114 protein-coding genes, 2 tRNA genes and 5 pseudogenes (2 of these 121 cut by a window edge) are annotated in these 115,343 nt (G+C 30.3%); 39 read left to right on the forward strand and 82 right to left on the reverse strand.

Features of this window, described 5'->3' with window-relative positions:
- On the forward strand, window positions 1-378 hold the 3' portion of the coding sequence (gene flgH / locus AJN56_RS01830; protein WP_002864738.1) for a flagellar basal body L-ring protein FlgH. Its footprint begins 321 nt before the window's first position; the window shows 378 of its 699 coding nt (coding positions 322-699); its start codon lies beyond the left edge, outside the window; the stop codon is at window positions 376-378.
- Window positions 379-407: 29 nt separating this feature from the next.
- Here flgH and ispG read toward each other — a convergent pair whose 3' ends face one another.
- On the reverse strand, window positions 408-1,481 hold the full coding sequence (ispG, locus tag AJN56_RS01835; RefSeq protein WP_002854766.1) for a flavodoxin-dependent (E)-4-hydroxy-3-methylbut-2-enyl-diphosphate synthase: 1,074 nt from the start codon (window positions 1,479-1,481) through the stop codon (window positions 408-410).
- Between the two features lie 145 nt (window positions 1,482-1,626).
- On the opposite strand from ispG, the gene AJN56_RS01840 reads away from it, so the two are divergent.
- Window positions 1,627-3,021: a DUF2972 domain-containing protein gene (locus AJN56_RS01840; protein WP_002868843.1), complete on the forward strand. Its 1,395-nt coding sequence runs from the start codon at window positions 1,627-1,629 to the stop codon at window positions 3,019-3,021.
- A gap of 9 nt (window positions 3,022-3,030) precedes the next feature.
- On the opposite strand, the gene AJN56_RS01845 is transcribed toward AJN56_RS01840, so the two are convergent.
- The 4 genes from AJN56_RS01845 to AJN56_RS01860 are packed head-to-tail and all read right to left on the reverse strand — an operon-like array spanning window position 3,031 to window position 5,762.
- Window positions 3,031-4,884: a primosomal protein N' gene (locus AJN56_RS01845; RefSeq protein ID WP_002859601.1), complete on the reverse strand. Its 1,854-nt coding sequence runs from the start codon at window positions 4,882-4,884 to the stop codon at window positions 3,031-3,033.
- Complete coding sequence (locus AJN56_RS01850; RefSeq protein WP_002868845.1) at window positions 4,866-5,303, reverse strand: type II secretion system protein; 438 nt, start codon at window positions 5,301-5,303, stop codon at window positions 4,866-4,868. Before AJN56_RS01850 ends, AJN56_RS01845 begins: the two co-directional genes overlap by 19 nt.
- The gene (locus AJN56_RS01855; protein WP_002854947.1) at window positions 5,300-5,542 is read right to left on the reverse strand and encodes a hypothetical protein; all 243 of its coding nucleotides are present in this window, start codon (window positions 5,540-5,542) and stop codon (window positions 5,300-5,302) included. Before AJN56_RS01855 ends, AJN56_RS01850 begins: the two co-directional genes overlap by 4 nt.
- On the reverse strand, window positions 5,532-5,762 hold the full coding sequence (locus tag AJN56_RS01860; RefSeq protein ID WP_002852327.1) for a hypothetical protein: 231 nt from the start codon (window positions 5,760-5,762) through the stop codon (window positions 5,532-5,534). The genes AJN56_RS01855 and AJN56_RS01860 overlap by 11 nt, the downstream gene beginning before the upstream one ends.
- A gap of 153 nt (window positions 5,763-5,915) precedes the next feature.
- On the opposite strand from AJN56_RS01860, the gene uvrB reads away from it, so the two are divergent.
- A complete protein-coding gene (gene uvrB, locus AJN56_RS01865; RefSeq protein ID WP_002868846.1) occupies window positions 5,916-7,889 on the forward strand; it encodes an excinuclease ABC subunit UvrB in 1,974 nt (657 codons plus the stop codon).
- Here uvrB and AJN56_RS01870 read toward each other — a convergent pair.
- The 10 genes and pseudogenes from AJN56_RS01870 to AJN56_RS01910 form a co-directional block, all read right to left on the reverse strand.
- On the reverse strand, window positions 7,884-9,812 hold the full coding sequence (locus AJN56_RS01870) for a sensor histidine kinase (RefSeq protein WP_002868847.1): 1,929 nt from the start codon (window positions 9,810-9,812) through the stop codon (window positions 7,884-7,886). The genes uvrB and AJN56_RS01870 overlap by 6 nt on opposite strands.
- Window positions 9,813-9,814: 2 nt before the next feature.
- The gene (gene kdpC / locus AJN56_RS01875; RefSeq protein ID WP_002856979.1) at window positions 9,815-10,423 is read right to left on the reverse strand and encodes a potassium-transporting ATPase subunit KdpC; all 609 of its coding nucleotides are present in this window, start codon (window positions 10,421-10,423) and stop codon (window positions 9,815-9,817) included.
- A gap of 1 nt (window position 10,424) precedes the next feature.
- Window positions 10,425-12,470 (reverse strand): potassium-transporting ATPase subunit KdpB, encoded by a 2,046-nt coding sequence (gene kdpB, locus AJN56_RS01880; RefSeq protein WP_070246369.1) that lies wholly within the window; start codon window positions 12,468-12,470, stop codon window positions 10,425-10,427.
- Between the two features lie 9 nt (window positions 12,471-12,479).
- A complete protein-coding gene (gene kdpA / locus AJN56_RS01885; protein ID WP_070246371.1) occupies window positions 12,480-14,171 on the reverse strand; it encodes a potassium-transporting ATPase subunit KdpA in 1,692 nt (563 codons plus the stop codon).
- A 9-nt stretch (window positions 14,172-14,180) separates the two neighbouring features.
- A pseudogene (gene kdpF, locus AJN56_RS08580) lies at window positions 14,181-14,368 on the reverse strand (K(+)-transporting ATPase subunit F).
- A 141-nt stretch (window positions 14,369-14,509) separates the two neighbouring features.
- On the reverse strand, window positions 14,510-15,934 hold the full coding sequence (locus AJN56_RS01890; RefSeq protein ID WP_002868850.1) for an anaerobic C4-dicarboxylate transporter: 1,425 nt from the start codon (window positions 15,932-15,934) through the stop codon (window positions 14,510-14,512).
- A gap of 163 nt (window positions 15,935-16,097) precedes the next feature.
- Complete coding sequence (locus AJN56_RS01895; RefSeq protein WP_002854994.1) at window positions 16,098-17,348, reverse strand: RNA polymerase factor sigma-54; 1,251 nt, start codon at window positions 17,346-17,348, stop codon at window positions 16,098-16,100.
- On the reverse strand, window positions 17,348-18,076 hold the full coding sequence (gene lptB / locus AJN56_RS01900; protein WP_002855252.1) for an LPS export ABC transporter ATP-binding protein: 729 nt from the start codon (window positions 18,074-18,076) through the stop codon (window positions 17,348-17,350). Before lptB ends, AJN56_RS01895 begins: the two co-directional genes overlap by 1 nt.
- Complete coding sequence (gene tsaE / locus AJN56_RS01905; RefSeq protein WP_002854905.1) at window positions 18,069-18,476, reverse strand: tRNA (adenosine(37)-N6)-threonylcarbamoyltransferase complex ATPase subunit type 1 TsaE; 408 nt, start codon at window positions 18,474-18,476, stop codon at window positions 18,069-18,071. Before tsaE ends, lptB begins: the two co-directional genes overlap by 8 nt.
- Window positions 18,473-18,718, reverse strand: coding sequence for an RNA-binding S4 domain-containing protein (locus AJN56_RS01910; RefSeq protein WP_002860004.1), 246 nt, complete (start codon window positions 18,716-18,718; stop codon window positions 18,473-18,475). Before AJN56_RS01910 ends, tsaE begins: the two co-directional genes overlap by 4 nt.
- Window positions 18,719-18,872: 154 nt before the next feature.
- Between AJN56_RS01910 and AJN56_RS01915 the strand changes: the two genes are divergently transcribed.
- The 10 genes from AJN56_RS01915 (at window position 18,873) to AJN56_RS01960 (ending at window position 30,099) form a co-directional block, all read left to right on the forward strand.
- On the forward strand, window positions 18,873-20,093 hold the full coding sequence (locus AJN56_RS01915) for an argininosuccinate synthase (protein WP_002854869.1): 1,221 nt from the start codon (window positions 18,873-18,875) through the stop codon (window positions 20,091-20,093).
- A 12-nt stretch (window positions 20,094-20,105) separates the two neighbouring features.
- Window positions 20,106-20,549: a 50S ribosomal protein L9 gene (gene rplI, locus AJN56_RS01920; protein ID WP_002854980.1), complete on the forward strand. Its 444-nt coding sequence runs from the start codon at window positions 20,106-20,108 to the stop codon at window positions 20,547-20,549.
- Window positions 20,549-21,091, forward strand: coding sequence for an ATP-dependent protease subunit HslV (hslV, locus tag AJN56_RS01925; RefSeq protein ID WP_002855129.1), 543 nt, complete (start codon window positions 20,549-20,551; stop codon window positions 21,089-21,091). The genes rplI and hslV overlap by 1 nt, the downstream gene beginning before the upstream one ends.
- A complete protein-coding gene (gene hslU, locus AJN56_RS01930; protein ID WP_009882359.1) occupies window positions 21,088-22,407 on the forward strand; it encodes an ATP-dependent protease ATPase subunit HslU in 1,320 nt (439 codons plus the stop codon). Before hslV ends, hslU begins: the two co-directional genes overlap by 4 nt.
- Entirely contained in the window at window positions 22,404-23,279 is an 876-nt protein-coding gene (gene era, locus AJN56_RS01935; protein WP_002855233.1) for a GTPase Era, read from the forward strand. The genes hslU and era overlap by 4 nt, the downstream gene beginning before the upstream one ends.
- The gene (locus AJN56_RS01940) at window positions 23,266-24,372 is read left to right on the forward strand and encodes a hypothetical protein (protein ID WP_074468912.1); all 1,107 of its coding nucleotides are present in this window, start codon (window positions 23,266-23,268) and stop codon (window positions 24,370-24,372) included. Before era ends, AJN56_RS01940 begins: the two co-directional genes overlap by 14 nt.
- Window positions 24,365-24,913: a hypothetical protein gene (locus AJN56_RS01945; protein ID WP_002855032.1), complete on the forward strand. Its 549-nt coding sequence runs from the start codon at window positions 24,365-24,367 to the stop codon at window positions 24,911-24,913. The genes AJN56_RS01940 and AJN56_RS01945 overlap by 8 nt, the downstream gene beginning before the upstream one ends.
- Before the next feature lie 126 nt (window positions 24,914-25,039).
- Window positions 25,040-26,569, forward strand: coding sequence for a peptide MFS transporter (locus tag AJN56_RS01950; protein ID WP_070246373.1), 1,530 nt, complete (start codon window positions 25,040-25,042; stop codon window positions 26,567-26,569).
- Between the two features lie 170 nt (window positions 26,570-26,739).
- A complete protein-coding gene (locus tag AJN56_RS01955; RefSeq protein ID WP_052806371.1) occupies window positions 26,740-28,293 on the forward strand; it encodes a peptide MFS transporter in 1,554 nt (517 codons plus the stop codon).
- A 15-nt stretch (window positions 28,294-28,308) separates the two neighbouring features.
- Entirely contained in the window at window positions 28,309-30,099 is a 1,791-nt protein-coding gene (locus AJN56_RS01960) for an aminopeptidase P family protein (RefSeq protein WP_002869352.1), read from the forward strand.
- Window positions 30,100-30,219: 120 nt separating this feature from the next.
- On the opposite strand, the gene mrdA is transcribed toward AJN56_RS01960, so the two are convergent.
- From mrdA to AJN56_RS02020, 12 genes are all read right to left on the reverse strand, one after another.
- A complete protein-coding gene (gene mrdA / locus AJN56_RS01965; RefSeq protein ID WP_002857088.1) occupies window positions 30,220-32,025 on the reverse strand; it encodes a penicillin-binding protein 2 in 1,806 nt (601 codons plus the stop codon).
- Window positions 32,026-32,520 (reverse strand): membrane protein, encoded by a 495-nt coding sequence (locus AJN56_RS01970; protein ID WP_002855248.1) that lies wholly within the window; start codon window positions 32,518-32,520, stop codon window positions 32,026-32,028.
- The gene (yihA, locus tag AJN56_RS01975; protein WP_002869353.1) at window positions 32,517-33,113 is read right to left on the reverse strand and encodes a ribosome biogenesis GTP-binding protein YihA/YsxC; all 597 of its coding nucleotides are present in this window, start codon (window positions 33,111-33,113) and stop codon (window positions 32,517-32,519) included. Before yihA ends, AJN56_RS01970 begins: the two co-directional genes overlap by 4 nt.
- Window positions 33,110-33,571 carry an LptA/OstA family protein gene (locus AJN56_RS01980; RefSeq protein ID WP_002852252.1) on the reverse strand — a complete coding sequence of 154 codons (462 nt, stop codon included), beginning with the start codon at window positions 33,569-33,571 and terminating at the stop codon, window positions 33,110-33,112. Before AJN56_RS01980 ends, yihA begins: the two co-directional genes overlap by 4 nt.
- Window positions 33,553-34,068 carry a membrane protein gene (locus AJN56_RS01985; RefSeq protein ID WP_002855039.1) on the reverse strand — a complete coding sequence of 172 codons (516 nt, stop codon included), beginning with the start codon at window positions 34,066-34,068 and terminating at the stop codon, window positions 33,553-33,555. Before AJN56_RS01985 ends, AJN56_RS01980 begins: the two co-directional genes overlap by 19 nt.
- Window positions 34,059-34,547: an HAD-IIIA family hydrolase gene (locus AJN56_RS01990; protein WP_002855194.1), complete on the reverse strand. Its 489-nt coding sequence runs from the start codon at window positions 34,545-34,547 to the stop codon at window positions 34,059-34,061. The genes AJN56_RS01985 and AJN56_RS01990 overlap by 10 nt, the downstream gene beginning before the upstream one ends.
- Before the next feature lie 5 nt (window positions 34,548-34,552).
- Window positions 34,553-35,380, reverse strand: coding sequence for a septal ring lytic transglycosylase RlpA family protein (locus AJN56_RS01995; RefSeq protein WP_002852227.1), 828 nt, complete (start codon window positions 35,378-35,380; stop codon window positions 34,553-34,555).
- Window positions 35,340-36,458 carry a lytic transglycosylase domain-containing protein gene (locus AJN56_RS02000; RefSeq protein WP_002852087.1) on the reverse strand — a complete coding sequence of 373 codons (1,119 nt, stop codon included), beginning with the start codon at window positions 36,456-36,458 and terminating at the stop codon, window positions 35,340-35,342. The genes AJN56_RS01995 and AJN56_RS02000 overlap by 41 nt, the downstream gene beginning before the upstream one ends.
- Window positions 36,458-37,273: a TatD family hydrolase gene (locus AJN56_RS02005; RefSeq protein ID WP_002856820.1), complete on the reverse strand. Its 816-nt coding sequence runs from the start codon at window positions 37,271-37,273 to the stop codon at window positions 36,458-36,460. Before AJN56_RS02005 ends, AJN56_RS02000 begins: the two co-directional genes overlap by 1 nt.
- Window positions 37,264-38,508, reverse strand: coding sequence for a bile resistance response regulator CbrR (cbrR, locus tag AJN56_RS02010; protein ID WP_002852330.1), 1,245 nt, complete (start codon window positions 38,506-38,508; stop codon window positions 37,264-37,266). The genes AJN56_RS02005 and cbrR overlap by 10 nt, the downstream gene beginning before the upstream one ends.
- Before the next feature lie 102 nt (window positions 38,509-38,610).
- A complete protein-coding gene (locus tag AJN56_RS02015; RefSeq protein ID WP_002856955.1) occupies window positions 38,611-40,134 on the reverse strand; it encodes an AAA family ATPase in 1,524 nt (507 codons plus the stop codon).
- A complete protein-coding gene (locus AJN56_RS02020; protein ID WP_002855276.1) occupies window positions 40,134-40,994 on the reverse strand; it encodes an NAD(+) kinase in 861 nt (286 codons plus the stop codon). The genes AJN56_RS02015 and AJN56_RS02020 overlap by 1 nt, the downstream gene beginning before the upstream one ends.
- A gap of 90 nt (window positions 40,995-41,084) precedes the next feature.
- On the opposite strand from AJN56_RS02020, the gene aspS reads away from it, so the two are divergent.
- From aspS to msrA, 4 genes are read left to right on the forward strand one after another with little or no spacing between them, the layout of a single operon-like run.
- On the forward strand, window positions 41,085-42,836 hold the full coding sequence (gene aspS / locus AJN56_RS02025) for an aspartate--tRNA ligase (RefSeq protein ID WP_002854803.1): 1,752 nt from the start codon (window positions 41,085-41,087) through the stop codon (window positions 42,834-42,836).
- Window positions 42,833-43,411 (forward strand): adenylate kinase, encoded by a 579-nt coding sequence (locus tag AJN56_RS02030; protein WP_002855137.1) that lies wholly within the window; start codon window positions 42,833-42,835, stop codon window positions 43,409-43,411. Before aspS ends, AJN56_RS02030 begins: the two co-directional genes overlap by 4 nt.
- Window positions 43,412-43,420: 9 nt before the next feature.
- Entirely contained in the window at window positions 43,421-43,939 is a 519-nt protein-coding gene (gene ppa / locus AJN56_RS02035) for an inorganic diphosphatase (protein WP_002855031.1), read from the forward strand.
- Between the two features lie 40 nt (window positions 43,940-43,979).
- The gene (gene msrA / locus AJN56_RS02040; protein ID WP_002855174.1) at window positions 43,980-44,477 is read left to right on the forward strand and encodes a peptide-methionine (S)-S-oxide reductase MsrA; all 498 of its coding nucleotides are present in this window, start codon (window positions 43,980-43,982) and stop codon (window positions 44,475-44,477) included.
- A gap of 175 nt (window positions 44,478-44,652) precedes the next feature.
- Here the strand turns inward: msrA and AJN56_RS02045 are convergent, their stop codons facing one another.
- The 5 genes from AJN56_RS02045 to ilvC are packed head-to-tail and all read right to left on the reverse strand — an operon-like array spanning window position 44,653 to window position 48,772.
- Complete coding sequence (locus AJN56_RS02045; protein WP_011812724.1) at window positions 44,653-45,492, reverse strand: RsmB/NOP family class I SAM-dependent RNA methyltransferase; 840 nt, start codon at window positions 45,490-45,492, stop codon at window positions 44,653-44,655.
- A 28-nt stretch (window positions 45,493-45,520) separates the two neighbouring features.
- Window positions 45,521-45,904 carry a Holliday junction resolvase RuvX gene (gene ruvX, locus AJN56_RS02050; RefSeq protein WP_002869355.1) on the reverse strand — a complete coding sequence of 128 codons (384 nt, stop codon included), beginning with the start codon at window positions 45,902-45,904 and terminating at the stop codon, window positions 45,521-45,523.
- Entirely contained in the window at window positions 45,901-46,674 is a 774-nt protein-coding gene (locus tag AJN56_RS02055) for a DNA-processing protein DprA (RefSeq protein WP_002857196.1), read from the reverse strand. The genes ruvX and AJN56_RS02055 overlap by 4 nt, the downstream gene beginning before the upstream one ends.
- Entirely contained in the window at window positions 46,664-47,746 is a 1,083-nt protein-coding gene (locus AJN56_RS02060; protein ID WP_002869356.1) for a divergent polysaccharide deacetylase family protein, read from the reverse strand. Before AJN56_RS02060 ends, AJN56_RS02055 begins: the two co-directional genes overlap by 11 nt.
- A 3-nt stretch (window positions 47,747-47,749) precedes the next feature.
- Entirely contained in the window at window positions 47,750-48,772 is a 1,023-nt protein-coding gene (ilvC, locus tag AJN56_RS02065) for a ketol-acid reductoisomerase (protein WP_002857064.1), read from the reverse strand.
- A gap of 118 nt (window positions 48,773-48,890) precedes the next feature.
- Between ilvC and AJN56_RS02070 the strand changes: the two genes are divergently transcribed.
- From AJN56_RS02070 to AJN56_RS02080, 3 genes and pseudogenes are all read left to right on the forward strand, one after another.
- A complete protein-coding gene (locus tag AJN56_RS02070) occupies window positions 48,891-50,825 on the forward strand; it encodes an RNB domain-containing ribonuclease (RefSeq protein WP_002869357.1) in 1,935 nt (644 codons plus the stop codon).
- The gene (holA, locus tag AJN56_RS02075; protein ID WP_002869358.1) at window positions 50,818-51,786 is read left to right on the forward strand and encodes a DNA polymerase III subunit delta; all 969 of its coding nucleotides are present in this window, start codon (window positions 50,818-50,820) and stop codon (window positions 51,784-51,786) included. Before AJN56_RS02070 ends, holA begins: the two co-directional genes overlap by 8 nt.
- A 5-nt stretch (window positions 51,787-51,791) precedes the next feature.
- Window positions 51,792-52,806: pseudogene (locus AJN56_RS02080) on the forward strand (type I restriction endonuclease).
- Between the two features lie 21 nt (window positions 52,807-52,827).
- Here AJN56_RS02080 and hypA read toward each other — a convergent pair.
- From hypA to AJN56_RS02150, 15 genes are all read right to left on the reverse strand, one after another.
- Window positions 52,828-53,172, reverse strand: coding sequence for a hydrogenase maturation nickel metallochaperone HypA (gene hypA, locus AJN56_RS02085; protein WP_002866489.1), 345 nt, complete (start codon window positions 53,170-53,172; stop codon window positions 52,828-52,830).
- Window positions 53,172-54,146, reverse strand: coding sequence for a hydrogenase expression/formation protein HypE (hypE, locus tag AJN56_RS02090; RefSeq protein ID WP_002787379.1), 975 nt, complete (start codon window positions 54,144-54,146; stop codon window positions 53,172-53,174). Before hypE ends, hypA begins: the two co-directional genes overlap by 1 nt.
- A complete protein-coding gene (gene hypD / locus AJN56_RS02095; protein ID WP_002869360.1) occupies window positions 54,143-55,234 on the reverse strand; it encodes a hydrogenase formation protein HypD in 1,092 nt (363 codons plus the stop codon). The genes hypE and hypD overlap by 4 nt, the downstream gene beginning before the upstream one ends.
- Window positions 55,218-55,499: a HypC/HybG/HupF family hydrogenase formation chaperone gene (locus AJN56_RS02100; RefSeq protein WP_002776342.1), complete on the reverse strand. Its 282-nt coding sequence runs from the start codon at window positions 55,497-55,499 to the stop codon at window positions 55,218-55,220. Before AJN56_RS02100 ends, hypD begins: the two co-directional genes overlap by 17 nt.
- Window positions 55,499-56,242: a hydrogenase nickel incorporation protein HypB gene (gene hypB / locus AJN56_RS02105; protein WP_002785900.1), complete on the reverse strand. Its 744-nt coding sequence runs from the start codon at window positions 56,240-56,242 to the stop codon at window positions 55,499-55,501. Before hypB ends, AJN56_RS02100 begins: the two co-directional genes overlap by 1 nt.
- A 72-nt stretch (window positions 56,243-56,314) precedes the next feature.
- The gene (gene hypF, locus AJN56_RS02110; RefSeq protein WP_002869361.1) at window positions 56,315-58,501 is read right to left on the reverse strand and encodes a carbamoyltransferase HypF; all 2,187 of its coding nucleotides are present in this window, start codon (window positions 58,499-58,501) and stop codon (window positions 56,315-56,317) included.
- The gene (locus AJN56_RS02115; protein ID WP_070246375.1) at window positions 58,482-60,002 is read right to left on the reverse strand and encodes a hypothetical protein; all 1,521 of its coding nucleotides are present in this window, start codon (window positions 60,000-60,002) and stop codon (window positions 58,482-58,484) included. The genes hypF and AJN56_RS02115 overlap by 20 nt, the downstream gene beginning before the upstream one ends.
- A 41-nt stretch (window positions 60,003-60,043) precedes the next feature.
- Window positions 60,044-60,691 carry a M48 family metallopeptidase gene (locus tag AJN56_RS02120; protein WP_002869363.1) on the reverse strand — a complete coding sequence of 216 codons (648 nt, stop codon included), beginning with the start codon at window positions 60,689-60,691 and terminating at the stop codon, window positions 60,044-60,046.
- Entirely contained in the window at window positions 60,667-61,983 is a 1,317-nt protein-coding gene (locus AJN56_RS02125) for an MATE family efflux transporter (RefSeq protein ID WP_002869364.1), read from the reverse strand. The genes AJN56_RS02120 and AJN56_RS02125 overlap by 25 nt, the downstream gene beginning before the upstream one ends.
- 89 nt (window positions 61,984-62,072) lie before the next feature.
- Complete coding sequence (locus tag AJN56_RS08850) at window positions 62,073-62,720, reverse strand: DUF2920 family protein (RefSeq protein WP_002858554.1); 648 nt, start codon at window positions 62,718-62,720, stop codon at window positions 62,073-62,075.
- On the reverse strand, window positions 62,690-63,301 hold the full coding sequence (locus AJN56_RS08855) for a DUF2920 family protein (RefSeq protein ID WP_011812723.1): 612 nt from the start codon (window positions 63,299-63,301) through the stop codon (window positions 62,690-62,692). Before AJN56_RS08855 ends, AJN56_RS08850 begins: the two co-directional genes overlap by 31 nt.
- A 61-nt stretch (window positions 63,302-63,362) precedes the next feature.
- Window positions 63,363-64,103 carry a phosphate ABC transporter ATP-binding protein PstB gene (gene pstB / locus AJN56_RS02135; RefSeq protein WP_002776307.1) on the reverse strand — a complete coding sequence of 247 codons (741 nt, stop codon included), beginning with the start codon at window positions 64,101-64,103 and terminating at the stop codon, window positions 63,363-63,365.
- The gene (pstA, locus tag AJN56_RS02140; protein ID WP_002868909.1) at window positions 64,100-65,188 is read right to left on the reverse strand and encodes a phosphate ABC transporter permease PstA; all 1,089 of its coding nucleotides are present in this window, start codon (window positions 65,186-65,188) and stop codon (window positions 64,100-64,102) included. The genes pstB and pstA overlap by 4 nt, the downstream gene beginning before the upstream one ends.
- Window positions 65,185-66,099, reverse strand: a complete 915-nt coding sequence (pstC, locus tag AJN56_RS02145; RefSeq protein ID WP_002776292.1) for a phosphate ABC transporter permease subunit PstC — start codon at window positions 66,097-66,099, stop codon at window positions 65,185-65,187. Before pstC ends, pstA begins: the two co-directional genes overlap by 4 nt.
- Window positions 66,100-66,108: 9 nt before the next feature.
- Window positions 66,109-67,104, reverse strand: coding sequence for a substrate-binding domain-containing protein (locus tag AJN56_RS02150; protein ID WP_002868908.1), 996 nt, complete (start codon window positions 67,102-67,104; stop codon window positions 66,109-66,111).
- Between the two features lie 179 nt (window positions 67,105-67,283).
- Between AJN56_RS02150 and ctf the strand changes: the two genes are divergently transcribed.
- From ctf to AJN56_RS02170, 4 genes are read left to right on the forward strand one after another with little or no spacing between them, the layout of a single operon-like run.
- The gene (ctf, locus tag AJN56_RS02155; RefSeq protein ID WP_002852256.1) at window positions 67,284-67,787 is read left to right on the forward strand and encodes a non-heme ferritin; all 504 of its coding nucleotides are present in this window, start codon (window positions 67,284-67,286) and stop codon (window positions 67,785-67,787) included.
- A 42-nt stretch (window positions 67,788-67,829) separates the two neighbouring features.
- On the forward strand, window positions 67,830-69,206 hold the full coding sequence (locus tag AJN56_RS02160) for an MBOAT family O-acyltransferase (RefSeq protein WP_002872059.1): 1,377 nt from the start codon (window positions 67,830-67,832) through the stop codon (window positions 69,204-69,206).
- Window positions 69,207-70,217, forward strand: a complete 1,011-nt coding sequence (locus tag AJN56_RS02165; protein WP_002859968.1) for a GDSL-type esterase/lipase family protein — start codon at window positions 69,207-69,209, stop codon at window positions 70,215-70,217.
- Window positions 70,204-71,382, forward strand: a complete 1,179-nt coding sequence (locus AJN56_RS02170; RefSeq protein ID WP_002858547.1) for an SGNH/GDSL hydrolase family protein — start codon at window positions 70,204-70,206, stop codon at window positions 71,380-71,382. The genes AJN56_RS02165 and AJN56_RS02170 overlap by 14 nt, the downstream gene beginning before the upstream one ends.
- Window positions 71,383-71,384: 2 nt before the next feature.
- Here the strand turns inward: AJN56_RS02170 and AJN56_RS02175 are convergent, their stop codons facing one another.
- The 5 genes from AJN56_RS02175 to ppk2 all read right to left on the reverse strand — a co-directional run bounded on the left by AJN56_RS02175 (window position 71,385) and on the right by ppk2 (window position 78,013).
- A complete protein-coding gene (locus AJN56_RS02175; protein WP_002875371.1) occupies window positions 71,385-72,755 on the reverse strand; it encodes a TolC family protein in 1,371 nt (456 codons plus the stop codon).
- A 1-nt stretch (window position 72,756) separates the two neighbouring features.
- Entirely contained in the window at window positions 72,757-74,682 is a 1,926-nt protein-coding gene (locus AJN56_RS02180; RefSeq protein ID WP_070246377.1) for an ABC transporter permease, read from the reverse strand.
- The gene (locus tag AJN56_RS02185) at window positions 74,682-75,854 is read right to left on the reverse strand and encodes an efflux RND transporter periplasmic adaptor subunit (protein ID WP_002884110.1); all 1,173 of its coding nucleotides are present in this window, start codon (window positions 75,852-75,854) and stop codon (window positions 74,682-74,684) included. Before AJN56_RS02185 ends, AJN56_RS02180 begins: the two co-directional genes overlap by 1 nt.
- Before the next feature lie 78 nt (window positions 75,855-75,932).
- Complete coding sequence (locus AJN56_RS02190) at window positions 75,933-77,123, reverse strand: M20 family metallopeptidase (protein ID WP_070246379.1); 1,191 nt, start codon at window positions 77,121-77,123, stop codon at window positions 75,933-75,935.
- Between the two features lie 8 nt (window positions 77,124-77,131).
- The gene (gene ppk2 / locus AJN56_RS02195; RefSeq protein WP_002855028.1) at window positions 77,132-78,013 is read right to left on the reverse strand and encodes a polyphosphate kinase 2; all 882 of its coding nucleotides are present in this window, start codon (window positions 78,011-78,013) and stop codon (window positions 77,132-77,134) included.
- A 94-nt stretch (window positions 78,014-78,107) separates the two neighbouring features.
- On the opposite strand from ppk2, the gene dsbD reads away from it, so the two are divergent.
- Genes dsbD through AJN56_RS02210 form a run of 3 tightly spaced genes read left to right on the forward strand, consistent with a single transcriptional unit; the run spans window position 78,108 to window position 81,870 of the window.
- A complete protein-coding gene (gene dsbD / locus AJN56_RS02200) occupies window positions 78,108-79,811 on the forward strand; it encodes a protein-disulfide reductase DsbD (protein WP_070246380.1) in 1,704 nt (567 codons plus the stop codon).
- Entirely contained in the window at window positions 79,808-80,476 is a 669-nt protein-coding gene (locus AJN56_RS02205; RefSeq protein WP_002856871.1) for an MOSC domain-containing protein, read from the forward strand. The genes dsbD and AJN56_RS02205 overlap by 4 nt, the downstream gene beginning before the upstream one ends.
- 50 nt (window positions 80,477-80,526) lie before the next feature.
- The gene (locus AJN56_RS02210; RefSeq protein ID WP_002852070.1) at window positions 80,527-81,870 is read left to right on the forward strand and encodes a sodium-dependent transporter; all 1,344 of its coding nucleotides are present in this window, start codon (window positions 80,527-80,529) and stop codon (window positions 81,868-81,870) included.
- Here AJN56_RS02210 and AJN56_RS02215 read toward each other — a convergent pair.
- The 5 genes from AJN56_RS02215 to peb4 form a co-directional block, all read right to left on the reverse strand.
- On the reverse strand, window positions 81,862-82,737 hold the full coding sequence (locus AJN56_RS02215; RefSeq protein ID WP_002855258.1) for a 1-aminocyclopropane-1-carboxylate deaminase/D-cysteine desulfhydrase: 876 nt from the start codon (window positions 82,735-82,737) through the stop codon (window positions 81,862-81,864). The two genes, AJN56_RS02210 and AJN56_RS02215, sit on opposite strands and share 9 nt — an antisense overlap.
- On the reverse strand, window positions 82,724-83,677 hold the full coding sequence (locus tag AJN56_RS02220) for an OmpA family protein (RefSeq protein WP_002854811.1): 954 nt from the start codon (window positions 83,675-83,677) through the stop codon (window positions 82,724-82,726). Before AJN56_RS02220 ends, AJN56_RS02215 begins: the two co-directional genes overlap by 14 nt.
- Window positions 83,674-85,116, reverse strand: a complete 1,443-nt coding sequence (locus AJN56_RS02225; protein WP_002857090.1) for a MotA/TolQ/ExbB proton channel family protein — start codon at window positions 85,114-85,116, stop codon at window positions 83,674-83,676. The genes AJN56_RS02220 and AJN56_RS02225 overlap by 4 nt, the downstream gene beginning before the upstream one ends.
- A 94-nt stretch (window positions 85,117-85,210) precedes the next feature.
- Window positions 85,211-86,275 carry a class II fructose-bisphosphate aldolase gene (fbaA, locus tag AJN56_RS02230; RefSeq protein WP_002856965.1) on the reverse strand — a complete coding sequence of 355 codons (1,065 nt, stop codon included), beginning with the start codon at window positions 86,273-86,275 and terminating at the stop codon, window positions 85,211-85,213.
- The gene (peb4, locus tag AJN56_RS02235) at window positions 86,275-87,096 is read right to left on the reverse strand and encodes a peptidylprolyl isomerase PEB4 (protein ID WP_002856774.1); all 822 of its coding nucleotides are present in this window, start codon (window positions 87,094-87,096) and stop codon (window positions 86,275-86,277) included. The genes fbaA and peb4 overlap by 1 nt, the downstream gene beginning before the upstream one ends.
- Before the next feature lie 80 nt (window positions 87,097-87,176).
- Between peb4 and nth the strand changes: the two genes are divergently transcribed.
- Genes nth through AJN56_RS02260 form a run of 5 tightly spaced genes read left to right on the forward strand, consistent with a single transcriptional unit; the run spans window position 87,177 to window position 89,803 of the window.
- Window positions 87,177-87,803, forward strand: a complete 627-nt coding sequence (gene nth / locus AJN56_RS02240; RefSeq protein ID WP_002857170.1) for an endonuclease III — start codon at window positions 87,177-87,179, stop codon at window positions 87,801-87,803.
- Window positions 87,800-88,450: a DNA/RNA non-specific endonuclease gene (locus tag AJN56_RS02245; protein ID WP_002857159.1), complete on the forward strand. Its 651-nt coding sequence runs from the start codon at window positions 87,800-87,802 to the stop codon at window positions 88,448-88,450. The genes nth and AJN56_RS02245 overlap by 4 nt, the downstream gene beginning before the upstream one ends.
- 10 nt (window positions 88,451-88,460) lie before the next feature.
- Window positions 88,461-89,093: a trimeric intracellular cation channel family protein gene (locus AJN56_RS02250; RefSeq protein WP_002852232.1), complete on the forward strand. Its 633-nt coding sequence runs from the start codon at window positions 88,461-88,463 to the stop codon at window positions 89,091-89,093.
- Between the two features lie 57 nt (window positions 89,094-89,150).
- Entirely contained in the window at window positions 89,151-89,591 is a 441-nt protein-coding gene (locus tag AJN56_RS02255; RefSeq protein ID WP_002868898.1) for an EexN family lipoprotein, read from the forward strand.
- Window positions 89,582-89,803: an EexN family lipoprotein gene (locus AJN56_RS02260; protein WP_079005306.1), complete on the forward strand. Its 222-nt coding sequence runs from the start codon at window positions 89,582-89,584 to the stop codon at window positions 89,801-89,803. Before AJN56_RS02255 ends, AJN56_RS02260 begins: the two co-directional genes overlap by 10 nt.
- Here AJN56_RS02260 and cmoA read toward each other — a convergent pair.
- The 10 genes from cmoA to AJN56_RS02310 are packed head-to-tail and all read right to left on the reverse strand — an operon-like array spanning window position 89,793 to window position 98,957.
- Window positions 89,793-90,503, reverse strand: a complete 711-nt coding sequence (gene cmoA / locus AJN56_RS02265) for a carboxy-S-adenosyl-L-methionine synthase CmoA (RefSeq protein ID WP_079254181.1) — start codon at window positions 90,501-90,503, stop codon at window positions 89,793-89,795. The genes AJN56_RS02260 and cmoA overlap by 11 nt on opposite strands.
- The gene (locus AJN56_RS02270) at window positions 90,490-91,344 is read right to left on the reverse strand and encodes a bifunctional riboflavin kinase/FAD synthetase (RefSeq protein WP_011812722.1); all 855 of its coding nucleotides are present in this window, start codon (window positions 91,342-91,344) and stop codon (window positions 90,490-90,492) included. Before AJN56_RS02270 ends, cmoA begins: the two co-directional genes overlap by 14 nt.
- Window positions 91,310-92,071, reverse strand: coding sequence for a TlyA family RNA methyltransferase (locus tag AJN56_RS02275; RefSeq protein ID WP_002868894.1), 762 nt, complete (start codon window positions 92,069-92,071; stop codon window positions 91,310-91,312). The genes AJN56_RS02270 and AJN56_RS02275 overlap by 35 nt, the downstream gene beginning before the upstream one ends.
- Complete coding sequence (locus AJN56_RS02280; RefSeq protein WP_024088100.1) at window positions 92,068-93,072, reverse strand: hypothetical protein; 1,005 nt, start codon at window positions 93,070-93,072, stop codon at window positions 92,068-92,070. The genes AJN56_RS02275 and AJN56_RS02280 overlap by 4 nt, the downstream gene beginning before the upstream one ends.
- The gene (gene ligA, locus AJN56_RS02285; protein ID WP_070246381.1) at window positions 93,053-94,996 is read right to left on the reverse strand and encodes an NAD-dependent DNA ligase LigA; all 1,944 of its coding nucleotides are present in this window, start codon (window positions 94,994-94,996) and stop codon (window positions 93,053-93,055) included. The genes AJN56_RS02280 and ligA overlap by 20 nt, the downstream gene beginning before the upstream one ends.
- Complete coding sequence (gene folP, locus AJN56_RS02290; protein ID WP_002855124.1) at window positions 94,997-96,139, reverse strand: dihydropteroate synthase; 1,143 nt, start codon at window positions 96,137-96,139, stop codon at window positions 94,997-94,999.
- A gap of 1 nt (window position 96,140) precedes the next feature.
- Entirely contained in the window at window positions 96,141-96,740 is a 600-nt protein-coding gene (locus AJN56_RS02295) for a DNA polymerase III subunit delta' (RefSeq protein ID WP_002855117.1), read from the reverse strand.
- 5 nt (window positions 96,741-96,745) lie between these two features.
- Window positions 96,746-97,282 carry a HobA family DNA replication regulator gene (locus tag AJN56_RS02300; RefSeq protein ID WP_002855029.1) on the reverse strand — a complete coding sequence of 179 codons (537 nt, stop codon included), beginning with the start codon at window positions 97,280-97,282 and terminating at the stop codon, window positions 96,746-96,748.
- Window positions 97,283-98,485, reverse strand: coding sequence for an aspartate kinase (locus AJN56_RS02305; protein WP_002854935.1), 1,203 nt, complete (start codon window positions 98,483-98,485; stop codon window positions 97,283-97,285). It abuts the gene before it with no gap.
- 1 nt (window position 98,486) lies between these two features.
- A complete protein-coding gene (locus tag AJN56_RS02310; RefSeq protein WP_002854797.1) occupies window positions 98,487-98,957 on the reverse strand; it encodes an RNA pyrophosphohydrolase in 471 nt (156 codons plus the stop codon).
- A 100-nt stretch (window positions 98,958-99,057) separates the two neighbouring features.
- Here AJN56_RS02310 and hemW point away from each other — a divergent pair, with 100 nt between their 5' ends.
- The 4 genes and pseudogenes from hemW (at window position 99,058) to queA (ending at window position 102,350) form a co-directional block, all read left to right on the forward strand.
- The gene (gene hemW, locus AJN56_RS02315; RefSeq protein ID WP_002855221.1) at window positions 99,058-100,125 is read left to right on the forward strand and encodes a radical SAM family heme chaperone HemW; all 1,068 of its coding nucleotides are present in this window, start codon (window positions 99,058-99,060) and stop codon (window positions 100,123-100,125) included.
- 58 nt (window positions 100,126-100,183) lie between these two features.
- Window positions 100,184-100,599: pseudogene (gene tatB / locus AJN56_RS02320) on the forward strand (Sec-independent protein translocase protein TatB).
- Window positions 100,592-101,329: a twin-arginine translocase subunit TatC gene (tatC, locus tag AJN56_RS02325; protein WP_002856930.1), complete on the forward strand. Its 738-nt coding sequence runs from the start codon at window positions 100,592-100,594 to the stop codon at window positions 101,327-101,329. Before tatB ends, tatC begins: the two are co-directional and overlap by 8 nt.
- Window positions 101,322-102,350 carry a tRNA preQ1(34) S-adenosylmethionine ribosyltransferase-isomerase QueA gene (gene queA, locus AJN56_RS02330; RefSeq protein ID WP_002854771.1) on the forward strand — a complete coding sequence of 343 codons (1,029 nt, stop codon included), beginning with the start codon at window positions 101,322-101,324 and terminating at the stop codon, window positions 102,348-102,350. Before tatC ends, queA begins: the two co-directional genes overlap by 8 nt.
- On the opposite strand, the gene lpxD is transcribed toward queA, so the two are convergent.
- The 5 genes from lpxD to AJN56_RS02355 are packed head-to-tail and all read right to left on the reverse strand — an operon-like array spanning window position 102,339 to window position 106,954.
- Window positions 102,339-103,304 (reverse strand): UDP-3-O-(3-hydroxymyristoyl)glucosamine N-acyltransferase, encoded by a 966-nt coding sequence (gene lpxD / locus AJN56_RS02335; RefSeq protein ID WP_002855215.1) that lies wholly within the window; start codon window positions 103,302-103,304, stop codon window positions 102,339-102,341. The genes queA and lpxD overlap by 12 nt on opposite strands.
- On the reverse strand, window positions 103,301-103,765 hold the full coding sequence (ilvN, locus tag AJN56_RS02340; RefSeq protein WP_002852211.1) for an acetolactate synthase small subunit: 465 nt from the start codon (window positions 103,763-103,765) through the stop codon (window positions 103,301-103,303). The genes lpxD and ilvN overlap by 4 nt, the downstream gene beginning before the upstream one ends.
- Window positions 103,762-105,462, reverse strand: a complete 1,701-nt coding sequence (locus AJN56_RS02345; protein ID WP_002855272.1) for an acetolactate synthase large subunit — start codon at window positions 105,460-105,462, stop codon at window positions 103,762-103,764. The genes ilvN and AJN56_RS02345 overlap by 4 nt, the downstream gene beginning before the upstream one ends.
- Before the next feature lie 17 nt (window positions 105,463-105,479).
- Window positions 105,480-105,923 (reverse strand): GatB/YqeY domain-containing protein, encoded by a 444-nt coding sequence (locus tag AJN56_RS02350; RefSeq protein WP_002854867.1) that lies wholly within the window; start codon window positions 105,921-105,923, stop codon window positions 105,480-105,482.
- 11 nt (window positions 105,924-105,934) lie between these two features.
- A complete protein-coding gene (locus tag AJN56_RS02355) occupies window positions 105,935-106,954 on the reverse strand; it encodes a bifunctional 3,4-dihydroxy-2-butanone 4-phosphate synthase/GTP cyclohydrolase II (protein WP_002855088.1) in 1,020 nt (339 codons plus the stop codon).
- Window positions 106,955-107,046: 92 nt separating this feature from the next.
- Here AJN56_RS02355 and AJN56_RS02360 point away from each other — a divergent pair.
- Window positions 107,047-107,121: transfer RNA gene (locus tag AJN56_RS02360), tRNA-Gln, on the forward strand.
- Window positions 107,122-107,155: 34 nt separating this feature from the next.
- Window positions 107,156-107,231: transfer RNA gene (locus AJN56_RS02365), tRNA-Met, on the forward strand.
- 21 nt (window positions 107,232-107,252) lie between these two features.
- Here AJN56_RS02365 and AJN56_RS02370 read toward each other — a convergent pair.
- The 10 genes and pseudogenes from AJN56_RS02370 to AJN56_RS02415 all read right to left on the reverse strand — a co-directional run bounded on the left by AJN56_RS02370 (window position 107,253) and on the right by AJN56_RS02415 (window position 114,751).
- Window positions 107,253-108,123: pseudogene (locus AJN56_RS02370) on the reverse strand (helix-turn-helix transcriptional regulator).
- Window positions 108,120-109,188, reverse strand: a pseudogene (locus AJN56_RS02375) (HP0729 family protein). The pseudogenes AJN56_RS02370 and AJN56_RS02375 overlap by 4 nt, the downstream one beginning before the upstream one ends.
- A gap of 8 nt (window positions 109,189-109,196) precedes the next feature.
- The gene (locus tag AJN56_RS02380; protein ID WP_002855063.1) at window positions 109,197-109,502 is read right to left on the reverse strand and encodes a hypothetical protein; all 306 of its coding nucleotides are present in this window, start codon (window positions 109,500-109,502) and stop codon (window positions 109,197-109,199) included.
- A 6-nt stretch (window positions 109,503-109,508) separates the two neighbouring features.
- Window positions 109,509-109,973, reverse strand: coding sequence for a hypothetical protein (locus AJN56_RS02385; protein WP_002869110.1), 465 nt, complete (start codon window positions 109,971-109,973; stop codon window positions 109,509-109,511).
- Between the two features lie 191 nt (window positions 109,974-110,164).
- The gene (locus AJN56_RS02390; protein WP_021137816.1) at window positions 110,165-110,758 is read right to left on the reverse strand and encodes a hypothetical protein; all 594 of its coding nucleotides are present in this window, start codon (window positions 110,756-110,758) and stop codon (window positions 110,165-110,167) included.
- On the reverse strand, window positions 110,758-111,741 hold the full coding sequence (locus AJN56_RS02395) for a hypothetical protein (RefSeq protein WP_250539084.1): 984 nt from the start codon (window positions 111,739-111,741) through the stop codon (window positions 110,758-110,760). The genes AJN56_RS02390 and AJN56_RS02395 overlap by 1 nt, the downstream gene beginning before the upstream one ends.
- Window positions 111,728-112,372, reverse strand: coding sequence for a hypothetical protein (locus tag AJN56_RS02400; protein WP_250539085.1), 645 nt, complete (start codon window positions 112,370-112,372; stop codon window positions 111,728-111,730). Before AJN56_RS02400 ends, AJN56_RS02395 begins: the two co-directional genes overlap by 14 nt.
- A gap of 140 nt (window positions 112,373-112,512) precedes the next feature.
- On the reverse strand, window positions 112,513-112,719 hold the full coding sequence (locus AJN56_RS02405; RefSeq protein WP_002869301.1) for a hypothetical protein: 207 nt from the start codon (window positions 112,717-112,719) through the stop codon (window positions 112,513-112,515).
- A complete protein-coding gene (locus AJN56_RS02410; RefSeq protein WP_010790923.1) occupies window positions 112,710-113,312 on the reverse strand; it encodes a hypothetical protein in 603 nt (200 codons plus the stop codon). Before AJN56_RS02410 ends, AJN56_RS02405 begins: the two co-directional genes overlap by 10 nt.
- A gap of 62 nt (window positions 113,313-113,374) precedes the next feature.
- A complete protein-coding gene (locus AJN56_RS02415; protein WP_002869302.1) occupies window positions 113,375-114,751 on the reverse strand; it encodes a replicative DNA helicase in 1,377 nt (458 codons plus the stop codon).
- Window positions 114,752-114,904: 153 nt separating this feature from the next.
- On the opposite strand from AJN56_RS02415, the gene AJN56_RS02420 reads away from it, so the two are divergent.
- Window positions 114,905-115,343, forward strand: the 5' end (the start) of a protein-coding gene (locus tag AJN56_RS02420) for a DUF2860 family protein (RefSeq protein WP_009882286.1). 491 nt of this gene lie beyond the right edge of the window; the window shows 439 of its 930 coding nt (coding positions 1-439); the start codon lies at window positions 114,905-114,907; the stop codon falls past the right edge of the window.

Below are 115,343 nucleotides of genomic sequence, written 5' to 3' on the forward strand. Positions count from 1 at the left end.
GTGGTAGCTAATGCTCTTAATAAAGTCAATGCTTATTCTAATATAGGCTTTCAAACCAATAGTTCAAACAATTACACAGGAACAGGCTCACAAAGTAGAAATGAAAGTTTCAATACTACAATTTCAACACGTGTAATTAAAATTTTATCAAATGGTAATTATTTTATCGAAGGTTCAAGAGAGCTTTTAATCAACGGAGAGAAGCAGATCATACAATTAAGCGGTGTTATTCGTCCTTATGACATCGGTCAAGACAATACTATAGATAGTAAATATATAGCAGATGCTAAAATTCTATATAAAACAGAAGGAGAAGTGGATAGAAGCACAAGAAAACCTTGGGGTAGTAAAGTTATAGAAGCGATATGGCCATTCTAAAAGCAAGGTTAAACCTTGCTTTTAGGCTTTTATTCTTTTACAGCCCTGCTTTTAACCTCATCTTCAACTTCAGCTAAAAATCTATCTACAAGTTCACTTTCTTTTAATTTAGCTACAACTTCACCATGTCTTATGACAAGTCCTTGATTTTTCCCAAAGGCTATAGCCACATCAGCGCCCTTAGCTTCGCCTAAAGCATTTACCACACAACCCATGACACTGATGTTTAAAGGTTCTTTTATATGCTTGGTTTTTTCCTCTACGATTTTAATCGCACTTAACAAATCACTTTGAATCCTACCGCAAGTTGGACATGAAATAATATTTACTCCGCTTTTTTGTACTCCGCTATCTTGCAAAATTGCTCTTGCTACACGAATTTCTTCTTCAAGCTCACCCGTCATAGAAACACGCATAGTATCGCCTATACCTTTAAGAAGTAAATTTCCTAAAGCTATAGAACTTTTTACAGTGCTATGAAATTTAGTTCCTGCTTCAGTTACCCCTAAGTGAAAAGGATAATCACAAAGCGGTCTTAATCTCTCATAAGCTTCTATAGTTTTTTGAGCATCTGAAGTCTTCATGGAAATTTTAATATCAAAAAAGTCTAAATCCTCTAAAAGCTTGATATTATACATCGCACTTTCTAGCATGGCATCGACACCATAACCAAATTTATCACTAAATTGTTTTTCTATGGAGCCGTGATTTACACCGATGCGTATAGGGATACCCCGTTCTTTACATGCTTTTACCACTTCTTTAATATTTTCTTTAGAGCCTATATTGCCAGGATTTATACGCACGCCATCGATAAATTCAGCACAATATACAGCCAAATTATGATTAAAATGAATATCTACGATTAAAGGTAGAGGACTTTTAGCTTTAATCTCTTTTAAAGCCCTTGCATCAGCCATATCCAAGCACGCCAAACGCACTATGTTTGCTCCTGCAAAATAAAGACGATTGATTTGTTCTAAAGAACCTTCTATATCTCTTGTTTTAGTAAAAAGCATAGATTGAACTGAAATGGGTGCATCACCGCCTATTAAAACATTTCCTACTTTGATTTGTCTGGTTTTAAATCTTTTATACTCCATAACTTCACTCTTTGAAAAATTTTAATATCAAATTTTAACTTTTTATTGCTTTAATTAAAGTTTATTTTTGATAATATATTTAAATTTCATGACATTTAAATATTTATGAATTATATATAAATTAAATACAATTAAAAGAGGTTATATGCAAAATCTTTTACTCTATATAAAAAATAACCTAACTCCAACCCTAGCTCAAATTCTTTTACAAGCTTTAAAAAATTCGAATAATGAAAAATTTTTTACCTTTGTTTTGAAAAATATTGAAACAATTTGCACTTGGCTCAATTCTAACGAATTTAGGGATAGATATTTATCAACAAAACATCCTTATCCGCCTTTAATCAATCCTAATTTTATAGAAATAGATTCTAGTCGACATTGCGCAGAATTAGCTTGGGATTTAAATTTACCCCTACCTAAACACTATAAATTTATCTATATTTCTCCACATGGCGTTGGAGCAGCAGCATTTTTAAGATACCTTAATCAATGTTGCGATGTAACTTGTTTTGCCTCCTGGGTTTTACCACCTGATAGCAAAGAGAGATATTGTATTAATTACATGTGTCTAAATGATAATACAATTGCTCAATATGCTATTAATATATCAGAAATTAATCTACCTTATTTTGATAAATATCTATCTTTATTAGATTTTAATTCTAAGATTATTTGCGGAGTTCGAGATCCAATAGGACTTTTAAAGCATAGCTGGGGAAGAGATTGGAGTAAAGTTTTAAGAAACTATCCCCCTGAATTTAATCTAACTTATGATTGGCGTTATTACATCAACTATCTTATTCATCAAAATCATAAAATTAAAATCGATATAAATGAACTACAACAAGGAGTTTTTATCATCTCTTATTTATTAAAATATTTTAACAAAGACAATGTATACTATCTTGATATGGAAGAAATCCGCCAATCAAAGGCCTTCGATACCATGAATTTACTTGCTATAAATTTTAATTTTACCCCCCCCCATAAAGATAAATTAGATTTATTTAAAATTAAAGAATTTAGAGGTTATATTCGCTATCTTTTTCCTATTACACTTTATGCAAATTCTAAAGATATTAATAACACCTTTTATCTTAATACTCCTAAAAATAATAAAAATTTCAATATTGATAGAACTTCTAGCATTCCCATAATTTTAGACAGAAAACATATCAATCATGAAAAAATAGACATAATACAAGAAATTATAAAAAACGACCTATGTAATGATATGGGTGTATATATTGATAAAAATGATTTTAAGCAATTAGAACAAAATAATCTTTTATTTTCAACAATTAAACATTATTTGTATGATTTTTTATATCAAATTAAAATAACCATAGATGAAACAGAATCAAAAATGATGAAAGAAAAAGATGTAATAGATTATTTTATAAAAAATAAATCACTTATTTACACTTTTTTTAATATATTTGAAAATGAACTAAATCATTTAAAACAAACACATCCTCATATTATTGATTCTTGGAAATATTATAAAGAATTTGAAAAAATATACAAAGATAAATAATCATATCACTTACACAAAATCAATAGGATCAATATCCGCACTTGCATTTTTAAATTGCAAAATATAATTTTCAATTGCCACTAAAGCTTTATGATTTTCACTTCTAAGCAACAAATAAAAACGATATTTTCCATACAGCATTTCAACTCCACAAATTCCATAGCCTACCAATTCTACCTGTTTGATATTTCTAAACTGAGAAGCAAATTTTTCACAAAGTTTTTGTGCACTTTTTTGATCTTTATCTTCTATAAGAACTCTTAAAAGGCGTTTAAATGGGGGGTAAAGATCTTTTCTATTTTCTAACTCATCTTTTAAAAAAGCATCATAATTCTCTATATACCTTTCAAAAAAAGCTCTATTTTTTGTTTGCAAAAGTACCCTTGCTTCGCCTTTACGCCCTGCCCTGCCTGCAACTTGCATAGCTAAAGCTAAAGTTTCTTCACTCGCTCTAAAACTAGGACGCAACAAATATTCATCAAGCCCTAAAATCACACTCAAATCCACACTATGATAATCATGTCCTTTAGCAAGCATAGAAGTGCCAATAAGTATATCGATCTTATTTTCATTAAAGTTTTTTAAAATAGTATTAAGCTTTTTAACGCTTGTGATTTCATCGCTATCAAATTTTGCTATTTTTGCTAAAGGCAAAGCATTTTGCAAAAGCTCTAAAAGTTCAGCAGTCCCAATTTTTCTAGCTTCTAACATTTCTCCTTTGCAACTTGGACAATTTTGCTCTATTAAAGAAGTATAATTACAATAATGACATTTTAAAATATTTTTCTTTTTATGCATACTCATAGCAATAGAACAAAAAGGACATTTTATCGTTTCTCCACAATCCTTGCAAATGATTTGCCTAAAATTAGCCCTTGTAGGTAAAAACACTATAGCTTGTTTTTGATGTTTTAAACTTTTTTCTAATTCGCTTAAAAGCATAGGTGTTATACTGAGCTCATTTTCATCATATAAAAAATGTTTTTTACTCTCAAAAAAAGTTCCTTTTAGTCTAAAACTTTTTTGTTTATAAAAGCTCGTTAAAGATGGGGTTGCAGAACCTAAAACCACTTTAATATTATTTTTTTGACCCAAAAAAAGTGCTAAATCTCTTGCATTGATAAAAGGCTGGTTAGAAGCCTTATAAGAATTATCGTGTTCTTCATCTACTACAATAAGTCCTAAATTTCTAAAAGGTAAAAACAAAGCCGATCTTGCACCCGCTACTAAAAGCACTTCTCCCTTGCAAAAACACTCTAAATATTCTTGCTTTTTTTTCTTTGAAATTTTAGAATGCCACAGGAAAAAATTATCCTTAAAATATACTTCTAAACGCTTTTGCATTTGTGGAGTAAGTGCGATTTCTGGCATCAAAAGTAAAGCTTGCTTACCCTGTTCTAAACACTCTTTTATTAAAGAAATATAAATTTCAGTCTTACCACTACCTGTGTCAGCAAAAAGCAAAGAATTATTTTCTTTTTGAAGGAAACTTAAGGCATTTTGTTGTTGATTGCTTAGCTTAGGGGTATCTTTAAAAAACATTTTTTGACATTCATACTTAGGACTAGTTTCGAAAAAGCCCAAAACAAAACCAAGTTTTGAAGCATAATAATAAACAATAAAATTTGCCAATTCAAGTTGCAAAGGAGTTAGAAAATACTTTGTAATTTCTTTAATTTCTATAGTTTTAAAATCAGGTTTTTGACATTCTTTAAGTACGATGGCTTTAAGATTTTTTTTAGATTTTAAATCCACTAATACCTGTGTTAAAGGTTTGATTTCATCAAAACTATGAAAAGTTAAATTATCCAAATACAAACCACAAATTGCAAGTTCATAATATCTTATATCAGATCTTTGCATCTAGAACTTCCTATACACTTTAACAAACCTTCTTTAGAATCATAAATAAATTCAACCATCTCTTTAGCATTTAATGCAAATCTATAGTGATTTTTACCTATTTTTATCCAAGATTTAAAATCAGAATAAATAGGTGTATCAAGCAAAGAATAATCACAATCATTTAAACAATAAAAGAGTTTTTCTTTGGCTTGATTGTTTTGCGCATTATCTAAAATTTCTGGAAAATTTAAATTTTTAAGTCTCATTTGACTACGCATTAAAGCAAGAGCTGAGCTTAGCATTTCATAGTCCATTTTTAATTTTAAAATTTTAACCTCATCTTTTGTAGTATTGATAAAAGATAAAGATAAGCTTGAAAAAATTCCCAAAATCAAAATCACAAAAACAAGCTCAAGCAGAGTAAAAGCTTTATTCATTTTGTCGGGAGTTCTTCATTGATTGCTTTTATTAGTTTCTTAAGTTCTCTTTCTAGAATATAATTTTCATAACTTTTTTTAACAAACGCATCTACAAAGCGTTTAAGTTCTATTTTTTTAGTACCCCCTGAAATCAAAGCGATATCATCTTCTAAAAAATTTGCAAATTCTTCACTGCACTTAACAATGAAATCTTTTGCATTAACATTAACAATGACTTGTTTTAGATTATCTGCCAAGAACAGCCTCTATTTTCTTATAAATATCTTCGCTTTCTATATTGCGAGATTTAAGTTCTTCTTCTAAACGCATGATTTGATTACTTTTTGCTTCATTTTGTGCTTTAACGCTTACAAGCTCATTTCTTAAAGCCTCATTGGCTTCGCAAACTTCGTTATACTTTTCAATTAATTCATTTACTTTATCTGTCATAGTATTGATTATTTTTTCATCAAACATATTTTTGCCTTCTTAAAAAATTTGTAATTTATGGAAAATATTATTTGATATTGTAGCAGAAAAAAATTTAAATTTAGGTTTTTATTGTCAATTAATTTTTAATTAAAGCATTTTCTTTTAAAATTTTTTCAAAAATAAAAATAAAGTAGAAAAATGTTAGAACTTACCAGCGAATTTAAACCTAGTCCTGATCAACAAGAAGCCATAAAAGGTATAGTAAAAAGTATAAAAAAAGGCAACAAATATCAAACCTTACTAGGCGTTACAGGAAGTGGAAAAACCTTTACCATGGCAAATGTCATTAAAGAACTTAATATGCCCACTCTTATCATGAGTCACAACAAAAGCCTTTGTGCACAACTTTATAGCGAATTTAAAGGCTTTTTTTCTAAAAATCATGTGGAATATTTTATATCTTATTATGATTATTATCAACCTGAAGCCTATATTCCACGCACTGATGTTTTCATAGAAAAAGACAGCTCCACTAATGAAGACTTAGAGCGTTTAAGACTGAGTGCTACTGCTTCTCTTTTAAGTTATGAAGATGTAGTTTGCATAGCTAGTGTTTCGGCAAATTATGGACTTGGTAATCCAAATGAATACATAGGCATGGTTTTAATCTTTGAACTAGGTATGCAAATTTCACAAAAAGAACTTTTAAAAAAACTTGTAGATATGGGTTATAAAAGAAATGATAATTTTTTTGATCGTGCAGATTTTAGAGTTCAAGGAGATATTATAGACATTTATCCAGCTTATTATGAAGATGAAGTAGTAAGACTTGAATTTTTTGGCGATGAGCTTGATGCTATGTATCATTACAATGTTTTAGAAAATAAAAAAGGCAAAGATTTAAAACGCTTCATACTCTATCCTACAAGCCAGTTTAGTGTAGGTGAAACAAGGCTAAAACAAGCGATAAAAGACATAAAAGCAGAACTTAACGAACGCCTTGCTTATTTTGAACATGAAAATAAACTCGTAGAATATCAACGCCTTAAACAAAGGGTTGAATTTGATCTTGAAATGCTTACAAGCACAGGAATGTGTAAAGGCGTTGAAAATTATGCAAGACATTTAACAGGGCTTAAAGAAGGTGATATTCCTTATACGCTTTTTGATTATTTTGCGATTAAAGATAGAAAATTTCTTGTTATAGTCGATGAAAGCCATGTATCTTTACCACAATTTAGAGGTATGTTTGCAGGAGATAGAAGCAGAAAACAAACCTTGGTGGATTATGGTTTTCGTTTGCCTTCAGCCTTGGATAACCGTCCTTTAATGTTTGATGAATTTATCCATAAAAATTGTCAATTTCTTTTTGTTTCAGCCACACCTGCACCTTTAGAACTTGAACTGAGTAAAGAAAACATCTTTCATCAAATCATGCGTCCTACGGGACTGCTTGATCCTTTAATAGAGTTAAAAGATAGTGATAATCAGGTTGAATTTTTATTTGATGAGGCTAAAAAAGTCATACAAAGGAATGAACGTGTTTTAGTGACTGTGCTAACTAAAAAACTCGCTGAAGAACTTACAAGGTATTATTTAGAGCTTGGTATAAAAGTCAAATACATGCACTCAGACATCGATGCTATAGAACGCAATGAAATCATAAGAGGTTTAAGAAGCGGTGCTTTTGATATGCTAATTGGCATTAACTTACTTAGAGAAGGACTAGATCTACCTGAAGTTTCACTCATTGCCATTATGGATGCAGATAAGGAAGGCTTTTTAAGAAGCACTACAAGTTTAATCCAAACCATGGGAAGAGCAGCTAGAAATGTCAATGGTAAGGTTTTGCTTTTTTGCAAAAAAATCACAAAATCCATGCAAGAAGCTATGGATACCACCAATGAACGCCGCAAACTTCAAATGGCTTATAATAAAAAATACAATATCACGCCAACTTCAGTCAAACGCCATATTGAAGAGAGTTTGAAAAATGAAGAGGATTTAGGCGAAATTTATCGCAAAGGTAAAAAACTCGAAAAAATGCCTGCTAGCGAAAGAGCAAAGCTTGTCAAAGAGTTAAGAAAGCAAATGCTTGAAGCAGCCAAAGCACTTGAGTTTGAAAAAGCTGCCGCAATTAGAGATGAGATTAATAAATTAAGGGATTTATAATAAAAATATATCCCTTGTTCTAACTCCTACCTCATTAAGTAAAGCACTTAAAATTTCATACTGAAAGTCTTGCAAGGGACGTTTTTCTTTTAAAACTATACCTATGACCCCTTTAGTTTTTTCCCCATCTTCTATAGGTAAATACATAGCATTAGCATTAGGCAGGGTATTTGTACAAACACCTGCTCTTTCTTTATTTGTTGCAACCCATTGAGCAATAGCAATCTCATCAGCACTAAAACAATTTTTTAACATTTGCTTATCATCGTTAAAAAACAACAAAGGTTTCGATAAAATATTGTTTTTATTTATAGGATAAATAATAATAGGTAAATTTAATAATTTTAAAGCTTGATTTCCAAGTTGTTCCCAAAGCTCTTGTTTGCTTTTCACTCTTGCTAACTTTTCACTATTTTCAAGCAAAATAGCCGTTCTATAAGCTCTTTTAGTGAGTTCTTTAGATTGCAATTTTAATCTTCTAGTAAAAACAGCTGTTAAAAATCCAACTATAAACATAGTTGTAAAAGTAATAATATTTCCACTATCATGAACTTTAAGACTAAAAATAGGTTCTAAAAAGAAAAAATTATAAATCAAAACACTTACCAAAGAAGAATAAAAGGCGAAAATTTTATTATCAGAAATAAAAGAAGAAGCAAAAACTGCTAAAATAAAAATCATAACTATATTACTTGGCTGAGTATTAAATTTATGAAATACAAAAGCTATAAAAGTTGCTAAAAGCAAAACTCCTGTGATTTTTAAAAAACCTAAAAAATCAAAACCTTTTTTACTTCGTATTTTAGGAGTAGAAATTTGATTTTCATTAACAAGATATAAATCAATATTAGGTGCTTTTTTAGCAACAGCTTCAAAAATCTCTTCTTTAAACTTTTTTTTATCTTTATTTTTACCTAAAACAATTTTAGAAACATTGCTAAGGCTTGAATACTCTGCAATTTGTCTTGCTATATCATCATATACGCTAATGATTTCAGCATCAAAACTTTTAGCTAGTTCTATATTTTCTTCTAAGGCTTTTTCTTCTTTAATATTGGGATTTTTTATATAAAGCGCACTCAATTTAGCATGAAAAGCTAAAGCAAGTCTTGCAGCTGCACGAATAACCTTTGCATTTGAAGCATTAATACAAACTAAAATATGCTCTCCAGTATGATAAGCTAAATCATCATTAATAAGCCTTTGTTCACTTGCTCTTAAATTCACTCTTGAAGCAAGTCTTCTTAAGGCAATCTCACGCAAAGCTATAAGTCTTTCTTGACGAAAGAAATTTTCAAGTGCTAGTTTAGCTTGTTTTTCCTTATAAATTTTACCATCTTGCATTCTTTTTAAAAGCTTATTAGGTTCAATATCAACAAGTTCAACCTGATCAGCCTCATCAAAAATACGATCAGGAATACGCTCTTTAACTTCTATCTTACTGATATTAGCGACTAAATCATTTAAACTTTCTAAATGTTGTATATTTAAAGTAGTATAAACATCAATCCCTGCTTTTAGAAGTTCTTCTATATCTTGAAAACGCTTTTCATTACGCAAGCCTTTAGCATTAGTGTGTGCAAGCTCATCTACTAAAACCAAAGCAGGTTTTCTCTTAAGAGTAGCGTCTAAATCAAATTCTTTTAATACTATATTTTTATAAGGAATTTCAAGATTAGCTATACTTTCAAAACCTTGTGTTAAAGCCATTGTTTCAGGTCTATCGTGAGGCTCTATATAGCCTAAAACAACATCAACTCCATTATCCCTTAAAGTTCTAGCTTCACTTAACATAGCATAAGTTTTTCCAGAACCTGCAGCATAACCTAAGAAGATTTTTAATTTTGCAAGTTTGTTTTTTTCTTCTTCCTTGGCTTTAACCTCAAGTTTTTTAAGAATTTGTTCAGGACTTTGTCTTTGCATGTTTATTCTTTTTTCATGGCTTTAGCAATAGCTATATTAACAGCTAAAACATTAACCTTTTCTTCCCCAAAAATCCCTAAAAATTTAGACTCGGTATTTTCTTGAATGATTTTTTCTAGTTCTTCTTTGGTAATTTTTGAAGATTGACTTATCCTAGGAATTTGCACTAGGGCTGCTTGAAGACTGATATGAGGATCAAGTCCTGATCCCGAAGCGCTTAACAAATCCAAAGGAATTTGTTCTTTTGTAATTTGCGGATTCTCATCTAAAAATTTTTGCAAATCTTTTTGCACACGCTCTTTTAAAGCAGGATTTGACATAGCATAATTAAATCCACCTGAACTTACACTGCTTTCATTTGTATCACTTGTATTGTAATTTGATACAGATGCTCTTGAATGTAGAAAATAAGGCTTATTAAAATCTTGACCCAAAAGCTTTGAACCTACCGCTTTGCTTATATCCAAAGTCGGACGACCTTCTTTATCCACTAAACTTCCACTTGATTGATAAGGAAAAATAAATTTTGCAACCGTATTTAAAGCAAAAGGATAAATAAGAGTACATAATATTAGCATTACCACAAAAAAACTAAGCAAAGTTCTAAGCATATCACACTCCTAAAATTCTAAGTATCCAAGCTGTAGGAATATCAATTATTTTTATCCCTATAAAAGGTGCTATCATACCACCTAAACCATAAATACTTAAATTTCTTAAAAGCAAATGCTCGCTTTTCATAGGCTTAAATTTAACTCCACGCATAGCAATAGGTATGAGCAAAGGTATAATAATAGCATTAAAAATAAGTGCTGATAAAATAGCGCTTTGCGGGGTAGCCAAATGCATAATGTTTAAAATTTGCATTTGAGGTAAAACCACACTAAACATAGCAGGTAAAATAGTAAAATACTTAGCAATATCATTTGCCATACTAAAAGTTGTAAGACTGCCTCTAGTAATAAGCAAACCTTTTCCTATTTCAACCACTTCTAAAATTTTAGTAGGATTAGAATCAAGATCTATCATATTGGCTGCTTCTTTGGCTGCTTGAGTTCCTGAGTTCATAGCTATACCTACATCAGCTTGCGCAAGAGCTGGAGCATCATTGGTTCCATCTCCTGTCATGGCTACTATCTTACCTTGGGCTTGTTCTTTTTTAATGGCTTCTATTTTATCTTCAGGCTTGCATTCTGCTATAAATCCATCAAGCCCTGCTTCTTTAGCTATAGTAGCTGCTGTTAAAGGATTGTCTCCAGTACACATTAAAGTTTTTATGCCCATTTTTCTAAGCTCATCAAAGCGCTCTTTAAGTCCTGGTTTTACTGTATCCTTTAGATAAATTACTCCTAAAATTTTTTCATTTTTACACACTACCAAAGGAGTACCACCAAGATTTGAAATTTCCATTACCTTAGTTTCTAAATCGCTAGGAATTTTTCCATTCATTTCGCTTATATAAGCTCTTATAGCATCAAAAGCACCTTTGCGAATTTTTGTATTATCTTGCAAATCCACACCACTCATTCTATTTTGAGCGCTAAATTCGATAAATTCTTTAATATCATTACCTTCTAATTCATAACCCATTTTTTGAGCCAATGCAACTATGCTTTTACCTTCTGGAGTTTCATCTTTTAAAGAGGATAAAACACAAGCTTTAATCATTTCTTCTTTACTTATACCTTGGACTTCATAAAATTCATTTGCCAAACGGTTTCCAAAAGTAATCGTTCCTGTTTTATCCAAAATCATAGTATCAACATCACCACAACTTTCAACAGCCTTGCCTGAAAGTGCGATCACATTAAAACGCGTTACCCTGTCCATACCTGCTATTCCTATAGCTGATAAAAGCCCCCCTATAGTTGTAGGAATAAGACATACAAGCAATGCTACTAACCACGAAATAGGCAAACTCACGCCTAAAAATTGCATAAAAGGATATAAACTTACAACCACCACCAAAAAACTCAAACTAAGAACAATTAAAAGAGTATTAAGAGCAATTTCATTTGGAGTTTTTTGACGCGCAGCACCTTCTACAAGATTGATCATTTTATCTAAAAAACTTTCCCCAGCTCCAACTAAAATTTTAATCTTTAAAAAATCAGTTAAAACCGTAGTCCCACCTGTAACAGAAGAAAAATCACCGCCCGCTTCACGCATAACAGGAGCACTTTCACCTGTAATAGCTGATTCATCAACACTTGCAGCACCTTCTATAATTTCTCCATCATTAGGTATAAGTTCACCTGCTTTAACTAAAACTATATCACCTATTTTTAACTCGCTAGAATTAAGCATTTCTTCACTGCCATCACTTTTTATGCGTCTAGCTTTAGAATCCTTTTTGCTTTGTCTTAAAGTAGCTGCTTGGGCTTTACCCCTTCCTTCTGCAATACTTTCTGCAAAATTTGCAAAAAGCAAGGTTATAAATAAAATAAAAGTGATTAAGATGTTATAAATTCTTTCATCAGAATTTCCATTAAACAAAGTAGGAAAAATACTTAAAATCAAAGTAAGAATCAATCCAACTTCCACCATAAACATAACAGGATTTTTTACCATAAAGCGTGGATCAAATTTTAAAAATGCTCCTTTTATGGCATTATTTAAAATTTCTTTTGCAATGAGTTTATTTTGTTTTTTAGACATTGACTCTCCTTAATGCCATAAAGATAAATATTCTGCAACGCTTGATAAAGTAAGCACTGGAAAAAAAGTAAGTGCAGCAAAAATATATATAATACAAACAAGCACAAACATAAAAGTTAAATTATCCGTTTTTAAAGAATTTGCAGTATTTTCTTGTGTATTTTTAGCCAAAAGCGATCCAGCTATAGCAAGCTGAGCTATTAAAACCAAATAACGCCCACAAAACATAGCAAAAGCTGTACTTAAATTCCAAAATAAATTATCATCTTTTAAACCTTCAAGTCCTGAACCATTATTTGCTGCCGAAGAACTAAATTCATACAAAATCTGAGCCAAGCCATGAAAGCTAGGATTGCTTATACTATCTTTTGCAAAAACAACAGCTAATGCACTTAAAACAAGGATTAATAAAGGATGGATAAGAATTACCAAAGCTATAAGCTTCATTTGTGCGCTTTCTATTTTTTTACCCAAGAATTCTGGAGTTCTGCCTATCATTAATGCACAAATAAACACGGTTAAAAGCACATAAATAATCATATTCATAAGCCCTACTCCTTCGCCACCAAAAGCCACATTTAACATCATATTTAGCAAAGTAGCACTGATGCTTAAAGGATTTAAACTATCGTGCATATTATTGACGCTTCCTGTAGTAAAAGCAGTAGTTACAGCACTAAATAAACTCGAACCATCTGTGCCAAATCTTATTTCTTTACCTTCTAAATTTCCCAAATTTGCATTTAAACCCAAAGAATCCAAATTTGGATTTGACATTTTTTCGCTAAAATAAATTAAAAGCAAAGAAATGATAAAAATAATCCCCATTGCACCAAAAATAACTCCCCCTTCTTTTCCCATAAGAGCAAAACCTTGTCTTTCTTTTCTATGATAAACCATCAATCCAAAAGCTACAACACAGGCACTAGGAATAAGCATCATGGATAAAATTTGTAAAAAATTTGTAAGTAAAGTAGGATTTTCAAAAGGCATGCTTGAATTAGCACCAAAAAAACCACCCCCGTTTGTCCCTAAATGTTTTATAGACTCAAGAGCTGCAACAGGACCTGTGGCAATGCTTTGAAATTTATTTTCTAAAGTAAGCACGCTAAAATTTGCGTGATAGTTTTGCACCACGCCTTCAGAGATAAAAATTACAGCCAAAATAAAACTTAAAGGCAACATCAAACGCGTAATAATACGCGTAAAATCTTCATAAAAATTTCCCATTTGCATACCACATAAAGCACGACAAAAAGCCATACAAGCAGAATATCCACTTGCACTTGAAACAAACATAGCAAGTAAAATGCCTGTATTTTGGGAAAGCAAACTTAAAGCACTCTCTCCACTATAATGCTGAAGGTTTGTATTTGTAATAAAACTAATTACAGTATTTAAATTCAAATCCCCTTTCATAGAATTTATCGAATTGGGATTTAAAAAAAGTTTATCTTGCAAATAAAAAATCACGAAAGAAAAAATAGCCACTAAGGCATTAAAAGCAATTAAATGCAAAGAATATTTTTGCCAAGTCATATTTTTTCTATCAATTGCACAAATTTTATAAATTAAGTTATCAATTGGATTAAAAATAAAATCAAAAATAGTTTTGTTACAGCTTGCAATTTTATAAAGATAATTTCCAAAAATTAAAGCCAATATAAAAGCTATAATCAGTGTTATTAAAATTTCTAGCATATTTTTCCTTTAAAATTTTTCAGGATATAATAGAGCATAAAATAAATAAAGAGCAAGTATTAAGCTTAAAACTAGTAAAAATATCATCCGCGTGTCCTAGTTTGAATTTCACAAAAACGGATAAAAAACCATAAACTACCAAAAGCTAAAAGCAGAAGCAAAGCAAAGATAACATCCATAGGATAGCCCTTTCTCATTGATTCAAAATAGGATTTATTCTATCCTTGTTAAGCTTATATTTTGATTAATACTAATTTTATGATTTATTTATAATTTTTATCTATATTAAATAAAAAGACAAATGAAGAATTTAGCAGGAAAAATCCTGCTAAAAATTGTTAAAGATAACCTGCTGCCATAGCGATAAAATATCCTGCTATACAAGAAGTGATTACACCTATAAGACCTGGTAAAATAAAACTATGATTGATAACAAATTTACCGATGTGAGTAGTACCTGATCTGTCAAATTGTATAGTAGCTAAATCGCTTGGATAAGTTGGTAAAATATAATATCCATAACAAGCAGCCGCAAAAGCAACAATTACACCAGGTTCAACACCAATTCCTAAAGCCAAAGGAACAAAAGCCGAAATAGCCGCTGCTTGAGAGTTTACAAATTTTGAAATTAAAAGAAGCATTACAGCATAAGTCCAAGGATGCTCTTTTACTATATCTCCAAGCGCTACTTTCATCATAGGAGTATGAACTGCAAACATAGTATCAGCCATCCAAGAAATTCCAAATACCGCAACAAGTGCTATCATACCTGATTTAAAAATTTCATTAGAGCCGATTTTCTTTGCATCTGTTTTAGTAAAGATGATAATCAAAGAACCTGCTAAAAGCATAAACATCTGAATAACTGAAACCATGGATAAAACATCCATTTTAGGATTGCCTAAAGCATCTACTTGAGGAATGCCATTTTTTACAACTTGCCCCCAGTTTGGACGCAAGAAATCAAATACACCTAATAAAGCCACTAAAGCAATAGCTCCTAAGAAAATCCACATTGCAACCCAATTACTTTTTGGGAGTTTAACACCTAAAAGTGTTTTAGAATCCCCATAAACATATTTTTTAAATTCAGGATCTTTAAGTTTTTCTTGAAATACTTCATCTTTATCCAAATCTTTTCCTCTAAACCAAGAAAAAATTCCTATACACAATACACCAAATAATGTACTAGGTATGGTAATTTGAAGAAGATTAATATAACCATCAAAACCTGCTAATTTATGATTAGCATTTAAAAGCAAAGCAGTCAAACTTACAACAGCCACAGATACAGGAGATGCAATAATACCCATTTGTGATGATATAGAAGCTGCTGCCATTGGACGCTCAGGACGAATACCGTTTTTAATCGCTATATCATAAATAATAGGCATAATAGTATAAACCACATGTCCTGTTCCACAAAGTATGGTCAAAAAGCAGGTTACAAAAGGCGCTAATATTGTTAAAAACTTAGGATTGCGTCTTAAAATTCTTTCTGCTATTTGAAGCATAACATCCAAACCACCGCTTGCTTGCAAAGTTGCACTCGCAACCACTACCGCTAAAATCGTAAGCATAACATCTATGGCTGGTTTTCCAGGCTTTATATGAAAAGCAAATACAAGCATTAAAATACCTATACCACCAAGTAAACCAAGCGCTATGCCGCCTTTTTTTGCACCGTAAAAAAGACAAATTAAAACGATAATGATTTGGATTGCAAATTGCCCTCCCTCACTAAGGCTTGTTAAAAAGTCCATTTTAACTCCTTTGAAAATTGATATTTAAAAACAGTTATTATTGTATCACATTTTTAAATTAAAGAATAATATTTCTAAAAATAAAACAATAATTTTTTATATTATTTAAATTAAATTTAAATATAAAACAAAAGTGTAATGGGTTTGATAGATTGATAGAATTTTATCCTTCAAGTTCATATAATTTTTTTCTATCCGTAGAACTTGCTATATTGAGATGTTTGCGATATTTTGTAATAGTTCTTCGCCCTATATCGACTTTAAATTCTTCTTTGATTAATTCTAAAATTTTACTATCGCTTAAAGGTTTATTGCGATCTTCATTCTTTACTAAATTTGCTACAAATTCTTTAACACCTACATTTGAAGTCTCTCCCTCTTCATCAAGAGCAAAAGCAAAAAAATCACGCAAGGGGATAAGTCCTCTTTCACAACTTAAATATTTATTTGCCACAGCTCTTGATATAGTCGAAGCATTGCGTTCTAAATCAAGTGCTAAATCCTTAAAAGTCATAGGTTTTATCTCTTTTCCCATGAAAAAATCATATTGATATTCTACTATCATAAGCCCTATTTTATAAAGAGTAGCTTTTCTCATCGCTAAAGCATCAACTAAATTTTTTGCTTCTTTGATGTAATGACTTAAAAAATCATGCTCTAAACCATCAGTTTGGATTGAAATTTCAGGATAATAATCATCATTGATTTTTACTTTAATTTCACCATTTTCTTTATAAACAAAAATATCAGGAACAATTATACGAGAATCTTCAAAATATTCCAAAAAAGGAGGAGTGCTAAAACGCTTAAGTACAGCCAATGCTTCTTTATATAAAGGCTCTTTGGTATAGTTTTGTATATTTTCAAAATCCATAATCAACATTCTACAAAACTCATCAATATCTTCATCTAACTCCATATTTTCAAGAGCAAATAAAAATGCTTCTTTATAATCTTTAGCTCCCACTCCTACAGGATCTAAAAATTTAAATCTTGCTCTTACTCGCTCAATTTCTTCCAAAGAATACTCTTTTAAAAATTCTTCATCGTATTCAAAATATCCTTCCTCATTTAAGCATTCTATAATTTTTTTTGCAAGTTCTTGAGATTTGTTTGTAGGAAACAAAGGAGGAAGAATCTGTTCATTTAAAAGCTCATAAACACTTTTTTTGGCAAGTCCTTTACTATCCACAAAAGCCGAATTTACATTATGTTTATAAAATGAATCAAAATAATTCTTACCCTTATCATGAGTTTGTATCGAATCTTGAACATTTAAGAAAGGATTATCCTCAGCAAATTTATCTAAATTTTCTTTTAAATCCTCTATATTTGCTTGTAAAATCGGCAACCAAGAGCGTAAAGTTTGAGAAATTTTAGTCTTGGGTGCTTGGGTGATTTTTTGCTTTAACATCAATCAAGGAGTTTAAACTCCGCTCCTAAATAATACTTTTTCACGTCTTTATTGGTTGCAATTTCATCAGCATTTCCACTAGCAAGCAAAGAACCTGATCTTATAACATAAGCTCTATCACAAATAGCCAAAGTCTCACGCACATTATGATCGGTAATTAAAACCCCAATCCCCAATCTTTTAAGCTCTTTAATTAAAGTTTGAATTTCAGCCACTGCTATAGGATCAACACCTGCAAAAGGCTCATCAAGAAGCAAAAACTTAGGTTCGCACATCAAGCTTCTAGCGATCTCACAACGCCTTCTTTCACCTCCACTTAAACTTAAACCTTTCCTTAAACGAATAGGCTCTATACTTAAGAGTTCAAGCATTTGCTCAACTTTATCATGTAAAATTTTTTTATCTTTATAAAAAATCTGAGCCGCTAAAAGCAGGTTATCTTCTACGCTTAAATCCTTAAAAATACTACTTTCTTGAGGTAAATAACCTATCCCTGATCTAGCTCTTTTATTTAAAGGATCTTTTGTCACATCTAAACCATCTAAAAGAACTTTTCCACTACTTGGGGAAATAAGTCCACATATCATATAAAAAGTTGTCGTTTTTCCTGCACCATTTGGCCCTAAAAGTCCTACAACTTCTCCGCTATTAACCTCTAAAGAAATTCCATGTATAATCTTAGTTTTTTTAATAATTTTTTCTAAATTTACAATTTCTAATTTACTCATAAATTTCATACTTTCTTTTGTCGTCTTTAATGCTAATTTTAATCTGGATAGTAGAAATTCCAAATTTCATTAAAGTTTTTTTCAAATTTTCACCGCCCCATTCAACCAAATGCAAACCTTTTTCAAAAAAATTTTCAAATAAACCATTCGCTAAAAGTCCTTCTAAACCTTCTTGATAAATATCATAATGATAAATGCAAATATCATGATTTTCATATTTTTGCATAGTGGAAAAAGTTGGAGAATCTACCCTTGCATCAAGACCAAGAAATTTAACCCAAGCTTGTACTAAGCTTGTTTTTCCGCTAGCCAAATCTCCTTGAAGCAAAACAACACCTTCTTTAGGCATTATTTGAAGCATCGTTTTGATCTCATCTTTTGCTAAAATAAATTCTTTCATAATTTTACCACATATTCATTTTGTGCGTTTTTAGGAATGCTTTTCGTGCTAGGTATAGCTAGGACTTTATATTTTTGAGTGTATTCAGTAAAATGTAAAGTGATGATATCACCCACCTTAACCTCTTTACTCGCCTTAACAATAACGCCATTAATCCCCACTACACCACTTTTACACATATCTTCAGAAATAGCTCTTCTTTTCGTGATATTAACTACATTTAAAAATTTATCTACTCTCATAAAAGCAATTTTAGCAAAAAAAATCAATTTTTGGAACAAAATTTGCTTATGCCTTTGCTTTATTTTTTAAGAAAATAGCAAGTAAAAACTTTTCTTTAATGAAATTTGGATACAATTTTACAATTTTCAAATCTATTTTAACAAAGGATATCTTATGAAAAATGAAGTAAAAAAAGTAGTTTTAGCGTATTCTGGGGGGCTTGATACGAGCATTATTTTAAAATGGCTTCAAGATGAGTATAATTGTGAAGTTGTAACTTTTACAGCAGATATTGGTCAAGGTGAAGAACTCGAACCTGCAAGAAAAAAAGCCCTTTCTTTAGGCATAAAAGAAGAAAATATTTTCATTAAAGATTTAAGAGATGAATTTGTTAAAGATTATGTATTTCCTATGTTTAGAGCCAATGCGATTTATGAAGGAGAATATCTTTTAGGAACAAGTATAGCAAGACCACTTATAGCAAAAACTCAAGCACAAATCGCCCTGCAAACAGGTGCTGATGCGGTAAGCCATGGTGCCACAGGTAAAGGAAATGATCAAGTGCGTTTTGAACTTGGCTATCTTGCTTTTAACCCAGATTTAAAAATCATCGCTCCATGGCGTGAGTGGGATTTAAACAGTCGTGAAAAACTCCTTGCTTATGCGCAAAAACACGGTATTGATATTTCTAAGAAAAAAGGAAAATCCCCTTATTCTATGGACGCAAATTTACTTCATATTTCTTACGAAGGACTTGTTTTAGAAGATCCTGCACACGCACCTGAAGAAGATATGTGGAGATGGAGTAAAAGCCCAAAAGACGCTCCAAATGAAAGTGAAATTATAGAACTTGATTTCCAAAAAGGAGATTTAGTAGCGATAAATGGAGAAAAACTAAGTCCCGCAGGACTTTTAACCAAACTTAACGAACTAGGCTGCAAACACGGTATAGGACGCCTTGATATAGTAGAAAATCGCTATGTAGGAATGAAAAGCCGTGGTTGTTACGAAACTCCAGGCGGTACTATACTTTTAAAAGCACACAGAGCGCTTGAAAGCATCACGCTTGATAGAGAAGCAGCACACTTAAAAGATGAACTCATGCCAAAATACGCAAGTTTAATTTATAATGGCTATTGGTTCTCGCCTGAAAGAATGATGCTTCAAGCCTTAATCGATGAGTCTCAAATTCATGCCAATGGTAGAGTAAAACTCGAGCTTTATAAAGGCAATGTGATGGTTATAGGACGCGAAAGTGCTAACGATAGCTTGTTTAACGCAGCTTATTGTACTTTTGAAGAAGATGAAGTGTATAATCAAAAAGATGCAGCAGGTTTTATCAAGCTTAATGCTTTGCGTTTTATCATCGCAGGAAAAAATGGAAGAAAATTTTAATAAAGGAATAAAATGAAAGTATTATTAATCAAAGATGTAAAAGCACTTGGAAAAGCAGGCGAAGTAAAAGAAGTAAAAGACGGTTACGGACAAAATTTCTTAATCGCCAAAGGCTTTGCTAAAGCAGCTACTAATGAAGTCTTAAAAAAATACGAAAGCGACAAGAAAAAAGAGGCTGAAAATTTACGCTTTGAAATCGCAAATTTAGAAAAACTCAAAGAAGAACTTAGCAAAATCACTCTTGAAATTTCAAAACCCGTAGGTGCAAATGGAAGTTTGTTTGGTGGTGTAACCAAAGATGAAATCGCTCACGCCCTAAAAGAACAAAGCCATATAGAAATCGATAAAAAAAGTTTAGAATGTGACACTTTTAAAAGTCTTGGACTTCATGAAGTAAGCGTAAAGCTCGGACACGCAATCCACGCTAAATTTAATATAAATATAAAGGCGGAATAATGTTTCACGCAACAACGATTTTAGCTTACAAAGGCAAAAACAAATCCGTAATCGGCGGAGATGGACAAGTAAGCTTTGGAAACACGGTATTAAAAGGCAATGCCGTAAAAATAAGAAAACTTAATAATGGTAAAGTTTTAGCCGGTTTTGCAGGCTCAACAGCTGATGCTTTTAATCTTTTTGATATGTTTGAAAATCTCCTTCAAAGTTCTAAAGGCGATCTTTTAAAAGCTGCCATTGATTTTTCTAAAGAATGGAGAAAAGACAAATACCTAAGAAAACTTGAAGCCATGATGCTTGTACTTGATAGAAATCACATTTTTTTACTTTCAGGCACAGGCGATGTGGTTGAACCCGAAGATGGACAAATCGCAGCCATAGGAAGTGGTGGAAACTATGCACTTTCAGCGGCTAGAGCCTTAGCAAAACATGCAAGTTTAGATGAAGAAGAGCTTGTAAAATCAAGCCTTCAAATCGCGGGTGAAATTTGCATTTATACCAATACTAATATCAAAACTTATGTGATCGAGGATGAGAAATGAATCTAACTCCAAAAGAAATTGTTAAATTTTTAGATGATTATGTCATAGGACAAAAAAAAGCTAAAAAAATCATAGCTATAGCTTTAAGAAATCGCTACCGCAGAATGCAACTTAGCCCTGAGTTGCAAGATGATATAGTGCCAAAAAATATCTTGATGATAGGTTCTACAGGCGTAGGAAAAACAGAAATCGCTAGGCGTTTAGCTAAAATGATGGGCTTTCCTTTTATCAAAATCGAAGCGAGCAAATATACTGAAGTAGGTTTTGTAGGTCGTGATGTAGAAAGTATGGTAAGAGATCTTGCCAATGCGGCTTTAAATTTAGTAAAAAATGAGCAAAGAGAAAAAAACAAAGATAAAATCGATGAATTTATAGAAAATAAAATTTTAGAAAAACTTTTGCCACCTTTACCAAAGGGTATCAGCGATGAAAAACAAGAAGAATATAAAAATAGTCTTGAAAAAATGAGAACTAAACTAAGAAATGGCAATCTTGATGAAAGCACTATAGAGATAGAAATTTCGCAAAATATGTTCGATACCAATCCTAACCTACCTCCTGAAATGGGTGCAATGCAAGATATAGTTAAGGTTATAGGTGTTGGCAGTAAAAAAGTCAAAAAAGAAATGAAAATCAAAGACGCTAAAAATGCTTTAAAAAACGAAGCAGGAGAAAAAATCCTAGATCAAGAAAGTATCAAAAGCGAAGCCTTAAAAAGAGCGGAAAATGAAGGGATTATTTTTATTGATGAAATCGATAAAATCGCTGTTTCAAGCGGAAATTCAAATCGCCAAGATCCAAGTAAAGAAGGGGTGCAAAGAGACTTACTTCCTATAGTCGAGGGATCAAATGTACAAACAAAAATAGGTACTTTAAAAACCGATCATATTCTTTTTATCGCTGCAGGAGCTTTTCATCTTAGCAAACCAAGTGATCTTATCCCTGAACTTCAAGGACGCTTTCCTTTAAGAGTGGAATTAGATAGTCTTGATGATAAAGCTCTTTATGAAATTTTAACACGCCCTAAAAATTCACTTTTAAAACAATACTCTCAGCTTTTAAAAACTGAAAATTTAGAACTTGAATTTGATGATGAAGCTATTAAAGAAATAGCGAAAATAGCTTCAAGAGCCAATGAAGAAATGCAAGATATAGGTGCTAGACGCTTACATACTGTGATAGAAAAATTACTTGAAGATCTAAGCTTTGAAGCTGATGAGTATGCGGGTAAAAAATTCGTAGTGGATAAAAAAATGGTAGAAGAAAAACTCGGAGACATCATAGAAAATAAAGATCTTGCAAGGTATATTTTGTGAAAAGTGGCTTTGTTAGCATCATAGGGCGTACTAATGCAGGAAAAAGTACTTTAATCAATTCCTTATTAGAAGAAAAAATCGCCCTAGTTTCTCACAAACAAAACGCCACAAGACGTAAAATCAAAGCCATAGTGATGCATGAAAAAAATCAAATCATTTTCATCGATACCCCAGGACTTCACGAAAGCGGTGCTACGCTTAATCAACTGCTTGTCCAAAGTGCTATTAAATCTATAGGGGATTGTGATGTGATTTTATTTGTGGCGAGTGTTTTTGATAGTACAAAAGACTATGAAAATTTTCTTAGTCTAAACCCACAAGTACCACATATCATCGCTTTAAATAAAGTAGATTTAACCGACAATGCTACACTTTTAAAAAAACTTAGCGAATATGCAAAATTTAGCCAACATTTTAAAGCTATCATTCCTTATTCTTCTAAGAAAAAAAGCTATAAAAAAGGCTTGTTAGATGAGATAGTAAAATATCTTGACGAACATGAATATTTTTATGATCCTGAATTTTTAAGTGCGAGTAGCGAAAAAGAACTTTATAGAGATTTCATACTTGAAAGTATTTATGAAAATTTAAGCGATGAGCTTCCCTATAGTAGCGAAGTGCTTATCAATCGCACCAAAGACACGCCCAATCTTTTAATCCTAGAAGCCAATATCATCACAGATACAAACTCTCACAAGGGTATGCTTATAGGAAAAGAAGGGGCAACTTTAAAAAGAATAGGCAAAGATGCACGCTTTAAAATTTCAAAACTTGCACAAAAAAAAGTACTTTTAAAGCTTTTCGTAACAGTGAAAAAAAACTGGCAAAAAGATGAAGAATTTTTAAAAAAACTTTTAAATGATGAAAATTAATTCATTAAATAAAATAAATTTTATAAAATCTACAGATTTGCTTTATGCTCAAAGAACAGGAATATCCAAAGAAGATGAACTTTTTAACAATTTAACTGCAGATTTTAAGCTAAGCAAACCCTTTGACTACCAAATAGCTTTTTTTAAACATAATGAAATTTATCATTGTTTTTTAGCGCCTGTTTACAAATTGAAAAAAAGTCGTTTTTGCTTTCCTGAGCCTTTAATTTTTCAAGCTTTGTTTGATGAAAGATTTATTGAGGAAAGTGATTATTGTGTTTTAAATTTATATGATCAAACTTTATATTTATATTTTTACCAAGAGGGAAAATTTATCAATCTTAAAAAAATCGAAAATTTCAACCCAAGTAATATGGATTTATTTTTTAAACAAAATCGATTTATAGAACTTTTAAAACACTATGAAAGCAAATTGCTACTTTATCAGGATTTGGATACAATCAAACATTACTTCTCATCTCAAATAAAATGTTTAAATCTAAATGATATTCTTGATAAAAATAGTTTATTGAAATTAAGTTCATATAGTATAAAAAATCTAGATCAAAATTGTAATTTTATCAAGCATAATAAAATAAAAATATCTATTTCTTTTAAAATTATATTAATATTTATTTTTAGCTTTAGTCTTAGTATGATGATTTTATTATTTAAAGATTTTATAGAATACAAACAAAATAAGGAAATTCAAAATAAAAATTTTATCATACAAGAAGAAATTTCTAAACTAAAACAAGATAAGCAAAAATTATTAACAAACATACAAGATTTAAACTTTACTCTTTCTAATAAAATATCATCTACACAACAACAATTTCATATTTTATCCACCATAACAAAAGAAATCAATTTAGACAAAAATAAAGCAATCATTCTAAATCAAATCATATCATGGCTTAACTCCAATGAACTTAAAATCACAAATCTTGAATTTAAACAAACAAAAATCATTCTTTCTTTTATCGATGAAAACCACTTTAAAAGAGCATTAGAAAATCTAAATTCTGCTTTTAAAATTCTTGATAAAAATGAAGAAACATTGAATATCATATTAGAAGTCATACATGAATAAAATAGAAGTATTTTTGCAGAATTTAAATCCTAGGGAAAAATTTCTTTTTATTTCTTTTATCTGTCTTTGTGCTTTGTTTTTAGCTTTTAAAATTCACGATCACTTTTTGGAAGATATTTTTCAAAAAACATTAGTAGAACATAATTACCTTGCATTAAATGAAGCAAAAATAGAAAATTCACATCTTAAAGAAATAGAAACAAAGCTAACAAAACAGATAAAAACAGAGGAAGAAAAATTAAAATACTATAAAGAAAAATTGCATTTATTTTCTTATGATAAAGATTTTTTCAATAAAAAAATCAATAATTTATCCAAAAATTTAACCATTAATGAAATAAAATTTTCCCAAGAAAACAAAAATTTTATCCACTATAATTATGTTTCTCTAAGTTTAAATGGCAACTTTAAAGACTTGCTCAATTTTATACAAAATTTAGAAAATCTTCCTATAGCTTTAAAAATTGATAAAATAAAACTATACAATACACAGGGTTTAAAATTAAAGCTTGATTTAATGTTTAAATTTGTTAATTTATAATAATATTAAAATGTTATATTTTTAAATATTATTATAAAAAAAATATTTAAAAATATTGTAATTTAATTATTTTTCTATTACTATTAGTTAAAATATTTTAAGCATAAAAAAGAAAGGTATTGGGAAGTGACTAAACAAGAAATACAAAAACTCGATACAAATTTCCTAGGTCATCCCAAGCCTTTATTCTCTCTATCAATGGTAGAACTTTGGGAAAGATTTGCTTTTTATGGCATACGATCTTTACTTGTGCTTTTCATGGCAACAACCATAAGCAAAGGTGGACTTGGAATAAGCACTGAATACGCCTCGGCAATTTATGGCATTTTTGCAGGATGCTTGTATTTAGCAGCACTTCCTGGAGGCTGGATTACTGATAATTATTTAGGGCAAAAAAAGGCTTTATTTCTAGGTTCTTTTATTATAGCTTTAGGACATATTAGCATAGCCTTATCTATTCTAAGCACACCTATATTTTTCCTAGGACTTACTTTTATCGTTATTGGTACTGGATTTTTTAAAACTAGTGCTTCTGTAACAGTTGGAATGTTATATAAACAAAATGATACAAGATGCGATACTGGCTATACGATTTTTTATATAGGAATTAACATTGGAGCATTCATTGCTCCTCTTATATGTGGTTTTATTCAAGCAAAATGGAATTATCATTTAGGATTTGGCATAGGAGGTTTAGGTATGCTAATCTCTTTGCTTATTTTATATTTTAAAGCTATCCCTGAACTTGAAGAATTTCATAAAAATTGTACTTTAAGGCAAAACTGGGAACAACCATTTAAAAAAAGTAAAAATTTAACTCTTATACTAAGTATAAGCTTGTTAAGTATTATTGGATTTTTTCTAATTTTTATTAATCTTGCAGATATTAATCCCATAATACTATCAAAAAAACTTCTAATTGTAATTTTACTATGTTTGGTAATTTATTTCATATATCTTTTTGTTTTTAAAACCTTAAATAAAAGAGAAAAACAGCAATTAACAATTTTAATTGTTTTATTCTTTGTAGCCACTTTTTTTTGGAGCACTTTTGAACAAAAACCTACCGCTTATAATCTTTTTGCGCAAGATTTTACAAATAGAAATATTTTTGATTGGAAAATTCCAACAAACTGGTTTCAATCTTTTAATCCAATTTTTATCATCATACTTGCTCCTATAGCAAGTTATATTTGGATATTTTTAGAGAAAAAAAATATATATTTTTCTTCCATTGGAAAATTTACTTTAGGAATATTATTTGCCGGCATTGGTTTTATGATGATGACCTTTGCTTCACAAAATCTAATAAACAACAATGGTTTGCCAATATCCATGGCTTGGATTATCATAAGTATATTCTTTTTAACACTTGGGGAATTATGCGTGTCTCCTGTTGGACTCTCTATAATGGCTAAGGTTGCCCCTGATTTAATCAAAAATCAAATCATGGGACTTTGGTTTGTAGCAAGTGCACTTGGAAATTTTGTTGCAGGACTTATAGGAGGAAATGTCAATATTAAAAACATCGATCAACTTCCTAATATTTTTGAACAATGCATGTGGATGCTTTTTGTTGTAGCGCTTTTACTTTTTATTGCTAAAAAACCAATTTATAAAATTCTTAACGAAAAAAATAAGCAATTATCTAACTAAACTTAAAATACAAAATACACCAAAGTTGAAAATTGATCTTAATATTTCTTTTTTTATATTTGCAAAAAAGTAACATTATGATATAAATCATTTAAAAATATTACAAAGTTATACATATTTTTTAATTTCTTGTCTATAATTTATAAATAAAAATACACAAAGGATATAAATTGAGTAAAAATGTAAAAAATTTAGATACTTCATTTTTTGGACATCCAAAACCACTTTTATCTCTTTCACTTACTGAGCTTTGGGAAAGATTTTCTTTTTACGGAATTCGCCCCTTGCTTTACCTTTTTATGATAGCAAGTTTTGAAAAAAGCGGAATGAACTTAAAACCTGAAGAAGCAAGTGCAATTATGGGAATTTTTGCAAGTTGTTTATATCTTGCTGCTTTGCCAGGTGGATGGCTTGCGGATAATTACTTAGGACAAAAAAGAGCAATTTTACTAGGTGCTTTAACTATAGCATTTGGACATTTGTGCATAGCCTTTTCTTATTTTAACAATAAAATGATTTTTGTTGGTATGGTTTTTTTGGTTATAGGTACAGGACTTTTTAAAACTTGTGCTTCTGTAATGGTTGGAATGCTTTATAAAAAAAATGATGCAAGGCGTGACTCTGGTTTTACTCTTTTTTATATGTGCTTTAATTTTGGTGCTTTTGTAGCTCCTTTAATTTGCGGCTTTTTACAAAAAGAATACGGATGGCATTTTGGTTTTGGTGCAGGTGGGATTGGTATGCTTTTAGCGGTAATTATTTTCTACCTAAAAACTATGCCTGATTTAAAAGAATTTGATGAAAAAGTTGGCATAGACTCTACTTGGGATAGACCAAGCAAAAAAAGCAAAAACGCATTTTACATCATCATTGTATCAGGTATTGTTTTGCTTGGAGCAATATTTTTAATCCTTGGTGGTTTTATAAAATTAGATGCACAAGTTATTAATAAAAATATTATTTTAACTATCTTAGCTTGTGCTGGAATTTATTTTTTATATCTTTTCGCTTTTACTTCTTTAAAAATAGAAGAAAAAAGAAATTTAATTATTTTTATTGTTTTATTTTTAGCGGCTGCGTTATTTTGGTCAGTATATGAGCAACAATACACTTCTTTTAATTTTTTTGCAGAAAAATTAACAGATAAAACCATATTAAATTATGAAATTCCTACAATATGGTTTCAATCTCTTGGAGGTTTATTTGTTATACTTTTTGCACCTTTTAGTACTTTTATATGGACTATATGTGCCAAAAATAATAAAGAAATTTCATCTATTATTAAATTTGCATTAGGACTTTTGGGTGCAGCTTTGGCATTTTTAATAATGGCTTTAGCTTCAAATCATGCAATTAGTTTAAATGGCGATGCTAATACATTAAGAGAAAATTTAGAAAATTCATCACAAATTATTTTAGTTTCACCTTGGTGGCTTGTCAGTAGCTTTTTGCTTATGGTTTTAGGAGAGCTTTGCCTTTCCCCTGTGGGACTTTCTATAATGACAAAAATTGCACCTAATTTAATTAAATCTCAAGTCATGGGACTTTGGTTTGTAGCAAGTGCATTAGGCAATGCTTTAGCTGGATTCATAGGTGGTAAAGCAAGTGAAGAAAATATAGCTTATTTGCCAAATTTATTTTACCAATGTATGTGGATATTACTTGGTGCTGTTATAATTTTACTTATACTCAAAAAACCTATCAATAAAATACTAAAAAATTAATATTAAGGAGAAAATATGAGTATTTACAAACAAAGAGTATTAGAACTTAGAAGATTAATGAAAGAAAATAATATTGACGCCTATCTCATCTTAAGCGCGGATCCGCATTTGAGCGAATATTTACCAGAATATTACAAAAACAGAGTCTTTATCAGTGGCTTTAAGGGTTCTGTTGGAACAGTTCTTATCACACAAGAAGAGGGCTTTTTGTGGGTAGATGGAAGATATTGGCTTCAAGCACAAAAGGAATTAGAAGGTAGTGGCATACTTTTACAAAAGCAAGATGCTAAAAATACTTTTACCAAATGGTTGGAAAAAAATTTAAGCGAAGATCAAATTTTAGGCATCGATTTTGCACTTTTACCTTTATCTTTGCAAAAAGATTTAAAGATTAATTGCAAGGCAAATTTAAAACATATAGATTTGATAAGTCCACTTTGGAAAGATCGTCCCACTTTACCACAAGAAAAAATTTATGAACACGAACTAGAATACTGCTCTTACTCAAGAAAAGAAAAATTAGCATTAGTGCGTCAAAAAATGAAAAATTTAAATGCTACTTCTCATTTAATCTCCAGCCTTGATGATATAGCTTGGCTTACAAATTTAAGAGGGAATGATGTAAATTATAATCCTGTATTTTTAAGTCATTTGCTAATCTTGGAAGACAAAGCTTTGCTTTTTGTTGATCAGAAAAAAGTAAATTCAGAACTTGAAAAAAAATTAAATTTAGATGGGTTTTGGCTTAAAAATTATGATGAAATCATCATGGAGCTTGAAAAACTTGCAAATACAAATTTGCTTATTGAACCTTCAAAAATGACCGCTTTACTCATAAATTCTTTAGATAAAAGCGTAAAAATCATTCAAGAAATTAATCCAAGCACTCACTTAAAAGCAGTTAAAAATACAAAAGAAATAGCGCATATACAAGATGCTATGATAGAAGATGGAGTGGCTTTATGTAAATTTTTTGCATGGCTTGAAGAAGCGATAGAAAATAAAGAATTAATAAGCGAATTAGACATAGATGCTAAAGCAAGCGAATTTAGAGCACAAAGCAAGCACTACATAAGTGATAGTTTTGCCACTATAGCAGGCTTTAACGAAAACGCAGCATATCCACATTATAAAGCCACAAAAGAGAGTTTTGCTTATCTTAAAAAAGATGGGCTTTTACTTATTGATTCTGGTGGACAATATAAAAACGGCACAACAGATATTACACGCGTTGTACCAATAGGAAAGGCTAATGCAGAACAAATTCATGACTATACCTTGGTTTTAAAAGCACATATTGCCATTTCCAGTGCAATTTTTCCAAAAGATATAGCTATGCCCTTACTTGATGCAATTACACGCGCACCTTTATGGAAAGAACAAATTGACTATATACACGGCACAGGACATGGCGTGGGATATTTTTTAAATGTCCATGAAGGTCCACAAGTTTTATCTTATCTATCCCCTGTGCTTGAAAAAACAAAAGTCAAAGAAGGTATGCTAACCTCCATAGAGCCAGGTATTTATAAAGTAGGTAAATGGGGTATAAGACTTGAAAATTTAGTTATTCATACCAAAGTAGAAAATCCTAAAAATAAAGATTTTGGAGAGTTTTTATACTTTAAACCTGTTACTCTTTGTCCTTTTGAAATATCTTGTATTGATACAAAAATGTTAGATGAAAAAGAAAAAGAATGGTTAAACAATTATCACAAAGAAGTATTTGAAAAACTTTCTCCTAAGCTAGGTGATTATCCAAAAGCTCTAGTTTGGCTTGAAAAAAGAACAAAAGCCATCTTTTAAGATACTTTTGTTAACATAGATAAATTTTCCTTGTATTAAACTTATAATTTGTTTAATACAAGGTTTTTAAACCAATTGCTAAAAAAGTTTTTTTTGAAAAACTCAATTTACAACTAAAAATTATTTAAAATATCCAAGTTCAATCATTTTTTGATAAATTTTAGCTACAGTTGCCCCTGAAGTAATATTTCTCCCACCATGTTCCAAAAGAACGGTAACTACATATTTTGGCTTAGAATAAGGAGCATAAGAAGTAAGCCACGCATGAGATCTAGTATAATACTCAAATTGTTTTTCATCGACCCTATTTTTATCTGTTTGTGAAAATCCCACAACCTGAGCAGTTCCTGTTTTTGCTGCAACTTTCACATCAAGATTATGCAAATAACGATAAGAGGTTCCTCCTTGCTCATTAGCAACAGCATACATTGCATCTCTTATATAAGGCAATTGACTCTTTTCAAATAAAGTAAAAATTTCTTTTTTATTTTCATCCATTTGATTTTCTATAGTTGTATTATTATTTTCTATGCTTTTTAAAAAATGAGGTATAACCTCTCCACCTTTTGCGATTTGAGCCGTATATCTAGCAATTTGCATAGGTGTTGCCAGAAAATTACCTTGACCTATAGCTGTATTTAAAGTATCACCTTGAAACCAAGATTGTCTATATCTTTGCATCTTCCATTCTTTACTTGGTAAAGTTCCTACAAATTCACTAGGTAAATCTACCCCTGTTTTCGCTCCAAAGCCAATGCGAGATAAAGTTTCACTTATTTGATCGATTCCAACTTGCAAACTGCCATTATAAAAATAAACATCACAACTATATTTTATCGCATGTTTTAAATCCACAGGTCCATGGCCCGATCGATTCCAACATCTAAAAAACCTGCCTCCAAGCTCAATGCTTCCATTGCAAACATATTGAGTCGACGGGCTAATATTTTTAGAATTTAAAAAAGAAAGCCCTACTCCCATTTTTACAACAGAACCTGGAGGATAATATCCATTTATAAGTTTATTTGTAAAAGGATGATCAAGACTATTTGAAAGCTCATCCCAATCCTTAAAAGAAATCCCTGTTACAAAAGGATTAAGATCATATTCAGGGAAACTCCCTGCAGCTAAAATAGATCCATCATTTACATTCATAATTATAGCAGCTCCAGCATTCCCTTCAAGCAATGAAGTTAAATAAGACTGAAGCTCTATATCTATCGTAAGTTCTATATCATTAGACATAGCAGGAGTGTAAGAAAGCTGTTCTACTTCTTGATTTAAGGCATTAACCTTATAAACCCTAGTTCCTTTTTCTCCTTGTAAAATATCATTATAATAGCGTTCTATACCGCTTTTTCCCGTATAGTTAGAAAGTTTTGCTATTTCATTTTCTTGAACATCTTGCAAATTTGCCTTACCTACATACCCAATAATATGCGAAGCCAATTTTCCAAAAGGATATTTTCTTTTTACAACAGGATCTATTTTTATTGTTTTATTAAGATTTAACTCTGAATAATGCGGAATAATCTCATCGTAGGGTATAAAATCTACAACTTTAATAAAATCTTGATTATAGTAAGAATCATTTCTCTTATAAATTTCTGCTAATTTACTAGCATTTAAATCGGGAAATAAATTTGTAAGTTCAGATAATTCTTTATCTAAAATTCCTTTATTTGACTTTTTAATACTTAAATAAGGTTTAATAGAAATACTAAAACCCAAATCATTAATAGCCAATAAAGTTCCATTTCTATCTGTAATTTGACCCCTAACAGGTGGTAAAAATTCAATTTTTATGGCATTTTGTTTGGCAAGTTCTTCATAATATACATTTGATTTTATACTCAAATAATACACACGACTTAATAAAAATATAAAAAACAATAGTATAAATCCAACAACTAAACGCATTCTCATTTAAATTTTACCTTTAAAAAACACATAAGCTAAACAACATTCTATAAAAACTGAAACAATATACGCCCATCCTAAAATTTTAATTTTTTCATCTCCAATATAAGACAATATCATATCCAAAAACAAAATAATGCCGTAAGCACAAAGCACAAAAACAACAGGGATAAATTTACCAATTTTTAAATTTGTCTTAATCCAATCTGCACAAAGATAATAAAAAATAAAAAATGCCAACCAAGATGAAAAAATAAAAAAATTATAAGTTATATCAGTAAAAAATAAAAAAAATAAAGAAAAATACCATCTAAAATCAAGCTTTGAAAAAGTTCTTTCTCTCTCTTCTAGTAAGCAAAACATATAACAGAAAAAAATCCCATAAAGTAACGGAGCATATATAAAAGTCGAACCAAGAATCTGATAGATTAGAAAAAAAAATCCTAAAAAGACATAAGCTCCATTAAATTTTGCTTTATAAGCACTTAAATTTCTTCTCATTTATCAAGACCTAAAGTTTGATTGATAATAATATCTTCTAAAGAATCAAGGCCAAATTTATTCAAATTTGAAACTAAAATAGAGTCTTTAAATTCATTTTTTAACTTAGCTTTTTCACTTTGATTTAATTTATCGCATTTGGTAAAAACTTTTAAAATTTTTTGATCAGGTCGTAAAAATCTTTTCAAATAGTCATTTAAATTTACATCGATCTCTAAATGAGTATGTCTTGAATCGATTAAATGTATAAATAACTTTATCGAGGTTCTTAATTTTAAAAATTCATCTAAGTTTTGATTCCATATTTCTTTTAAATTTTTAGAAACCTTTGCATAACCAAACCCTGGCAAATCGATAAAATTGATATTAAATTTTTCTTCATTTCTTTTGCAAGTTACTTCGAAAAAATTTATAAGCTGAGTTTTTCCAGGAGTTGCCGAACTTTTGGCTAAATTTTTTTGTTTACACAAAGAATTGATTAAAGAACTTTTTCCGACATTAGAACGCCCCAAAAATGCTACTTCGCTAAAATTTGAGCTCAAATTCTCATCAAATTTCACTAAAGAAGTGATAAATTTAGCACCAATTATCATTTGTCTTTAAGATCAAATACAAAACGAGCAGGTTTTTGATCCTTGCTCTCTACTCGATAAATATTAGCTTTTCTATCGACTATTATTTTATCACCAAAAAGTTTTTGATTGCTTCCAAGCTCATTTATATAAGCATGACCATTAATCTCGTAAGTATCTTTAATAACATTATAAATAAATTTATCTCCACTACCTTTATAAGTTTTACCTTTTAAAACAATCTTAAACCTAGCGTTTTGCATTGCTTCATAACGAATAGGTTTGCGATTTTTATCCGTATAAATAATCAATTTTTCAGAATTTAAAATATCATCACCCCTAATTACTTCTACATTTCCACTAAGAATACTTTCACCCTTATTTTCATCTGAGTAAAAATTTAAAGCTTTTACTTCAATTTGAGTTGCCCAAGTTACACTTACACAAACTAACAATAAAATTATTTGTCTTGCAACCACGCGTTTACTCCTTGGATATTTAAAATTTTGTTTTTTACATCATAGTTTAAAGTATTTCCGTTAATAATACTTCCATTGATCAGAGCTTTAAAATTAGTATTTGTGTGTAAAATTTTATCCTTAGGTTGGTATTCTACCTCTTGAGAAATAATTTTGACATTATTAGAACCTATATAAGTAACATTTCCTTCAAACAAAACCTTGCTCATATCTTTATTGAAAAACTCTAAACGATTCGCGCTAAGATTAAAATCTAAATTTAAAGTAATAAAATCATTAAATTCATCTCTATCTGCATATCTCACCCAAGAATTTGCCTTATAATATGCCTTAATTATACTAGTATTACTCTCATAAGCTTTCAAATTTTTAGCCTCAATATTTTTAAAATTTAAAGCATTAGTTTGCAAATTCAAAGAATACGGATCTTGCAAACTTAAAATCGTAAAAGTAATTGTAAAAAGAGCAATTAAAATTCCAAAAATTTTTATAGCCAAAGCTTATTCCATTCTTCTTCTAGATGATTTTTTTCTACTAAAATTTCTATCATCTGTGCTACAGCAGCCTTACCACCTTTTTTGCTAAGCACTATGTCTACATTTAAATCTTTATGACCATCTTTTGGCTTAAAACTAAGTCCTACACTTTCAAGCAAAGCCTTATCGTTAAAATAGTCTCCAATAGCCGCACACTGAGAAAAATCTAAATTAAGTTTTTGTAAAATTTCTTTTGCACAAGCTAACTTATCCTTGATACCTTGATATAAAATTTTTATTTTTAAATCTTTAGCTCTTTTTTCAACACAAGGACAATTTCTACCTGTAATAATAGCAATTTTTTTACCAAGCTTTAGCCAAGCCTCGATAGCCGCTCCATCTTTTACATCAAATTCTTTAATAAATTCTCCATTAGAAGTATAAATAATCTTCCCATCAGTTAAACAGCCATCTACATCCAAAAAAATCAATTCTGTCATAATTTCTACTCTCTTACAACAAATGCACCTGCAAATGCACCACTTGCAGCAAAATCCCTTGCTTCATCTTCACTTCTAAAGCCTGTTAAGAAAACGCGATTTAACCCATCCACTGAGCTTGTGCGTATAGTAGAGCTATAAGTTCTATAAGTTTTATATCTTGCTGCTATCGTTTGTGCTCCAGCTGGGTTTTTAAAGGCTCCAATTTGAACCATGAAATTTCCACCTTCATAAATTTGTCCATTATTTGCAATCTCTCCACTATTTCCATAGTTTACATTAGAATGTACAATATTATTACCCGAATTACTTGATCCAAACCCTATAACCTCAAGCCTTACTGGAGCTGTTCCTGAAGCAATCATATCAATTTGACTAGCAGCTCCTTTTGATAAATCTATAATACGATTATTTACAAAAGGACCTCTATCATTCACACGAACGGTAACTTGACGATTGTTATTTAGATTGGTTACTTTTAAGATGGTATTCATAGGTAAAGTTTTATGAGCCGCGGTTAAAGCATTTTGATTATAGGTTTCGCCATTAGAGGTTTTCTTGCCGTGAAAGCCTGGCCCATACCAACTCGCAATACCATCAGCAGTTTCGCCTACTGCTACAACAGTAGGATAATAAGTTTTACCGTTGATAGTATAAGGCTTCATTGTTCCTTTAGTCCCTGAAGAACTAGGACTGCTTTTAAAATCATTTGAAGGATAATACACTTGAGCATTATCCAAGCTAGAAAAAAAACTAGTGCCTAAACAACCACTAAAAAATAAAGCCCCTAGACTAACGGCTGACAACTTTAGTGTAATTGTTTTTATTTGCATTTTTATTCTCCTTGATTGGTATAATTAATTTTTGATTAATGCTAAGATGATTTTTTGCTATTTTATTGAATTCTCGAATTTCATCAACACTTATATTATAATTTTTTGCTATTTTATATAAAGAGTCACCAGACTTAACGGTATAAGTTCTTGTCATAGGTATAGTTGTATCAACCTTCGCAAGTTTTTCTGCTTTAAAATTTTTATCAAAAAATGCTACTTTATTAAGTGGTATATACATATAATACCCTTTACCAGGAGGCGTAAAATTATGTTTAAATTGTGGATTATATTTCTTAAAGGTTGCAAGATCCATATTTAAATTTTTAGCTATTTCTTTTAAAGATGCAGAAGAAGGCACATCAACTTTTGCAAATTCATTGCTTAAAGCATAATTCATTAAAGACGCATCTTTATCTAGTAAAAAATCCCTATCATTAGCTAAAAAAGCAAGCGTTAAAATCTTTCTTATAAAATTTCTAGTTTCTAAAGAAAGATATTTCTTATCAGGGTTCAATAAAACACTTAAATCATCACTTCCTGCTTGCTTGATAGCTTGTCTTAGCTTGCCATTTCCGCAATTATAAGCTAAAAGTGCTAAATACCATTTGCCAAATTCTTCTTTTAACTCTTTTAAATAATTTGTAGCGGCATAAGTTGACTTGACCGGATCACGCCTTTCATCAACATAAGCATCGATTCTTAAACCCAAATTTCTAGCTGTTGGTTGCATAAATTGCCAAACCCCTACAGCCTTGGCATTAGAAACACTATGAGTTTTCAAGCCTGATTCAACCATAGCTAGATACAAAATCTCATCAGGAACTTCCTGCTGGGCTAAAATTTTTCTTATCATAGGAGTAACTTTTGAAAAATTTTGCATACTATCTATTAAAGTTTGAGCATGTTTTGATTTTATATCTTGTTGAGTTTGCACAAAAATCAAATCACTAATAAAACTTGGATTAATATCTAAATTTCTTAAAACATTCATTTGTCTTTCATAAAATTCAGGAGTATTAATTTGCGCAAAAAGAAAATTAAAACATATTAAAAAACACAATAAAATTTTTTTCATTAATAACCTTTAAAAAATAATTTTTCAGAATTGTTAAAACAAATTTCTAGAAGCTCTTTTCTTGATAAATTCAATACTTCACACATTTTGTTTGCTACAAATTGAGTTAACAAAGGTTCATTTCTTTTACCACGATAAGGCTCTGGAGTAAGATATGGAGCATCAGTTTCAAGTAGTAGTTTATCTTTTGGAATTTTAGGCAAAATCTCAACTAATTTCTTAGCATTTTTAAAAGTTAAAACTCCCCCAATACCAAAATAAAATCCCTCTTCAAAAAGAGTTAGCAAATGTTCGCTTGCATTAAAGCAGTGTAAAACTCCTCCTACAAGATCCTTAGAATACCCATGTAAAATCTCATAAGTATCATGATTTGCTTCTCTTGAGTGAATGATAACAGGTTTTTTAAATTCAATAGCAAGCTCAAGCTGTGCAATAAAAATCTTTTTTTGATTTTCTTTTTCTTTTTGAATTTCTTCAGCAAGATCACTTTTAAAACGGAAATAATCAAGCCCACATTCACCTACAGCTACACACTTTTCATCGCATAAATACTGTCTTAAAATTTTCTCATCATAATTATCAATTTCATAAGGATGCACCCCTGCTGCAAAAAAAATATTTTTATATTTATGAGCAATTGTAGCTGCATAAGGCAAGTCTTTTATATCAGCACCAGGTATGATGATTTTCTCTATACCATTTTTAAAAGCACGATTTAAAGTTTCATCTAAATCATCTTTAAATGCTTCACTGTCTAGATGGCAATGCGTATCAACAATCCTTAAACCATCTTGAAAATCAAGATTTAAGAACATACTTCAACTCTATCCTTGCCATTATCTTTTGCTTGAGACAATATTTTACTTGCTTTATCAACCAAAGAATCAATCTTATCTCCACTTTTTCCAAAAACCACGCCTATAGAAGCTGTAAAAAAGACTTCATCTAAATTAACTAAAACACCAGCTTTTTTTATATTTACTCGTATACGAGAAAAGATTTTAATCGCTCTTTCTTGGGATATATTTTTAAGTAAAATACAAATTTTTTCTGCACTATATCTACCTACAAGATCTCTTCCTTTAGTTTCATTAACTATTTCATTGGCGCAGATTTTAATTACTTCATCACCAACTTCACGGCCGTATTCATCGTTAATCATTTGAAGATTATCTATATCTAAGAAAGCAAAAGCAAATTCCTCGTCTTTTGTTGCTATTTCGTTAAAATAATCATCTATTCCATCGATTAAAGCATTATAATTTTTAACCCCAGATACAGGATCTAAAACATTATAAGTGCTTAAAAATTTTTTATCATCCATGTAAGATAAACAACGATCTAAGCGACAATTAAAACTTTCTTTGCTTAAAGGCTTAAACAAATACTCATTAACTCCATTTTTAAAAGAATTCGCTTCAAATGAATCATTATGATCCCCCAAAAGAATCACACCTAATTCATCATCACTAAAACGTTCTCTTACTTGAGTCAAAAGCTCAAAACCACTAATTACTGGCATATTGACATCTGCTATAATAAGCTTAACATCATTATTATCATTTAAATAACTCATTGCTTCTTCACCATGAGCTGCAGCTAAAACATTAAATTGTCTTTGAGTAAGTATTTTTTTAATTTCATTACGTTCAGGTAGCTTGCTCATAGCTAAAATCACTTTAGTTTTTGCATATTGATTAAGTTTTACAATAGAACTAATAATCTCATCAATGCAAGTTTCACTTTCTTTAAAAATATAATCTAATATATCTTTATCCATAAATTTTTCTTTAGTAGCCTTATCACCACTAGCCGTAAGAACAATAGCAGGAATTTTCTTTTCTATAACATAATCCACAACTTCACCATTTGGGGCATCTGGCAAACATAAATCCACAAAAGCTAAAAAATAATCATTATTCATTAATTCCTTAGCTTCGGCAAAACCAAAAGCAATATCTACCTCATAATCTAAAGTCATTTGAATTTTTTTAGCTAAAAGTTTGCCGAGCATTTTATTGTCATCAATAATTAAAATTTTCTTATTCATAGTGTGTAAAATACCTTTATATCTAAAATTTTTAATATATTTGTTTCAAAGAAAGGAAATTTTATAGTTATATATTCTAACATAGTAAAATAAAAAATCCGCTTAATCCTTAAACAAGGTCTTAGCAAATTCGATTGCTTCATCACTAACAAGCTCTCCACTTACCATCCTAGCAAGCTCTTTAATTCTTTCTTCTTGATCAAGCTTTTTTACCTTGCTTTCTTCGCCATTTTTTTCAACTAAAAAATGATTATGCGCCTTAGAGGAAAGTTGAGGCAAATGAGAAATAGCAAAAATTTGATAAAACTTAGAAAGCTCCTCTAAAACCTTGGCTATACTCATAGCCTCTTTTCCGCTTAAATTTGCATCGATTTCATCTAAAAATAATATCCCTTTGCCTGCATTTAAAATTTTACATTCTGTGGCTATAAAAGCAAGTCTTAAGCGATTTAATTCACCCGAACTTAAATTTTTTAAATGAGCTAAATTAATATCTAGCATCATCTCATCTTTGCCTAAAATTGAAATTTTTTCATTTTCTTTAAGTGTCAAACTTGCGTCTTTCATATAAAGATCTTTAAGATAATTATTTAAACATTTTTCTAATTTTTTAAGGTTTTTCTTTCTTGTTTGAGTTAAAATTTGTGCTTTTTCTTCTAATTTTTGTTTTAATTCTTGAAATTTTTTTTCAAGTTCTTTTTTTTCAAAACTTAAATTTTCATAATGTTCTAGTTCATGTTTCTTTTGCTTTAAAACTTCTAAAGCATTTTCTATGCTTTCATAACGCTTGATGAGATAGGATAAATTTTCAATGCGATCTAAAAGCGTCTCCACATCAAAATCCAAATCTTCCATTTTTTGATTTTCACAAATCACGCGTAATTCATTTAAACATTCACTAAAAAAACTTGCATCAACTTCGCTTAAATTTAAAGCTTCAATAACAACTTTTTCAAGCTCAAAAATACGCTCTGCCTTACTCCAAGCTTCTTCTAATTTATCTTTTTTAGAAAGCTTTTTTTTAAGTATTAAAAGCTCTTCATACTCACCTATTTTAGGATTAATGCTTGAAATTTTTTCAATTTGCACTCTAGCTAATTCTTTTAATTCTTCTACTTTTTTTTCTTCTTCTAAAATTGCATTAAGCTCATTAGAAATTTGACTATAAGCATTAAAATCTTTTTTAAAATCTTCTAAAAAGGAAATAAAATTTGTATTTTCTTGCATTTCTAAGGCATCTAAGAGATTTAAAAATTTTTCATTTCCAAATTCGTTATTTTCCTTTGCGCTTAAATACTTAATAAAAGTTTTACTTAAATTTTGCAAACTTTTTTTCGCTATGCTTTGATTGTTAATAAAATATTTTGTGTTTTTTTCTTTTAAAAGCTTAAAAACATTCTCCTCTTCGCTTTCTATGCCAAAACTTTCTAAATCTAACTTATCATCTAGTTCTATTTCGACAATTTTAGCCTCACTTTCACTCAAAGAAAATGCGGATAAAATTCCTTTAAACAAAACTGATTTTCCAGCTCCACTTAGGCCTGTAAAAACGGTAAGCCCTTTAGAAATTTCAAGCTCAGCCTTTTTAAAACCAAGATTTTCTTTCATAAAAATTCTATTTATCATCAATTTCCCCAGTGTAATTTTTCTTTTAAAATTTGAAAATAATCCCTATTTTTTGGGTGAATTAAAGCCACATTTTTATCACTTAAACCCACTTTTATACTTTTAAAATCATTCATTTTATAATTTTCTTGCCCATCAATACAAAGTATGCAATCCTTTGCCATAATCTCTATTTCAAAACCTTTTGGCAAAACAATAGGGCGTTGTGTTAAAGAATGAGAACAAACAGGAGTTAAGATAAAAGCTTGAGCTAAAGTATAAACTATGGGCCCATTTGCACTTAAATTATAAGCTGTTGAACCCGCAGGAGTTGCAACAATAAGCCCATCTCCAAAATATTCATTAAATTTCTTTTCTTTTCTAAAAACTTCTATATGAGCCATAGAAGCTTGATTGTTTTTACTGATGACCACATCGTTAAAAGCTAATTTTTCTAAAATTTTTCCTTGCTTATCTTCTAAAAAAACACTTAACAAATAAGGCTTTTCTATTCTAAATTCTCCTTGAAAAAAAGCTTGAAAAAAATTTTCAGCTTCATCAACTTTAAAATCTGTTAAAAAACCTAAATGTCCAGCATGAATTCCTAAAACTGCTTTATCATATTCACAAGCTTTACGACATAAAGAAATCAAAGTTCCATCTCCACCTAAAGAAATAACAAAATCAGATATTTTAAACAAATCATCCAATCCATACTTTGGCAAATCTAAAATTTCAGAACTTTCTTTAAACAATACAAGCTCAACTTTATATATAGATAAAATCGATTGAAGTTTTAAAATTTCCTTATCTAAACTCACATTGGGTCGTGTAACAAGTCCGATTGTTTTAATATTTTTATGATCTATTTTATTTTGCATAAAAAATTATATCAAATCTTAGCAAAGCAAAAGAATAAAAATACTATAATTTTGCTCATTATCTTAAAAAATCTTTTTCAAGGAATAAATTTGCGAAGTCATTATAATACAGACTTGGGAATTTCCCATGTTGGTCAAAGCGTTAAACTTTGCGGTTGGGTAAATAGCTACCGCGATCATGGTGGAGTTATTTTTATAGATTTAAGAGATAGAAGTGGTATTATCCAACTTGTTTGCGATCCAAATGATAGCAAAGAAGCTCATGAAATCGCTTCCAATGCAAGAAATGAATTTGTACTTATTGCAGAAGGTGCTATTCGTCCGCGTGGCGAAGGACTTGTAAATCCTAAATTAAAAACAGGAGAAATCGAAGTAGTTGTTTCTAAACTTACCATAGAAAATGAAAGTGCCGTACCTCCTTTTGCTATCGCTGATGAAAGTGTAAATGAAGAATTACGCTTAAAATATCGCTTTTTAGATTTAAGAAATCCTAAACTTTATGAAAATTTTGCCTTGCGTTCTAAAGCTTGTATAGCAGCTAGAAATTCTTTGGCAAATATGGGATTTTTAGAAGTTGAAACCCCTATTCTTACCAAAGCTACTCCCGAAGGTGCAAGAGATTATCTCGTGCCTTCTCGTGTGCATCAGGGTGAATTTTATGCTCTTCCACAAAGCCCTCAGCTTTTCAAACAACTTTTAATGTGTAGCGGTTTTGATCGTTATTTTCAAATCGCAAAATGTTTTAGAGATGAAGATTTAAGAGCTGATCGCCAACCTGAATTCACACAAATTGATGTTGAAATGAGTTTTTGCGAACAAAAAGATGTAATCAATGTAGCTGAAACTTTTTTAAAAGATATTTTCAAAGCTTGCGGCAAAGAAATTCAAACCCCTTTTAGACAAATGCAATACAAAGACGCTATGGAAAATTATGGCTCTGATAAGCCAGATTTAAGATTTGATCTTAAATTTATTGATGTGATTGATATTTTTGCTAAGTCAAATAATGAAATTTTTGCAAATATTGCCAAAGATACAAAGAAAAATCGCATCAAAGCCATACGCGTTCCAAAAGGCGATACTATTTTTTCAAAAAGACAAATGCAAAGATTTGAAGAATTTGTGCGTAAATTTGGTGCTCAAGGCTTAGCTTTTATACAAGTTAAAGAAGATGGGCTTAAAGGTCCACTTTGTAAATTCTTTAGCGAAGAAGATTTAAATGAGCTAAGCAAACGCTGTGAACTTGAAGTAGGAGATGTGGTATTTTTCGGTGCAGGAGCTAAAAAAACAGTGCTTGATTATATGGGAAGATTTAGAATTTTCTTAGCCAACGAGTTAAATCTTATAGATCCAAATGCCTTAGAATTCTTATGGGTTGTTGATTTTCCTATGTTTGAGCAAAATGATGATGGAAGTTATTCTGCGATGCACCATCCTTTTACCATGCCAAAAAATATCGATGAGACTGATTTAGAAGAAATTTCATCTATTGCTTATGATGTAGTGTTAAATGGCGTTGAGCTAGGTGGAGGTAGTATAAGAATCCATAAAAACGATATTCAACAAAAAGTATTTAAACTTTTAAATATCGATGAAGAACAACAAAAAGAAAAATTTGGTTTCTTGCTTGATGCTTTAAGTTTTGGTGCTCCACCACATGGAGGTATCGCTATAGGACTTGATAGACTCATCATGCTAGTTACAGGAGCAAACAGTATAAGAGAGGTTATAGCCTTTCCAAAAACCCAAAGAGCGCAATGCTTAATGACAGATGCACCATCGCCTGCTAGCAATGAAGCAATGAGAGAATTGGGAATCAAATTAAGGGAGAATATAAAATGAAAGAATTGTTTTTAATCATAGGTGCACCGGGTAGTGGAAAAACTACCGATGCTAGTTTAATCGCACAAGCAGATGCGACAAATATCACACACTATTCAACAGGAGATCTTTTAAGAGCTGAAGTAGCAAGTGGGAGTGAGCTTGGAAAAACTATAGATAGTTTTATATCCAAAGGCAATCTTGTTCCTTTAGATGTTGTTGTAAATACTATAGTTTGCGCACTAAAAGCTGCTCCAACTAAAACTATTATCATCGATGGCTATCCAAGAAGCGTAGAACAAATGATGGAATTTGACAAGGTTTTAAGTGAGCAAAATGAAATTTGTCTTAAAGGTGTTATAGAAGTAAGAGTAAGCGAAGAAGTTGCCAAAGAAAGAGTTTTAGGCAGAAATCGTGGTGCAGATGATAATGAAGAAGTGTTTTATAATAGAATGAAAGTTTATACAGAACCTTTAAATGAAATTTTAGATTTTTATCAAAAGAAAAAACTTCATTTTATTATCGATGGGGAACGCACTATCGAACCTATCGTTGCAGACATGAAAGAACTGATTAAAAAAATTCAAAGTATATAAGGAGAAAAAATGGATTTAAGCAAAATCAAAATCGGAGATATTCCAAATAAAATCAATGCCGTAATCGAAATTCCATACGGCTCAAGCATCAAATACGAAATCGATAAAGATAGTGGTGCTATCATGGTAGATCGCGTTATGGCTAGTGCGATGTTTTACCCAGCAAACTATGGTTTTATTGCCAATACTTTGGCTGATGATGGTGATCCTGTGGATATTTTAGTGCTTAATGAATATCCTATCCAAGCTGGAGCCGTGATTCCTTGTCGCTTAATTGGTGTTTTAATCATGGAAGATGAAAGCGGAATGGATGAAAAACTTCTTGCAGTTCCAAATTCAAAAATAGATGCAAGATATGACAATATAAAAACTTACACGGATTTACCACAAGCAACTTTAAATAAAATCAAAAATTTCTTTGAAACTTATAAAATTTTAGAGCCAAACAAATGGGTTAAAGTGCAAGATTTTAAAGATGAAAAAGCTGCAATTGAAATTTTAGAAAAAGCAATCAAAAACTACAAATAATCCTAGCCCTTCAAAGGGCTAAACTCAAGGAAAACTCGCAATGAAAAATATCGTTTTAGGTGGTGGTTGTTTTTGGTGTGTTGAAGCCGTATTTGAACGCCTAAAAGGTGTAATCGATACTGAAGTTGGATATAGCGGAGGAAATCCAAATCCTAGCTATGAAAGCGTGTGTAATGGTGATGGTAACATAGAAGTTGTCAAAATAAATTACGATGAAAAACAAATCTCTCTTCTTGAAATCTTAACACTCTTTTTTAAAATTCATGATCCAACAAGTATAGATAAACAAGGTGGAGATATTGGTATACAATATCGCTCAATAATCTTTTACGAAAATGAAGAAGATAAAATTTTAGCTCAAAATTTCATCGAAGAACAGCAAAAAATATTTAGCAAAAAAATAGTTACTAAAATTTCAAGATTGCAAACTTACTACAAAGCTGAAAACTATCATCAACATTATTTTATAAATAATCCCAATCAAGGATATTGTCAAGCTGTAATAGCTCCAAAACTGCAAAAAATACAATCAGACTAATTTCATCTTTTTAAGGTTAAAAAAATTTCAACTTTATTCACAGCCTTTTCACGCTGTGATTTTCTTTTCAAAGTACTTAAAAATAGAACTTTAAGCTTTAAAATAAAGAAAAAATTATTTATTGTTTTTTAAGTTTTTTTATGAATTTGTATTTAAATGTGAATAATTTTATTAATTAACATAATTTCCTAAGCTTAGCTATAAAAAATCCATCATAGTCTAAGCTTGGTAAAATCCGTCTACATTTTGAAATTTCAGCAAATTCTTCACTTTGCCCTGCTTTAGCCTCAACATTTTCCAAATCAATATCTAAAAGCTCTAATTTAAACTCGCTTTTTAAAGCATTCTCTATCACTTCTTCATTTTCTTCCTTGGTAAAGGTGCAAGTACTATATACAAGCTCTCCGCCTATTTTTAATGCCTTTAAAGCAGAATGTAGAAGTTTTTTTTGAGTTTTTGCAATATTTTTGATTTCTTTATAACTTTTTTCCAAATCAAAACCTATTTTAGCAAAAGTTGAACAAGGTGCATCAAGTAAAATTTTATCAAATTTTAAAGGACATAAATTGCCTATATTTTTACCATCTTTCATAAAAACTTTAGCATTCACGCCGTAATTTTTAAGATTTTTTTGCAAAATAAAAAATCTATCCCTACTCATCTCATTGCAAGCTAAATAACCTGTATTTTGCATAAAATTTGCAAGATTGATACTTTTGCCACCCGGAGCTGCACACATATCAAGAACACTTTGCCCTGCTTTGACCTCTAAATTTAAAGCACACAAATAAGAAGAATAATTTTGTATATAAAAGTGCGCCTCGTTAAAAGCTTTCATAGAGCTTAAGATGGCTTTATCTTTGGCGTCAAACAAATAACAATAAGCGTTGATCTTTTTAAATTTTAAATTTTGTTTTAAAAATTCTTTTTCTAATTCTTCAATGCTAGTTTTTAAAGTATTTGCAAATACACAAACATTTTTTTCTTGAGCAAAAGAAGATAAAATATTTTGCATTTCATCTTTAGTATAAAGTTTTTCTATTCTAGAGAGCAAAATAATCCTTTATCATGATAAAAGCGGATAAAGAGTCTAATTTACCATCTTTTTTGCGTGTATTGGCTACGCCGTATCCTAAAGCTTCTTTACTTGTTCCACTTTCATCTACAAAGCAAATTTCTTTATCAAATTCAAGCAAAGATACAAAATGCTTAATGCGTCTTGTCATTTCTTCTTCTCTTGATCCACCCTTAGGAATGCCTACAATGAGTAAAGAAATTTCATGTATTTTAAGTAAATTTTTGATTTCATTGGCAGCTTGATTGCGATTTTTTCTTAAAACTGCATCTAAAGGCAAAGCGATCTTTTTATCTACGCAAAGCGCTACACCTATGCGTTTTAAACCTACATCTAAAGCCAAAGCTCTCATACTAAAACCCTTATAAAAAGCCCTTCGATGGAAATTTTTCCCTCAAGTTCATATTCATAAACTTTTTGTCCATAAATTTTTAAAGCCTCATCAACACTCACACCTTTTTTACAAAACTCTAAAAACTCATCTTGATTTGTATCTATACTTGCAAACTCACTTACAAATTCTTTAAAATCACAAATTAACTTTGCTTTATTTTCCTTTAAAAGCAAATTAGTCCCTGTGCTTTCTCCTAGTCTTTGCGGTAAAACATATAAAGGTTTATTGAGTTCTAAAGCAAGTTTTGCACTTTGCATAGAACCACTTTTTATATCTGCTTGTGCAACCACAACGGCCTTGCTTAAAGCAATAACCAAACGATTTCTTAGTAAAAAATCATAATTTTTTGGCAAATAATCATCTTCGTATTCGCTTAAAGCTAAAGCATTTTCATAAATTTGTTTAATGATTTTTTCATTAGTTCTTGGATAAATTTGATCTAAACCATTGGCAAAAATACCTATAGTATTTGGCATAGCTGCTATACTTGCGGTGATATCCACACCCAAAGCACCACCACTTACCACACAAAGATGGGCATTTTTAAGCATGCTCGCTAAGGAAAAAACACAATTTTTCGTATAAACACTCATACGCCTTGAACCTATAATAGCGATTTTATCTTGTTTTAATAAAGATAAATTTCCTTTATAGTGTAATTTTTTAGGAGGTTTTTTTAAATCTTTAAAAAGTTCTAAAAATTCATCAGGCAAAATTTCACTTGCCATAAATTTCACTCAAATACACAAGATCAACGCCTTTTAACAAATCCTTACTTTGCTCTAAAGCTTTAAAAGTATTTTTCCTAGGATGTCCTATGGCTATAACAAAACCTTTTTTTTGTGCAAGTTTTACCGCACTTTCAAGTTGTTTTTTAACATAATTAACATCATCTTCATTATCCAAAAACACATCTCTTTGTATATAAGGCATACTGAGTTCTTTAGCGATTTTATTTGCCTTAGAATTTCCTATAGTTTTAGAATCTACAAAAAATATATTTTGATTTTTTAAAGCCTCGTAAAGCTTTCTCATAGCTTCTTCATTGCTTGTAAATAAACTTCCTGTGTGATTATTGATATATCTTAAATCCTTAAAATCTTTTTTAATTTGCTTGATTTTTTTAAAAATTCTTTCTTTGCTATCATTTGGATTTAAAGTATCAATTTCTGGTTTATTATAATTAATTGCTGCTAAAGGTAAATGCACCATATAAAAATCAAATTTTAAAGCAAGTTTTGGCGTTTCACTATGGTTTTTATCTGGCGGAAAAAAAGAAGGATTTAACTTTAAATTTAAAGCTTTTAAACCTCTAACCTGACTTGCATTTGCCATATCATCGATAATAATAGCAAGTTTTGGTTTTTTAGAAATTTTATTTAAATGAATATCTTCATCAAAAGTTAAATTTTGATCTTGGGTTAAATTTGTATCTTTTGGAATAAAATTTTGTTCTAAACTCTGATTTTGCTCTAAACTTAAATTCTGCTCCACACTGCTTAAATTTTGCTCATTTAAACTTGTATTTAAATCATCGATTTCTTGAATTTTTTGCTCTAAAATACTTACAGATTTATTATTATCAAACTCATTCTCTTGAAAAATACCAATTTCATAATGATCTTTATTTGATGAAATTAAATCTTCTTGTTTATCAATAAAATAATCCGGCTTAACAGAAAAAACATCTTGGGAATTTTGATATTTTACTAAAATTCCCAAAGCTAAAGCTATACAAAGTAAAAAAAGTATAGCTATGATTAAATAACGCTGAATTTGAACTAATTTTTTCTTTGACAATGTTTAATTCTTATCTTTATCTACTAATTTTTTAGCACTGATCCAAGGCATCATAGCACGCAAATTGCGCCCTGTTTTTTCTATCAAAGAATCATTCATATTTTTGCGTTCTGCATGCATTCTAGCAAAACCTGCACGGCGTTCTAAGATAAAATCTTTTGCAAAAACACCATTTTGTATATCTTTTAAAACACCTTTCATCGCTTTTTTAGTCTCTTCAGTAACAATCTTTGGTCCTGTAATATAATCGCCGTATTCTGCAGTATTTGAGATAGAATAACGCATATCTGCAATACCACCTTGATAAATCAAATCCACAATGAGTTTCATTTCATGCAAACACTCAAAATAAGCCATTTCGGGTTCATAACCTGCTTCAACCAAAGTCTCAAAACCTGCTTGAATCAAAGCACTAAGCCCACCACAAAGCACAGCTTGTTCACCAAAAAGATCTGTTTCTGTTTCGGCTTTAAAGGTTGTTTCTATAATACCTGTGCGTCCGCCCCCAATCGCACTTGCATAACTTAAGGCTAAATTTTTAGCATTTTTACTTTCATCTTGATGGATGGCTATTAAACAAGGAGTTCCACCTCCTAAAGTAAATTCATTTCTTACTGTGTGTCCTGGTGCTTTAGGTGCTATCATGATAACATCTATACCTTTTGGAGCAACAATTTGACCATAGTGGATATTAAAACCGTGCGCAAAAGCTATAGCCTTGCCTTCACTTAAATTTGGTTTTATTTCGACATTAAAAATATCTGCTTGAATTTCATCAGGAGCTAAAATCATAACCACATCTGCTGTCTTAGAAGCCTCGCTTACACTCATTACTTCAAAACCAGCATTTTTTGCTTTAACAGCACTTACACTACCTTCACGAAGTCCGATAATTACATTTACGCCATTATCTCTTAAATTCATCGCATGAGCGTGTCCTTGAGAGCCAAAGCCTATAATTGCTACTTTTTTTGATTTGATTAAATTTAAATCACAATCTTTATCATAATATACTGTAATAGCCATATTCACTCCTTAAAAATTCAAAAATTAAAGGTATTATTATAACAATTAAAGTATAAATTTCATATTTTTTTTATAAACTTTATGTAAGAATTTTACAAAAAATCATAAAGTATCAAAAGTGAAAGAATTTTTAAACAGTCTTAGTTATGGCATTAGCTCTCACGAAGTAAGCAATGAATTTAAACAAATTTTAAGAGAGCTTTTAGCTAATCATATCATCAAAGAACACAAAAGCAAATACTATCTTAACAATGGTTTTGCCTTTGGAGTACTTGATATTTCAAGCAAAGGCACAGGTTTTTTACAATGCTTTGATGAAAGTTTCAAAAAAGATCTTTTGATAGAAAACAAAAACCTAAAAGGTGCAAACTATAAAGATATAGTCGCAGTAAAACTTCTACCTTTAAAGAAAAAACGCCCCAGTGCAAAGGTGATTTTAGTTCTAAAAAGAGCCAATGAAACCTCTTTAGTGATCACCAAAAGGTACGGCGAAGCCGTGCTTGGAATGAATATCAAAACAGGATTAAGCACTGCCTTAAAAGCTTCTCAAAAATCCTTAAAAGCACTACCTTTAGGGACAATTTTAAAAATAGAAAATGAAAATAACAATATCATAGAAGTTTTAGGACATATCGATGATGAAAGCGTAGATGAAAAAATCTCCTTAGCTCTTTTTAATAAAAATAACGAATTTAGCGACGCTTGCATCAAAGAAGCTCTAGCAAACGGCGATAGTGTTGATGCGAGTATGTATGAAAATCGCATGGATTTAAGAGCCTTGCCTTTTTGCACCATAGATCCTATACATGCAAAAGATTTTGATGATGCGATTTATTTTGACATCCAAAAACGAGAAATTTATGTAGCTATTGCTGATGTTAGCGAATATGTTTATGCTTATAGTGCTATAGATAAAGAAGCAAGAAATCGTGGATTTTCTATTTATTTTCCACATATTGCTATACCTATGCTACCTCGTCCTTTAAGTGAAAATATCTGTTCTTTAAAACCTCATTTAGATCGCTTAGCGTATTGTTTTAAAATCGCACTCGATCATGAAAATAAGGTCATAAAAGAAGAACTTTTTGAAGGTATTATCAACTCAAAACGCCGTTTTAATTACGATGAAGTTGATGAAATTTTGATACAAAAACCTGATTTAAAAGAGCTTTCATGGCTTTATGAGCTTTTTGAAATCACAAAAAATTTACGCAAAATGCGTCTTAAAAATGCCTTTGAATTTCGCACCGAAGAATTAAGAATGAATTTAGATGAAAATTTAAGTCTAAAAAGCACAGTTTTTGAAAAAGACACGCCTTCGCATAATTTAATCGAAGATTGTATGCTTTTAGCTAATAAAGCCGCAGCAAAACTCATAGATATAGGTGTTTTTAGGAATCACTTAAGTGCTGATGCAAGAAAAATCGATAAGCTTTTAAATGAATTACGCGAACTAGGCATCGATGTAAATTTTAAACCCAATCTTCCTGAACTCATACGCGACATACAAGCTTTATCCGATGAGTTAAATTTAAGAGCAGAAGTAGATAAACTCATCATCAAAGCACAAAAAAAAGCGGAATACTCTAGCATAAATGCGGGGCATTTTGGCTTAGGTTTTGATAAATACTCACATTTTACAAGCCCTATAAGAAGGTATTCTGATCTTATTTTACACAGACTTTTAAAAGCCAAACAAAAAAACGATGAAAAACTTTTTAATTATCTACTTTTAAACATAGAAAGCACTTGCGAGAGTCTTAGTACGCTTGAAAGAGAGGCGGATAAGGTTGCTTTTGATTTTATGGATAGAAAATTTGCTAGATGGGCAGCTAAAAATATAGGCAAAAAATTTAAAGCTTTAGTTGTGCAAAATGATGGAGTTTGCATAGCTAAACTAGATGATGAAATCAAAGGAGCAGATATAATCCTTTATGATACACGTGTGAATTTGCTAGAAAGTGTTGAAGTGCAAATCATGGAAGCTGATATAGTTATGGCAAAAATTTATGCTAAAATCACCCAAAGACTTATAAAGGAAGAAAATGTATAGAAAAGAGCTTCAAACCCTACTTTCTAAAGATTCAATACCTAATTTTTTCTTTCTTTATGGAGCAGATAATTTTCAAAGCGAACTTTATGCTGAATTTATAAAAGAAAAATATAAGCCCGATGAAACTTTAAAACTTTTTTTTGAAGAATACAACTTCACTCGTGCAAGTGATTTTTTAAGCGCAGGATCGCTTTTTAGCGAAAAAAAATTACTAGAAATCAAAACTTCTAAAAAAAATCCAACAAAAGATCTTAAAATTTTAGTCGAACTTTGCAAAAACAATACGAACAATTTCTTTCTTTTAGAGCTTTATGATGAAAATTCTAAACAAAGCGATATAGAAAAAATTTTCTCTCCTCATTTTGCAAGATTTTTCAAAGCTAACGGAGCTAAAGAAGGCGTGGAGCTTTTAAGTATAAAAGCAAAACAACTAGGGGTTGAAATCACTCAAAATGCTTTATTTACCCTTTTTACAAGTTTTGATGAGAATTTATATCTTGCTGCGAGTGAACTTAATAAATTTAGCGGTTTAAGAGTAGATGAAAAAACCATAGAACAATACTGCTATAGTTTGAATACAGGAAGTTTTGAAAGCTTTTTTGAGAAAATTTTAAAAAAACAAGACTTTAAAAGCGAACTTGAAAAAATTTTAGACAATTTTAATGAAATTGCTTTAATCAACTCTTTATATAATTCTTTTTATCGTTTATTTAAAATCGCACTTTATGCTAAAGTCAATGGTAAAATCGATTTTAAAGATCTTTTAGGCTATACTCCACCTCCTCAAGTGGGACAAAATTTAAGCTCTCAAGCCTTTAGTTTAAAAATAGAACAATATAAAGAAATTTTCACTCTTTTACTTAAATGCGAATACGAGCTTAAAACCAATTCTAAGCTCGTAAAAAAAGAATTTTTGATTTCAAATTTACTTAAACTTGCAAGGATTTTGAAAATCAATTAAATGCCATCGTTGAAACAATAGCTGAACGCAAAACACTTGTCAATACTGAAGAAGCTACAAAAATGACTTTTATAATGCCTTTTTTAAAAACATTAGGTTATGATGTTTTTAACCCTAGTATTGTTGTGCCAGAATATACAGCAGATATAGGAACTAAAAAAGGCGAAAAAGTGGATTATGCTATTTTCAAAGATTCAAAACCTTTTATTTTAATTGAAGCTAAAAATCATACTGAAAATTTAGATAATCATAACAATCAGCTTGTAAGATATTTTAACACTAATCCTAGTATTAAATTTGCCATTCTTACCAATGGTATTGAATATAGATTTTTTACAGATATTGAACAACAAAATCTTATGGATAAAATACCATTTTTAGTTGTTAATCTTGAAAAACTTAAACCTAGAGATATTAAAGATCTAAAACGTTTTATTTGCACTGACTTAAACTTAGATGAAATTCTAAGCATTGCTATGGAGAAAAAATATTACCGAAGTATACAAGAAATTTTTAAAAGTGAAATAGAAAATCCAAGCGATGAATTTACAAGTTTTTTTGCTAAACAAATGACAGAAAAAAGAATGACTAGTGCTGTTTTAGAAGAATTCAAAAATTACATTAAAAAATCTTTTAAAGAAATTATTAATGATTTAGCTTATGAAAAAATCACAAGCATTAAAAACAATCTTCAAAACATAAACGATGATGAAAATGATGAGCAAATTGATGAAAAAAGATATTGTCACAACAGAAGAAGAATTACAAGGTTTCTATATAGTAAAATCAATTCTTGCTAGTGTCAGTGCCAATCTTGAAGATGTAAGTTACAAAGATACTTTAAGCTATTTTAGTATTTTATATCAAGGCAAAGTTACTAAGTGGATATGTAGATTATATTTTAATACAAGCAAAAAATCTATTAGTTTTCCGGATGGAGCAAGTTATAATATAGAAAAATTAGAAGATATTTATCAATATAAAGCAGATATTATCAAAGCATTTGAAAGCAGAAAGTAAAATCATTTATTGATTTTACTTTCACTCCATCACAAGTCGCATAAGGTGTAAGTCCTCACCTTGTGTGATTTTATATTCTATACTTTGACATTTAGGACACTTAAAAACATTTTCTTCTAAAATACTTGTTTGATCGCATTTTAAGCATAAAATTTCAAGTGGGGCAAGTTCTATAAAAAGTTTAGCATTTTTACAAATATTTGAGTTTTCTTTAAAAGTTTCAAAACAACGCTTAAAAAGATCCGCTTCTATACCGCTTAAACGCCCGATTTTTACATAAATTTCTTGTACATTATAAGCCTTATTGTTTAAGGCATTTTCTTCACAAAGTTCGATTAAAGATTCTACTATACTTAATTCGTGCATTAGCAAATTCTTGGTAAAAGTTCGCCTTTAGGGCTTTCTAAAAAGCGTTTTGCCCCATAAGCGTTTTGTAAGATCACGCGTGCTTTTTTCTCTTCTAAAACTTCTCCTATAATACTCGCATTTACATTGTATTTTTTTAGAATTTCCAAGGCTTTTAACTCATCTTCTTTTTCCACACAAAGTATAAAAGTGCCTTCATTTGCAAGTTCATAAGCTTCATAACCAAAAAGCTCGCAAAGTCCTAAAACCTCATCTTGAACGATGATTTTTTCTTCAAAGATCAAAAGATCATTTCCGCTTTGCTTTGCCCACTCATTTAAAACCGCACTAAGTCCCCCGCGAGTAGCATCTCTCATTGCTACAACCTTTATATCTTTTTCTAAAAGCTCTAAAACCTCTTTATCCAAAGCCTTACAATCACTTTTAACATCAGCTTCTAACTCATTTCTTTTGATTAAAACACTAGCTCCATGCCTTCCTATATCGCCTGAAAGAAGTATGCTAAGCCCTGCTTTGATATTTTTACTTTCTTTTTTAGAAATAATTTCACCTAAGGCTGTAGTGTTGATATAAATTTCATCTGCTTTGCCCTTAGGAACAACTTTAGTATCGCCACAAACTAACATAACTCCACATTTTTCACATTCTTCTTTAATGCTTTTTAAAATACGTTCTAATTTTTCTAGCTCAAAACCTTCTTCTAAGATAAGCCCTAAGCTTAGATATTTTGGCTTAGCACCCACCATCAAAACATCGTTAATAGAACCACAAACACAAAGTTTTCCTATATTAACCTCTTCATCTAAAAAAATCGGACTTAAAACAAAAGAATCCGTGCTTAAAGCCAAATTTCCCAAAATAGCAGCATCATTATTTGCATTTAAAATTTCATTATCAAAGATCTTAAAAAGCTTAGTTAAAAGCTCATTCATCTCTTCTCCGCCACCTCCGTGGGCTAAGGAAATATTTTTCATACATTCACCTTTGAGTATTTATAATACGCCGCACAAGCACCCTCGCCAGAAACCATACAACTTCCTATAGGACTTCTTGGCGTACAAGCCTTACCAAAAACTTTACAATCATAAGGCTTGGCCAAACCTCTTAAAATTTGCCCACAAATACAGGCTTTGCTTTCATTTTTACTTTGCACCGTACAATCAAATTTTTTACTCGCATCATAGGCGCTAAATTCTTCTTTTAGCTCCAAGCCCCCATCTTTAATAAGTCCTAAGCCACGAAATTCAAAATCACACACCCTAAAGTATTTTTTTACTAAATTTTGTGCTTTAATATTACCTTCTTTACTTACGGCTCTTTTGTATTGATTATACACTTTAAAAGTGCCTTCATTGCTTTGTTTTATGATATTTAACACACTTTCTAAAATATCAACTGGCTCAAAACCACTCACCGCTATAGGGGTTTTAAACTTTGCTGCTAAAGGCTCATAAATACCATAACCTGTAATCACACTCACATGAGAAGGGCCTAAAAAAGCATTGATTTTTACATTTTCATCATTCATGATCGCTTCTACAGGCGCTGGAACTGTGATATGATTGATATGAAAAAAGACATTATTTATTTTTTCTTCTATAATCTTTTGAAGAAGTAAAGCACTCATAGGCGTAGTAGTTTCAAAACCTATAGCAAAAAAGATGATATTTTTGTTTAAATTTTGCTTAGCGATTTCCAAAACCTCAAGCGGAGAATAAAGCGCTCTAACATCAGCCCCTTTAGCTCTTAAATCAAGCAGAGAAATTTCACTTCCAGGCACCCTTAAAAGATCTCCTAAAGTACAAAAAATCGTATCTTTCATGGAGGCTAGCTTAATAGCTGTATCAATGCGAACTCTTGGCATAACACAAACAGGACATCCTGGCCCATGGATAAAGTTAATTTCCTTTGGCAAAATAGAAGGCAGGGCATATTTCATGATACTATGCGTATGCCCACCGCAAATTTCCATGATATTGATAGGATTTTTAAGTTCTTGTTCTATGAGTTTTTTTAAAGCTAAAATGCTTTCTTTATCTCTAAATTCATCGATGAAATTCATTTAAACCCAAATCTCCTTCATCACTTTTTATCTCTCCACTATTCATTTTTTCTACTATTTCTTGATAGGTTTTAATGCTTTCTAGTGCAGCTTCTTTGTCGATTTTTTCCATAGCAACGCCTACATGGATTAACACATAATCGCCTTGTTTTAAAGGCTCATCAATCAAATCCAAATTAACTTTTCTTTTCACACCTAAAGTTTGCACTAAAGCATTGTTTAACTCATCGATTTCTAAAATTTCAGAAGGTATAGACAAACACATTAAAAAAGCTCCTTTTTAAGTTTAAGCACCTTATACCAAAGCTCCATATTGGTGCCATTTTTTGCATCAAGAGTGATAATATCTGCTCTAGGATTTAATTCTTTAATCAACCTAGTCGCCTCTTTAACATCAAAATCAAAATGATGAGCCAAATCTGCCTTTGTGATTAAAACTATATCAGCCTTTTTAAACATCACAGGGTATTTTTGCGGTTTATCACTTCCTTCAGTTACCGAAAGCAAAACCACATTTAAATGCTCTCCTAAATCATAACTTGCAGGACAAACCAAATTTCCAACATTTTCTATAAAAAGCAAATCCACATCATCAATGGCTAAATGATGCAAAGCCTCATGCACCATAAAAGCATCCAAATGACAGCTTTGCCCTGTAGTGATTTGATACGCCAAAGCTCCGGCATTTTTTACTCTTATAGCGTCATTATTGGTTTCTAAATCCCCTTCAATCACAGCAATTTTAAGTTCATTTTTCAAAGCCTTGATCGTGCTTTCTAAAAGCGTGGTTTTTCCGCTACCTGGAGAACTCATTAAATTGATACAAAGCGTGTTAGCCTCATTAAAATGCGCTCTATTGTGTTTAGCTTCTTCATCATTTTTGCTTAAAATTTTAGAAATTACTTCTATGGTTTTACTTTCTTTTAAACTTGGATTTTCATGGTGGTGATCGTGATGATGATCATGCGTATGGCTTGAATTTATAGAGCAGCCGCAATCTTTACACATTTTCTTTCCTTTATATTTTTTGTTTCATTTTAACCTTAAAAGCATTAAAAAATTATGAGTTTAAAGATAAAATCACTCTTTTTTTAAAAAATGCACCATTTGTCCTAAAGCTATGGAGCTATCATTGCAAGGGTATTTTAAAGGTATAAAAAAATCAAAATTTTTAGCTTTTAAAATTTCAAGTAAGGTTTTGTTTTGAAAAACTCCTCCACTTAAAAGCACTTTTAAATCATAATCTTTGCTAAAATCTATGATAAAATTTGCCAAGGCATTAAACATACCTGTAATTGCCTTAGTTTTTTCATCTTGTAAAGCCCCTAGGATTAAATTTTTAAAATTAACCTGCCCTTTTTCTACAAAAAGCTTGTAAGAAAAATCAAGATTTTTATCATAAAAAGCTTCACACATTAAGCCAACTTGAGCTTCATAAGAACTTTTTTCTAAGTTAAAAACAATACTTCCAAAAGCATCGATAATGCGTCCTAAAGAACTCGTTTGTAAGTTAGAATGTGAATAAATTTTTTTAAGATTTTCAAGTTCAATTTTTGGAATTTTTGCTAAAAACTCCTTAGCCTTATCTTCTAAATCATAATGAAAAATAAGACTTAAGGCTAAATTTTGTATATTTTTAATATCACTATTTATAAGAGTGAAATTTTCAAAATGTGCAATTCTTTCATATTCTTTTAAATTTCCTACAAAAACTTCTCCACCCCAAATTTTACCATCTTCGCCATAACCTGTTCCATCACAAATAAAAGCTAAAGCCTTTTCATCTTTTGCAAAATTTTCTTCGTATTCAAAATAAGCCGCACAAAAATGCGCATAATGATGAGAAATTTTAATCCTTTCTTCAAATTCTTTTGCATAGCTAAAATGCGGGTGTTTATCGCACAAAATCGCATCAAATTTCAAATCATAATTTTGTTTAAAAAATTCTAAAAGTTTAAAAAATCTCTCATGCACATCAAGACTTTTCAAATCCCCTATATAAGGAGAAATTAAAAGTTTATTTTCATAAAAAATCACAAATTCATTTTTAAGTTCCGCACCCAAAGCTAAAAAAGTGCCTTTTTTATTAAAATTTCTTTCCAAATAAAAAGGATTTAAACCCCTTGAAGTACGCAAAAACATAGTTTTGCCATTTACCACTTGAGCTATGCTGTCATCACTTGCATTGATAATTTCCCTATCATAATCCAAATAAAAATCAAAAACTTTATCAAGTTTTTGACGCAAATTAAACTCATCTTTAATAATACTTTCTCCGCTTAAATTCGCACTTGTTGCCACAAGATTTCCTTTAAAATACTCAAAAAGCAAAAGATGTAAAGGCGTATAAGCTAGCATAATACCGATTTTATCTACATCAGGAGCGATTAAAGAAAAGGCTTTTTTTGCCTTTAAAATCACAATAGGAGCCAAAACCCCACCAAGCAAAGCTTCTTCTTTTTCATCTATAAAGGCAAGTTCTTTAGTACTTTGTAAATCTTTACACATCAAAGCAAAGGGTTTTTTAGGGCGATTTTTTCTAAGTCTTAGAGTTTTTAAAGCTTCTTCATTAAACGCATCACACATGAGATGAAAACCGCCCATGCCTTTAATGGCTAAAATTTTACCTTCCTTTAAAAACTTCGCACTTTGTATAAAAGCTTCTTGATCTTTGGCTAAAATTTCACCCTTTGGATTTTTAAGAAAAACATTGATTTTGCATTTAGGACAACTAATAGGCTGGGCATGAAAACGCCTATTTTTAGGATCTTCATATTCACTTTTACAAAACTCACACATCAATAATTCTTGCATAGAGGTATTAAATCTATCATAAGGAAGACTTTTTATAATACTAAAGCGTGGCCCACAATGTGTGCAAGTGATAAAAGGATATAAAAAGCGTGGATTTTTTTCATCAAAAAATTCTTTTTTACACTCCTTACAAAGCGCAAAATCGCTTAACATAGGCGTGCTTTTTGTATTCTCTAAAGAAGGAGTAATGCTAAAATTCTCATAGTTTAAAATAGAAATTTGCGTGATTATAAGCTGATCTATTCTTGCTAAAGGTGGAAGATGATTTTTTAAATTTTCTATGAAATTTTCACATTCTTTTTGAGTGCAAGCAAGGATGATTTCTATCCCAAAACCATCATTTCTTACTTCTCCAAAAAGCTTTGATTTCAAAGCTAGTTCATAAACTAAGGGGCGAAAACCCACCCCTTGAACTAAGCCTGAAATTTTGATCTTATACCCTAAGTGGTACATCGCTTAACTGACAATTTTTAAGATGTTTTAAAGTATTTTTAAGCAAAGATTTATGTTCAAACAAAGATCCACTTATAAGCGCTAAATCACTTTGCTTTTTCTCTCTTAATTCATCATAAGTATCACGTAAGAAATAAGCCAAACTCTCAACCGCTCCATAAGCGATATTAACACTATCTACACCTGCTAACATAAAACTCATAGCAGATCTTAAGGTTCTTGTATAATCAAAACTTTTATCTTCTTTCAAACGATAATCAATCTTTACTCCACGAGGCATTTTTGACTCATCAGCGATTTTTAAAAGCTCGCCAACACTCTCTTGTAAATTTTTACCTAAATTTAACACTCTTCCTACTAAGCCAAACAAGGAATAAAAATTATTTTGAAGTTCAAAACTTTCATCTAAAAGAGGAAATTCCTTGCTAAAATTTTCTAAAAGCCTTGCACCAATTTCATCTTTTTTAATCTCTTCATAAAGCTCTTTGCTGTGTTTTGGTAAGCAAAGTTTAAGTAAATTAAGCTCTTTGTTGATAAGCAAAATATCTTCATAATCCTTACTTAGCTCTAAAATAAAAGCTTTTTCTTTATAACGGCTTACAAGATAAGAAATTCTTGCCATATTTTTATCTTCTTTAGAAAAAATAAGCTCTCTTGCCTTAGCATTGATAAATTCAAAACCCTCTAAAACCACCACTTGCTCATCTAAAGCACTGATATAAAAATCTTTTTGATACTCTTCTATCTTTTTTACGCTTAAAAATTTATACTCATTTTCAAAAAGTTTCAAACCTAAAGCAAAACAAAACAAATCTCTAGCAAGTCTGATTTTAAAATCACTAAAATCAAGATTGTGATTTTTTCTAAACATAGCATTAAGCCTTAGCTTCATCAAAGGTTTTTCTAAACTTGCAAGAAGTTTTAAATTTTCATTTGAACAAACAAAAACTGAATTTATAGCCTTAATATCACAAGGAAGTAAAAAATCTCCTATAAATTCGTTCTTAAACAAAGAAAATTCATAAATGCCATTTTTATCTTTCAAATAAATCTTTTTTTCTTGACTTAACAAATCAAAGGCAAGATTTAAAAAAGTATTGAAATTTTCTTCATTGATTTTTTCAAATTCTGATAAATTGCTTGAAAATTCACACTCACAAAACACGCCCCATTCGTTTTTGTTTAAAAGTTTTTTTTCTTGATAAGCATTAGAATTTAAATGAGTAATATAAGAAAATCTTGAAAATTCTTTATCTTCTGGTATACAAGGGTTAAAACCCTGCCCCGCTTTTACATCAAATTTTTTCAAAAAAACGCTATGACTCATGAAATTCAAAGAATCACAAAAAGTCTTTAAATTTTCTTCATCTGCATCGATAGAAAAATGATAGGTATTTTCTTCTTTGCTAAGGATATAATTGTAATTTTTCGCATAAAAACGCAATAAATATTCAAAAATATCATTATCTGCATTATAAATAAAATCAAAATCCAAAGTCATATTATGCCTTTTTTGAAAAATAAACTATAAATATAACATTTTTAACTTAAAAATTCTTTCTCTCTTTGCCTAAAATCACTCATAAAATGCTCTATAAAAGTATAAAATTCTTTGCTATGATTGGGGAATTTTAAATGGCTGATTTCATGCAAAATCACATATTCAATAGCTCTTAAACTCTTTTGAATGAGTTTTAAATTTAAATTAACATAAGCTTTATTGTGATTACATGAACCCCAACGCGTTTTCATATTTTTAATGCTTAAATGCGTGTAAAATAAACCTGTTTTTTGACTCCATTTTTTAAGATAAAAAGTAAAAATCTTTTTAGCATTTTGTCTTAAAAATAAATCTAATTTTGCTTTATTTTGACAAAGAATTTTATCTTTATTAAAATAAGTTTTTTTGACATTTTCATCAAAAATAATTTGATATTTTTTAGCTAAAAAGATTAACTCATCATCTTTTAAGGCTTTTTTTTCAAATCTTTTTTTTGCCTCATTCATCCAAGAACTTGATTTATCTAAAAACTCATAAACACTTTTAAAGGTGCAAAAATAAGGAATACTAAGAACAAATTCACCCTTTTCATTTAGCCTTAATCTTAAAGTTTTTATGCATTTTTTAGAATAAAAATAGCACTCATCTTTATAAATAAATGATTTTAAACTAGAGCTTTGCCTTGCCATTTTTTACTTTTCCATCTGTATGAATTTACCATTCCACGCAAAAACTCATCTGCACAAAATCCTATCCAAACCCCTAAAATTCCAAGATTAAAATGAAAACAAAGCACATAACCCACAGGCAAAGATACCCCCATCATAAAAACAAGTCCGCTAAAAAATGGAAACTTAGCATCGCCACTTGCGCGCAAGGAATTAACCATAACTATATTAAAAGTTCGTGAAATTTCAAGAAAGATTGAAAGAGCAAATAAAGGTATCATTAAATTTTTTAGCTCTTCTTTAAGCCCTAAAATTTGCATAGTAAAATCTTGACAAAGATAGTTTAAAAACGCCACTAAAGCACTCGCTATTACACTAAAATATAAAGCACGCCAAGCATGTTTGTAAGCGATATTTTCATACCTAGCACCGACTAATTTACCTACTATAATTTCATTAGCTATGCTCGTAGCTTGTCCTATAAGCATGATAAGCATTGAAATTTGAAAATAAATCGTTTGCACACTCAAACTCGCCTCGCCTAAACTTGCTACAAAAGCAAAAGCTATAGTGTATTGGACTATCCACAAAAGATTTTCCCCTGCTGAAAATCCACCTATATTTAAAACCTTTTTTAAAACTTCTTTTTCAAGTTTTATCATTTCTTTGATTTTAAGATGAATTTTAAGTTTATAAAAAAGTATCGCAAACAAAGCAACTATAGCAACAATGCGAGCAAAAATATTGCTAAGCCCTACTCCAAAAAGTTCTGACTTTGTATAATGCAAAACATAATAATTTCCACAAATCACCACTATATCCATCAAAAAACCTATAAACATGACCCAATAAGCCATATTATAAACCCTTACAATAGCAGCTAAAACAATACCTATGGCATCAAAAAACAAACAAATTGCAAGCATATGTAAGTAAATTTCGCTATCTTTGAGCAATTCTTGTGGAATTTTTAAAAGATAAAGCAAATACTCCCCATGCCATAAAATAAGCACACCGCATACAAAGCCTAAAAGTGCATTTAAGAACAAACTTTGATGAATCACTTTTCTTGCTAAAACATGATCTTTTGCACCAATTGCTTGTGCGATCAGCACACTACAACCCACACTTAAAAATGAAAAAATAGTGATAAAAAGATCTAAAATTTGATTTCCAGCGCCCATAGCACCAACAAGAAAATTAGAATAATGCGACACCATAGCGGTATTGATAATCACGGTTAAATACTTAGAAAGCAAATCCCAAAATATAGGAAAACTAAGTCTTGTTAAGGAGAGTTGTTTTTTTGCCATGATATTATCTTATCTCTTTTTTTAAATATTTCTTTTAAAAAACAATTCTACTTAAAAATTACTTTTTTAAATATAAATATTTAATATACTCAATTTGTTATATTTAAAATAATTTGATGATTTTCTTCTTTGAAAGTATACACTAGCTCATCACATTTATATGAGACTTCCTTCTTGCAAATTTTATCTTGCAAAGGTTCTTTTAATATTTGCAATAAATGTTTTTTAAAAAATAATTTTGTGCTCAATCCCATTCCATGATTTAAATTTTTAATAAACTTATTATCAACTTGTGAAATAGCAAAAAATTCTACTTTAAAATTTAATTCTTTTAAAATATGTACAAAATTTTCCTTATTTTTAAAAGGAGATCTTTCATCAAAAATACTATGATATAAAATATATTTTGGATTTGGGTATAAGCTTTGTATTATTAGATGTTCTTTGTTTAATGGTTCTCTTATGATTTTTCTAGCATTTGAAAAATAATTTTTTGAAAATTTATTATTATTCCAATAAGTTTTATCACTTAAATATAAAAATATATTTTTAAATAAAGTATCATCATATGTTCCATGATATCTAGTAAAATCGATTTCTTTTCCAAAACCTATAAGTCTAAAAATATTTCCAAACAAATTAACAAAAGAAGAATTATCTAATATAAAATCAATACTCCAAGGAGCTATTTTTGCACATAAATTTGCTAGATATCCACCATATGAATTTCCAAACAAAATCGTTCTAATACCCCCCCCCTCATTAGTTTAAATGGAGAATTTTCTTTTATATAAAAAATAGCATTTAAAATATCCATAGCTTGCATTATACCAAAATTTTGATATTCATTTTTAAATGGTAAAAAACTTACATGTGTTTTTAACTTATAGTTTTGATGTAATTGTTGATTTAATTTTAATTTTTGAATTTCTTGATCTATTCTTATAAAAGCATTATTTAGATTTTCATAAGAATTTATACCATAAACATTTATACATTTTAAATTTATAGCCTTTAAACTAGTATCTAAAATGAATTTATCTATATCATCCAAATAAAAACTAGAACCCAAATGAGGTCTATTTCCTATACAATGATAGTTAATATTAATAACAGCGACTTTATAATTTCTAGTCAAATAATCATCAATATAAATATAACTATTCATATCTTCAGCACCGCCTGGAATAATGCAGATTATAGCTTCTATTTCTTTACTATCATCATAAGTCAATCTAAATTCTAATTTACTTCCCCTTTTGATATTTAATTCTACATCATCACAAGAATCTATAGAATAAATTTGGTTTATAATCATATTAAACCTTTTTTTGGAAATTTTTAATTAATTATATCATCAAATTTCCAAAAAATAAATCTTATCCAAAAGCACCACTTAAATAAGCTTTGGTTTTTTCTTGCTTTGGATTTTCAAAAAATTCCTTGCTTTCTCCAAATTCTATAAGCTCACCTAGGTGAAAAAATGCTGTATAATCAGCTACGCGTTTGCCTTGTTGCATATTATGCGTAACCATGATCATAGAAAGATTATGGCTTAATTCTTTCAAAAGCTCTTCAATCACGCCTGAACTTATAGGATCAAGTGCAGAAGTTGGCTCATCTAAAAGCAAAAGTTTAGGTTTGATCGCTAAAGCTCTTGCGATACAAAGACGTTGTTGTTGTCCGCCTGAAAGAGCTAGGGCATTTTGCTTTAATTTATCTTTAACCTCTTCAAAAAGCCCCACTTTTTGCAAGCAATCCACCACCAAAGCTTCTTCTTCATCTTTGTTTTTAATCATACCATGAAGTTTTGGTGCATAAGAGATGTTTTCATAAATGCTTTTTACAAAAACATTAGGTTGTTGAAAAACCATGCCTACATTTTTACGCAAGGCTACTACATCTTGATTTTTAACATCTTTTCCTTCAATTTCCACTAAACCATCGATTTTTGCAATTTTATCATTCATTCTATTAAAACAGCGCAAAAAAGTGGATTTACCACATCCTGAAGCACCGATGAGTGCAGTAATTTTGTTTTGCTCTATTTGCATATTGATATCAAATAAAGCTTGTTTTTTTCCATAAAATAAATTTAAATTTGTTGTTTTTGCTATCACTTTAATTTTCCTTGAAAATATTTTCTTAATAATATTGCACTAAGATTTAACACAACTAAAAGTCCTAAAAGCACAATAATACCCGCTGCTGTTCTTTCTAAAAATGCACGCTCTGGCATAGCCGACCATGAGTAAATTTGAGCAGGTAAAACGCTAGTTGGATCAAAAATCGAACTAGCTACATCAGGGATAAATGCTATCATACCGATAATCATCAAAGGTGCAGTCTCTCCTATAGCCCCTGCTAAAGTCAAAATAGAACCTGTTAAAATCATAGGCATAGCCAAAGGTAACATAATACCTTTTACCATTTGAACCTTTGTCATACCTAAGGCATAAGCAGCATTTTTCATATTGATATCCACACTTTTTAAGGCCGCTTTGGTTGAAACAATGATAATAGGCAAACTCATGATCGCCAAAGTAAGCCCACCCACTAAAGCACTTGAACGAGGCATTCCAAAAAGATTGATAAACACTCCAAGTCCTAAAAGTCCAAACAAGATACTAGGAATACTTGCAAGGTTGTTAATACACACTTCTATAAAATGTGTAAGGATATTTTGTGGTGCAAATTCTTCTAAGTAAATTGCCGCTGCAACGCCTATAGGAACACTCACAACCATACAAACAAGCATAACAAGCAAAGTCCCTATAACTGAAGATAAAATTCCTGAATTTTCAGGAGATTTTGAGTCCCCATTTAAAAAGAAATTGCTATTAAATTTAAGCTCTATCTCGCCTTTTTGTACAAGATCATCGACTAAAGTTCTTTGTTTTTCACTAAGGCGATTATATTTTTGCTTCATATATTGATCTACTTCTGAATTTGCCAAAAGCCAAGATTTTTCAGCGATTTGTCCTGTTCTTATTTTTCTTTGTTCTGCGCGAGATAAAAGATCATAAGAAGGAGAATTTCTATTAGCCTCTACAAAAATATAGGTTTGCTTAAAAGCAGGAAATCCAAGATAAGCCACACTTCCTAAAAAGATACAAAGAAAAATTAAATTAATATAAAGCCCCATTTTACAAAGTCTTTTAAAAGACTTTGAAGCTTTTTGTCTTTTTTTAAAAAGTTTTTTCATAAATTTTTCCTTTTGTGAAAGCGATTGATAAGATAAACGCTAAACATATTGATGATTAAAGTGATGACAAAAAGCACCAAACCTAAAGAAAAAGCACTTAAAGCCAAAGAACTATCAAAAGCTTGATCTCCACTTAAAGCTTCTACGATTTTTACCGTTACCGTTGTCATATCTTCTAAAAAATTTAAAGTTAAATTTGGACGCAAAGAAGCTGCCATCACCACTATCATAGTTTCGCCTAAGGCTCTTGAAAGTCCTAAAAGACAAGCTGCAACTATACCAGGAATAGCCTCAGGTAAAATCACGGCAAAAACCACTTCTTTTTTTGTCATACCTAAAGCATAAGCGCCATTAATCCTTTTCTCGCTTACTGCTTCAATGCAATCTTGAGATAACGAAGCCACTATAGGTACTATCATGATCCCCATGATAAAACCTGCGCCTAAAGCACTTTGAAAGCTTGCTTGTATGCCAAATAAAGAAAAAAACCACACTATAAAAGGCGCTACAACTATAGCCGCAAAAAATCCAAAAACAACAGTAGGAATCCCTGCAATGATTTCTAAAATAGGTTTTAAGTAATTTTTAGATTTTTTGCCAGCAAAAACACCTAAATATATAGCACACATAACCCCTAAAGGTAAAGCCGTTAGCATAGCAATCAATGAAATATAAAAAGTTCCCCAAAAAAGCGATAGCGCCCCAAAAACACCTTGTTTACTCGTGCCATCTGCATTCATAAAAGCTGCATCAGCTGCCCACTGACTTGAGAATAAAAAGGTAACAACGCTTTCTTTTTGAAAGAATTTTAAAGCTTCAATTAAAATTGTAAGCATGATAGCAAAACTTACTATCACGCTTACAAAAGCACATAAAAAAAGTGCAAATTTGATTATTTTTTCTTTTAACAAAGTTTTTCCTTAAAAAACTTTTCCAGCTTTTACAAGCTCATCATTTAAAATTTTTCTATCTTCTACGTGTTTTTGAGAAGCTTTTAATTTATCATCACTCAAAGGAACAAGTCCTATTTTTTCAAGCTCTCCACCACTTTTTGCCAAATCATCACTCATATAAATTTTTGCAAAATCAAAGGCTTCTTTTGGATTTTTCTTAGCATTGATATAAATAAACAAACTTCTTGCAAGTTCGTATTTTTCATCTGCGATGCTTTCTTCGCTTGGCGTAACACCATCTATATTAGCAGCATTGATTTTGTCTGAATTGCTCACTAAAAAGCTATAACCAAAAATTCCAAAAGCATCCTTATCAATAGTAAGTTTTGAAACGATTAGATTATCATTTTCACCACTTGGGATATAAGCACCATCTTGGCGTATGGTTTTATACTCGCCTTTATACTCAGGAATTTTTTTAGACACATCACTCATTACAAGCTCTTCTATAGTATCTCTTGTTCCTGAACTTGATGGTGGACCATAAACACTAATTTTACGATTTGGTAAATTTTTATTGATTTGATTCCAGTTTGTATAAGGATTTGGTATAAGTTTTCCATTTTGTGGAATTTCTTTTGCCAATGCTAAGAAAAGTTCTTTTTTTGTGATATTTAATGGAGCATTGGTTTTATTTTGAGCTAAAACTATACCATCATAACCTATCATCATCCCTACTATATCAGTTACCCCTGCTTTTTTGCAAGTTTCAAATTCGCTTAATTTCATAGGTCTTGAAGCATTAGAAATATCAGTAGTTCCTTCACAAAATACCTTAAATCCACCCCCTGTTCCCAAGCTCTCTACTATAGGAGTTTTTGTATTTTTGATCGAAGCATATTCTTCAGCTACAAAAGAAGTAAAAGGATACACAGTCGATGAACCTGCGATTTTTAAATCTACTGCATTTAAAGCACCACAAAGTGCAAGACTTGTCACACTTAAAGATAGAATTTTTTTCATTTTTTCTCCTTAACTTTAAAAAAGTAATGGAAGTTTAAAAAAACTTGGAAACATTTTGGAAACATTTTTTATTTTGTATTTTTCTTAAATATAATTTTTAACTATCAAAAAATTTAGCTTGTTTTTAAAAAAATAATATATCATTATAAAACATTTTAAATTTTAATAAGGAGATAAGAATGCTTTCTAAAGAAGTTGTAAAATTACTCAATGAACAAATAAACAAAGAAATGTATGCAGCAAACTTATATCTTAGTATGAGTTCTTGGTGCTATGAAAACAGTCTTGATGGAGCTGGAGCCTTCTTGTTTGCACATGCAAGCGAAGAAAGCGATCATGCTAAAAAGCTTATCACTTATCTTAATGAAACAGATTCTCATGTAGAGCTTCAAGAAGTAAAACAGCCTGAACAAAATTTCAAATCTTTACTTGATGTTTTTGAAAAAACCTATGAACATGAGCAATTTATCACAAAATCAATCAATACTTTAGTTGAACACATGCTAACACATAAAGACTATTCTACTTTTAATTTCTTACAATGGTATGTAAGCGAACAACACGAAGAAGAAGCACTTTTCCGCGGTATAGTTGACAAGATTAAGTTAATCGGAGAACACGGAAATGGACTTTATTTAGCTGATCAATACATCAAAAATATTGCATTAAGTAGAAAAAAATAATCTTTGCCCTATTATGGGCAAATCTCGCTTTGGATTGAAGGTATGACTTATTTTTCTCTAGAATTTAGTATTTTAATGATAGCTTTTTTTGCTATTTATTGGACTTTTAAAAATGATTATAAAATACAAAATATTTTAATTTTAATTTTCTCTTATATTATTTATATTTTAATCAATCCTTATTTCGCCTTAGTTTTATTTATATATACCTTTTTTATACACTATTTCGCCTTGCTAATTTTTGTGCGTCGCAAGCGTTATATTTTCGCTACTTGCATGGCTTTTATTATTTTAAATTTATGTTTTTTTAAATACTTTCCTAGCATCAAAGGAAGTGTTGATGAGATATTAAATTTTTTCGGTTTAGAATTTTTAAATATTGATTTAGTATTACCAATAGGAATTAGTTTTTATACCTTTACTTCTATCACTTATCTTGTGGAAGTTTATCAAAAACGCCGTTTAGAAAGTTTTTTAAATTTAGCAACCTTCTTATCATTTTTTCCAACACTACTTTCAGGGCCTATTATGCGAAGTTCTTTTTTCTTTGAACAGGCCTATCAAAAACGCGAATTTAAACATGCAAATTTAATCATCATCTTGCTTGTTTTTGGTATAGTTAAAAAAGTTTTAATAGCCAATTACCTTGGAATTTATGCTAAAAGTATTTTAGACTTTCCACAATCTTATAATTTCATACAACTTTTAAGCGCAATTTACGCCTATGCAATTCAAATATACTGCGATTTTAGCGGATATGTTGATTTAGTTTGTGCTTTTGCTTTAATGTTAGGTTTTACCCTTCCGCCTAACTTTAACATGCCTTATCTTGCAAAAAACCTAAAAGATTTTTGGGCTAGATGGCATATCAGTCTTTCAACCTTTATAAGAGATTATATCTATATACCTTTAGGGGGCAATAGAAAAGGAATGCCACGCACTATAGTTAACATACTCATCGCTTTTATACTTTCAGGTATGTGGCATGGCAATACACTTGCTTTTATTGTTTGGGGTTTATTGCATGGTATTGGCATAGTTTTTATACATTTGCTAGCTTTAAGCAAATTTAGTTTACAAAAAATTCCAGCTTTAGGAAGATTTTTAACCTTTCAATTTGTATGTTTTACTTGGATTTTCTTTTACTATAGCAAAAATCTAGAAGATGCAATAGAATATTTTAAAGCTTGTTATTATAATTTCTTCCAAATTCCATCTTATAACGATATCTATATGTTGGTTGCTTTTGGGGTTCTTTTTATGATCTATCCTTTATTTATTAATTTTAAAGAATATTGCATTAAGATTTTAAATCTTACTCCATTTTTACTAAAACCTTTTATCATAGCTTTTATTTTACTTTTGGTTTTTGCTTTTATGCCAGATGGAATTCCTGATTTTATTTATTCGAGTTTTTAGATGAGTGTGGTTAGATTTTTCTTTATTTTGATTATAGTGCTTGGCTTGGTTGTTGTAGTTATGAATCAGAGCATTAGCTCTTATATAGAACAAAAATATCACTTTGCATTCTATCCTCATAATGATCTTTTAAAAGAAGCCAATGGCTTCAAAATTAAATTAGAACAAATTCGTGCAATTTTAAGCAACGAACCCTTGCCTCAAACTAATGAAGAAACTACAAATCAAGAAAATAAATCAATAGATGAAAACTTAAGTAAAATAGATAAAGTTCTAAACACTTTAGAAAATGATGAAAACACTTCTCATAAAGAAACAAATCCAACCTTAATCCGAGATGCAAATATTAGTTTTATCGACAATACCAAATTAGAACTACAAAATGGAGATGAGTTTTTATTTATCGGAGATTCTTTAATGCAAGGTGTTGCAATAGCCTTAAATAGAGATTTAAGAAATTTAAATCTTAAGGTAACCGATCTTAGCAAACAAAATACAGGCCTTTCTTATAAATCCTATTTTGACTGGTCAAAAGCCACCAATGAAGCTTTTATTAAAAACTCAAATATTAAATATCTTGTTGTTCTTCTTGGCGCTAATGATCCTTGGGATATTAAAAAAGGAGGAAATTACCATCGTTTTGGCTCCCCTTCTTGGATAGATATTTACACAAGTCGTGTAGATGAAATCATTAAAATCGCTAAAAAACATAAAGCCAAAGTTTTTTGGTTTGAAATCCCTCCTGTAAAAAAAGAAGATTTGAACAAAAAAATACAAGTGCTCAATAAAATTTACAGCGATGAAATTCTTAAAAATAAAGAAATTTTTATCAACACTAAGCTATTTTTTAGTGTCAATGATGAATACTCAGCTTATATAAAAGATGAAAACAATAGAAGTATAAAAGTAAGAACAGATGATGGGGTTCATTTTACTCCAAGTGGCGCAAGAGAAATGTCTAAACTTTTATTGGAACACATAAAACTTAAGGAAGAAAATGCTAGTAAATAAATTTAAAATTATCTTATTGTTTTTTATTATTTTTACTAGCTCTTATGCACAAAATTTAAATACAAATGACACAATAGATTCCATACTCAATCAAAACAAAAATCACTCTGCTTTAACAAGTTATGTATTAAAAAAAGATCTTAAAAATCTAGAAAAAAAATTAGAAAAAAATCAAAACATAGGAATTAGAATTTATGGAGATTCTCATATGGCGGCTGATTTCTTTCCGCGTGTCATAAGAGGATATTTAATCCGCTCTAACTCTATAGGTTTTGCCTATCCTTTACAGCCCAAATATCAACAAAATCTTAATCTTGTTTATTCTTATAAAAACTTTGAAATTTTAAACTCAAGAAATCCTGCTAATGCTGGACATAATTTTCCATTAGGTGGGATAATAGCCAAAGCAAAAATCAAAGGCGCAAAAATCAACCTTGATACAACCTTAGATAAAAAAAAATTCAAGATAGGATTTTTATTTAAAGCCAAACAAAATACCAATGCTTTTAGCATCAAAGATGCAAAAAACCAAAGCTATGAGTTAAGAACTACACAAATTAACAAATGGTCTTATAAAGAACTAGAACTTGATCTTCCTTTGCAAATTTCAGCCTTACAAAAAGATGCTGAGCTAGGAGGATATTTCATCACAAATAAAGATAATAATGTTTTCTTAGATACCATTGCAATCAATGGTGCCAAAAGTGATTTATGGCTCTCTTGGAATCAAACAGTTGTAAAAAAAGAACTAGGACTTTTACACAATGATTTAATTATTCTTGCCTATGGTTCTAATGATGCACTCTTTAAAGGGTTTGAAAAACAAAAATTCAAAAATAATTTAAAAAAATGGATTAGTATTTTAAAAACTTACAATAAAAACGCTGTTATCATGCTAATCTCTCCACCAACTGTAGTTCAAAAACAAGGTAAAAACTACAAGCTTGCTCCTGATTTTTTTACCATACGCAAAGCATTATATGAAGTTGCTAAAGAAGAAAAAACTCTTATTTTTGATATGCATCAGTTTATGCAAGATAGTGGGGGAAAAAACAAATGGATAGAACAAAAGCTTTCGCTCAATGATGTACATCTTACTATAAAAGGCTATGAGCTAATGGCTAAAAAGTTACTCGAGGATTTAAAAAATATCATCGATTATTAAATTTAATACTTAGGAAATTCTAAGTTTTTATCATTAAAACTTAAAGCTGTGATTTGATAGTAAGAATTAATGGTTTTTAAAAGATTAAATCTAGCTCTTAAAAATTCTTGCTGGGTAGAATTTAAAGTATTGTTTGCATCCAAATAATCTTTTAATTCACTTTTTCCTAAAATATATTTTTCATAATACGCCTTAGTGATAAGCTCTTGTTTAATGTTAATATTTTGCAAATTTTGTAAAAGCAAGGTGTCGCTTTGATAATCTTTATAATTTAACGCAAATTCATTCATCGCGCTTTGCAAAGTTTGCTCATAAGAAATTAAAAGTTGCTCATAAGTAAATTGTGAAATTTTGATATTTTGCTTTACTCTACCATAATCTAAGAAAGGTAAAGAAATCTTAACATTGCCACTTAAAATTTCAAATTTAAAACTATCATCGATTTTTTTATCACTTCCGCTTAATGCTCCACCTAAAGAAATACTAGGCAAAATAGATTTTTGCATGGAAGAATAATCCTTAAAAGCTGATTTTAAGCTATTGAGTTTAGATCTCACATCTGCACGGTACGCTAAAGCTTTTAAAGGTATATTAAAATCAGGACTTAAGGTTTTAAAATCATTTAAAGATAAAGTTTTAAAATACTCTATGTAAGCAAAACCTTCTTGCCTTGCCAATAAATCTTGTAAATTTTTTATGAGTAAATTACGATTTTGATCATTGCTTAATAAATTTTGTTTAGCTCTTAATAAGCTTTGTTCTATGTTTAAAAGATCTAATTCTTCTATTTTTCCAAGCTTGTATTTATAGTTATAAAGCTCTTTCATTTGTTCTAAATTTGAAAGATAAGCTCGAAGTAATTTATCTACATCGTTAAAATAAGCCAGCTCAAACACATCATTTAAAGCTGTATTGATCATACTTATTTTTAAATTTTCAAGATCATAAGCACTTGCTTTTGCACTAAATTCACTCGCACTTGCACTATCTCTTAATTTGCCATAAATATCAAGCTCATAGCTTAAATTTAAAGAATTATTGAAATTTTTACTTTGTTTGCCTGAATTTAAATCTTTATCCGCACCAAAACCCAAATTTCCACTTAAAGTCGGATATAAATCATAATCAATCAAATCAGCTCTAGCCAAAGCCGAAAGCAAAGTTTTTCTAGCAATATTAATATCACTATTATTCAATAAAACAAAATTTAGAAATTCATTTAATTTTGCATTATCATAAGATCTATACCAATCATAAGTAAGATTTAAATCTTTCATTTGTTCTTGAGTTAAATCAACTTCTTTAGGCAAGCTAAGTTTTACACCACAAGCGCTCAAGAAAAATGCTAAAAAAATGCTAAGTATTATTTTCATTTTATTCCTTTGATAATGCACTAATAGGATTTAAATTTGCTGCATTTCTTGCAGGGAAAAAACCAAAAACCACACCGATAAACATAGAACTTAAAAGTCCCAAAAGCACAGAATAGGCATTTAAAATCATAGGAAAATCCGTACTTAAAGTATTAAAAGCAAAAATAACAAAAATCGATAAAATCACACCTAAAATCGCCCCTATAGTACAAATCATAACCGCTTCGATTAAAAACTGCATCATAATATCTTCTCTTCTAGCCCCTATAGCCATGCGTATGCCTATTTCTCTTGTTCTTTCACTTACAGAAACAAGCATGATATTCATCACTCCTATACCCCCAACAATCAAAGCAATCACAGCCACACAAGCGGTAAGTATGGTTGTAGTGCGTTTATTTGCTGTAATAGCTTGCTTAAAAGTGTCAGAATTAAAAGTAAAAAAATCCTTTTGTCCGCGTTTAATTTCTAAAATTCTTATAATAGCATTTTCAGCCAAAGTTGAACTCACATCATCTTTAACCTTAACTATGATTTCACGCAAATTTCTATCTCCTGTAAGCTTATTCATCAGTGTTGTATAGGGTATATAAAGACGTACTACATTATCTTCTATAGGCTTGTCTGTATCTTTTTGCAAAACTCCTATAATCTTAAAAGGTTGAGAATTAAAAAGCACCACACGACCTAAAATATTTTCACTTTTTTCATCAGGAAAAAGATTTTTTTTAGCATTAAAATCCAATACAGCAACATTGATACTATTTTTTACATCATCATTATTTAAAATTCTTCCCGCATCTATCCTTAAACCTTCTATAGCAAAATTATTTACCCCTACTCCTTCAGCTCTTGCGCTTAAAGAAATATTGGTATAAGTTGCCACTCCTGAAGTATTTGAATGAGCATCAACTGCTTCTAAATATTCTAAAGATCTTAGCGTTTCTAAATCACTAAAATTAAGCCTTGTTTTACCCGAACGCAAATCCCCAAATCCTTTTCCAGGGCGAATTTCAATAGTATTTGTCCCAAGTCTTGCAATAGACTCAAGCACTTTAGCTTGAGAGCCTAATCCTAAAGCTACAACACAAACTACAGAAGCAATACCTATGATGATTCCAAGCATAGTTAAAATAGAACGAAGTTTGTGTGCAAGTATGGAAGAATAAGCTATCTTAAAACATTCAAAGGCTTGATTTTTAAGCAAAGTAAGTGTTTTTTTCTCTTTGGGCATTGTTTTTAAAATAAGTTTTTCTTGAGCTTTTTCCTTTTTAGTATCGCTTAAAATTTCTCCATCTTTAATCTCTATAACCCTTTTAGCTTGTGCTGCAATTTTTGGATCGTGAGTTACTAAGACTATAGTATGACCTTGCTCGTTAAGTTTTTGTAAAATTTCAAGCACCATAATACCGCTTTTACTATCCAAAGCTCCCGTTGGCTCATCAGCCAAAATAAGCTCTCCGCCATTGATTAAAGCTCTTGCTATAGAAACGCGTTGTTGCTGCCCTCCGCTTAATTCGTTTGGCTTAGAATCTAACTTGTGAGCTAATTCTAAATCATTTAAGAGTTTTTTAGCATTTTGACTTCTTTCTTGTAAATTTTTTCCCGCATAAACTGCAGGTAAAGAAACATTTTCTTTAGCACTAAGCAAGCTTAAAAGATTATATCTTTGAAATATAAAGCCTATTTTTTCACGCCTTAATCTTGCTTTTTCATCGTTATTAAGTTTAGTGACTTCATACTCATCAAAAACATAAGTTCCGCTACTTGGCGTATCTAATGTTCCTATGATATTTAAAAGTGAAGTTTTACCACTTCCACTTTGTCCTATAATAGCAACAAATTCACCTTTTTCTATACTTAAACTTACATTTTTTAAAATGGCATTTTCACCTATATTCTTGCAAATATTTTTAAGAAAAATCATTAAAATCTCAACTTCATTTTAGTGGCTAAGCCATCAGCACTTGAGCTTACTATCAATTCTTCATTTTCATTTACGCCTTCTAAAATTTGAGTATTGATAGAATCTTTAATGCCAAGTTTGACATATTTTTTAACAGCTTTTTGATTTTCTAAAATTTCAACATAATAACCTTTTGGATCGCTTTTAATTGCATAAGTTGGCACTGCTAAAACAGCCTTTGCACTCGCTACGACAATTTCATTTTGTATACTCATACCAATACGCAAAAAATCATCTTTATTGGCTACATAAAATTTTGCGTAATAATAAATAGCATTTGATGAGCTTGAGCTTGAAGAACTCGAACTTGATGAGCTTGAGCTTGTACTAGAATCACTCACTTCAGTATCAGCTGGATCTATACTTGCAATCTTAGCATGATAAGTTTTTTGAGGATCATTAAGCAAAGAAAAATCAAGCTCTGTTCCTACTTTTATCTTACTCACATCAGCCTCTGCTATTTCCATTCTTACTTCCATTTCGTCTAAATTAGCTATACGGACTATAGTAGGAGTGTTTTGATTAGCATTAACTGTTTGTCCTTCATCTACAGCTACATTAATCACAACACCATCCATAGGAGCAGTAATGGTTGTATAACCTAAATCTTTTTGTGCATTTTTAAGAGTGATTTCAAGCTGAACTACTTGAGCATTAAGCTCTGCAACATTGGCTTTTAAAGTATAATAATTATTTTTTTGAGTTTCTAAATTTTCAAGAGAACTTGCTTTAGCTGCATAAAGTTTTTGCTCTCTTTGATATTGCTTATTCGCAATCTCAAGGGCAACTTTTTTACTCTCTAAATTAGCCTTAGCACTTTCAAGCTGAGCTTTTGTAATATCTAAATCGTTTTGTTGTTTATCTTTATCAATTTGAGCGATCAAATCACCTTGCTTTACATGAGTTCCCACATCAACATAAAGTTTTATAATTTGTCCACTAACTTGAGCACCCACATCGACTTGATCTTTGGCATATACCTTTCCTACTGCCTCTATGGTTTGAGATATATCTTTTTTTTGTATTTTTTGAGTTAAATAGCTGATTTTTTCATCATTATTAAAAAAAATAAAATAAGCCCCAACACTTCCAAGTATTGCAATTAAAATGATTAAAACAATCTTCTTTTTCATAATAACAAATCCTAAAGAAAAATCAAGATTAAATTTTACTCATTTTTTGTGAATTTTTTGTGAATTTTTAATTCTATTTTATAAATTTAAAAATTCTAAAGCCATCATCACATCACCCTGCATTAAAACTTTTAAATTTTCATCATCCCAACAAAAAGTAGAACTATGATGCAAAGCTGGATGATTTAAATCCTTTGAAATTCCAACAAATACATAAGCCCCCATTCTTTCTCGTGTTAAAAAAGCAAAATCTTCAGCCCCCATGTCAGGTTTAGAAGAAACAATGATATTTTCTTCTCCTAAGACCTTTGCAAAAGCTTTTCTTGCTATTAAAACAGCTTTTTCATCATTAATCAATGGAGGAAATTCTTTAGTATATTTAAGCTTATAATCTCCGCCATTGGATTTTGCTGTAGCAGCAGCCACTTCTTCTAAAGAACTTTTTAAAATATCTTGCGTTTTATCATTTAAAAAGCGCACAGTTCCTTTTAAATAAGCATTTGTAGGAATAACATTATAAGTAGTTCCTGCACAAATTTGACCTACGGTAATCACCCCTGCTTCATAAGGGGCTAAACGTCTAGAAATAACACTTTGTATATTATTTACAAATTGCGTTGTCATAATTATAGGATCTATACAAGTGTGCGGATGAGCTCCATGCCCTCCTCTGCCAATAAATTCCAAATCAAAAATATCCGTTCCAGCCATCATTTCACCACTTACAATTTGAGCAGTATTTTCAAGCAAAGGCCCCCATAAATGACAACCAAAAACTGCATCAACATAAGGATTTTCCAATACACCTGATTCTATCATAGGTTTAGCTCCACCGCTTCCCTCTTCTGCGGGCTGAAACATAAATTTAATCGTGCCACAAAATTCATCTTTAAGCTCATTTAATATCAAAGCAGCTCCCAAAAGCCCTGCTGTATGTCCATCATGTCCACATGCATGCATCTTACCATCAATTTTTGAAGCATAACTTAGATTAGTTTTTTCTTGTACAGGCAAAGCATCCATATCCGCTCTTAAAAGAACGCATTTTGGTTTTTTCTGACTCTTCTTTTTTCCTTCTATAGTAGCTAAAATTCCTGTTTTTGCAATATTTTTTTGATATTTAATGCCAAACTCATCTAAAATTTTACACACTAAACGAGCTGTATTTTCTTCTTCAAATTCAAGCTCAGGATGCATATGAATTTGATGTCTTAAATCAACTACTTTATCATAGTACTTTAGTGCTAAATTTTCAACCAGCTTTTGCATTCTTTTCCTTAATCTAAATCTTTTATTTTCTCATCTGCTTTTTTACTGTCAAGTTTTTCCAAATTCGCCTCCATTTTTCGTATTTCTTCTTCTCCACTACGCACTAATTTTGCATCAATTTTGGAAAAATCTCCAGTTTTTTTATTTGGATATTCTACCTTAGAAAGTATAAAACGCAATAAATTTAATCTTGCTTTTTTCTTATCATCAGAAGAAATAATAGTCCAAGGACAAGTTGGAGTATTAGATGCTAAAAGCATAGAGTATTTAGCTAAAGTATATTTATCCCATAATTCTTGCGATTTTTGATCCACAGGAGATAATTTATATTGTTTAAGCGGATCGCTTCGGCGTTTTTCAAAACGTTTTTTTTGCTCATCTTTTGATACTGAAAAATAAAATTTAAAAAAAATAATATCACTATTTGAAATCATATTTTCAAACAAAGGCACTTCTCTTAAAAAATCTTTATGTTGTTGCGGTGTACAAAAACCCATAACCGGTTCTACTCCTGCACGATTATACCAAGATCTGTCAAAAATCACAATCTCACCGGCCGAGGGCAAATGTGCTATATAACGCTGAAAATACCACTGTGTTTTTTCCACATCACTAGGTTTTTCAAGAGCCACAACGCGGCAACCACGCGGATTTAAATGCTCAATCAAACGTTTAATCGCCCCACCTTTTCCAGCCGCATCACGCCCTTCTATAAGTATAAGAACCTTTAAACCCTTGGCTTTAACATGATTTTGAAATTTCAAAAGCTCAATTTGCAAATTCTTTAAATCTTTTTCATATTCTATTGTACTTTTCTTTCTTTTAACAGAAACATAAATTTCATTCTTTTTAACAACCGCTTGCGTTTTTGGAGAATTATTTTCTTGCATTTTCAAACCTTTATAAAGTATTTAAAGCAAATTTACCATAATAAATTATAATTGAAGTTAAAAATAAAGGAAAAAATAAGCTTTTAGGAAATTTATGCGTATTTTTGGTATTATTTTATTAAGTTTTTGTTTATGTTTTGCTTCTATATTGTCTTTAAATGAAGCTTTTAATGTAAAATCAAACTCTTATAATAACTCTATCTCAATTGATATTGAACTTGGAAAAGATATTTATCTTTATTCTAATAAACTTAAATTATATATAAACGAAAAAGATATAAGTTCTTTGATTAATCTACCTCAAAGTTCTACAAGAGGTAATGAAAATGTTTATTATCAAAAATTAAATTTAGCTTTGCCAAATTTATTACTAGAGCACTTTGCAAAAAATACCACAAATTTAATCAAACTCGAATTTCAAGGTTGTTCTGAACAAGGCTTGTGTTATAATCCTCAAACTTGGTACTTTGATCTCATTTCTAAAAAAGATGCTTTTGAAATTTCAAAACCTTACAAAGCTCAAAAAACAGATAAAAAAACTAAAATTGAATCTGAAGAAAGCTCTATAGCAAATTTTTTAGCAACAGATAACTTTTTTTGGATTTTGCTAAGTTTTTTTGGCTATGGACTTTTACTCTCCTTAACACCTTGTATTTTACCTATGATTCCGATTTTATCTTCTCTTATCGTAGCAAAAAGTAATGCTAAATTTTCAAAAAAATATAGTTTTTTTCTCTCTTTTATCTATGTTTTTTTCATGTCTTTAGCCTATGCTATTGCTGGAGTTATAGCAAGTTTTCTAGGAGCAAGTATTCAAGGAATTTTACAAAAACCTATTATTTTAATTCTTTTTGCTCTAATTTTCATAGCTTTTGCTTTTGCTATGTTTGGAGCTTTTCGTTTTGAATTGCCATTAAGATTTCAAACCTTTATACATAAAAAAAGCGAAAAAGGGAAGGGAGTTGTAGGTATAGCCATCATGGGATTTTTATCTGCTTTAATAGTAGGTCCTTGCGTAGCAGCTCCTTTAGCAGGTGCTTTAATTTATATAGCCAATACAGGCAATGCTTTATTAGGTGGTAGTGCACTTTTTATCATGAGTTTTGGCATGGGTATACCTTTGCTTTTCATAGGCTTAGGATTAGGTTTTATTAAACCTGGTTTTTGGATGGAAAAAGTAAAAATTTTCTTTGGTTTTGTTATGTTGGCTATGGCTATTTGGATACTTTCTAGAATTATTGAAGAAAATTACATTTTAATTGCCTATGGAATTTTAGGTGTATTTTTTAGTGTTTTTATGGGAATTTTTGAAAAAAGTTTTACAATAATTTCTAAAATTAAAAAAAGTATTTTAATTCTTATTTTAGCTTATTCTCTAAGTATTTTCCTAGGAGGACTTTTTGGGGCTAAAAATTTCTTAAATCCTTTAAATTTCAATACTATATCTGCCTCAAAACATGCTTTAAGCTATGATTATATCAACAATTTTGAACAATTAAAGCAAGAAATACAAACAAATACAAAGCCCATAATGCTTGATTTTACTGCATCTTGGTGTGAAAATTGCAAACTTTTAGATGAATTAACCTTTAGCGATGAAAGAATCATACAAAAAATGCAAAATTACAAACTTATCAAAGTTGATGTAAGCGAAAATAATAATGAACAAATTAAAACCATGAAAGAATTTAATGTTTTTGGTCCACCTGTTTTAATTTTCTTTGAAAATGGAAAAGAAAAATTAAAAATCACGGGTTTTATCAGTGCTGATGATTTATTAAAAAAACTAGAACCATGAAAATTCAAAGTTTGCAAATAGGGAAAATTAAAAACTATAAAAATTTCCAAAGCGCATTTATTAAAGATACTTACCTAGAAGAAACACAAATTGATTTTCTAGGTATTTTAGATGATCAAATAGCTGATAAAATTCATCATGGAGGCTACCATAAGGCTATTTTTGCCAACTCTTGTCAAAACTATCCTATATGGGAAAGATTTCTTAATAAAAAGCTAAATTTTGGCTCAATGGGTGAAAATTTGAGCATCGATGGGCTTTGTGAACAAAATGTTTGCATAGGTGATATACATCAAATTTCAAATGCAATACTGCAAGTAAGCGAACCTAGAAAACCTTGTGTAAAAATTTCTAAAATTCACAATAATTCAAATTTTACACATGAAATTTTTAAAACGGGCTTGAGTGGATGGTATTATAAAGTTTTACAAGTTGGACAAATACGAAAGTATGAAAATATTAAAATTTTAGAAAAAAATTCTACTTCACTTAGTGTATTTGAACTCAATCAACTTTTTTACTCCCCACATCAAGCTCTTAGACAAAATCCGATTTTATTAGATAAATTAGAAAAATTAAACTCTCTCATATCTCAAAATTGGCACGAAACGATACACAAACGCTTAAAAAATACTTACGATATAAGCTATATGGATAGCTTATAAGTTTTTAAAGTTATTTTTAGGTAAAATAATTCTTTTTCGAAAGGATAATCATGCAAAGACAAACATGGAGTAGTACACTAACTTATATTCTAACAGTTGCTGGAGCAACCATAGGATTTGGAGCAACTTGGCGTTTTCCCTATCTTGTAGGAGAAAATGGTGGCGGTGCTTATGTATTAGTTTTTTGTATAGCTATGATTATCATAGGCATTCCTGTTATTTTAGTTGAAAATGTCATAGGCAGAAAAGCGATGACAAATAGCGTAGATGCTTTCAAACAAAAATGGCAAAGTATTGGATATATGGGACTTTTAGGAAGCTTTGGCATAATGGCTTACTACATGGTACTTGGAGGATGGGTTTTAGTTTATATTTGGGAATTAACCCTAGGGAATTTTAGTCTTGCCAATGTAGTAAGCAAAGAATTTACTCATCAGTTTTTTAACGACAAAATAGCCTTCAATCCTTTAGGAGTTGGTATTTTTACCACTGTTTTTGTAATTATTAATTATATTATTTTAAAAAGAGGCATTATAGATGGTATAGAAAAATCCGTAAAATTTTTAATGCCTTTGTTATTTATCTGTCTTATTATTGTTGTAGGACGCAATTTAACCCTTGATGGAGCTATGGCTGGAGTTAAATTTTATCTTGAACCTGATTTTAGTAAAATTTTATCACCAAAACTTTTAATCGATGTTTTAGGACAAGTCTTTTTTGCTTTATCCCTAGGTTTTGGAGTAATGATAACACTTTCATCTCATCTTAATAAAAATGAAAATATGGCAAAAACCGCTATTTATACAGGGGTTTTAAATACCATCATAGCTGTTTTGGCTGGTTTTATGATTTTTCCAGCACTTTTCTCAGCGGGACTTGCTCCAGATAGCGGGCCTTCTTTGGTTTTTGAAACTTTACCTATAGCATTTTCTCATATCCATTTTGGCACCATTGTGTGTATTTTATTTTTTGTCTTACTCTTGATTGCAGCTTTAACCACAAGCTTGCCAATTTATCAAGTTATTATTAGCGTATTAGAAGAAAAATTTAAATATTCTAAAAATCTTTCTATTAACCTAACTCTAGGGTTTATCTTCATACTTGGCAATCTTCCTTGTATTCTAACTTATGGGCCTTGGCGTGATATTGTTATCATCAAAGGAAAAAACATTTTTGATAGTTTTGATTTCATTAGTGGAAATATTTTGTTTGTTTTAACTGCATTTTTTTGCTGTATTTATGTAGGTTGGATTTTAGGCAAACAAGAAAGTCTAAAAGAACTTAGCAATAACAATACACTTAAAAGTTCATGGTTTGGAATTTGGTTTTATTATGTAAAATATATAGTACCTTTGATTATTTTAATCATTTTTATCTATGGAATTTTAAACTAATTTTTTAAATTTATATCTCTCTAACATAGTGGAATTTCCTAAAATTCCACCTTGATGTATATAAAGCAATGGTTTTTTCCACTCTTGTTTTAATGCTATACTTAATCCTAAAATATCATACAACAAGTCAAATTCTATATTGCACTTTAACTTTAAATCCATATAAAGCTCATAAAATTCTTTATACGGCTTAGCAAAGTGATATTTTTTATCACTTGTTAAAAATTCTAAATTTGAAAAATCATAGCTTGGATCTAATGTTAAAATTTGTTTTTTAAGATATTTAATATCACCTACACAAGCGCAAGTAAATACTTTAAATTTAGAATACTTTGCCAAAAAAGCTGCCGAAGTGCCTGTACCCGAAGGTAAAAAAATATCAAAATCAAGCTTTAAACTTTGACTTTGCATTTGAATTTCTTGAGCAAGTTCCATATAGCCATATTGAGCTTCTAAATTAGCTATGCCTTGTTCTATAAAAATATCATCTTTTTTACACAAAGACAAAGCAAATTGCTTTAAGGATAAAGAATGGATATTTTCTACAAAATCAACACCATTTTCTAAAGCTAAAGCATAGTTTCCACAAGGATTATTCTTAAGAAAAGTAGAAATTTTTTCACAAGCAAAAACAAGCTTATATGATCTTTGTTTAGCAAAAATACTTAATGCCGCCAAAGCATTACTTTGGCTTCCTCCATAACTTACAAAAGATTGATTTTTAGGATATCTTTGATGGATATAAAAAGCAAGTTTCCTAGCTTTATTTCCATTAATTTCCCCTAATAAATCATCTCTTTTAATATAAAATTCAAATCCGTTGAAATTGATTTTTTGTATAGGACTAATTGTTTTAATGAAATTCAAAGAATTTTTCTACATCCTTTAAAGCATTATCATTTTTAATGCTAAATTTTATTTCTATGCGACGACTCTTGTCCTTATCTTCAACTCCGTTGACAAACACAGGATCTGAAAAAGAACGTCCACTTGCCATTAAAAGCTTTTGAAGCTTATCACTCTTATAAAAAGTATAGATAAAATTCATCACCTCATAAGCTCTTTTTTGCGACAAATCTAAATTATAAATATAAGATCCATCACTATCAGTATGTCCTTCAATAATGATATTTTCAATGTTGGAAAAAATTTTTGGATCTTCAAGAATAGCATCAAAATATTCGCTTAAGATTTTTCTCAAACTTGCCTTTGCCTCATTTTTTAACACATAAGAATCTTTATCAAAAAGTACTTCAGCAGGCAAAGAAATAGATCCTGTCTTTTCATCTATAGTGATATTATTATCAAGTTTGCTTTGCAATTCCTTGCTTAAATTTTCACGAATAAAACCAAGATTTTGCACCTTTTCTTTAGCTTTTTGAAAATCTTCTTGTAAATTTTTAAGCTCTTCATCTTTTTTCTCTAGTTGACCTAGTAAAATCAAAATTTGCTTATCTTTATTATCTAAAGTTGAGTTTAAATCTTTGCTTAACTGCTTGTAATTTGTAATATTAGCCTCTAATTCTGCTTTTTGAGAATTAGCAAGATTTAAAGCACTAGAAGCATTGTTTAAATCAGAACTTAGTTTAAACACTATGGCTTCTTTATTTCTAAGCTCTTCTTTGCTCTCCTCTAAGCGTGCCTCTTGTTTATTGAGATTGTCTTTGATTTCTTTTAAATCACTTTGAGTTAAAACATATTTTACAACAATAGCACCTATTAGCAAAATAAAAACAAACAGCAATCCTGCCATTAAATCAGCATAAGCTATCCAAAAATTGCTATCTTCTTTTGACTCATTTTTCATTTATTTTCTTTATCTTCGTTTTTTAGCTCATCATTGCTTTCTTGCTTAGATATTTCTGCTTGAATTTCATCTTGATTTTCTTCAGTCTTAGACTCTGAAAAATCTTCTATTTGTTTGGTTTCATTTCCTTTATTCTGATTTTCATCCCCAGAAAGCTTGCTCATCATTTGACTTGTTTCTTCATCAAGTGCTTTCATTTCTTTTTTAAGCTCATCCATCATTTTGATTTTAGCATCAATACTTTTTTCTTCTTCATATACTTCTTTAAATTTATGCATACCTTCAAACAAGCTTGCTTTAAATCCCTCAAAAACCTTTTCTTGACTTTCCAACATTGCTTTTTCATAAAGTTCAAAATTTTTACCAAAACGCTCTACTTTTTCATCGAATGCACTTAGCGTCTTATCAAGATGATGAATTTTATCACTACTGATATCGAGCAAGCGATTATATTGTTCTGACATTCTTGTATTGATTTCTTTTAAATTTTGATTGAGCAAACCTATACCATTTAACATTTCACTATAAAGCTTTCCAAGATCGCGTTGATCTCTTTGTGCTTTACTAAGCTCACCCATGGTTTGTTTGATGTGTTCACCACTTAATCTAATAGCCTTTTCTTCTATATTTAGCATATCTTGGAAAATACCAAATTTTCTATCAATAGCATGATCAAGCTCTGCAAAAAAATCATCATTACTAACTTGTTTAAAAATTGCTCCAATTTTTTCAAAATGTTGCAAACTCTCAGTTAAATATCTTTGATCAAGCTCTTCTTTTGTCCAAAAAAATCCACTTGTAGCGTTTTTTTGACGATTTAGCAAACGATCTATTTTGCTTTTACCATATTTTTCAAAAAACATCCACCATAATGCAAGAAAAATTCCATAAATTGAAACATAAAAAGCAGTTCCCACTCCACTTAACAAATCTGCAATTTCTTGTTCTAAAGCGGCTGTATCACTAGAACTAAAATTTGGCATTGAAAAAGCTATACTGATAAAAGTTCCTAAAATTCCCATCATTGGAAAAATTGCCGAACCTATACTAGCAAAATTCTCATTTCTTGCACCCTTAATATATGTATAAGCAAAGTCATCAAAATTGGCATTTGATTTCGTGTCTTTCCCTATGGCAAGAAAATGCCTCATAATATGTCTTTTTAAAGCCTGTTTAAATTCATCTTTTTGTTGTTCAAAAATACTATACGCATACTCAGCACTATGTCTAGCAAAAATCAATGCTGTAAAAAAAATCACACCTGTCATAATAACCGTATGTAATTCGACCTTAAAGTCAATTACATTAAAATAACCCAATAAAATCAAAATATAAAGAAAAGCTGGAATAAAAATAATTTTAAAATAAACCAAAGAACCTCTTGCATCTTTGCCTTCAGGCAAAACAAGTTCTGAAATTTCATCTGATTTAATATCCATGAAACCAATACCTCATTAAAAATTTTATTTTAAAGATTGCTACTTAATTTGATAAAAATTTTTAAAACAAAATAAAACTAAGCCTTTAAAATGCTTAGTTTTTGTTTATACAGTTTAAATCTTCAAAAGCGATTTCAAGACGTTTTATCATGCTTTCTTCACCGCTTCTTAACCAAACACGCGGATCATAGTATTTTTTATTTGGCTTGTCATCACCTTCTGGATTTCCAATTTGTCCTTGCAAATAAGCCCTATTTTTAAGTTCATATTCACGCACCCCATCCCAAAAAGCCCATTGAGTATCTGTGTCAATATTCATCTTAATTACGCCATAGCTTACTGCATTTTTAATATCTTTTAGCTCACTACCGCTACCGCCATGAAATACAAAATTTATAGGCTTATCGCTATTTAAAGCAAATTTATCTTTTACAAATTTTTGCGAATTTTTTAAAATTTCAGGTTGTAAGCTAACATTTCCTGGCTTGTAAACTCCATGTACATTTCCAAAGCTTGCTGCGATTGAAAATTTATCACTAATTTTTCCAAGTCTTTCATATGCAAGAGCTACATCTTCTGGTTGGGTATAAAGCTTGGAATTATCAATACCTGTATTATCCACTCCATCTTCTTCGCCACCTGTACAACCTAGTTCTATTTCAAGCGCAACACCTAAAGCATCAAGTTTTTGAAGATAAACTTCACAAGTGCTAAGATTTTCTTCTAAACTTTCTTCGCTAAGATCAAGCATATGAGAACTAAATAAAGCTTGTCCATGGGTTTTTTTATATTGTGCATTTGCCTCAATAAGCCCATCAATCCAAGGCAAAAGTTTTCTTGCAGCATGATCAGTGTGTAAAATCACAGGTACACCATAAGCTTTAGCAAGTAAATGCACATGTTTAGCCCCACTAATTGCACCTAAAACTTCTCCATTAGGACAATTTTTCCCTGCATAAAATTTTGCCCCACCATTTGAAAACTGAATAATAACTGGAGAATTAACTTTTTTTGCAGCCTCTAAAACCGCATTAATAGAATCAGTTCCTACAACATTAACAGCAGGGATAGCAAAACCCTCTGCTTTAGCATAGTCATAAACTTTATTAAGCTCATCTCCGCTAATCACCCCTGCTTTTACAATGTCTAAAACACCCATTATTTATATTCCACTTTAGCACTATTTAAAAGATCTTGGCCTTTTTGATTGATAACTTTTTTAAATTCTTCAAATTTAAGTCCGTTTTCAATACCTTGTTTTACTTCATCAAATTTGATTTGACCTTTAGCCTGCGAATTTTCTTTTAAGATTACATGATAACCAAAATTCGTTTTTACTGGAGTTGTAGTAATAGTACCATTTTTAAGTGCGAAAGCAGCATCTGTAAAAGGCTTTACCATAGTTGATTGATCAAACCAACCAAGCTCACCACCTTGGTTTTTTGAACCTGGATCAATTGATTTCTCTTTAGCAAGCTCGCTAAATTTAGCATCTAGTTCTTTACCTTTTAAACCTTTAAGTTCGTTAATAATATCCTTAGCTTCTTTTTCTGTCGCTACTAAGATATGTTTTGCTTGCACTCTTGCAGGTTTTACATATTTGTCTTTATTTTGATCATAAAAAGCTTTAACTTTAGCCGCATCAATTTTAATAGTATTTAAAATTTTCTCTTGATAAACATTAACAAGTATTGCATCTTTTGCACGATCAAGTTCTTTTGTGTATAAAGGATCTTTTTCTAAATTTTGTTTTTTAGCATCTTGCAAAATTAAATCTTGCATAATATATTGCTGAATAAGAGCTTTTTTTTGATTATCTGGCAAAGTTTTAAAATCCTGTCCTCTAAGCATAGGGGCAAAAAATTCACTTACTTCTGCATCACTAATGCTCTTGCCATTAACAGTGGCTACTGTAGCTGCATTTACATTTAAAGCTACACCTGCAATCAAAGCTGCTGCGACTAAAGAAAATTTTTTCATTAGGTTTCCTTTTTAATAAAATGTATATAAAATCAATTATATCTAAACTTGGTTTAAAGCTAATTAACTAAAATTAAAAAATGAAAAGAAATTTAGAAATCAAAGAACTTTTTTTAAAACATTTTGACAAGCCTGTAACAGAGCTTAAATTTTCAAATTTATATGAGCTTTTAGTCTGCGTAATGCTTTCAGCCCAATGCACTGATAAAAGAGTCAATCTCATCACTCCTGATCTTTTTAAAGCTTATCCTGATATCAAATCCCTTGCAAATGCAAATTTATCAAGTCTTAAAACCTATATACAAACTTGTTCATTTTTTAATAATAAAGCACAAAATCTTATAAAAATGGCAAAAGCAGTTTGTGAAAATTTTGGCGGAGAAATTCCCCTTGATGAACAAAATTTAAAATCCTTAGCAGGCGTAGGACAAAAAACCGCTCATGTAGTTTTAATAGAATGGTGCGGAGCAAATTTCATGGCTGTAGATACTCATGTTTTTAGAGTTTCTCACCGCTTAGGACTTAGCAAGGCAAAAACTCCAGAAGCTACAGAAGAAGATTTAACAGGCATATTTAAAGACAATCTTAACTATCTTCATCAAGCCATGGTTCTTTTTGGACGCTACACCTGTAAAGCTAAAAAACCTTTATGTAAAGAATGTTTTTTAAATCATCTTTGCAAAAGTAAAGATAAGGAACTTAAATGAAAATTTTCATCTTTTTACTCGCTATATCTCTTAATATTTTTGCCTTAGAACCTTACAAACCTAGTGCTGATTTTTCTTCTTATTTTAACAATATAAATTGCTCGCAAATCTTAGATAAGTTTTTTTATCTAAATTGCTATGATTATAAACTCAAAGGCACAAAAGCCGTTGCTTATAAAGTAGAAGCTTCAAATTTAAAAGATAAACAAATCAAAAAACGCCCTCGCTTTGAAGATGATACAAATATTCCTAAAAAATACCGCACTACTTGGAGTGATTATAAAAACAGTAGTTACACACGAGGACACACTGCGCCTAATGCTTCTTTTAGCTTTAGTAAAGCTGCTCAAAATTCAGTATTTTTAATGAGCAATATTACCCCACAAATTGCACAAATAAATAATAAAATTTGGAATGAAATCGAGCAAAGAGAAAGAAATTTGGCTTTCAAATTTCAAAGTATCGAGGTTTTAAATTTGGTACTTTACGATAAAGAACCACAATACATTAAAAACCGTATTGCTATACCAAGTTTTTATGTAAAAATTATTAAAACTCCGAAATTTAAAGAATGCTATCAAGTACCAAACCATGAAGTAAATAATGAAAATATTAAACAGTATCAAATAAATTGTGATAAATTTTAAGGTATAAATTATGGAGATAAATGCTCTTACAATAACCACTCTTTACATTATAGGTATTTCCGCAGAAGGAATGACAGGAGCTTTAGCTGCAGGACGCCATAAAATGGATCTTTTTGGAGTTATTTTTATTGCTCTCGTAACAGCAATTGGAGGCGGAAGCATACGAGATGTGCTTTTAGGACATTATCCTTTAACTTGGGTTAAACATCCTGAATATATTATTTTAATCTGTTTTTGCGCCCTTGTAGCCACAAAAATTCCGCGCGTAGTAACCAAGCTTGAAACTTTATTTCTAACTCTTGATGCTATAGGACTTGTTGTTTTTAGCATACTTGGAGCTCAAATAGCCATAGATCAAAACCATGGCTTTATCATAGCCGTTGCTGCTGCTGTAATTACCGGTGTTTTTGGTGGAATTTTAAGAGATATTTTATGTATGAGAATCCCCTTGGTGTTTCAAAAAGAAATTTATGCAGGAATTGCCATAATTGCAGGAGCAATCTATTATTCTCTAATAATTTGGCTTGAGCTTAATGCCTTAGTTTGCACACTTTTAACTCTTTTTATAGGAGTTTTTGCAAGGCTTTTAGCTATCAAATATCAATGGTCTTTGCCTATTTTTTCTTACAATGAAGAAAAATAATTTATCGTTGCTTTATACAAGTTTGCTAAGATATTAAAAATTTTAGGAGATTGATAAATGCGAAGACTAAGTATTTTACTTACGATTTTAATAGTTATTAATATAACAGCTTGCGATAGCAAAACAGAAAATTACTACAAAAATCATCCTAGCGAAGCAAAAGAAAAAGCGAAAGAATGCAAAGAAAGCGGAACTCTTAGCGAAGATTGTATTAATGCATTAAAAGTTGGTGTTAAACCAACAAATGAAGAGAGTAAATACAGTCCAAATACACCAAAAAAATCTGATAATCAGATATTAGAAACTTTAAAACAAAATGATTTAAAAAAAGAAAAAACCACAAAAGATATTAACCAAAGTTCAGAAAATAATGAAAGTATTATAATACCACCTATAACAGAAACACCTTCTGAAATTTATCCTTCCAAAACAACAGAAAACAATCAAAGTTCTATCTTTAGCGATGATGTTAATATAACACAGGAAAAATTACCATGAAAATAACTCTTTTTTTAAGCCTTATTGGTATATTTTTTGCAGCATGCGAACAAACCAAAAGTGTAGAATATTATCAAAATCACCCTGAAGAAGCGAAAAAAAGAAGTTTAGAATGCAGACACAAAGCTATCATCAGTCAAGATTGTGTTAATGCGTATAAGGTAGGTTTTCCAAAAGATGAATGGGAAGATGAAAATATTTCTAATCCTTAAAAGCTATAAAAGTTTCAAAATTTGCCCATTTAAAAATACTTTCTATTTTCTTAAAACCTGCCTTTTCTAGCATGTTTAAATTTTCTTTTTGACTATAAGGAATTAAAACATTTTCTAAAGCTTCTCTTTTAGCTGCAATTTCAAATTTAGAATAGCCTTGTTTTTCTTTATAATCGGCATAAAGTTCTATGATATTTTTAGACAAAAAAGCATCTTCATAAAGGATTTTTTCACTCATAATCAAAATGCCTTTAGAGTTTAAATTTTTATAAATTTTATCAAGCAATTCTTGTCTTTTAGGAGGGCGAATAAACTGCATGGTATAATTTGCCACAAAAACATCACAAACAAAAAAATCAAATTCGCATAAATTAGCTTCAAAAAAACTTATATCAAGCCCATAAGCTTTAGCTTTTGACTTTGCAACTTCGAGCATAGAAGCGGAATTATCCACGCCAAAAAGTTTAAAATCCTTTCTTAGATTTGCCAAAAAAATCAAAAAATTAGCACTTGAGCAGCCCAAATCACAAACACTTGCATTTGTAGATAAAATTTTAGCCAATAAATTGCCACAAAGTTCTAAATTTTCTCTATAAAATGGCACAGAACGATTGATCATATCATCAAAAACACTAGCCACGCTTTTATCAAATTCAAATTGTTTTTTAGGGCTTTGTTTAAAAAGTTCATCTTTCATCATTTTTCCTTAATAATTCTCTAGCTTGCTCTATGTCTTTAGCAATTTGATTTTTAAGCTTTTTTAGATCTTGAAATTTTTGATTCTCTCTTAGAAAAGATATAAACTCGAGTTCGAAAAACTCCCCTTGTGTGAATTTTTCACCCAATTCTTCTAAAATATGACTTTCTATGGCAAAATTTTCATCGCTTGACCTTATACCTAAAAAACTCACACTTTTATAAATTTTTCTTTGACTTTTTAACAAAGTAGCATAAACACCATTTTGAGGCAAAAAATAACCTTCACAATCTAAATTTATAGTCGCAAAAAGTTCTTTAGAGCCCAAACCTTGTCCTTTAATCATCTTCCCTTTGATACTATAATCTCTTCCTAAAAATTCTTTTGCTTTTTGCAAATTTGCTTTTGATAAAAAATCCTTAATTAAACTTGCATGAACACCTACTCCGCCTATGCTAAATTCATCAACTATTATAGTTTTTATCCCACTTAAAGACTCAATATCTTTAGCATCATAAGCCCTATTTTTCCCAAAAGAAAAATCATATCCCACCACTATAAATTTTAAATTGACAAATTCTTTTTTCAAAAAGCTTAAAAAATCTTTACCATCTAAAGATTTTATATTTTCAAAATCCACTTCTATAACTTTTTTTCCTGAAATTTCTTCTTTTTGACGATTTGAACAAAGAAATTGACCCTTAAATTTATTAATAACTAATAAAGCCCCATTCTCATCTAAACATTTTACAAGTTTTAGATGTCCTAAATGCATACCATCAAAACAACCTATGGCTAAAGAGGTAATATTAATTTTTGATATAGTAGTAAAAATATTCAACATTACCTTCCTTTCCTTTAATGCTTGATTTTTGCGTATTTTTTAAAAGCCAACCCAATTTAGCACATGCTTTTTCAAAATCCATTCTTGCCTTTAAGATTGCCTTATCATCTTTTAAAACACCCTTTTTATCTCTTTTGATATTTTTCCCTACTTCAAACTGAGGCTTAAAAAGTAAGATAATTTCCTTTAAAGCTAAATTATCGATATAATAAAGTAAATTAATAAGAGAAATAAAACTCACATCACAAGTAATAAGTTCAAATTTTTCTTCACTTTTAAAGGTTCTAAGATCTGTATTTTCATGCAAGATAATTTTTTCATTTGTTCTTAAACTTAGATGGAGTTGATTGTTACCTACATCAAGAGCAGTGATTTTTAAAGCCTGATTTTCAAGTAAAATTTGCACAAAACCACCCGTACTAGATCCTATATCAAGACAATTTTTATGTTTTATTTCAATACCATTTTCTTCTAAAAAATTTTTTAATTTTAAAGCCGCCCTTGAAACATAAATTTCACTTAAAAGATCCAATTTTAACCCATCAGTTAAAAGTATATCTTCAGGATTTAAATCTTGCGTTTTTTTTAAATTTTCTAAAAAATTTTTCACATCAAAAGAAGCTTTAAAACTTTTACCATTAAGCAAAACCTCTTCATTTTCTATAAGCTCTAAAGCTTTATTTCTACTGATATTTAAACGCTTTGAAACAAAAAAATCAAATCTCATTTTAAACTCTCATTTATTCTTTTTTCCAAGTCTTCTTTTTCTTTAGAAAACCACCAAATGCCTATTTCAAAAGCATTTTTTTTAAAAATTTCTCTAAGATCTTTAAGATCTTTTTCAAAAAGATCTTTTTCTTTTTGAATTAAACTTAAATTATGATCTTTTAAAAAATCAAAATTATTCATCCATAAAAGTATTTGTTCTTGTTCGGATTTTAAGGCATTATTTCTTTGCTCTTTTAAAAAATAACTTGCTAAAACCATGATAAAACACAAAAATAAAACAATTATTTTTATCTTTATTTTCAAAACAAAATTAAAAACAAAAGCCAAAAGAGAACAAAACATAAAAAAATTAAAAAAATCAAAAATAAAATTTAAAGCCCTAAATCCCAAATATCCAAAATAAGAAAAAATAAAAAATTTTAAATTTGAAATAAAATGTAAAAATTCAGACAAAAAATCAAAATAAACAAAAGAAGCACTCTTATAGGCAATGATTTTCCTAGAAAAAAGTTCCAAATTTAAAATTTCATTGTAAGTAAAAAAAAGCCCATAAAATGCATAAAATAAAGCAGTAAAAAAACTAGCGATAACAACTATTCTAAAGTCATTATAAGCATTATCTACAAATTGCAAATGTAATTCTTTTTTTAAAAATATCATCAATAAAGGCAAAATTATAAATATAAAAACAAAATCAATTTTTTCAAGATTTAAAAAATTTAAAAATAAAGAAATAAGTCCAAAAATCGCCAAGAAAAAACTAAAAATATAAAGATAAAAATCCCCTATACTAATACGATAAAACAAACTTCCCTTAATCAAAGTAGCTTCTTTTATAATATTTTTTCTAAGCTTTAAAAATAAAAAGAATTCCCAAAAAAGTGTTAAAAAAATAGGAATTAAAAAAAATAAAGAAAAAACAGTCCTTTGCCAAGTTAGCAAAAAGCCAAAAAGGCTTAAAAGCGTTAAAATATAAGAACTATTCTTTAACAAGCTCATTAAAAGCACTTTCATCTATACATTTTACTTCAAGCTCTTTAGCCTTAATCAGCTTAGAACCTGCCTCTTCTCCAAAAAGCACATAGTCAGTCTTTTTAGAAACCGAACTACTTACCTTACCTCCAAGCTTTTCTATTAAAGCCTTAAACTCATCTCTTGGGCGTGAAAGAGTGCCTGTAATCACAAAAGTTTTACCAAAAATCACGCCATCGCTTTTGATTTCAAGTTTTTCTATTTTCAAATTTAAAAGCTTGTAAAACTCATCAATTCTTACATGATTAACACGCGTAAATTCGCAAAGACTTAAAGCCATTTGCTCTCCAAAACCTTCTAAATTGGCATAAGCTTCAAAGCTTTGCTTGTGCCACTCTTTACCAAAACTTAAGCTTAATTTTTTAGCCGCAACCTCGCCAATATGCTCTATTCCTAAAGCTGTGATAAAACGAAAAAGCTCACACTCTCTTGCTTGTTCTATAGCATTTAAAAGATTGTTAATTTTCTTTTCCTTAAAGCCTTCCAAACCTTCAAAATCACTAAATTTTAAATGAAAAATGCTCTCAAGAGTAGTGATTTTTTTGTGTTTGTATAAAAGCTCTACTATATTTTCTCCAAGCCCGTCGATATTAAGACATTTTTTAGAAACAAAATGAATGATAGAATTTACAAGTCTATCTTCACAGTCTATATTTTGACATTTTATTAAAGTTCCTTCATCCAAAAGCTCACTTTGGCAAATAGGACAAAGCTTAGGGCGTGAAATTTCCATCTCTAAACCTTCTCTACGATCTTTAAAAACCTTAGTGATTTTAGGGATAACATCGCCACTTCTTATCACGCTTACAAAATCATTGATTTTAACATCAAGTCTTGCAATCTCATCAAAATTATGGAGTGTGGCTGATTTTACTACAACCCCATCTAAATTTACAGGTTCTAAAACCGCCACAGGAGTGATCACTCCACTTCTTCCCACTTGTAAATTTACACCTATTAAACGCGTGGTTTTTTCAAGTGCAGGAAATTTAAAAGCTGCCATAAATTTTGGAAATTTTACCGTATAACCTAATTCTTCACAAAGTGCAAGATCATCAATTCTTACCACCATTCCATCCATCATCATAGGCTTTTTTTCTCTTAGAGCTAAAAGCTCATCATAAGCTTTTAAAACCTCATCTAAATTAGCACAAAGCTTAATAAAATCATCTTTTAAAAAACCAAGCTCTCTGATAAATTGCATCACCTCGCTATGCTTGGTGAAATTTAAGGTATTTTCCCCTACTCCCCAAGGATAAAATTTCAAATTTCTTTCTTTAGTGATGCTTGTATCAAGCTGCCTTAAACTCCCGCTTGCAGCATTGCGTGGATTGGCAAATAAACTTTGATTTAAAAGGGCTCTTTTTTCGTTGATTTTCTCAAAATCATCTTTTAAAATCACCACTTCTCCACGAATTTCTATCCTTTCTTTATAGGCTATATTTTTAGGTATATTTTCTATCTCAAAAACATTAAGCGTTATATCCTCACCCACTTCGCCATCGCCCCTAGTGGCACCGCTTACTAATTTACCATTTTCATAAAGCAAATTTAAACTCGCTCCATCAAATTTAGGCTCTATAAAAAAGTTTTTTTCACATTTTGCGCGTTTTGCCCAAGCCCTAAGCTCACTCTCATCAAACACATCTTCCATCGACCACATACGCTTTAAATGAGCTATTTTTTTAAACTCGCTTTGTATAGTAGGGGCTATTTTTTGCGTTGGAGAGTCTTTTGAAATTTCATCTTTATTTTGTTCTTCAAAAACTCTTAATTCTCTGATTAAAACATCGTATTCTTCATCGCTAGCCAAGGGTTCATCTTTTTCATAATATGCCCTCATCCACAAATTGGCTAAAGCAACTTTTTCTAAATACTCTTCTTTTTTCATCTAAACTCCTATATTATCCATTGCCTGCGCTAAAGCAAAAAGTTGTTTATGTTCATATAAATCATGCACTCTTATAATACTAGCACCATTTTCAAAAGCCTTTAAATGCAAATACAAAGTTCCCGCTAAACGATCTTTAATCTCACTTTGAAAATACGCATTAATCACACTTTTACGACTCGCACCTATAAGTAAAGGTTTATTAAATTGCAAAAAATGTTCTAAGTGTTTGATTAAAATCATATTATGCCCCGCACTCTTTCCAAAGCCAATACCCACATCTAAAATACTTTCTTTTACTCCAAAACTTTCCAAAAGCTCAAGTTTTTCTTTAAAAAACAAAGTCATCTCATCAAGCAAATCTTCATAAAAAGGATTATCTTGCATGTTATTTGGATTGTTTTGCATGTGCATTAAGCAATATTTTGCCCCATATTTACTTGCAAGTTTGGCTAGATTAAGATTTCTTAAACTTGTAATATCATTAATGAGTTTAAAACCCTTATTTAAAGCATATTCTAGACAATATTCATCAAAACTATCTAAACTAAAAATTGCTTGTTCGTAATAATTTTTCTCATAAATTAAGTCAAGTACTTTTTTCAGTCTTTTAAATTCCTCTTCCTTACCACAATACTCACTCCCAGGTCTTGAACTAACCGCACCTATATCGATATATTCAGGCTTTAAAGCAAGAAAGTCATTAAGCCTTTTTTCAAAGTCTTCTTCACTCACACGACTTTTTGCATTAAAACTGTCTTCATTGACATTAATCACTGCCATAAGCTCAGCTTTTTTTGGTTTTAAAAAATCTTTTTGCAAAAAAAGAGCCAAATTTTTAAGTCCAAAATCTTGAAGTTTTTCTTTAGCAATAAGCTTTTGAATTTGCTCTTTACTTGCCATTAAAAGTGCATTTGAATGAGTGATTTTTGCAGTAATTACTTCTTTATGAGTAATAAGTTCAGCTCCTACTCTTAAAGCATCTTGTTTTAAAATATTTGCCGCAGGAGTAGAAATATCTTTGATAAAAATAAAATGAATTTTTGTTTTTTCACTCATAATCTTTTGTCCCATTTTATGAGGGTTTATGAAAGAACAAAGCAAATTAAAATCGGTGTTTGGATTGATTTTAAAAAATTTCATTTTATTTCTTTGTATAGTAATTTAGCAAAAGAGTAGCTAAAAGCACCCCGCTTTTAGAATTTAATTTTGCAAGCTCATAACTTTCATAAAAAAACTCTAATTCTTCAGCGTTAAAATCTTTATATTTCACACATTCTTTAGCAAGCAATGCGATTTGATCCATAAGTTCATTTTTATCCAAATTTTCATTTTTTTGCAAAAAATCAAAAAGCATTCTTAAATCCATTCTTTTAAGATCTAAATCAAGTTTTTTAACTTCCTTTTCAACTTTTCTTTTTTCACAAATAAGACGTGATTTTATAGTAGGTAAAAGTAAATTTTTAGAAGGTATCACAATAAGAAATTTAATATTTTTTGGAGGTTCTTCAAGAAGTTTAAGTAAAAAATTTTGTGCTTCTATCCTATAAGAATCCGCCATTAAAACAATAATTTTTTCTTCGGTTTCTGCGATATAGCTTTCTTTTTCAACTGCTCTTGCATCATCAAGTAAAAATTCATTTTGTGGCATAAAAAATCTTAATTTTTTAATACCAAAATTATTAATCATTTCTTCTTTAATACCTAAAAAATCTTCACTGATAATAATCTTACTAATAAACAAAATATTTATCCTAATTGCACCCTGGAAAATAATATTGCATCCAAACTTACATCAAAAAGTTGATATAAACTAATAAGCTTGATATCCAAGTCTTTATCTTTAGAATTTAAATAAAAACTATCTTGTAACTGCTCATCAAAAAGCCACAATAAACTATCATCTCTTGATTTAGCGATTAAAGATTTATTATCAGAAGCACTTCCTATATAAAAATACACATAACCATTAGGAAAAGAAATGTCAAGCAAGTCATTAAGTAAAGCTATATCTTCTGAACTTTGTACTTTCTTCTTGCATAAAGAATTTAACGACACAAAAGGAAGCATGGGACGAGCGGCTTTTGAATTTATATTTTTTAAAAAATACTCTTCATACCAAGATCTTTGTTCATCGCACATTAAGACAAAAGTGCGTCCCTCTAAAAGATATTTAAGTCTTGCAGCCATCAAAGGAGCCCATTCTAAACGACGCGACTCCAACCATGCCATAAAAGCTCCGCCATTGCGAATATTTTCAAGAGTAAAACTTAAAAAATCACTCATTTATTTATCAAGTCCGTAGCACTCATGTAGTGCTCTAACTGCAAGTTCTCCGTATTTTTCATGAACTATCATTGAAATTTTTATTTCACTAGTAGAAATCATACCGATATTAATCCCCTCATCAGCTAAAGCTTTAAAAGCTTTACTTGCCACTCCTGAATGTGATTTCATGCCTACGCCGACTATAGAAACTTTTACTACAGCACTATCACTTTCTATAGTTGTTTTTGAGCTTAAAATTTTTTGCATAGCATTTTTAGCTAATTCAAGTTCATTTTGAGGAACCGTAAAACCCAAATTTGTAGCGCCATCAACTCCAACATTTTGTATAATCATATCTACATTAATATTTTCATTTGCTAAAACAGAAAAAATTTCAGCTGCGATTCCAGGCTTATCTTCTACATTTCTTAAAGTCACTCTTGCTTGATTTTTATCCAAAGCAATACCACTTACTAAAGCTTGTTCCATTCCATCTTCCTTTGTTATCATTGTTCCTTCGTTATTGTTAAAACTACTTCTAGTTACTAAGTTAACATTTAATTTTTTTGCAAGCTCTACAGAGCGATTTTGCAAAACTTTTGCACCCAAACTTGCAAGTTCAAGCATTTCTTCATAAGAAATTTTATCCAATTTCTTTGCCTTTGGTTCAATTCTTGGATCTGTTGTATAAACCCCATCAACATCGGTATAAATTTCACACAAATCCGCATTTAAGGCACCTGCTACCGCCACAGCACTTAAGTCGCTTCCACCACGCCCTAAGGTAGTTACATTACCTTCCTCATCTACACCTTGAAAACCTGCTATAACGACTATTTTACCATTTTGAAGTTCTGATTTTATCGCTTTTGTATCAATATGATGAATTCTTGCCTTTGTAAAAACACTATCCGTAATAATTCCCGCTTTTCTTCCAGAAAATGATATAGCAGGATAACCCTTTTCATTTAAAGCAATAGAAAGTAAAGCGCTTGTTACACGCTCTCCGCTACTTAAAAGCATATCCATATCTTTACCATTAGGAGTTTTACTAAAATATTCAGCTTGCTCGATAAGAGTATTTGTCACCCCACTCATTGCAGATACTACAACAACAAGTTGATTACCCTGTTGCGCACTTTGGATAACCCTATTGGCTACTGCTTCAATACGCTCAAGTGTTCCAACGCTTGTTCCACCATATTTTTGAACTATAAGCATTTTAGATATAACCTTTCTCTTCAAAATATTTGATCACTTTAACATAAATATTTTTTTTGAAATGATTAATCATTTCAAAAATTTGTTTAACACTCACAAATTGATAATCATCAAATTCAGGATGCTTAGTATTGATATTGATTGTAGCACCGTGTTTTAAACGCACTAAAAAATATTTTTGAATCTGTCCATCATAAGGATACATTTTTTTAACAATTTTACTCGGAAAATCATAACTCAACCATTCTGGATACTCAGCAATGATTTCAACCTCATCAGTGCCTATTTCTTCTTTTAGTTCTCTAAATAAAGCGTTTTTGACACTTTCACCTTTATCAATACCTCCTTGTGGAAATTGCCAAATATTATCCATATCACTTCTTTTAGCTATAAAAATCTTACACTCAAAAGGATAAGAACTTGATAAAACAATAGCTGCAACATTTGGTCTATAATTTTTCTCGTTTTCCACAATATTTTTCCTTAAATCTCAAGAATATAATTTTAACCTAAATCAAATCAAATTTTTATTAAAATACATTAAAAATTTAATAAAATATTTTAGGGTTTTTATGCATTTTTATATCCATATTCCATTTTGTGAAAGCAAATGTAATTATTGCGCTTTTACAAGTTTGAAAAAAAATGATTATGAAAAAGCTTATTTTCAGGCTTTAAAAGAAGATATTGTTTTTCAATTAAAACAATTTAACATTCAATCAAATCAAATTAAAACCTTATTCATAGGCGGAGGAACACCAAGTTGTGTTGATGCGTATAATTATGAAGATATTTTTAAAATTTTATATCCCTTGCTAGATAAAAATGTAGAAATTTCATGCGAAGCTAATCCCAACTCAGCAACATTAAATTGGCTTAAAAATATGAAAAATCTAGGAGTTAATCGCATTTCTTTTGGAGCTCAAAGTTTTCATCCTAAAAAACTTCACTTTCTTGGAAGAATTCACAATCAAGAAATGATTATCAAAGCATTAGAAAATGCAAATAAAGTAGGTTTTAAAAATATCAATTTAGATCTTATTTATGATACAAAATTAGACAATAAAAAAATGCTTGAATTTGAACTCTTACACTTAAAACAAATCAAGGCTTTAATCACACACCTTAGTGCTTATAATTTAACCATAGAATCAAACACAGCCTTTGCCAAAAAAGAACATTTCAAAAAAAATGCTCCTAATTTAATGAAATTTTTCATCAAACAACTTCTAGAGCTTAACTTTTTTCAATATGAAATCAGTAATTTTTCAAAAACCAAAGCCCAAATTTGCAAACATAATCTTGCTTATTGGCAAGGAAAAAACTACCTAGCTTGTGGATTAAGTGCAGTAGGATTTTATGAAAATAAGCGTTTTTATACAGCAAAAAATTTAAAAAATTACATAGAAAATCCTACTTTTAGATCTATAGAGCAACTAAGCTCCAAAGACTTGAATTTAGAACATCTATTTTTAGGACTTAGAAGTATAGTAGGGATTGATGAAACAAAACTCAATCAATGGCAAAAAGACAAAATAAATATATTATTAAAAGAAAAAAAACTTTTTTACAAAAATAAAAGATATTTTAATCCTAATTTTCTCATTAGCGACGAACTTGCTTTATATCTCTCATCTTAAATTTAAGTTTTTTAAGTAAAATATTTATTTAAAATATCAAATCAAAGAGTAACGATTAATGAGTTTTGGTGAAATTATAGTTATTTTAGTTGTAGCGATTTTAGTCTTAGGGCCTGATAAACTTCCAGAAGCTATAGTACAAATAGCAAAAATTCTAAAGGCTGTAAAACGCAACATAGATGATGCAAAATCAAGCATAGAAAAAGAAATACGCATCAATGACTTAAAAGAAGAAGCTAAGAAATACAAAGATGAATTTTCAAGCACTAATGAAAATATACGCAAAAAACTCAGTTTTGAAGAATTTGATGACCTTAAAAGAGATATTTTAGATAAAACAAAGGTAGATTTAACCTTTGATAGCAGAGATGATAACACAAAAAATAACCTTAGCGGACAAAATTTAAATACAGAAGAAAAACCAAATCTTAGCAAATTAGAAACACAAGATAAAACGGAAAAATAAATGTTTGAAGAATTAAGACCTCATTTAATAGAACTTAGAAAACGCCTTTTTATAAGCGTTGCTTGCATTGTAGTTATGTTTATTGTATGTTTTGCTCTACGAAGCTATATCTTAGATATTCTAAAAGCTCCACTTATAGCTGTTTTACCCGAAGTAGCCAAACATGTGAATGTAATTGAAGTACAAGAAGCCTTATTTACCGCAATGAAGGTTAGTTTTTTTGCAGCCTTTATCTTTTCTCTACCTGTAATTTTTTGGCAATTTTGGAAATTTGTAGCTCCAGGACTTTATGATAATGAAAAACGCCTTGTGGTGCCTTTTGTTAGCTTTGCAAGCATTATGTTTGCCTTGGGGGCTTGTTTTTGCTATTTTGTTGTAGTGCCTTTGGCTTTTAAATTTTTGATTAATTTTGGTTTAAATGAAGATTTTAATCCTGTGATTACCATAGGAACTTATGTAGATTTTTTTACGAAAGTTGTTGTGGCTTTTGGCTTAGCTTTTGAAATGCCTGTAATTGCCTTTTTCTTTGCTAAAATCGGACTTATAGATGATAGTTTTTTAAAACGCCATTTTCGCATAGCTGTTTTAGTTATTTTTGTTTTTTCAGCCTTTATGACTCCACCTGATGTTTTATCTCAATTTTTAATGGCAGGACCACTTTGCGGACTTTATGGACTTTCTATTTTAATTGTTCAAAAGGTAAATCCTGCCCCAAAAGATAAAGAAAGTGATGAATAAAGACTTACTTCTTTCAAGCTATGATTACACTCTAGCTAATGAACTCATAGCCAACTATCCTGCAAATCCAAAAGAAGATGCTAGGCTTTTGGTTTTTGATCGCAAAAACAAAGAAATTTTTCACACTACTTTTAAAAATTTAAAAGACTTTTTACCCGACTGCGCGATTTTTTTCAATGATACCAAAGTTATTAAAGCAAGAATTTATGGCAATAAAGCAAGCGGAGGAAAAATAGAGCTTTTCTTACATCAACCTTTTTTAAATTCTCACAATCCGCTTTTTCTAGCTCAAATTAAAGGGCGGGTTAAAAAAGATGAAATCTTATATTTTAAAGAGGATTTAAAAGCGCGCGTTGTAGAACTTTTAGATGATGGTCTTCGAAAGGTTCAATTTTTTCAAAATGATAAAACCTTAGACACCTCAAATCTTTACAACCTGCTTGACAAGATAGGACATATACCCTTGCCTCCTTATATTAAAAGGGAAGATGAAAAAAGCGATTTAAAAGATTATCAAAGTATCTTTGCAAAAAATTTAGGTGCAGTGGCTGCTCCAACTGCAAGTTTGCATTTTAGTGAGACTATGTTTGAAAATTTAAGAAAAAAACACAAAATTTATCATTTAACCTTGCATGTAGGAGCTGGAACCTTTAAAGGTGTGGAATGTGAAAATATACAAGAGCATAAAATGCATAGTGAATTTTTTAATATTCCGCAGCAAGCATGTGAAATTATAGATTCTAAACAAGCTATTTTAGGTGTAGGAACAACGGTAACAAGAACCATAGAATATTATGCAAGAACTAAAACAAAAAGCGGTTTTTGCGATCTTTTTTTACACCCGCAAAATCCACCTATAAGACAAAATCATCTTTTAACCAATTTTCATTTACCAAAATCTACTCTTATCATGCTAGTTTCAGCTTTTATCGGTAGAGAACAGTGTTTAAAACTTTATAAACTCGCCATAAAAGAAAAATATCGCTTTTACTCTTATGGCGATGCGATGTTAATCTTGTGATTTTTCTTTAAAATTTATTGCTATTTTAGCTTGAAGTTTTAGCCAATCTTTTTGAAGCATGATAGGAAAACCTCCATAAACACGCCCGCCTTCTAAATTTTTACTCACACCGCCTCTTGCAGCTATAGTACTAAAATCGCCTATTTTTAAATGTCCACTCGTTGCACTTTGACCACCCATAATAACATTGCGTCCCAACTCACTTGAACCTGAAATTCCAGTTTGTGCCACAATGATACAATTTTGACCTATATTGCAATTATGTCCGATTTGAACTAGATTGTCTACCTTAGTACCTGCTTTGATAATAGTGCTATCAAAAACTGCTCTATCTATAGTTGTGCAAGCCCCTACTTCTACAAAATCTTCTAAAATCACATTGCCATTATGATAAATTTTATAATGTTCGCCGTTTTTATTGTGCGCATAACCAAAGCCATCGCTTCCTATTACACAATTGGCAAGCAAATGACATTTTTTACCGATTTTAGTGTCATTATAAATCACTACATTAGGATGGATAATACTCTCATCACCAATGCTAACATTATCGCCTATATAAGCTCCCGCCATAATGATTACATTTTCACCGATATTTACATTATCACCTATATAAACATTAGGCATGATTCTTGCACTTTTTGCGATATTTTGTACTTTTTCTTTAGCTGTGCTTATCAAAGGTTTAGCAAAAAGCTTGCTTAAAAAAGCAAAACTCAAATGTGGACTTTGAGTAATTAAAGCTTTAGTATCTTTAGGTACTAAATTTTCATATTCTTTAGATACTAAAATAGCAGCAGCTCCTGTGTGAGGTATATCTTTGGTATTTTTCTCACCATCACAATAAGTAAGCTCTGTAAAATTTGCTTTCAATAAAGAATTTAAAGCACTGATTTCTATATCCTCGCCTTTATATTCCAAGCTTAAAAATTCTGCTATTTCACTTAATTTCATTTAATCTCCATCAAAACAGATCCACTGCGAACTATATCACTAGGATTGTATTTTTTAATTGTTTTTAAAAAATTATCAATGCGATTTGCATCATCAGCAACCATTAAAAACAAAAAATTCTCATTGCTATTTGCAATAGTACCATTATAAGCTTTCAAAACGGCATCAAGCCCACCTAAATTTTCATTTAAAGGAATTTTCACCAAAGCCATTTCTTTGTCAATAAATTCTTCACTTTCTATCACTTTATAAGTAGGAATGAGCTTATGAAGTTGTTTGACTATCTGCTCAAAAGTTCTTTCATTTCCTGAAGTGACTATATTAATACGAGAAAATTCTTTATTTTCCAAAGGTGCTACTGTAAGCGAGTCAATATTATAACCTCTTCCTGAAAAAAGTCCTACTATACGAGATAAAACCCCATGCTCATTTAAAACAATTACCGATAAAACCCTTCTCATTGTCTATCCTTTGCCTTTGGTAAAATCATATTATAAATCGCACCTCCTGCAGGCACCATAGGTAAAACATCTTCAAAGCGATCAATTTTTACATTTAAAAGAGAGGTTTTATCACTTTTTAAAGCTTGGCTAAAAGCTTGGATAAATTCTTCTTTGTTTGAAATTTCATAACCTTCACAACCAAAACCTTGAGCTATTTTGATAAAATCAGGCTGAGTGCTTAAATCAGTTTGTGAAAAATGCTCTTTATAAAACATACTCTGCCATTGTCTTACCATACCTAAAAAGGCATTATTTAAAATAATATTTATAGTTTTTATACCATACTCATAAGCAGTCATAAGCTCTTGGATATTCATCAAAACCGATCCATCGCCTACGAAATTAATCACCACTTCTTCACCCACAGCAAGTTTTGCACCCAAAGCCGCAGGTAAAGAATATCCCATAGTTCCTTGCCCTCCACTTGTTGCAAGTTGTCTTGGATAATTAAAAGGATAAAACTGCGCTACCCACATTTGATGCTGACCCACATCAGTAATAATCCTTGCATCTGGAGCCATTTTCGCACATTCTTCAATCACCCATTGCGGTTTTAAAATCTCATTGCTATCTTCATAAGAAAGCGGATAAAGTTCATTATAACGCTTTAAAGTTTCGTGCCATTCTTTAAAAGTTGTGTTGGAATTTTCCTTTTTAAGCTCTTCTAAAAGCTCTTTAAGAACTTCTTTAATATCTCCTACTATAGGATAATGCGCATTGATAATCTTTGAAATAGAACTAGGATCAATATCAACATGAACTATAGTTGCATGTTTAGCAAATTCACTTGTTTTTCCTGTAATTCTATCATCAAATCTCGCTCCTACACTCACAAGCAAATCACACTCACTTAAAGCCATATTAGCAGCATAGCTTCCATGCATGCCTGCCATTTTAAGATTAAAAACATCATCACTTCTTAAAGTTCCAAGCGCCATTAAGGTTTCAACTGCTGGAATTTTTGTAAATTTTACAAGCTCTCTGATTTGCTCGCTTGCATTAGAACTGATACATCCTCCACCCAAGTAAAATAAAGGTCTTTTTGCTTCTTTTAAAAGCTCTGCAAATTTTTTAATTTGCTTTGAGTTACCCTTATAAACGGGCTTATAAGTTTTCATAGAAATTTCTTTAGGATATTCCCAAAGTCCCAAAGTTGCACTTACATCTTTTGGCACATCTATATGCACAGGCCCAGGTCTACCGCTTCTTGCTATATAAAAAGCCTCTTTTAAAATGCGTGGAAACTCTTCTATGCAAGTAACTAAATAATTATGCTTTACACAAGGTCTTGAAATACCTACTGCATCAATTTCTTGAAAAGCATCTGTACCAATAAGAGAATTTGCCACCTGCCCTGAAATCAACACCAAAGGGATAGAATCACTATAAGCCGTAGCTAGGCCTGTAATAGTATTTGTAAAACCTGGTCCGCTTGTAACTATAGCTACGCCCACTTCTCCACTCATTCTTGCGTAAGCATCAGCAGCATGCAAAGCCGCTTGTTCATGACGCACTAAAATATGTTTAAAATACTTTTGATTATAAATTTCATCATAAATATTAAGCGCAGCGCCTCCAGGATAACCAAAAACAATTTTAATATTTTCTTCTTTTAAAGCCTCGCAAATCATTGCTGAACCACTTAACTCTTTCATAATAACACTCCAAAAAATTATTGTAAAAGCTCTTTAAGTGCTAAATTAAGTCTTTTGCCATCAACACTCGCACCTAATTTTATTTTAGCTTCTTTCATTATCAAACCTTGTTCTTTTAGTGAACTTACACCCAATTCTTCTATAAGTTGTTTTAAGGCTAAAGTTAACTCCTCATCACTTAGTTGTTTAGGCAGATAAATTTCAAAAAGACTTATTTCATTTTGTTCTTTTTGTGCTAAATCTTCACGATTTGCCTTAAGATAAAGTTCGATTGCGTCTTTGCGTTTTTTGATTTCACTTGCAATGATTTTATAAATTCTTTCATTATCTAATTCTATTCTTTCATCCACTTCTATTTGCTTAAAAGCTGCATTTAGAGTTCTTAAACTATCTCTTTTAAAATCATCTTTTTGTTTCATTGCCTCTTTGATATCGTTTAAAATTTGTTCTTTTAAAGTCATTTTTTTCCTTTTTAGTTAAAATTACAAGCTTTAAGATTTAAACCAAAACCTTCTAAGCCTATATAGTCTTTATCACAACTTTGAGATAAAAGTTTAATTTCTTCTATACCAAAATATCTTAAAATCTGTGCTCCTATACCATAGTTTTTGTATTGAATGGTACTGGATTTTTCTCCTTGCATGAAAACTATAACGCCACCATTTTCACTAAGAAATTTGATTTGCTCTAAAAGTTTTGAAAATTTATCTGAAGTTAAAAGCTCAAAATCACTACCACTGATATGAAATTTAACATTTTCACATTTTTTGATATCTTTAAAGCAAAAAGCTATGTGTTGGGTTTGATTATGATCACTAAAGATAAATTTTTCTGCTTTAAAGCCTGCTAAAACACTTTGACTTTTTTCTTCAAGCTTAATAAGGCTTTCATGTTTTAGGCGATATTCTATAAGATCGCTTACGGCTATCATATTTAAATCATATTTTTGGCAAAAAATTTCTAGATCTTCTCTTCTTGCCATATCTCCATTATCTTTTACAATTTCACAAATCACACAAGCACCTTTTAATCCTGCTAATTTACAAAGATCAACCGTACCTTCTGTATGACCTGTGCGTTCTAAAACCCCACCTTTTTTTGCGATTAAAGGATTGATATGCCCTGGTCTTACAAAATCACTCGCTTTAGCATTATCATCGGCAAAAATTTGTATAGTCATATTTCTTTCATAGGCGCTAACTCCTGTTGTAGCATCTTTTGCATCTACAGTTATGGTAAAAGCGGTTTCGTGATTTGAAGTATTTTTAGGCACCATTAAAGGAAGTTCAAATTTTTTTGCCAAAGTTTCATCTAAGGCTACACAAACCACACCACGAGCTTCTTTTATCATGAAATTTACTTTTTCTTGAGTGCTAAATTGCGCAGGAAAGATTAAATCGCCTTCATTTTCTCTATCTTCTGCATCTACCATAACAAGCATTTTTCCTGCTTGTAAATCCTTAATCGCTTGTTCTACGCTAACAAATTTCATTTTTATTTCCTTAAAATTTTTAAAATTATAACTTAAATTGCTTGACAAATAAATTAAAATTCATTATAATCACACTTTTAAAAAATATTTATTGGGGTATCGCCAAGCGGTAAGGCAACAGGTTTTGGTCCTGTCATTCAGGGGTTCGAATCCCTTTACCCCATCCACTTCTTATTTTATATTTCAAAGTATCTTATATGCCGCGAAGTAGAGCAGTGGTTAGCTCGTCGGGCTCATAACCCGAAGGTCGGGAGTTCAAATCTCCCCTTCGCAACCAGTTATGAATTTAAAATAAATTTTATTTAGATAGATTGTTTAAATAGCTTTTTAAAATATCTTCCAGCCGTGTTTTCAGTTCTATAGGGGCTAGAATTTTCATATAAGGAATCCACTGTTTAACCAAGTGTAAAATTTCATCTTCATAGGAAACTTGAGTGCTTAAAGTATAGCTTGTTTCATCTTCATCAATGATTTGATAATTGCTTAGTATTTCTTTTCTAAAAAAATATTCCTTAGCATTTTTATCAAGTTTTAAAATCACTTCTTTGCTTTCTCCAAGCCAGATATTAGGATCATTTTGGATTTGTTTCTCAAGTTTTTCATTGGGAATAAAATTTTCATTTTTAGTGCGAAGTTTTGAAATTTTATCTAAATTAAAATGTTTTAATTTATCGCTTTCATCTCCTAAAAGATACCAAATTCCTTTGTAATTTACGAGTTTGTAAGGTTTGATTTGGCGTTCTTTTTCCTTGTAGAAAAAATTCAATACATTGTGTTTGAGTATAGCTACACTAAGATCTTTAAAAAGCTCATAATCCACCTTTTGAAAACCTTCATTTTTTACCATCAAAACTTTATTTACCCTATGGCTTAAAAGATCAACTATAAAGCCTTGATCGAGTTTTGGATAAAGCTCAGCAATACCACTTAAGGTGGCGAAATTCTGTATATCTTTAAAGCTTAATTTTCCCAAAGCAAAGCTTTCTAAAACATATCTTCCATTTTCTTTTTTAATAGGCATAAAAGTAAGTCTTTCGTTAAGATCTCTTTGTATGGTTCTTGTATCGACATTAAACTCTTGTGCAAGCTCTTGGGCGCTTAGACTTTCCCCATTGTTATTTTGATAAAATCTGCACCAAGCGTATGCTTAATTTGTCGTATTCTTTCATGAAATTTCCTTGTAGGTTAAAATGCTTTTTAACAAGCTTACACCTTCTATACCTAAAATTTCATTTCTAAGTTTTTTGACTTCATTTAAACTTGGAGCTTTTGCATGAACGGCTTCATTGCGGATTTCTTGAATGAGAGTAAGACTTTTTGAAAAAGGATAATTGATAAATTGAGTTAAACTTTTTCCTAAATGACATTGGATATTTTCATGTCTGAGTAGAAATTTAATACTTCCAAGATTAGGCTTTTGGGTAAAAAAATCTTTAAGTATAAAAGATTTGCCTTGGACATTATAAGTTAAATCATAAAGGCTAGGATCTTTCATACAAGCTTTTAAAAGAACTTTTTTGGCAAAAGCGTAAATTTCATATTCTAAGGTTTTGGAGTATTTGACTACAATGCTTGTAAAATCATTTAAAAGATCGTTTTCGCTTTGTAAAAGCTCTAATTCTGCATGAATGATATTGCTTATGCTATCAGGGTGCAAGAGATAAAAAATCCTTTTGCCAAAAACAAAGCGTATGAAATTTTCTTGCATGGCTAGGTATTCTTTGCTTTTATACACGCTTAGATAATGCTTTTCATCTCCTAAAAAATAAGAACACTCTTCTTTTAATCTCACAGGCAAAGGATAGGTGTAATTATTGCCATAAATAGCATAGGTGTGATCGTTTGGGGTGATGAAATTGGCTAAAAATTTATCTCTTAAAAGACTAAAATCTTCCCTGACCAATTCTCTTAAATCACTGATGATAAAAAAGTCTTCCACTTCTAAATTTTTTTCTTTATAATAACTAGGAATCAAACTTTCATCAACATTTTTAGAAATTTTTACCACTTTAGCGACAAATAAATTAGCATAATCGCTTAAAAAAAAGTTGCAAGAAATTTTCTTCATTTGTACTTTGGTAAATTTCTTCTAAGGAATTTTGCTTTTCTTGATCGTTGAGTTTTGATTTGATTTTGCCAAAGGCAACTTGGGATTTTTCTTGCAAAATGCTTAAATGTTGCTTGATGACATCTTCTTGATAATAGGGATTATAAAGGATTAAAAGGTGGTTCATGCTTTGCCTTATTTTAGGATTTCTTTGAGATTTTGCTTGATTTCATTAGGATTTTGCTCGTATTCTTGTATGAGATCTTTTAAAATTTCAAACAACTCGTTAAAATCCTGCGGGTGTTCTTTTTTAAAATTTACTATCAAATCCAAAGTTTTACAAATGCTGCTTGTTTGATCTTTGTTGTCATTAAAAGCATTTTTTATATCTAAAACCATACTGATAATACGAGCACTTTGCATAGGGCTTGAAATGCGTTTAAATAAAAATCCTTTAAACGCATTTGCAAGGCTAAGAGATGAGAAAATCTTAGAAAACATCTGTCTTTATACTGTTTCTTTGCAATCTAGACAAATTTTTTGCCCGTTTTCGTCGTATTTCCAATTGTGTCTTGTTTGTCCTAATCTTTCATGTCCGCATAAATTACATTTTTCGTGCATTCTGCATTTTGCATCTTTTTTGATTTCATAATAATTATGAAAATTATCAAACACTTGAATAGAACAAAGAGTACATCGTCTATATCCATAACAATTATCAGGATTTAATATTTCAGGAGCTTCAAAATCATGTTGATTTTTTGTAAGATATTTTCCGCAATCAGGGCAAATTTTAGAAAAAAAACATTTTGGTTTATCTTTTTCATTTTGATATTCACCCGCGTGCCAACCAATCCCACATTTTACTTCCATTCCAATATCTTTAACAACTTCAGCAGTCTTAATAGTTTTGTCTTTAATTGCTTCTGAAGCATTTACCGCCTTATCTTTTAAAGAACTTAAAAAATTCATAAATTAACGCCCTATAAAATATAATACAATCGACGCAACAGAAACTATCAAAGCTAAAATTGAAATGCTATTTGTAAAAACATTTTTTCTTTTATTTAAAATATCTTTCAGTTCATTGATTTTACATTCTTGTTCTTGAACAATTTTGTCATTATAATTTTTATATTGTATAAATTCTTGATAATGTTTTTCTATGAGTTTATATTGCTCATCATCAATTTGATTTTTTTATCTAATTCTACTTGGATATTATTTATCGTATCTTTGTGTTTTTCATGATCTTCTATAAAACTCAGTGTGAACTTTTGTATTTGTTGAAATTGTTCTTTAGCGGCTTTAGATAAACGAATTACCTTGCCATCGCTCTTTACAAAACCTTGCGCAATAATAAGAGATAAAGCTTGATTCATACGCGTAGCAATACAAAAACTGGAAGTAAAAAATATTACAACTTCTTTTAGAATTGTTGTCATTTGATTCATTGATTCATTCTGTAACTCTGCTACTTCAAGGATCATATTGGATTTAATTTCTTTTTTTTCTTCTGATGTTTCTCCAAGCCAACGTCCAAAAATTGGTATATAAGTTTGCCAATCACTATCTGTATTAAGATTTTTGGCTTTTTGTGTTCTATCTTTTGCTTTATCAGCATTCTCTGCTGCTGTTTCAATAGCTATAGCTATTTCACTGATTTTTTTATTAATAAATTTTTGAATATATTCTTCATCAAGGTTTTCAATATTTTGCAAAAAATCTTGATCTTTTTGTGTGATAAGTTCTAGCATCAGTTCTCCTTAGTTTGATTAAGTTTTTTGTATAATTTTTTAGTGATATTACAATTTTCAAATTCTTCAATTGCTGTTTCTACTTCTTGAGAACTTTGCTCTCTCATTTGGTTATCTTTTTTGATTTGTTGTATAGTTGCTAAAGTTTCGTTTTTTACAATATGATAAGCATCATTCAATGCAAACCAAGTTTTGGCAATTTTGTATTGTGCTATCAAATTTTTTTGAGTTACAATTTGTATTTGTAAATTGCCAATTTTGGAATTGCTTCTCCACTTATCCATATAAAAAATAGCTATAGTGCTCAATACAGCACCACCAGCCGCTGAAATACATAAAGAAAGGGCATCCCCTATTGTTTCATCGGTAAAAGGGATAGGTAGTGACAAAAATACATTAAATCCAGGTATTGACAGCAGAAACTTGTGGATCATTTCACTTCCTAACATTGAAATTGCAGAAATCATCCCGCTAACAAAAATTTTCGATGCTTCAAAGTAAATTTCATCTTTTGGTATATTTTTAGGTGGATTAATAATGATTTTTACAGCTTGATATAGAGAAGTAAAGCCTGCACGTATGATTTGCACTATTTTTTTTAAAGTTGTAAAAATAGTGTTAATAATAAAAACCAACAAATTAGAAAAAAATGCTTGAATTCCTGCTTCTAAAGAACCTTTGAATATATCCTTCCATTTTGCCTTTATCTTTTCCCAAACTTTTTCCATTCTGCGTGCAAATCGTTTAAAAATTTCTTTAATATTTTCTTTTCCAAACTCTCTAAAGGTGGTTTTTAATTCAATAACAACAGCTTCAATAAAATCTTTTAAGACAACTCCAAAGGCAGAATAAACAAAGATTTTCATTGAATCTTTAACACCTGTACTTAAAACTTCATTAGAATATTTGACAATTTTTTCTTTTATAACTTTCTTTTTTAGGTTTGATTTGGCTGTATTGTAAATTTTTTCAGCTTTTTTCATCGATTCCATATTTTTCAAAATTGGTTTTTCCTGTTTTTAGATCAATTTCTTTACCCCACTCCATAAGATCTCTATCACCTTTAGAAGCATTAGCACTTGCATCAAGCCACTTAAGATTGTCAGGGTGATTTGCTATTTCTGCCCTAATTGCATCATCTAAAAATAAATGCATATTAGGATCTCTATCAATTTCCTTTAAAGAAATAACATGATCTAGTTGCGCTTTATTCTTTCCAGCACCCCTTTCCATTTCTTCACCTGTGTATTCACTACGTACAATTTTTGGAAAATTATCTCTTATATTATCTTTTATTTTATCATAGTTTGAATCTCGTTTATAGCCTTGTTGATATTTTGTAAGCTTTTGTAAATCTTCTTCTGTTGCTACAATACCTTTTTCAAAGTTATGTAGTGTTGTTACATTCCCACCATCTTTTGCATTTAAGATTGTTGAAGCTAGTCCAAAATGCCCTGTCACAGCATCCATTGCATTTTTAGTGCATTGTTCAAAAAGTGTTTGGGTTTGCTGTTCGGGTAATTTTTCCATTAAATCTTCAAGTTCTTTAAGTGAATTTTCCAAACCTTTATCAATTTCTATTCTTAGACATTCTTTTTTAGATAAATTTTCCAACTCTTTTTCTAAATCCGCATAATTGGCTTTAAATCCAATTCTTCTAAATGTATATAATTATTCATATTTTAATAATTCCTTGTTTTTAATTTTTGTATTTTATCAAATCCCCCCCCCAGTCCAAGGGGGAAGTGAAATTTTTAAGTTTTACGCCATAGCACTAGTGCTAAAATTGTGATTAAATATATAGCACAAAATATTATATTATAAGGATAAGGTTGCATAGAAAGAAAAATAAGTATCGCTATGCCAACAAAAACCATAAACACTATAAAATACAAACTACACATCAACACTATAGCAACAAATCCGGCTATAAGACTTAAAATTCCAAGCATTATTCCCATTGTTTACCCCACATAGGAGAACTCCACACAGAAGGAAAAATATACTGAGGAAAAGTTTGAAATTTTGTTTGCAGATAAAATCTCTGTGTTTTTCTCTCCATGCTTTCGCTTATCATTTTTACAACCGCTAAGTCATTTTTTTCGCTTTGTGTTTCCAAAAAAGCACTCAAGCATTCAAATTTTTTAGCATAGTCGATCACTTTTATCATTTGATCTTTATAAGATGATAAAAGAAATTCTGTTTTATGATTATTTTTAGAGGTAAAATTTTGCTCAAATTCTAAAAATTCCTTAGAATTAAAATATTTTGAAAAGCCGCTATAACACTCCATGCATTCACAAAGAAATTCTTGAATTTGATTTTTCTTTTGTTCGACTTCAAGCTCTCTTTTGAGTTTGTATTCTTCGATATTGATCATATCTTTACAGCTTGGAACAATAGCATGTGTATCAAATTTTCTTTCTGGCTTGGATAATTTTTCGTATAATTTTTTTATGCCATATCCTGTAGCTGTAAGAGCTATACTACCAAATGCGATTTGTTTTAACATTTTCTCTCCTTGTTTTAAAATAACAAAGAAAGTATAAAACACCCTTGCGACAGGTTGTATCGTAAAAAATAACTTTAAAATATTAAAAACTTATTTTATTAAAGCTAGCCTGTAAATTCAGTAGTTTCATAGCCTATAGGTTTATCTACAAAACAAGATTTTTCTTTTAAAAATACAACTTCTATAGTTCCAACAGGTCCATTTCTATTTTTTCCAACAATAATTTCAGCATTTTCTTGCATAGGATTTGGTATAAAAAGCCTTTGATAAGCTTTGCCTTCAGCTTTAGCTTTATTTTCTCTTTCTTTTTCTTCTTGTTCTCTATAAACCTCATCGCGATATACAAACAAAATAGCATCCGCATCTTGCTCTATAGCTCCACTTTCTCGCAAATCACTCATCAAAGGACGCTTATTTGCCCTTTGCTCTAAGCCACGATTAAGTTGTGAAAGTGCGATAATAGGCATATCAAGCTCCCTAGCCAAAAGCTTAAGTCCTCTTGAAATTTCACTAACTTGCAAATGTCTATCATTAAAATTTGAATTACTCATCATAAGCCCTATATAGTCAATCACACAAAGTCCTATACTTTCATCTTGAGATTTTAAACGCCTTAAAATAGCCCTTACATCAGCAATAGTTGCATAACCACTATCGTAAATATATAATTTCTTTTGACTATAATCATTGCAAGCATCTCCTAAACGCTCCCATTCATCATCGTTTAAATCTGCAGTTAAAATTTTTTGCAAAGGAATAGAAGTTTTAGAAGATAGCATTCTTTGCATGATTTGAGTTGCAGGCATTTCAAGAGAAAATAAAGCCACGCCTTTTTTTTGTCTTAAAACCTTATCAATGAAATTTAAACAAAGAGTTGTCTTTCCCATACCTGGACGCGCGGCGATTATTATAAGTTCACCCCCTTTAAAGCCTTTTGTCATTTTATTTAGACCTTCAAAACCTGTATCAAGCCCTATAATACCTTTATTTTCTAAAGTTTTTTGCTTTTTAAATTCTTCAAAAAGTTCTGATATTACTATATCAACATCTTTAATATCTCTAGAATTCACACGATTTGTAATGCTAAAAATTTCTTTACCAATTTCATCTGCGATTTCACTTACAGCACGATCTTCATTGATACGAGTTGGCAAAAGATGTGCAAAACTCAAGAGTTGTCTTTTTACGGACTTTTCGTGAAGTTCATTTACATAAGCAGGCAAATCTATCATAGAAGGAGTGGCAAGAATTTCTGCTAAAATTTGCTCATCTATTTTTTTATGTTTTCTTAAAAAACTTACAGAAATGGGCTCTTTGTTATTACTACAAGCTATAACCGCTTTAAAAATATCTTGGTGAGCTTTAAGACTAAAATCTTTTGGGCTAATATCACCTGCTATACTAGCATAAGCTTCTTCACTCATGATACAACTGCTTAAAATAGCTCGTTCTAAATCCAAGTCATAATACTCTTGCTGCACTAAATTTCCTTATAAATATAAATTAATTCTAAAAATTCTATCTAAAAAAACTTAAATTATAAAACTTAATTTTTTTATAAATATTTAATGTAATATTAGTTACAATTATAAATGTAATTTAATTACAAACAACAAACATTTCAAGGAGAACATTTGAAAAAATATTTATTTTCCTGTGTTTTAGCCTCCATTTTAACCCAATCAGCTACGGCTGTAGAATTTCAAGAAGGTTTTAGTGGAAATTTAAGCATAGGTGTGGGTGCAAGGGATATTAAAAGTAATATTTCAACCTTGGCAAACAGTGATTATCTAAGCAGTTACAATGCTGATAATTCAGACTCCTCTTTCATTCCTTTTATCGGTGCAGAACTTTACTATGGTAATCTTATAGATAATGATAGAATTTTTATTAAAAACTACAATGGAAGAGATATCAGCGGTATAGCTTTAGGCTACGAAAGAGCTTATTTAGAGCGTTTTAGCACTTCTTTTTCTGTAATTTCCTCTTTAAGAGAAAAAGCTTATGCAAATCCTTATGCAATAGGAAATAGAGAAGAAACTGATGTTGATAGATATGGTTTTAAAATCTCTC

This window comes from Campylobacter sp. BCW_4319 (assembly GCF_001764435.1).
Lineage (GTDB): Bacteria > Campylobacterota > Campylobacteria > Campylobacterales > Campylobacteraceae > Campylobacter_D > Campylobacter_D jejuni.

Coding starts and splice junctions, on each gene's coding strand:
- AJN56_RS02270 (WP_011812722.1), bottom strand. CDS start 91,344: ATGTTGAATATTTTTACTACTATATCAAAAATTAATATTACCTCTTTA.
- AJN56_RS02275 (WP_002868894.1), bottom strand. CDS start 92,071: ATGAGATTTGATTTTTTTGTTTCAAAGCGTTTAAATATCAGTAGAAAT.
- nth (WP_002857170.1), top strand. CDS start 87,177: ATGAAAAGAAATTTAGAAATCAAAGAACTTTTTTTAAAACATTTTGAC.
- AJN56_RS02225 (WP_002857090.1), bottom strand. CDS start 85,116: ATGGATATTAAATCAGATGAAATTTCAGAACTTGTTTTGCCTGAAGGC.
- queA (WP_002854771.1), top strand. CDS start 101,322: ATGAATAAAGACTTACTTCTTTCAAGCTATGATTACACTCTAGCTAAT.
- AJN56_RS02205 (WP_002856871.1), top strand. CDS start 79,808: ATGAAAATTCAAAGTTTGCAAATAGGGAAAATTAAAAACTATAAAAAT.
- ppa (WP_002855031.1), top strand. CDS start 43,421: ATGGATTTAAGCAAAATCAAAATCGGAGATATTCCAAATAAAATCAAT.
- AJN56_RS02005 (WP_002856820.1), bottom strand. CDS start 37,273: ATGTTCTTAAATCTTGATTTTCAAGATGGTTTAAGGATTGTTGATACG.
- tatC (WP_002856930.1), top strand. CDS start 100,592: ATGTTTGAAGAATTAAGACCTCATTTAATAGAACTTAGAAAACGCCTT.
- AJN56_RS01910 (WP_002860004.1), bottom strand. CDS start 18,718: ATGAGAGTAGATAAATTTTTAAATGTAGTTAATATCACGAAAAGAAGA.
- hemW (WP_002855221.1), top strand. CDS start 99,058: ATGCATTTTTATATCCATATTCCATTTTGTGAAAGCAAATGTAATTAT.
- AJN56_RS02165 (WP_002859968.1), top strand. CDS start 69,207: ATGAGTGTGGTTAGATTTTTCTTTATTTTGATTATAGTGCTTGGCTTG.
- ctf (WP_002852256.1), top strand. CDS start 67,284: ATGCTTTCTAAAGAAGTTGTAAAATTACTCAATGAACAAATAAACAAA.
- AJN56_RS01940 (WP_074468912.1), top strand. CDS start 23,266: ATGATGAAAATTAATTCATTAAATAAAATAAATTTTATAAAATCTACA.
- holA (WP_002869358.1), top strand. CDS start 50,818: ATGTATAGAAAAGAGCTTCAAACCCTACTTTCTAAAGATTCAATACCT.
- kdpA (WP_070246371.1), bottom strand. CDS start 14,171: ATGCTAGAAATTTTAATAACACTGATTATAGCTTTTATATTGGCTTTA.
- msrA (WP_002855174.1), top strand. CDS start 43,980: ATGAAAAATATCGTTTTAGGTGGTGGTTGTTTTTGGTGTGTTGAAGCC.
- AJN56_RS01990 (WP_002855194.1), bottom strand. CDS start 34,547: ATGACAGAATTGATTTTTTTGGATGTAGATGGCTGTTTAACTGATGGG.
- ilvC (WP_002857064.1), bottom strand. CDS start 48,772: ATGGCTATTACAGTATATTATGATAAAGATTGTGATTTAAATTTAATC.
- AJN56_RS02390 (WP_021137816.1), bottom strand. CDS start 110,758: ATGCTAGAACTTATCACACAAAAAGATCAAGATTTTTTGCAAAATATT.
- AJN56_RS02175 (WP_002875371.1), bottom strand. CDS start 72,755: ATGAAAATAATACTTAGCATTTTTTTAGCATTTTTCTTGAGCGCTTGT.
- hypD (WP_002869360.1), bottom strand. CDS start 55,234: ATGAATTTCATCGATGAATTTAGAGATAAAGAAAGCATTTTAGCTTTA.
- AJN56_RS02015 (WP_002856955.1), bottom strand. CDS start 40,134: ATGATAAATAGAATTTTTATGAAAGAAAATCTTGGTTTTAAAAAGGCT.
- hslU (WP_009882359.1), top strand. CDS start 21,088: ATGAATCTAACTCCAAAAGAAATTGTTAAATTTTTAGATGATTATGTC.
- cmoA (WP_079254181.1), bottom strand. CDS start 90,503: ATGATGAAAGATGAACTTTTTAAACAAAGCCCTAAAAAACAATTTGAA.
- AJN56_RS02115 (WP_070246375.1), bottom strand. CDS start 60,002: ATGACTTTGGATTTTGATTTTATTTATAATGCAGATAATGATATTTTT.
- AJN56_RS02220 (WP_002854811.1), bottom strand. CDS start 83,677: ATGAAAAATGAGTCAAAAGAAGATAGCAATTTTTGGATAGCTTATGCT.
- AJN56_RS02170 (WP_002858547.1), top strand. CDS start 70,204: ATGCTAGTAAATAAATTTAAAATTATCTTATTGTTTTTTATTATTTTT.
- AJN56_RS02255 (WP_002868898.1), top strand. CDS start 89,151: ATGCGAAGACTAAGTATTTTACTTACGATTTTAATAGTTATTAATATA.
- ppk2 (WP_002855028.1), bottom strand. CDS start 78,013: ATGCAAGAAAATAATTCTCCAAAAACGCAAGCGGTTGTTAAAAAGAAT.
- AJN56_RS01890 (WP_002868850.1), bottom strand. CDS start 15,934: ATGGACTTTTTAACAAGCCTTAGTGAGGGAGGGCAATTTGCAATCCAA.
- AJN56_RS02160 (WP_002872059.1), top strand. CDS start 67,830: ATGACTTATTTTTCTCTAGAATTTAGTATTTTAATGATAGCTTTTTTT.
- AJN56_RS01995 (WP_002852227.1), bottom strand. CDS start 35,380: ATGCAAATAAAAACAATTACACTAAAGTTGTCAGCCGTTAGTCTAGGG.
- folP (WP_002855124.1), bottom strand. CDS start 96,139: ATGAAATTTTTTAAAATCAATCCAAACACCGATTTTAATTTGCTTTGT.
- AJN56_RS02125 (WP_002869364.1), bottom strand. CDS start 61,983: ATGGCAAAAAAACAACTCTCCTTAACAAGACTTAGTTTTCCTATATTT.
- AJN56_RS02020 (WP_002855276.1), bottom strand. CDS start 40,994: ATGCAAAATAAAATAGATCATAAAAATATTAAAACAATCGGACTTGTT.
- AJN56_RS02245 (WP_002857159.1), top strand. CDS start 87,800: ATGAAAATTTTCATCTTTTTACTCGCTATATCTCTTAATATTTTTGCC.
- AJN56_RS02000 (WP_002852087.1), bottom strand. CDS start 36,458: ATGAAAAAAATTTTATTGTGTTTTTTAATATGTTTTAATTTTCTTTTT.
- AJN56_RS02180 (WP_070246377.1), bottom strand. CDS start 74,682: ATGATTTTTCTTAAAAATATTTGCAAGAATATAGGTGAAAATGCCATT.
- AJN56_RS01860 (WP_002852327.1), bottom strand. CDS start 5,762: ATGTTTGATGAAAAAATAATCAATACTATGACAGATAAAGTAAATGAA.
- peb4 (WP_002856774.1), bottom strand. CDS start 87,096: ATGAAAAAATTTTCTTTAGTCGCAGCAGCTTTGATTGCAGGTGTAGCT.
- cbrR (WP_002852330.1), bottom strand. CDS start 38,508: ATGAATAAGAAAATTTTAATTATTGATGACAATAAAATGCTCGGCAAA.
- AJN56_RS02385 (WP_002869110.1), bottom strand. CDS start 109,973: ATGAATTTTTTAAGTTCTTTAAAAGATAAGGCGGTAAATGCTTCAGAA.
- uvrB (WP_002868846.1), top strand. CDS start 5,916: ATGTTAGAACTTACCAGCGAATTTAAACCTAGTCCTGATCAACAAGAA.
- AJN56_RS02355 (WP_002855088.1), bottom strand. CDS start 106,954: ATGAAATTTGTTAGCGTAGAACAAGCGATTAAGGATTTACAAGCAGGA.
- hypA (WP_002866489.1), bottom strand. CDS start 53,172: ATGCACGAATTAAGTATAGTAGAATCTTTAATCGAACTTTGTGAAGAA.
- AJN56_RS01850 (WP_002868845.1), bottom strand. CDS start 5,303: ATGAATAAAGCTTTTACTCTGCTTGAGCTTGTTTTTGTGATTTTGATT.
- AJN56_RS02120 (WP_002869363.1), bottom strand. CDS start 60,691: ATGGCAAGGCAAAGCTCTAGTTTAAAATCATTTATTTATAAAGATGAG.
- ruvX (WP_002869355.1), bottom strand. CDS start 45,904: ATGAGAGCTTTGGCTTTAGATGTAGGTTTAAAACGCATAGGTGTAGCG.
- AJN56_RS01840 (WP_002868843.1), top strand. CDS start 1,627: ATGCAAAATCTTTTACTCTATATAAAAAATAACCTAACTCCAACCCTA.
- yihA (WP_002869353.1), bottom strand. CDS start 33,113: ATGATAATTGGTGCTAAATTTATCACTTCTTTAGTGAAATTTGATGAG.
- lptB (WP_002855252.1), bottom strand. CDS start 18,076: ATGAGTAAATTAGAAATTGTAAATTTAGAAAAAATTATTAAAAAAACT.
- fbaA (WP_002856965.1), bottom strand. CDS start 86,275: ATGGGTGTTTTAGACATTGTAAAAGCAGGGGTGATTAGCGGAGATGAG.
- AJN56_RS02055 (WP_002857196.1), bottom strand. CDS start 46,674: ATGGCAAGTGAAATTTTGCCTGATGAATTTTTAGAACTTTTTAAAGAT.
- AJN56_RS02190 (WP_070246379.1), bottom strand. CDS start 77,123: ATGCAAAAGCTGGTTGAAAATTTAGCACTAAAGTACTATGATAAAGTA.
- AJN56_RS01895 (WP_002854994.1), bottom strand. CDS start 17,348: ATGTTAAAGCAAAAAATCACCCAAGCACCCAAGACTAAAATTTCTCAA.
- AJN56_RS02100 (WP_002776342.1), bottom strand. CDS start 55,499: ATGTGTTTGTCTATACCTTCTGAAATTTTAGAAATCGATGAGTTAAAC.
- AJN56_RS02250 (WP_002852232.1), top strand. CDS start 88,461: ATGGAGATAAATGCTCTTACAATAACCACTCTTTACATTATAGGTATT.
- hypE (WP_002787379.1), bottom strand. CDS start 54,146: ATGAAAAATATTTCCTTAGCCCACGGAGGTGGCGGAGAAGAGATGAAT.
- AJN56_RS01915 (WP_002854869.1), top strand. CDS start 18,873: ATGAAAAATGAAGTAAAAAAAGTAGTTTTAGCGTATTCTGGGGGGCTT.
- hypB (WP_002785900.1), bottom strand. CDS start 56,242: ATGTGTAAAGATTGCGGCTGCTCTATAAATTCAAGCCATACGCATGAT.
- rplI (WP_002854980.1), top strand. CDS start 20,106: ATGAAAGTATTATTAATCAAAGATGTAAAAGCACTTGGAAAAGCAGGC.
- AJN56_RS01960 (WP_002869352.1), top strand. CDS start 28,309: ATGAGTATTTACAAACAAAGAGTATTAGAACTTAGAAGATTAATGAAA.
- AJN56_RS02210 (WP_002852070.1), top strand. CDS start 80,527: ATGCAAAGACAAACATGGAGTAGTACACTAACTTATATTCTAACAGTT.
- AJN56_RS08855 (WP_011812723.1), bottom strand. CDS start 63,301: ATGATTATAAACCAAATTTATTCTATAGATTCTTGTGATGATGTAGAA.
- AJN56_RS02380 (WP_002855063.1), bottom strand. CDS start 109,502: ATGTTTTCTAAGATTTTCTCATCTCTTAGCCTTGCAAATGCGTTTAAA.
- AJN56_RS02305 (WP_002854935.1), bottom strand. CDS start 98,485: ATGCTTATAGTTCAAAAATATGGTGGAACAAGCGTTGGAACACTTGAG.
- tsaE (WP_002854905.1), bottom strand. CDS start 18,476: ATGAAAGAATTTATTTTAGCAAAAGATGAGATCAAAACGATGCTTCAA.
- AJN56_RS01970 (WP_002855248.1), bottom strand. CDS start 32,520: ATGAGAAGAAATTTAAGTGCTTATAAAGCAAAATTTAATGGAGCTTAT.
- AJN56_RS02185 (WP_002884110.1), bottom strand. CDS start 75,854: ATGAAAAAGAAGATTGTTTTAATCATTTTAATTGCAATACTTGGAAGT.
- AJN56_RS02030 (WP_002855137.1), top strand. CDS start 42,833: ATGAAAGAATTGTTTTTAATCATAGGTGCACCGGGTAGTGGAAAAACT.
- AJN56_RS02280 (WP_024088100.1), bottom strand. CDS start 93,072: ATGAGCTTGTTAAAGAATAGTTCTTATATTTTAACGCTTTTAAGCCTT.
- AJN56_RS01945 (WP_002855032.1), top strand. CDS start 24,365: ATGAATAAAATAGAAGTATTTTTGCAGAATTTAAATCCTAGGGAAAAA.
- hslV (WP_002855129.1), top strand. CDS start 20,549: ATGTTTCACGCAACAACGATTTTAGCTTACAAAGGCAAAAACAAATCC.
- AJN56_RS02045 (WP_011812724.1), bottom strand. CDS start 45,492: ATGCAAAATATTTTATCTTCTTTTGCTCAAGAAAAAAATGTTTGTGTA.
- AJN56_RS01845 (WP_002859601.1), bottom strand. CDS start 4,884: ATGCAAAGATCTGATATAAGATATTATGAACTTGCAATTTGTGGTTTG.
- AJN56_RS02150 (WP_002868908.1), bottom strand. CDS start 67,104: ATGAAAAAAATTCTATCTTTAAGTGTGACAAGTCTTGCACTTTGTGGT.
- hypF (WP_002869361.1), bottom strand. CDS start 58,501: ATGTACCACTTAGGGTATAAGATCAAAATTTCAGGCTTAGTTCAAGGG.
- ilvN (WP_002852211.1), bottom strand. CDS start 103,765: ATGAGAAGGGTTTTATCGGTAATTGTTTTAAATGAGCATGGGGTTTTA.
- dsbD (WP_070246380.1), top strand. CDS start 78,108: ATGCGTATTTTTGGTATTATTTTATTAAGTTTTTGTTTATGTTTTGCT.
- ligA (WP_070246381.1), bottom strand. CDS start 94,996: ATGAAAAAAGAAGAGTATTTAGAAAAAGTTGCTTTAGCCAATTTGTGG.
- AJN56_RS02395 (WP_250539084.1), bottom strand. CDS start 111,741: ATGAAAAAAGCTGAAAAAATTTACAATACAGCCAAATCAAACCTAAAA.
- AJN56_RS02345 (WP_002855272.1), bottom strand. CDS start 105,462: ATGAAAGAGTTAAGTGGTTCAGCAATGATTTGCGAGGCTTTAAAAGAA.
- mrdA (WP_002857088.1), bottom strand. CDS start 32,025: ATGAGAATGCGTTTAGTTGTTGGATTTATACTATTGTTTTTTATATTT.
- AJN56_RS02405 (WP_002869301.1), bottom strand. CDS start 112,719: ATGGGAATAATGCTTGGAATTTTAAGTCTTATAGCCGGATTTGTTGCT.
- AJN56_RS02350 (WP_002854867.1), bottom strand. CDS start 105,923: ATGACTTTAAAAGAACAAATTTTAAACGATATCAAAGAGGCAATGAAA.
- kdpC (WP_002856979.1), bottom strand. CDS start 10,423: ATGCTTAGAACTTTGCTTAGTTTTTTTGTGGTAATGCTAATATTATGT.
- AJN56_RS01870 (WP_002868847.1), bottom strand. CDS start 9,812: ATGCAAAGACAAAGTCCTGAACAAATTCTTAAAAAACTTGAGGTTAAA.
- ispG (WP_002854766.1), bottom strand. CDS start 1,481: ATGGAGTATAAAAGATTTAAAACCAGACAAATCAAAGTAGGAAATGTT.
- AJN56_RS02300 (WP_002855029.1), bottom strand. CDS start 97,282: ATGAGTGATTTTTTAAGTTTTACTCTTGAAAATATTCGCAATGGCGGA.
- kdpB (WP_070246369.1), bottom strand. CDS start 12,470: ATGTCTAAAAAACAAAATAAACTCATTGCAAAAGAAATTTTAAATAAT.
- pstA (WP_002868909.1), bottom strand. CDS start 65,188: ATGAAAAAACTTTTTAAAAAAAGACAAAAAGCTTCAAAGTCTTTTAAA.
- lpxD (WP_002855215.1), bottom strand. CDS start 103,304: ATGAAATTAAGTGAAATAGCAGAATTTTTAAGCTTGGAATATAAAGGC.